Annotated in this window: 108 protein-coding genes and 3 pseudogenes; 47 read left to right on the top strand and 64 right to left on the bottom strand. The window is 47.8% G+C overall.

Annotation, left to right across the window (positions count from 1 at the left end; genetic code table 11):
* Positions 1-155: 155 nt before the first annotated feature.
* The 20 genes and pseudogenes from M3089_RS03245 to M3089_RS03155 all read right to left on the bottom strand — a co-directional run bounded on the left by M3089_RS03245 (position 156) and on the right by M3089_RS03155 (position 21,066).
* Positions 156-906 (bottom strand): annotated as a pseudogene (locus M3089_RS03245) (hypothetical protein).
* A 40-nt stretch (positions 907-946) separates the two neighbouring features.
* On the bottom strand, positions 947-1,414 hold the full coding sequence (locus tag M3089_RS03240; RefSeq protein ID WP_007566582.1) for a hypothetical protein: 468 nt from the start codon (positions 1,412-1,414) through the stop codon (positions 947-949).
* A gap of 71 nt (positions 1,415-1,485) precedes the next feature.
* Positions 1,486-2,067 carry a hypothetical protein gene (locus tag M3089_RS03235; protein ID WP_025893088.1) on the bottom strand — a complete coding sequence of 194 codons (582 nt, stop codon included), beginning with the start codon at positions 2,065-2,067 and terminating at the stop codon, positions 1,486-1,488.
* 153 nt (positions 2,068-2,220) lie between these two features.
* Positions 2,221-2,715 (bottom strand): hypothetical protein, encoded by a 495-nt coding sequence (locus tag M3089_RS03230; RefSeq protein ID WP_087339423.1) that lies wholly within the window; start codon positions 2,713-2,715, stop codon positions 2,221-2,223.
* 383 nt (positions 2,716-3,098) lie between these two features.
* Positions 3,099-3,590, bottom strand: coding sequence for a hypothetical protein (locus tag M3089_RS03225; RefSeq protein WP_249081735.1), 492 nt, complete (start codon positions 3,588-3,590; stop codon positions 3,099-3,101).
* Between the two features lie 124 nt (positions 3,591-3,714).
* The gene (locus M3089_RS03220; protein WP_249081733.1) at positions 3,715-4,410 is read right to left on the bottom strand and encodes an Imm43 family immunity protein; all 696 of its coding nucleotides are present in this window, start codon (positions 4,408-4,410) and stop codon (positions 3,715-3,717) included.
* A 73-nt stretch (positions 4,411-4,483) separates the two neighbouring features.
* The gene (locus M3089_RS03215) at positions 4,484-4,831 is read right to left on the bottom strand and encodes a cyclopropane-fatty-acyl-phospholipid synthase (protein ID WP_117674210.1); all 348 of its coding nucleotides are present in this window, start codon (positions 4,829-4,831) and stop codon (positions 4,484-4,486) included.
* A gap of 109 nt (positions 4,832-4,940) precedes the next feature.
* Positions 4,941-5,609, bottom strand: coding sequence for an SMI1/KNR4 family protein (locus tag M3089_RS03210; protein ID WP_249081732.1), 669 nt, complete (start codon positions 5,607-5,609; stop codon positions 4,941-4,943).
* 86 nt (positions 5,610-5,695) lie between these two features.
* The gene (locus M3089_RS03205; protein ID WP_249081731.1) at positions 5,696-6,280 is read right to left on the bottom strand and encodes a hypothetical protein; all 585 of its coding nucleotides are present in this window, start codon (positions 6,278-6,280) and stop codon (positions 5,696-5,698) included.
* Between the two features lie 565 nt (positions 6,281-6,845).
* On the bottom strand, positions 6,846-7,460 hold the full coding sequence (locus M3089_RS03200; protein WP_249081730.1) for a hypothetical protein: 615 nt from the start codon (positions 7,458-7,460) through the stop codon (positions 6,846-6,848).
* An 84-nt stretch (positions 7,461-7,544) separates the two neighbouring features.
* Positions 7,545-7,892 (bottom strand): cyclopropane-fatty-acyl-phospholipid synthase, encoded by a 348-nt coding sequence (locus M3089_RS03195; RefSeq protein ID WP_117674210.1) that lies wholly within the window; start codon positions 7,890-7,892, stop codon positions 7,545-7,547.
* 145 nt (positions 7,893-8,037) lie between these two features.
* On the bottom strand, positions 8,038-9,144 hold the full coding sequence (locus M3089_RS03190) for a tyrosine-type recombinase/integrase (protein ID WP_249081729.1): 1,107 nt from the start codon (positions 9,142-9,144) through the stop codon (positions 8,038-8,040).
* 102 nt (positions 9,145-9,246) lie between these two features.
* Complete coding sequence (locus M3089_RS03185; protein WP_249081728.1) at positions 9,247-9,864, bottom strand: TetR/AcrR family transcriptional regulator; 618 nt, start codon at positions 9,862-9,864, stop codon at positions 9,247-9,249.
* A gap of 210 nt (positions 9,865-10,074) precedes the next feature.
* On the bottom strand, positions 10,075-15,969 hold the full coding sequence (locus M3089_RS03180) for a helicase-related protein (RefSeq protein WP_249081726.1): 5,895 nt from the start codon (positions 15,967-15,969) through the stop codon (positions 10,075-10,077).
* A complete protein-coding gene (locus M3089_RS03175) occupies positions 15,959-16,405 on the bottom strand; it encodes a DUF1896 domain-containing protein (protein WP_235352768.1) in 447 nt (148 codons plus the stop codon). The genes M3089_RS03180 and M3089_RS03175 overlap by 11 nt, the downstream gene beginning before the upstream one ends.
* A 227-nt stretch (positions 16,406-16,632) precedes the next feature.
* Positions 16,633-18,723: a type IA DNA topoisomerase gene (locus M3089_RS03170; protein ID WP_249081724.1), complete on the bottom strand. Its 2,091-nt coding sequence runs from the start codon at positions 18,721-18,723 to the stop codon at positions 16,633-16,635.
* 55 nt (positions 18,724-18,778) lie between these two features.
* A pseudogene (locus tag M3089_RS15900) lies at positions 18,779-19,189 on the bottom strand (DUF3945 domain-containing protein); the annotation flags it as partial.
* Positions 19,190-19,245: 56 nt separating this feature from the next.
* Positions 19,246-20,332, bottom strand: a pseudogene (locus M3089_RS03165) (DUF3945 domain-containing protein); the annotation flags it as partial.
* An 18-nt stretch (positions 20,333-20,350) separates the two neighbouring features.
* A complete protein-coding gene (locus tag M3089_RS03160) occupies positions 20,351-20,701 on the bottom strand; it encodes a helix-turn-helix domain-containing protein (protein ID WP_217770530.1) in 351 nt (116 codons plus the stop codon).
* Positions 20,702-20,703: 2 nt separating this feature from the next.
* Complete coding sequence (locus M3089_RS03155) at positions 20,704-21,066, bottom strand: helix-turn-helix domain-containing protein (protein WP_022233789.1); 363 nt, start codon at positions 21,064-21,066, stop codon at positions 20,704-20,706.
* A gap of 206 nt (positions 21,067-21,272) precedes the next feature.
* Between M3089_RS03155 and M3089_RS03150 the strand changes: the two genes are divergently transcribed.
* Together M3089_RS03150 and M3089_RS03145 are read left to right on the top strand one after the other, a co-directional pair.
* Entirely contained in the window at positions 21,273-21,566 is a 294-nt protein-coding gene (locus M3089_RS03150) for a helix-turn-helix domain-containing protein (protein ID WP_022233788.1), read from the top strand.
* A 30-nt stretch (positions 21,567-21,596) separates the two neighbouring features.
* Entirely contained in the window at positions 21,597-21,899 is a 303-nt protein-coding gene (locus tag M3089_RS03145) for a helix-turn-helix domain-containing protein (protein ID WP_109114889.1), read from the top strand.
* A gap of 67 nt (positions 21,900-21,966) precedes the next feature.
* Here M3089_RS03145 and M3089_RS03140 read toward each other — a convergent pair whose 3' ends face one another.
* The 8 genes from M3089_RS03140 to M3089_RS03105 all read right to left on the bottom strand — a co-directional run bounded on the left by M3089_RS03140 (position 21,967) and on the right by M3089_RS03105 (position 28,392).
* Positions 21,967-22,329 (bottom strand): hypothetical protein, encoded by a 363-nt coding sequence (locus M3089_RS03140; RefSeq protein WP_022233786.1) that lies wholly within the window; start codon positions 22,327-22,329, stop codon positions 21,967-21,969.
* Positions 22,330-22,341: 12 nt separating this feature from the next.
* A complete protein-coding gene (locus tag M3089_RS03135) occupies positions 22,342-22,506 on the bottom strand; it encodes a hypothetical protein (protein ID WP_249081722.1) in 165 nt (54 codons plus the stop codon).
* Between the two features lie 37 nt (positions 22,507-22,543).
* Positions 22,544-24,352 (bottom strand): reverse transcriptase/maturase family protein, encoded by a 1,809-nt coding sequence (locus tag M3089_RS03130; protein ID WP_249081720.1) that lies wholly within the window; start codon positions 24,350-24,352, stop codon positions 22,544-22,546.
* Positions 24,353-24,898: 546 nt separating this feature from the next.
* On the bottom strand, positions 24,899-26,068 hold the full coding sequence (locus M3089_RS03125) for a site-specific integrase (RefSeq protein WP_204404684.1): 1,170 nt from the start codon (positions 26,066-26,068) through the stop codon (positions 24,899-24,901).
* 250 nt (positions 26,069-26,318) lie between these two features.
* Complete coding sequence (locus M3089_RS03120; protein WP_249081718.1) at positions 26,319-26,552, bottom strand: hypothetical protein; 234 nt, start codon at positions 26,550-26,552, stop codon at positions 26,319-26,321.
* 387 nt (positions 26,553-26,939) lie between these two features.
* Complete coding sequence (locus M3089_RS03115) at positions 26,940-27,641, bottom strand: hypothetical protein (RefSeq protein WP_249081716.1); 702 nt, start codon at positions 27,639-27,641, stop codon at positions 26,940-26,942.
* Positions 27,638-28,006 (bottom strand): hypothetical protein, encoded by a 369-nt coding sequence (locus M3089_RS03110; protein ID WP_249081714.1) that lies wholly within the window; start codon positions 28,004-28,006, stop codon positions 27,638-27,640. Before M3089_RS03110 ends, M3089_RS03115 begins: the two co-directional genes overlap by 4 nt.
* A gap of 2 nt (positions 28,007-28,008) precedes the next feature.
* Positions 28,009-28,392, bottom strand: a complete 384-nt coding sequence (locus tag M3089_RS03105) for a helix-turn-helix domain-containing protein (RefSeq protein WP_249081712.1) — start codon at positions 28,390-28,392, stop codon at positions 28,009-28,011.
* Positions 28,393-28,713: 321 nt separating this feature from the next.
* On the opposite strand from M3089_RS03105, the gene M3089_RS03100 reads away from it, so the two are divergent.
* The 27 genes from M3089_RS03100 (at position 28,714) to M3089_RS02970 (ending at position 46,375) form a co-directional block, all read left to right on the top strand.
* Positions 28,714-28,908 carry a hypothetical protein gene (locus tag M3089_RS03100; protein ID WP_249081710.1) on the top strand — a complete coding sequence of 65 codons (195 nt, stop codon included), beginning with the start codon at positions 28,714-28,716 and terminating at the stop codon, positions 28,906-28,908.
* A 4-nt stretch (positions 28,909-28,912) separates the two neighbouring features.
* The gene (locus M3089_RS03095) at positions 28,913-29,185 is read left to right on the top strand and encodes a hypothetical protein (RefSeq protein ID WP_249081708.1); all 273 of its coding nucleotides are present in this window, start codon (positions 28,913-28,915) and stop codon (positions 29,183-29,185) included.
* 19 nt (positions 29,186-29,204) lie between these two features.
* Positions 29,205-30,164, top strand: a complete 960-nt coding sequence (locus M3089_RS03090; protein WP_249081706.1) for a recombinase RecT — start codon at positions 29,205-29,207, stop codon at positions 30,162-30,164.
* Positions 30,165-30,305: 141 nt separating this feature from the next.
* Positions 30,306-31,505: a hypothetical protein gene (locus M3089_RS03085; protein WP_249081705.1), complete on the top strand. Its 1,200-nt coding sequence runs from the start codon at positions 30,306-30,308 to the stop codon at positions 31,503-31,505.
* Between the two features lie 4 nt (positions 31,506-31,509).
* Positions 31,510-32,178: a PD-(D/E)XK nuclease-like domain-containing protein gene (locus tag M3089_RS03080; RefSeq protein WP_249081704.1), complete on the top strand. Its 669-nt coding sequence runs from the start codon at positions 31,510-31,512 to the stop codon at positions 32,176-32,178.
* Between the two features lie 4 nt (positions 32,179-32,182).
* Entirely contained in the window at positions 32,183-32,620 is a 438-nt protein-coding gene (locus tag M3089_RS03075; protein ID WP_249081703.1) for a DUF1367 family protein, read from the top strand.
* A 6-nt stretch (positions 32,621-32,626) separates the two neighbouring features.
* Positions 32,627-32,824 carry a hypothetical protein gene (locus tag M3089_RS03070; protein ID WP_249081702.1) on the top strand — a complete coding sequence of 66 codons (198 nt, stop codon included), beginning with the start codon at positions 32,627-32,629 and terminating at the stop codon, positions 32,822-32,824.
* Positions 32,809-34,248: a DEAD/DEAH box helicase gene (locus M3089_RS03065; RefSeq protein ID WP_249081701.1), complete on the top strand. Its 1,440-nt coding sequence runs from the start codon at positions 32,809-32,811 to the stop codon at positions 34,246-34,248. Before M3089_RS03070 ends, M3089_RS03065 begins: the two co-directional genes overlap by 16 nt.
* Before the next feature lie 155 nt (positions 34,249-34,403).
* Positions 34,404-34,688, top strand: coding sequence for an HU family DNA-binding protein (locus tag M3089_RS03060; protein WP_249081700.1), 285 nt, complete (start codon positions 34,404-34,406; stop codon positions 34,686-34,688).
* Complete coding sequence (locus M3089_RS03055; protein WP_249081699.1) at positions 34,685-35,101, top strand: crAss001_48 related protein; 417 nt, start codon at positions 34,685-34,687, stop codon at positions 35,099-35,101. Before M3089_RS03060 ends, M3089_RS03055 begins: the two co-directional genes overlap by 4 nt.
* Positions 35,098-35,739 carry a DUF4494 domain-containing protein gene (locus M3089_RS03050; protein ID WP_249081698.1) on the top strand — a complete coding sequence of 214 codons (642 nt, stop codon included), beginning with the start codon at positions 35,098-35,100 and terminating at the stop codon, positions 35,737-35,739. The genes M3089_RS03055 and M3089_RS03050 overlap by 4 nt, the downstream gene beginning before the upstream one ends.
* Positions 35,729-36,142, top strand: a complete 414-nt coding sequence (locus tag M3089_RS03045) for a VRR-NUC domain-containing protein (RefSeq protein WP_249081886.1) — start codon at positions 35,729-35,731, stop codon at positions 36,140-36,142. The genes M3089_RS03050 and M3089_RS03045 overlap by 11 nt, the downstream gene beginning before the upstream one ends.
* Positions 36,139-36,954: a DUF4373 domain-containing protein gene (locus M3089_RS03040; RefSeq protein WP_249081696.1), complete on the top strand. Its 816-nt coding sequence runs from the start codon at positions 36,139-36,141 to the stop codon at positions 36,952-36,954. Before M3089_RS03045 ends, M3089_RS03040 begins: the two co-directional genes overlap by 4 nt.
* Positions 36,923-37,594: a P-loop NTPase family protein gene (locus M3089_RS03035; protein WP_249081694.1), complete on the top strand. Its 672-nt coding sequence runs from the start codon at positions 36,923-36,925 to the stop codon at positions 37,592-37,594. The genes M3089_RS03040 and M3089_RS03035 overlap by 32 nt, the downstream gene beginning before the upstream one ends.
* A 6-nt stretch (positions 37,595-37,600) precedes the next feature.
* Entirely contained in the window at positions 37,601-38,518 is a 918-nt protein-coding gene (locus M3089_RS03030) for a radical SAM protein (RefSeq protein ID WP_249081692.1), read from the top strand.
* 5 nt (positions 38,519-38,523) lie between these two features.
* The gene (locus tag M3089_RS03025) at positions 38,524-38,781 is read left to right on the top strand and encodes a hypothetical protein (protein WP_249081690.1); all 258 of its coding nucleotides are present in this window, start codon (positions 38,524-38,526) and stop codon (positions 38,779-38,781) included.
* Positions 38,757-39,308 (top strand): DUF2786 domain-containing protein, encoded by a 552-nt coding sequence (locus tag M3089_RS03020; protein ID WP_249081688.1) that lies wholly within the window; start codon positions 38,757-38,759, stop codon positions 39,306-39,308. The genes M3089_RS03025 and M3089_RS03020 overlap by 25 nt, the downstream gene beginning before the upstream one ends.
* Positions 39,305-39,664, top strand: a complete 360-nt coding sequence (locus M3089_RS03015; RefSeq protein ID WP_249081686.1) for a hypothetical protein — start codon at positions 39,305-39,307, stop codon at positions 39,662-39,664. The genes M3089_RS03020 and M3089_RS03015 overlap by 4 nt, the downstream gene beginning before the upstream one ends.
* Before the next feature lie 94 nt (positions 39,665-39,758).
* Entirely contained in the window at positions 39,759-39,938 is a 180-nt protein-coding gene (locus M3089_RS03010) for a hypothetical protein (RefSeq protein WP_249081684.1), read from the top strand.
* Positions 39,939-39,940: 2 nt separating this feature from the next.
* Complete coding sequence (locus M3089_RS03005; protein WP_249081682.1) at positions 39,941-40,135, top strand: hypothetical protein; 195 nt, start codon at positions 39,941-39,943, stop codon at positions 40,133-40,135.
* Positions 40,132-40,380, top strand: a complete 249-nt coding sequence (locus tag M3089_RS03000) for a hypothetical protein (RefSeq protein ID WP_249081680.1) — start codon at positions 40,132-40,134, stop codon at positions 40,378-40,380. The genes M3089_RS03005 and M3089_RS03000 overlap by 4 nt, the downstream gene beginning before the upstream one ends.
* The gene (locus M3089_RS02995; protein WP_249081679.1) at positions 40,358-40,924 is read left to right on the top strand and encodes a hypothetical protein; all 567 of its coding nucleotides are present in this window, start codon (positions 40,358-40,360) and stop codon (positions 40,922-40,924) included. Before M3089_RS03000 ends, M3089_RS02995 begins: the two co-directional genes overlap by 23 nt.
* Positions 40,921-42,081, top strand: a complete 1,161-nt coding sequence (gene dcm / locus M3089_RS02990; RefSeq protein WP_249081677.1) for a DNA (cytosine-5-)-methyltransferase — start codon at positions 40,921-40,923, stop codon at positions 42,079-42,081. The genes M3089_RS02995 and dcm overlap by 4 nt, the downstream gene beginning before the upstream one ends.
* 19 nt (positions 42,082-42,100) lie before the next feature.
* Positions 42,101-42,571: a DUF4406 domain-containing protein gene (locus tag M3089_RS02985; protein ID WP_249081675.1), complete on the top strand. Its 471-nt coding sequence runs from the start codon at positions 42,101-42,103 to the stop codon at positions 42,569-42,571.
* 273 nt (positions 42,572-42,844) lie between these two features.
* Positions 42,845-43,300, top strand: coding sequence for a hypothetical protein (locus M3089_RS02980; RefSeq protein WP_249081674.1), 456 nt, complete (start codon positions 42,845-42,847; stop codon positions 43,298-43,300).
* Positions 43,261-43,656: a hypothetical protein gene (locus M3089_RS02975; protein WP_249081673.1), complete on the top strand. Its 396-nt coding sequence runs from the start codon at positions 43,261-43,263 to the stop codon at positions 43,654-43,656. The genes M3089_RS02980 and M3089_RS02975 overlap by 40 nt, the downstream gene beginning before the upstream one ends.
* A complete protein-coding gene (locus M3089_RS02970) occupies positions 43,634-46,375 on the top strand; it encodes a hypothetical protein (RefSeq protein ID WP_249081670.1) in 2,742 nt (913 codons plus the stop codon). The genes M3089_RS02975 and M3089_RS02970 overlap by 23 nt, the downstream gene beginning before the upstream one ends.
* An 84-nt stretch (positions 46,376-46,459) precedes the next feature.
* Here the strand turns inward: M3089_RS02970 and M3089_RS02965 are convergent, their stop codons facing one another.
* The 17 genes from M3089_RS02965 to M3089_RS02885 form a co-directional block, all read right to left on the bottom strand.
* On the bottom strand, positions 46,460-46,990 hold the full coding sequence (locus tag M3089_RS02965; RefSeq protein ID WP_249081668.1) for a hypothetical protein: 531 nt from the start codon (positions 46,988-46,990) through the stop codon (positions 46,460-46,462).
* A 24-nt stretch (positions 46,991-47,014) separates the two neighbouring features.
* Complete coding sequence (locus M3089_RS02960) at positions 47,015-47,530, bottom strand: hypothetical protein (protein ID WP_249081667.1); 516 nt, start codon at positions 47,528-47,530, stop codon at positions 47,015-47,017.
* 46 nt (positions 47,531-47,576) lie between these two features.
* Positions 47,577-48,023 (bottom strand): hypothetical protein, encoded by a 447-nt coding sequence (locus M3089_RS02955; protein ID WP_249081665.1) that lies wholly within the window; start codon positions 48,021-48,023, stop codon positions 47,577-47,579.
* Between the two features lie 11 nt (positions 48,024-48,034).
* On the bottom strand, positions 48,035-48,541 hold the full coding sequence (locus tag M3089_RS02950; protein ID WP_249081663.1) for a hypothetical protein: 507 nt from the start codon (positions 48,539-48,541) through the stop codon (positions 48,035-48,037).
* Complete coding sequence (locus tag M3089_RS02945) at positions 48,538-48,858, bottom strand: hypothetical protein (protein ID WP_249081661.1); 321 nt, start codon at positions 48,856-48,858, stop codon at positions 48,538-48,540. The genes M3089_RS02950 and M3089_RS02945 overlap by 4 nt, the downstream gene beginning before the upstream one ends.
* Positions 48,855-49,298: an N-acetylmuramoyl-L-alanine amidase gene (locus tag M3089_RS02940; protein WP_249081660.1), complete on the bottom strand. Its 444-nt coding sequence runs from the start codon at positions 49,296-49,298 to the stop codon at positions 48,855-48,857. Before M3089_RS02940 ends, M3089_RS02945 begins: the two co-directional genes overlap by 4 nt.
* On the bottom strand, positions 49,285-49,851 hold the full coding sequence (locus M3089_RS02935; RefSeq protein ID WP_249081658.1) for a hypothetical protein: 567 nt from the start codon (positions 49,849-49,851) through the stop codon (positions 49,285-49,287). The genes M3089_RS02940 and M3089_RS02935 overlap by 14 nt, the downstream gene beginning before the upstream one ends.
* A gap of 4 nt (positions 49,852-49,855) precedes the next feature.
* The gene (locus tag M3089_RS02930) at positions 49,856-51,154 is read right to left on the bottom strand and encodes an RNA-directed DNA polymerase (protein ID WP_249081656.1); all 1,299 of its coding nucleotides are present in this window, start codon (positions 51,152-51,154) and stop codon (positions 49,856-49,858) included.
* Between the two features lie 366 nt (positions 51,155-51,520).
* On the bottom strand, positions 51,521-51,856 hold the full coding sequence (locus tag M3089_RS02925) for a hypothetical protein (protein ID WP_249081654.1): 336 nt from the start codon (positions 51,854-51,856) through the stop codon (positions 51,521-51,523).
* A gap of 173 nt (positions 51,857-52,029) precedes the next feature.
* Positions 52,030-53,622, bottom strand: a complete 1,593-nt coding sequence (locus M3089_RS02920) for a hypothetical protein (RefSeq protein ID WP_249081652.1) — start codon at positions 53,620-53,622, stop codon at positions 52,030-52,032.
* Between the two features lie 18 nt (positions 53,623-53,640).
* Positions 53,641-56,757 carry a hypothetical protein gene (locus M3089_RS02915; RefSeq protein ID WP_249081651.1) on the bottom strand — a complete coding sequence of 1,039 codons (3,117 nt, stop codon included), beginning with the start codon at positions 56,755-56,757 and terminating at the stop codon, positions 53,641-53,643.
* A gap of 20 nt (positions 56,758-56,777) precedes the next feature.
* Entirely contained in the window at positions 56,778-57,545 is a 768-nt protein-coding gene (locus tag M3089_RS02910) for a hypothetical protein (RefSeq protein WP_249081650.1), read from the bottom strand.
* A 3-nt stretch (positions 57,546-57,548) separates the two neighbouring features.
* Entirely contained in the window at positions 57,549-58,694 is a 1,146-nt protein-coding gene (locus tag M3089_RS02905; protein WP_249081649.1) for a hypothetical protein, read from the bottom strand.
* 5 nt (positions 58,695-58,699) lie between these two features.
* A complete protein-coding gene (locus M3089_RS02900; RefSeq protein WP_249081648.1) occupies positions 58,700-59,332 on the bottom strand; it encodes a hypothetical protein in 633 nt (210 codons plus the stop codon).
* Entirely contained in the window at positions 59,329-59,736 is a 408-nt protein-coding gene (locus M3089_RS02895; RefSeq protein ID WP_249081647.1) for a hypothetical protein, read from the bottom strand. Before M3089_RS02895 ends, M3089_RS02900 begins: the two co-directional genes overlap by 4 nt.
* Positions 59,737-59,809: 73 nt before the next feature.
* The gene (locus M3089_RS02890; RefSeq protein ID WP_249081646.1) at positions 59,810-61,264 is read right to left on the bottom strand and encodes an SU10 major capsid protein; all 1,455 of its coding nucleotides are present in this window, start codon (positions 61,262-61,264) and stop codon (positions 59,810-59,812) included.
* 43 nt (positions 61,265-61,307) lie between these two features.
* Positions 61,308-62,096 (bottom strand): hypothetical protein, encoded by a 789-nt coding sequence (locus M3089_RS02885; RefSeq protein WP_249081645.1) that lies wholly within the window; start codon positions 62,094-62,096, stop codon positions 61,308-61,310.
* Between the two features lie 121 nt (positions 62,097-62,217).
* Here M3089_RS02885 and M3089_RS02880 point away from each other — a divergent pair, with 121 nt between their 5' ends.
* From M3089_RS02880 to M3089_RS02865, 4 genes are read left to right on the top strand one after another with little or no spacing between them, the layout of a single operon-like run.
* A complete protein-coding gene (locus tag M3089_RS02880) occupies positions 62,218-62,649 on the top strand; it encodes a hypothetical protein (RefSeq protein ID WP_249081644.1) in 432 nt (143 codons plus the stop codon).
* A complete protein-coding gene (locus M3089_RS02875) occupies positions 62,610-63,119 on the top strand; it encodes a rhomboid family intramembrane serine protease (RefSeq protein WP_249081642.1) in 510 nt (169 codons plus the stop codon). The genes M3089_RS02880 and M3089_RS02875 overlap by 40 nt, the downstream gene beginning before the upstream one ends.
* Complete coding sequence (locus M3089_RS02870; RefSeq protein WP_249081641.1) at positions 63,116-65,206, top strand: terminase; 2,091 nt, start codon at positions 63,116-63,118, stop codon at positions 65,204-65,206. Before M3089_RS02875 ends, M3089_RS02870 begins: the two co-directional genes overlap by 4 nt.
* Before the next feature lie 18 nt (positions 65,207-65,224).
* Positions 65,225-65,590 (top strand): hypothetical protein, encoded by a 366-nt coding sequence (locus M3089_RS02865; RefSeq protein ID WP_249081639.1) that lies wholly within the window; start codon positions 65,225-65,227, stop codon positions 65,588-65,590.
* Positions 65,591-65,740: 150 nt separating this feature from the next.
* Here M3089_RS02865 and M3089_RS02860 read toward each other — a convergent pair whose 3' ends face one another.
* The 5 genes from M3089_RS02860 to M3089_RS02840 form a co-directional block, all read right to left on the bottom strand.
* Entirely contained in the window at positions 65,741-66,208 is a 468-nt protein-coding gene (locus M3089_RS02860) for a hypothetical protein (protein WP_249081637.1), read from the bottom strand.
* 52 nt (positions 66,209-66,260) lie between these two features.
* On the bottom strand, positions 66,261-68,240 hold the full coding sequence (locus M3089_RS02855) for a portal protein (protein ID WP_249081635.1): 1,980 nt from the start codon (positions 68,238-68,240) through the stop codon (positions 66,261-66,263).
* A gap of 76 nt (positions 68,241-68,316) precedes the next feature.
* On the bottom strand, positions 68,317-86,319 hold the full coding sequence (locus tag M3089_RS02850) for an LPD38 domain-containing protein (protein ID WP_249081634.1): 18,003 nt from the start codon (positions 86,317-86,319) through the stop codon (positions 68,317-68,319).
* A 5-nt stretch (positions 86,320-86,324) separates the two neighbouring features.
* Positions 86,325-87,410 (bottom strand): hypothetical protein, encoded by a 1,086-nt coding sequence (locus tag M3089_RS02845; protein ID WP_249081631.1) that lies wholly within the window; start codon positions 87,408-87,410, stop codon positions 86,325-86,327.
* 12 nt (positions 87,411-87,422) lie between these two features.
* On the bottom strand, positions 87,423-87,902 hold the full coding sequence (locus M3089_RS02840) for a hypothetical protein (RefSeq protein ID WP_249081628.1): 480 nt from the start codon (positions 87,900-87,902) through the stop codon (positions 87,423-87,425).
* A 79-nt stretch (positions 87,903-87,981) separates the two neighbouring features.
* Between M3089_RS02840 and M3089_RS02835 the strand changes: the two genes are divergently transcribed.
* The gene (locus M3089_RS02835; protein ID WP_249081627.1) at positions 87,982-88,278 is read left to right on the top strand and encodes a hypothetical protein; all 297 of its coding nucleotides are present in this window, start codon (positions 87,982-87,984) and stop codon (positions 88,276-88,278) included.
* 17 nt (positions 88,279-88,295) lie between these two features.
* Here the strand turns inward: M3089_RS02835 and M3089_RS02830 are convergent, their stop codons facing one another.
* Positions 88,296-88,697, bottom strand: a complete 402-nt coding sequence (locus tag M3089_RS02830; RefSeq protein ID WP_249081625.1) for a hypothetical protein — start codon at positions 88,695-88,697, stop codon at positions 88,296-88,298.
* Positions 88,698-88,880: 183 nt separating this feature from the next.
* Between M3089_RS02830 and M3089_RS02825 the strand changes: the two genes are divergently transcribed.
* Positions 88,881-89,105, top strand: coding sequence for a hypothetical protein (locus M3089_RS02825; RefSeq protein ID WP_249081623.1), 225 nt, complete (start codon positions 88,881-88,883; stop codon positions 89,103-89,105).
* Positions 89,106-89,114: 9 nt separating this feature from the next.
* On the opposite strand, the gene M3089_RS02820 is transcribed toward M3089_RS02825, so the two are convergent.
* The gene (locus tag M3089_RS02820) at positions 89,115-90,596 is read right to left on the bottom strand and encodes a tyrosine-type recombinase/integrase (protein ID WP_249081621.1); all 1,482 of its coding nucleotides are present in this window, start codon (positions 90,594-90,596) and stop codon (positions 89,115-89,117) included.
* 564 nt (positions 90,597-91,160) lie between these two features.
* Entirely contained in the window at positions 91,161-91,616 is a 456-nt protein-coding gene (locus tag M3089_RS02815; protein ID WP_087207581.1) for a helix-turn-helix domain-containing protein, read from the bottom strand.
* 145 nt (positions 91,617-91,761) lie between these two features.
* Between M3089_RS02815 and M3089_RS02810 the strand changes: the two genes are divergently transcribed.
* From M3089_RS02810 to M3089_RS02785, 6 genes are all read left to right on the top strand, one after another.
* Positions 91,762-91,953 (top strand): hypothetical protein, encoded by a 192-nt coding sequence (locus tag M3089_RS02810; protein WP_087207580.1) that lies wholly within the window; start codon positions 91,762-91,764, stop codon positions 91,951-91,953.
* An 11-nt stretch (positions 91,954-91,964) separates the two neighbouring features.
* The gene (locus M3089_RS02805) at positions 91,965-92,279 is read left to right on the top strand and encodes a hypothetical protein (RefSeq protein WP_249081620.1); all 315 of its coding nucleotides are present in this window, start codon (positions 91,965-91,967) and stop codon (positions 92,277-92,279) included.
* Between the two features lie 76 nt (positions 92,280-92,355).
* Positions 92,356-92,559 carry a MerR family transcriptional regulator gene (locus M3089_RS02800; protein ID WP_087331214.1) on the top strand — a complete coding sequence of 68 codons (204 nt, stop codon included), beginning with the start codon at positions 92,356-92,358 and terminating at the stop codon, positions 92,557-92,559.
* Positions 92,556-95,855, top strand: a complete 3,300-nt coding sequence (locus M3089_RS02795) for a CHC2 zinc finger domain-containing protein (protein WP_249081618.1) — start codon at positions 92,556-92,558, stop codon at positions 95,853-95,855. The genes M3089_RS02800 and M3089_RS02795 overlap by 4 nt, the downstream gene beginning before the upstream one ends.
* 198 nt (positions 95,856-96,053) lie before the next feature.
* Entirely contained in the window at positions 96,054-96,947 is an 894-nt protein-coding gene (locus M3089_RS02790) for an Abi family protein (protein WP_087207575.1), read from the top strand.
* Positions 96,948-97,496: 549 nt separating this feature from the next.
* Positions 97,497-97,730, top strand: a complete 234-nt coding sequence (locus M3089_RS02785) for a helix-turn-helix domain-containing protein (RefSeq protein ID WP_087207574.1) — start codon at positions 97,497-97,499, stop codon at positions 97,728-97,730.
* A 62-nt stretch (positions 97,731-97,792) separates the two neighbouring features.
* On the opposite strand, the gene M3089_RS02780 is transcribed toward M3089_RS02785, so the two are convergent.
* Genes M3089_RS02780 through M3089_RS02770 form a run of 3 tightly spaced genes read right to left on the bottom strand, consistent with a single transcriptional unit; the run spans position 97,793 to position 98,751 of the window.
* Positions 97,793-98,161, bottom strand: coding sequence for a hypothetical protein (locus M3089_RS02780; RefSeq protein ID WP_249081616.1), 369 nt, complete (start codon positions 98,159-98,161; stop codon positions 97,793-97,795).
* Between the two features lie 58 nt (positions 98,162-98,219).
* Positions 98,220-98,582 (bottom strand): DUF2958 domain-containing protein, encoded by a 363-nt coding sequence (locus M3089_RS02775; RefSeq protein WP_249081614.1) that lies wholly within the window; start codon positions 98,580-98,582, stop codon positions 98,220-98,222.
* Position 98,583: 1 nt separating this feature from the next.
* Complete coding sequence (locus tag M3089_RS02770) at positions 98,584-98,751, bottom strand: hypothetical protein (protein ID WP_022384503.1); 168 nt, start codon at positions 98,749-98,751, stop codon at positions 98,584-98,586.
* A gap of 1,329 nt (positions 98,752-100,080) precedes the next feature.
* Here M3089_RS02770 and M3089_RS02765 point away from each other — a divergent pair.
* Genes M3089_RS02765 through M3089_RS02740 form a run of 6 tightly spaced genes read left to right on the top strand, consistent with a single transcriptional unit; the run spans position 100,081 to position 108,308 of the window.
* Positions 100,081-101,694 carry a CFI-box-CTERM domain-containing protein gene (locus M3089_RS02765; RefSeq protein ID WP_140406970.1) on the top strand — a complete coding sequence of 538 codons (1,614 nt, stop codon included), beginning with the start codon at positions 100,081-100,083 and terminating at the stop codon, positions 101,692-101,694.
* A complete protein-coding gene (locus M3089_RS02760; protein WP_192916499.1) occupies positions 101,691-102,596 on the top strand; it encodes a hypothetical protein in 906 nt (301 codons plus the stop codon). Before M3089_RS02765 ends, M3089_RS02760 begins: the two co-directional genes overlap by 4 nt.
* Before the next feature lie 10 nt (positions 102,597-102,606).
* Complete coding sequence (locus M3089_RS02755; RefSeq protein ID WP_087250983.1) at positions 102,607-105,099, top strand: Hsp70 family protein; 2,493 nt, start codon at positions 102,607-102,609, stop codon at positions 105,097-105,099.
* Positions 105,100-105,111: 12 nt separating this feature from the next.
* Entirely contained in the window at positions 105,112-106,035 is a 924-nt protein-coding gene (locus M3089_RS02750) for a hypothetical protein (protein ID WP_249081613.1), read from the top strand.
* Positions 106,032-107,816, top strand: coding sequence for an AAA family ATPase (locus tag M3089_RS02745; protein ID WP_087250987.1), 1,785 nt, complete (start codon positions 106,032-106,034; stop codon positions 107,814-107,816). The genes M3089_RS02750 and M3089_RS02745 overlap by 4 nt, the downstream gene beginning before the upstream one ends.
* Before the next feature lie 12 nt (positions 107,817-107,828).
* Positions 107,829-108,308 carry a tellurite resistance TerB family protein gene (locus M3089_RS02740; protein WP_087250990.1) on the top strand — a complete coding sequence of 160 codons (480 nt, stop codon included), beginning with the start codon at positions 107,829-107,831 and terminating at the stop codon, positions 108,306-108,308.
* 79 nt (positions 108,309-108,387) lie between these two features.
* Here the strand turns inward: M3089_RS02740 and M3089_RS02735 are convergent, their stop codons facing one another.
* The 8 genes from M3089_RS02735 to M3089_RS02700 form a co-directional block, all read right to left on the bottom strand.
* The gene (locus tag M3089_RS02735) at positions 108,388-109,665 is read right to left on the bottom strand and encodes a PcfJ domain-containing protein (protein WP_249081612.1); all 1,278 of its coding nucleotides are present in this window, start codon (positions 109,663-109,665) and stop codon (positions 108,388-108,390) included.
* A 3-nt stretch (positions 109,666-109,668) separates the two neighbouring features.
* Complete coding sequence (locus M3089_RS02730) at positions 109,669-110,094, bottom strand: PcfK-like family protein (protein ID WP_151858582.1); 426 nt, start codon at positions 110,092-110,094, stop codon at positions 109,669-109,671.
* Positions 110,095-110,129: 35 nt separating this feature from the next.
* The gene (locus M3089_RS02725; protein ID WP_087251012.1) at positions 110,130-110,435 is read right to left on the bottom strand and encodes a hypothetical protein; all 306 of its coding nucleotides are present in this window, start codon (positions 110,433-110,435) and stop codon (positions 110,130-110,132) included.
* Positions 110,436-110,782: 347 nt separating this feature from the next.
* On the bottom strand, positions 110,783-111,325 hold the full coding sequence (locus M3089_RS02720; RefSeq protein ID WP_249081611.1) for a hypothetical protein: 543 nt from the start codon (positions 111,323-111,325) through the stop codon (positions 110,783-110,785).
* The gene (locus M3089_RS02715) at positions 111,322-111,867 is read right to left on the bottom strand and encodes a topoisomerase C-terminal repeat-containing protein (RefSeq protein WP_249081610.1); all 546 of its coding nucleotides are present in this window, start codon (positions 111,865-111,867) and stop codon (positions 111,322-111,324) included. Before M3089_RS02715 ends, M3089_RS02720 begins: the two co-directional genes overlap by 4 nt.
* Before the next feature lie 39 nt (positions 111,868-111,906).
* Complete coding sequence (locus M3089_RS02710; RefSeq protein ID WP_249081609.1) at positions 111,907-112,644, bottom strand: hypothetical protein; 738 nt, start codon at positions 112,642-112,644, stop codon at positions 111,907-111,909.
* A 17-nt stretch (positions 112,645-112,661) separates the two neighbouring features.
* Complete coding sequence (locus M3089_RS02705; RefSeq protein WP_249081608.1) at positions 112,662-113,843, bottom strand: DUF3991 and TOPRIM domain-containing protein; 1,182 nt, start codon at positions 113,841-113,843, stop codon at positions 112,662-112,664.
* Between the two features lie 20 nt (positions 113,844-113,863).
* The gene (locus tag M3089_RS02700) at positions 113,864-115,192 is read right to left on the bottom strand and encodes an ArdC family protein (RefSeq protein ID WP_249081606.1); all 1,329 of its coding nucleotides are present in this window, start codon (positions 115,190-115,192) and stop codon (positions 113,864-113,866) included.
* Between the last annotated feature and the right edge of the window lie 151 nt (positions 115,193-115,343).

Below are 115,343 nucleotides of genomic sequence, written 5' to 3'. Positions count from 1 at the left end.
CAGACTCTTTATTCAGATTTGGACTCTTACATATTGAATCATAAACAAAAAAAATTGTATAATACCAATACTTATACCAATTCATCGTTTTTTCTCATTTAATATTAATGGCTAAGCGTGGAACGCTGTAAGCGTTATCACGCTTTGTTATAAACTCAATTTACTTTGCATGATTGGCTTTTATTTACCCCACCATTCCTGTTCTTCCACTTCACGAGCCTTTTGTATCTCGTCCGTTGTCAGATTCTCATTGTGATAGGCATTATATAGATTTTCCCAACCATTCTTACGATATTTCGGTGATACAACCCATTCTCCTGCATCATTAAACAGGCAGAAGTTTGCTGGAGTATCTGGTATGATTTCATCTGCCCAGGAACAGACTTTTGTCAGCCCCTTTGCGGATTTCCACTTACCCCGATATTCAGATAAGTTCAATTTCAGTACTGATATTTCATTTAGTCCTTTCTCTATTTGTTGTCCTCTCATCCGATACCCTTGTTTGAAAGAACCGGAGAATGTACCGCAATATCGTTTATCTCCGTATTCCTCAAACGAGTAATGCCCGTATATGAAACCGTCCACTTCCGTATATTCACTTTTTATTATTTGAGAACAGGAAGAAATGCTATCTATACAAACCTTTCCCTTAAACGGACATATTACGGACAATCGGGTACGACTGATACCCATTATCTCATATTCTCTACTATCCATTTTCCGAGCATCGGTAATATGAATGTCAATTCGGCTACAATCTTCTCCTAATATGCCAATCATGCTTGAATTGTCAAACAAGCCAGAAAGGTCTTGCTGCAAAATATCCGCTTTGTGATTTTGTGGATAGGCTACTCCACAAAACCAAAAGAATAAAAAGATACTGATATGGTATATTTTCTGTTTCATATTTTGCATTACTGTTTATAATGGTTAGAAAGGAGCATCGTTAGATGCTATCTTTCGTTGTTACTAACTTATTTATAAATCTCAATCCGGTGAATAAACACCCAATCCCCAAAAGAGGATAAATAATGCCGCATAAAACTGCGAGCATATTCAATCCTCCTTCATCTCCCGTGAAGCCGTCTAAGTTGACAGCTTGCAATATGAAGTTTGTAATTTGCCAATCTAATAGACTTTGGTCTATACAGATAAAGGCAAGCCACAAAATGACAGAGCAACATTCCAAGCCCAGCAATAACATTATCACTTTTGGGTGCATTGCATATAGTTTATAGACCTTGTAGATTACAGTTACATCTGTAATAATAAGTAAACCTAAAAAACAATACTCCATAATGCCATATATCCTGAACAGACGACCAAAACCTAAGCCACCACAAAATAATGTTATGACTATCAATAAAGCACTGAAAGCAGTCAATGATACTATGGATTGGACAGTTTTATTCATCGTACTATTGTTAGTAATGATTTGGTGAGGAACAGCCTTAAGCTGTTATCTCGACCTTGTTATAAACTGAATTACATAGGTGCTTCTTTTTCGTATATCGGGTAAACAATAAGCGTGTCTTTAGTTACAACTTGCCCATTTTCATTTCGTTTCAAGAGCACATTTCCTGTAAATGTCATGTTATCAATCTTAAATTCTTTTATTTCATAATCCAACTGGTTTAACTCACTATAAGAGTCAGAGCTGTCAAAAAGCCCTACATATTTCTCTAAGATTCCACTTTTTTTATATATACTTTTTTGTTCGTAATAATCACGTCCTCCATATCTATATTGACGGATTATATATTGATTGTTTTCAGCTACAGCAGTGTCAAAGTTGAATAGGAACCACCATAATGGAGGAAAAATGACGAATGGAAATATATATACTCCAAAATAAATGCGCATACAGACTTTGCTCCATGTAGGTAGTTTTTTAGGAACACAGAACATCAGGACGAAAGGAGTAAGGAAAAACAATAACCGAAGAATATCACCAATATTCCAGCGTAACCGGTCACAATTACCTATTAAATTCAAAGTTATCAATCCTATTATTCCAGATAATAGATGAATACAGAGAATGATATAAAAGAATTTGGATTTCGTCATATTTCAATCAATACTGTTTATAATGGTTTAGCGGGGAACGCTGTAAGCGTTATCACGCTTCGTTACCGATATTTTTTACTTATTTTGATATTATAAAATTTCGATGAAGAAATGAGATAAAGCAATTTACCCACCTTCTTTGATAGCCTATAATTACCATTGTTCATATTTTCTTCTACTTACTAATTTACCGTTTTTTATGTCCTCAAACCTTTCTTCAAGCAATGGGATAAAAGCAACGGCATTAAAATCAAGAAAGCGGTCTTTATATTTTAAAATAACCTCTTTGAAATATAGGAATATATCATCACAAAGTGCTTTTCTCGTCTCATCTTCAGATAAATCATCGTATTTATCTATTGTAAGCATTTGATCTATTATAAGTTTATCATCTTTTTTTAGGTATCTGTAAAATGATTTTAAATTGCCACCTTCTATATTTTCTGAAAGGAAAAATCTAAGAATTGCGCCAATTGTAATATGGCTGTATTGGGGATCAAGAGTAGTTAGTTTGGTCGAATTTGATTCTTGCCAATCAAAATCGTTTAGGCCATCTATAATATAGTCTAAAATTTTTTGATTTTTAAATGCTTTTTCGGGTGTTCTTCCTCCTTGTGATTGAAACGTAATTTGTAAAAATAGTCCCATGATGAAATTAATTTATTTGTTATTATCGGTAATGGTTCAGCAGGGAACGGCTTGCCGTTACCCTGCGTTGTTAGTGATATTTTTACCATAATTCTTCTGCGGAGAAATCACCTAAGAAGAAATATAGCAGCATAATGATACTGAACAAAATATACATGCCTATCGAAAAGCATACTATCAATATTATTTTCTTTCCGATACTGTACTTTTTTTTCCTAAACAAGAATAGCGAGAGTAAAATCGCTATGAGTATAATAGTTATTGCACATACAATCATATACCTATATATTTTGAATTTGTAAATTATGCTGTTATCACTAATGGTTCAGCAGGGAACGGCTTGCCGTTATCCTGCGTTGTTAGCGAAATATTCTTTCTGTTATTTACTTTGTCAAAATGAAACTAAAGTAGCAGCAGGCTATCGCCACGCCGTAAGATAGTACATACCAGATGAACAGTTTCCAGAACTTCTGCTTCCTGAACTTCTTGAAGTAGGAAATGTATTTGTCGTTCCTTTCTACCAACCTGTCAATCATCAAATATGATAAAGACCCGCACAGAATAATATAAACAATAAGCGCAACTAACTCATTTTCAAACATCAGATTATATACCGGTATATGCGTTATCGCCTCTATCATGTTGAGCACTATATGCAGGATGATAAAGACAAAAAGCAAGGTTGCTCCGTATGTGCCACTTAGGACATTATAAACTGGGAAGCCCTTGCATTTTTCCCACATTATACTGTTATGTGCCCGTTTAACCCCATCTACAAACTTCCAGTACCTGTCGCTTTTGCAGAATTTCCGGGTGCACGCATTGTCGTATATAGAAAGGAACAGATAGTCCAAACTGCTGCGTGTCTTATACATAATCATATAATTACAATAGTATAGCATATTCATAAACAATTCTATTCGTTTCATTTTGACATGTTTTCGCTAATGGTTTGGTGAGCAACAGCGTTAAGCTGTTATCTCGACCTTGTTAACGATTTTATTTCACAATCATAAATTCATTTCCATATGGATAAAATTTTTCATCTATCCATAGTTTGGAGTAGTCTGATAATTTGTAAATTTCAGGTTTATACAGATTTAATACCTTATCCAAAACTCTTTCTCGGAATATTATACCATCTTTATATTCTATACTATTCAAAACAAAGAAATTCTGTTTGATTGAATTGTCTTTCAGTTTCATATCAGGATATACTGTAAAACAAGTACCTCGTTCTTTCTGTAGGTCACTTTGATATGTTATGCCTTTTCCGAAATGAAAAGAATCGTTGTCAAAATGATTTATACGTAAAGCGTAGTATTTTTTATCTGTTAGAGATTCGTTCTTCTTGTTTACGACCTTGACGGTTGCAATATCATATTTATCAACGAACCCATTTTCTTGAAGTAAAGACAAAAACTCTTCCGACACGATTTTGAGTTCTATACTGCTTTTATCAAGAAAATCAAATTGCAGGATTCCCGGTTTCTTGTTGCATACAAGGTATAAGACGGGAGGTAAATTCTCGCGCCATCCATCCTTGTTTTTCCACATCCATTGCCCGTGGTTTTGAAATTTTTGTCTTTTACTTTCATCGTAAGTATCACAGACATCAGATCTACCATACTCCAATAATCCTTTAGGCAGTTTATCAATCCCATAGTTCCAAATATAGAGTTCTTCTGTATTCATAATTATTATCGTTAATGGTTTGGTGAGGAACAGCCTTAAGCTGTTATCTCGACCTTGTTAGCGTTAAACATATTTAGAGATTTTCAAACTCTACCATTTTTTTCTCAAGAAAAGAAATATCTCTAATAGCTTTTTCTGGATTTCTACTTCGATCTATTTTTCTTATCCAAGGAACAATTCCAAAACTATAGAATTTTCTTCCTTCCGCTGTTAAATCACTATGCTTTATCCCAGTTTCATCATTTACAGAATCACCATCGTTTAGAATAATTCTAGTAGTGAATTTATGGTTTTGCAAGAATCTTATCATTATTTCAAAGCGTAAATAAACCCTTTGAATATACTCTTCCGTTAATGGTGGAGTAGATTTCATTTGCGTTATCCATCCAACTTTTGTTATTATAAAATCTTCTGGTTCCATATTCTTATGCAGAGTCTTATGATTGTTTGCATTATCTCTTTTATCATATTCAACGCTAATGGTTTGGAAAGGAACTCCGTTCAGGGGTTATCTTTCCTTGTTAGTAGCGTCATTCCATTTTGTACATTTTTTTCTCCCAACCTTTTAATTCTTGAAGAACTGGTTTGGGATTTTGCAATATCTGATTAAGAAATTCTACAAAATTAGGTGCTAATACTTCCTTTTCAGGTGTTTCGTAATCAAAGAGTACAACTTCACCTTCTTTATTCTCATTGTCTGTCAATTTAAGAGCTATCACACCATAATCAGAATATCGACCTATCGCAAAATACCCTTTATCAAGAATTTCCTCTTGCAGTTCCTTGTTATTTTCAATCAGGATTTTATTCCATGAATGGATAGGCTTTGGATATAGACAAACATCTAAATCCCAAAATATTTCATAAAAGTGCTTGTATTTCAGATAATTCTTATATGAAAGCGGAAGAATAATATTCAAAATACTCTCTAATTGAGAAATATCCTCGTCTGAAATTTGATTATCTATCGCTTTCCATACATGGTCTTTTTCTGTAATAATGTCCACCATATAATTTGTATGTTCCGGTTGGGTAACATATATCTTGACTGATTTTCCTTGAAGTATGGCATTATCCAGTGAATCCCGCATTTCAGACTCTATGGGTTCTTCATAAGAAGAAACATACATAAGGTATTCTCTATGCTCTTGCACAAAGCCCAAACATTCATCTACATATTTCTTTATTATTTCTTCCATATTCTTATTTTGTTTTCAGTTCGCTACTAATGGTTTGCAGCTTGCCGCCGTTAGGTGGCACAGGTGCTTGTTAGGCGATTTTTTAATCACAATTTACCAAACTCATACTTTTTAGGATTATGAATTGAATTAACAAGCAAAGAGGCACTTTGGGCAATACTGCTATTCGGTGATTTTGTCAAATTCTCAAACAATGAAATATGTTGTTGGATTAAATCCATTATACTTATCTGCATAAAATTTCGGTCTATGGATTTGAATGTTTTTATATAATCAGCATCCATTATTCCATCAAAATTTTCGTCAAATAATTTTGACTTAATTTTCTCATATTTCATCAGATTACCTTTAGTTGGTTTATAATTGGTTGAATGATCAACCTGTACATTAAAATTTGCAGCTTCAAAAAGTTCATTTATGTTTTGTAATAATATGGCTTGATTCGATTTGCCTTCCATCAGCAAACAGATATAGAATTTCAATCCCCAAGGGGTAATCCTATATAGCGTTTCCTGACATTCAAGTCTATCTATCACATATTGATAATCCGACACTTCAGCAAGATTGTTGAACATCTTTATAAAGATACCTTTTAAGCCGGTTGAATTAGTTTCATATACCGTAGCAAATCTATTCCACGGAAAATTGTTCATGCACTTTAAGAAATCCATAATATTTATATTTTAATTTTTTGCGCCTAATGGTTTGGTGAGAAACAGCGTTAGCTGTTATCTCAACCTTGTTATGAACTTATTTTATTATAAAAGATTAATATGGCATATAAAATTTATCTGCCATAAACAGCAATACAATTAGAATAATAAACGGTAATATTAAAAATAGAATAGCCCATATATTGGAATATTTTTTATACGATTCGTCCTCTCGAATTTTCAAATACCGTCGTTTATAATGATAATAAATATACAGAATAATCCATACAAGAGGAAAGGCAAGCAGAAAAAGTGGTCCCGAATTAACACTTGTAGCTGCCCAATATATCAAAGCTATATCTACTCCGTAAAACATAATTACAATACTTAACACATCTGGGACATGCCAAGAATCTGAATGTCGGATTAAGTATTCTGTCTTATACCATAAATATCCTAATATTCTATGTATCATATATTGCTACTGTTCATAATGGTTCAGCAGGGAACGGCTTGCCGTTATCCTGCTTCGTTAACATCATATTTTATTCTCACTCCAGTGTACCATATCAATACACCATAATCACAAGGTCTTACATATTTCATTTGTTTGTTGTTCAATATATTTATGTGCATATTTTGTCAATTCTTTATTTTTAGGAAAGTTCTTTATTAGCATTTCTGCTTCTTGTGAAAATCCCTTTATTTTCCGTTTATATAAAGCATATAGCAATTGGAATGCTATACGTGGGGTACTCCAAAAATCTTTTTTCTCAATGGCTATTTGTTTTAAGTTATCATCCATTTTAAGAATATAAAGCAAGTAAATAAATCCGCTTCTCCCTTGTTTGTATTTTTCGGTGTTGATAACATCTAATATAAACTTTCGGATATTGCTTGATTTTTTATTCTTCTTGTTTTTTTGTAAATGGGCGTCTATGCTTAATGCAATATCAGTAATTTCAGCTTCAAACTCTATGTCATATCCTTCATAGATGTTTTCAGGCTCTTTCAAATTGTCATAAGCATAATCTACCGCTTTTTGTACCATATCAACAACCTGCGTATCTTGACAATCAGAACTATTGAATCTTAATTCTTTTTTAAGACAGATGTAGTCGTTTCTATTTTTTATATTTCCATATCTAATTAGGGGCTGAGAATTTTCTTTTATACTCAAATTATCAATCGTTTTCATATATGGTACACTGCTTTTGATGTTAATGGTTTGGTGAGGAACAGCCTTAAGCTGTTATCTCGACCTTGTTAGCGTTAAACATATTTAGAGATTTTCAAACTCTACCATTTTTTTCTCAAGAAAAGAAATATCTCTAATAGCTTTTTCTGGATTTCTACTTCGATCTATTTTTCTTATCCAAGGAACAATTCCAAAACTATAGAATTTTCTTCCTTCCGCTGTTAAATCACTATGCTTTATCCCAGTTTCATCATTTACAGAATCACCATCGTTTAGAATAATTCTAGTAGTGAATTTATGGTTTTGCAAGAATCTTATCATTATTTCAAAGCGTAAATAAACCCTTTGAATATACTCTTCCGTTAATGGTGGAGTAGATTTCATTTGCGTTATCCATCCAACTTTTGTTATTATAAAATCTTCTGGTTCCATATTCTTATGCAGAGTCTTATGATTGTTTGCATTATCTCTTTTATCATATTCAACGCTAATTTATTTATAAATGCACCTTTAGGTGTAGGATATTTCGATAGCCGACACCCGGCAGGTGTGTTTCCTGATCTCTAATAGCTGCACCCTATGAATCATCCAGTGAATCAAGCGGATTGGGTATGCTTGACTTGTGTGCGCTCGTCACATGAAGATAGATTGAGGTTGTCTTGATGTCATTATGACCCAGCAGTTCCTGTATGGTTCTCAGGTCTGTTCCTTGCTCCAGCAGGTGGGTGGCAAACGAATGGCGAAGCATGTGTACATGTACCCGGTGCTTGATTCCGGCACGGCTGGCGGCTTCTTTCAGTATCTTTACCAGCGCACTTGCGGAATACTGTTCTCCGGGTGTCTCTCCCTCGAACAGCCATTTCTGCGGACGGTACTCCTTGAAATATTCCCTCAGATCCTTCAGCAGCTTTTCCGACAGCAGCGAATACCGGCATTTCCGTCCTTTGCCCATGATACGCACAAGCATCCTTTCGCTTATGATGTCCTTCGGGGTGAGGTTCAGCAGCTCGCTCCGCCGTAATCCGGCTGAGTATATCAATGAAATCATGCAGCGGTGCTTCCGGTTCGACAGGCACGCGAGGATACGGGCCACCTCATTACGGCTCAGCACTTCGGGCAGTGACTTGTATTCCTTCGCGCGGGTAATGCCGCCATAGTATTGGCGCTGTCCGCCCTTTACCTGCTCGTAGTAGAACTTGATGGCGTTGATGCGCATGTTCTGCTGCGATACCGATATTTTCTTTTCGTTTACAAGATAGAGGATATATTTGTTGATGTCAGCCACTTTCAGGCGGTCGATGTTGCGGCCTTTATGGTATTCCATAAAGTCGCTAAAATAGGCACGATAGGTTTTTATGGTCGATGGGCTGTACCGTTTCCGCTCCAACAGCTCAAGATAGCCTTCCGGCAGTGTGTATTCCCTTTTGGGTTTGGGATGCCTTACATAAACCCTGCTGTAGTCAATATAGGCGTGCGGGGAGTAGCGGTCGTAGAAATCGGGCAGGCTGAATCCCTCTGCATCCAAATGGGCTGAGCCTGTGCTGTCAGTCTGCACATTGCTGTCCACGGCCAGCAGTTCGGCAATTCTCCGGCTGCCCGCATAATCTATCCTTATGCAGTGTCTGCCGTCCCTTTCCTCTGGATACAGGACGATCTGTTCGCGTGGCAGGCATTTCTGTTCCATATCTTTGGAGTTTGCTTCATTGTCCCCAAAGATAAGAGAAAAAAATCATCTTTTGAACGGTTGTTCAAAAATATTTTTGTTAATCTTACAAAAAAGCGGAAATCAGGCCTTTAGCATCGAGTAAAGGTACTCGAAATTCGCTTCTAATGTGTTCACATTCAGTCCGTCAAAAAATGACTCCTCATACGACATTCCCATAAATGTCTGACGGAACAGGGCGGCTGTCTTCTCCACATCCGTATCCTTCCTTATCTCTCCGATGTCAATTGCATGCCGTATCACTTTCTTCCACATTTCATATTCCTGACGGAAGATGCCTTCCATCTTTTCCCTCACTCCGGGATAATACATCCGCACCTGAAAAAGGAAATGGAAATAGTAGAAGTTCGGACAGCATTCGTTTTCCACCTCGCCGCCGCTCCTGACGACTTCCAGAATTCTTTCCATGGCATTCCTTACCCCTTCTACATACTGCCTGATGAATCCGGCAAGCGTATCGGCCGGTTCCGCAAACTTCTTTGCAGGTGTCTGCAGGTTGATGGCATACTTGTCTGCCACGGCTACAAACAGGTCCAGCTTATGCGGAAAATAATATACGACCCCTGTCTTGACCACTCCGCAGGCTTTTGCCAGTGTACTGATGCTTGCTTTTTCGTAGTTCATTCTCAGGAATACCCTGAATGCTTTGTCTATCACCTCTTCCCGGTTGTTTATTATCATTTCTTACGGCTTTTTTGGTTTGTTCTTCAGTAAGTTAATAGCAATGTGCGAAGATAGTCATTTATTCACTATATGCCAATGTTATCCCGACGCTTTGTCTGCCTTTCTGTGTATTTTCCTTTCATACGGGACCTCCTTGAAAAAAGTACGGGCGGCCGCCTCGCTTCATGCAAAGGCAGTCGCCCGTGGTCATTACCGGACAATGCGGAACTACAGCTTCATGCCCTTCGGTTCCGTCAGCCCCGGTCTTCCGATAACCAGATGGCTGCGCACGAAGTCCGCGTGCGGGCTTTCCGGCTGCTGTTCCGTCTGTTTCTTCTCGCTGCCTTGCCGGTTCTCTTCCGTGCTTTCCGGCGTCGGCGGAGCCAGCTCCAGCTGTATCTTGCGGTCAAGTGCGGCGAGTTCTGATTTAAGCTGTTTCAGCTCGTCCTCCTTCTTCCATGTCTTTCCGGCTATCTCCTGCAACTGCGGGATTTCACGCTCCAGCGTGGCGATCTTTTCCTTGTACTGGTCGATGATGCCCGGTATCCTTTCCAGTGCGTTCAGGAAATTCGTGGCGGCGGCATGTGTGTCAGCCATTGCCAGATGCCCGTTGTTGTAGGTGTACTTGTAATTGCCTTCTATGACAAAGCGGTTGTCGATAAACTCCAGACCTTCTTTGAGCGTCCTTTCGCTGACCACCTTGATGGGGAAGCCGTACAGTTCGCCCACACGCTTGTACTGTCCGCCGGTCGTGGCGTTCTTCGCTATCTCCTGCAGACGTTTGCCGATGGATTTTTCATCCGTCTGTTCCAGTCCGTCCACCCGTATCGGATTCAGGCGGTTGCCGTCCTTGTCGGTCTGTGCCGCTGCCGTAAACTTATCCCAGTCTTCCTTCATTCCTTTGGCTTTCTCTGCATAGTCGGATAATGCAGCGGTTTTGGATTCAAGTTTCCGTTCGGTTTCGCGTCTGCCCTTGTTGAACGATTTGCGTTCACCCTCCAGCGAGGCAATCTTCTTCTCCAGCTTCGCCTTGTCCAGCAGGTCGGTGTTTCCCGACAGTATCGCCATGTATTCCGAAAAATTCATGCCCGATTTCTCGTCCATTGCTCCCTCGTCTATGGTTCTCGCGCCCATCGCACCGCTCTTCAGCTGACTGATGAACGTCTGCTTGCAGTGCAGCAGGTTGAACTTGTACGAGTCCAGTGATTTTTCCACCGCATAGATGATGACATCCACATTGTTGCCGGCAAAATGCTTGGCGATCTCGTTTCCCGCACGCACGCCACGCCCGTCACGCTGTGCAAGGTCGGACGGGCGCCACGGTGTGTCAAGATGATGGATGGCCACACATCGTTTCTGTGCGTTCACACCCGTACCCAGCATACTCGTCGATCCGAACAGTACACGCACCGAACCTTCATTCATGGCGGCAATCACCGCCTTGCGTGCCTTTTCCGTCTTGCACTCCTGTATGAACCGGATTTCCTGTGCCGGTATGCCGTGGTCCTCCACTAATTTGCGCTTGATTTCGCTGTACACGTTCCAGCCTTCTCCCGTCTGGTATGTTCCCAGATCCGAAAACACGAACTGCGTTCCTTTCTGTGCTTCATACCTGTGGTAGTATTCCGCTATCATCCTTGCGCAGTGGCTCGCCTTGTTGTCCGGGTGGTCTTCATATTCCGGGTCTATCATGCGCATGTCCAGTGCCATCTTCCTTGCGTAGTCCGTGGCGATGAGCATCTTCGCCTTTTCCTCCGTTTCCGACAGTTTTCCGCGTCCCAGCAGTGTGGCATCGCCCGTCTTGGCAAATTCCATCAGCTGTTTGATGAAATATTCCTGGTCGGGCGTGGGCGGTATGTTGTGCAGTATCTCGTTCTTGTGCGGACGGTCCACGCCCACATCCTCCGCCGTGCGGTAGTCCGTTATCTCGTTGTAGAACGCCGCCAGCTCCGGCACCTTGATGAAGTAGCGGAAGCGTTCCTTCTGCACGATGTTGTTCGTCACATTGAACTCGAAATCCGTCGTCTTCTTGGCAAAGATTGCCGCCCATGCGTCAAAGCATCGTATGTCCTGCCTTTCCAGCTCCTTCGGGCGCAGGTACTTGAAAAGCAGGTACAGCTCCGTCAGCGAGTTGCTGATGGTCGTGCCCGACAGAAACGTCGCTCCCAGATCTTTTCCCGTCCGCTCCTGAATGGTGCGGATGGCAAACAGCAGGTTCAGTGCCTTCTGGCTGCCTTCCGAGTTTCCCAGCCCCGCCACACGGTCATGTCTTGTGTTGAACGTCAGGTTCTTGAACTGGTGCGATTCGTCTATGAAAATATGGTCGATGCCCATCTGCCTGAAGTCCACCACATCGTCCGTCCTCGACTTTATCGCGTGTTCCACCTTCTCCAGCTTGGCTTGCAGGTTGAACTTGCGTTTCTCCAGTCCCTTCAGCATCGCACGCGACACGTCCTTGCCCTGCGAGCGCAGCACTTCCAGATTTTCCTCCACCGTATCCAGCTCTGCCTGCAGGATGCGTTGTTGCAGTTCCGGCGACTGCGGGATTTTTCCGAACTGGTCGTGCGACATGATGATGCAGTCATAGTCATTGTTCTTGATGTTGTTGAAGAACCGAACGCGGTTAGCGGCTGAAAAGTCCTTTTCCGAGGCATACAGGATACGTGCGTTCGGATAGGCCGTCTGATAGGTCGCCGCAATTTCGGAGACATTCGCCTTCAGTCCGATAATCATCGGTTTGTGGGCAAGCCGGAGACGTTTCATTTCATGTGCTGCGATGCACATGATCAGCGTCTTGCCGGTTCCCACCTCATGGTCGCAGATGCCGCCTCCGTTCTGTTTCAGCATCCAGACACAATCCTTCTGCGATGGGTAGATGCTTTTCACACCCCGGCTTTCCAGCCCCTTCATGTTCAGGTCGGGAAATGTCTGGTGCGAGCCGTCATATTTCGGTCGAACGAAGCAGTTGAACTTCCGGTTATACATGGTCGTCAGACGCTCCTTGAACTGTGGCGACTGTTCCTCCAGCCACTCAGTAAAGCCGTTACGGATTTCGTCAATCTTTGCGTTGGCGAGTTGGATGCCCTCACTGTCGCGTGCCTTGATGTCGTTTCCGTTCTCGTCCTCGCCGACCTTCTTCATCATGTCGGGGCAGGTGTTGTGCAGAGCGTGTTTCAGCAGACTCATGCCGTCATAGTTCCGGTAATAGCCCTTTACACAGAACTCCTCCCATATTTTCATGTTCTTGTAGGCACATGCCACCGAAAACTCGTCAAGGCTCGGCGAATAGGAGATTTTCACTTCCGTGTCAAACAGATGGCTCATGTAGGCGGCATAGATGCCTGTCGGAATCCATCGCTCGCCGAAATTGAAGTCCAGTTCCTCAAAACCGATACGCTGCGGCGTGGCGGCTTTCAGGGCTTCAAGAGACTGCCCCGCATCCGCAAGCCGCTCATGTCCGGGATGGTCGTTAATCCATTCTTCCACACGCTCCGCCTTCTCTATCACGTTTCCGGCAATGAAACGGTCCTTAATCTCATAGCCCGAAACAAGCGGGTTGTAATAGATACGTCCCTGCAGGGCTCCGAGCAGTTCCTCTTCCGTGCTGTCGGTAATGGCACGCATGAAGTCGAGGTCTATGCCGCCATATCTGTTGAGCGAGGCGGACAGGGCTTCTTCGGGCGACCCGGCATTGACATATGTTTCCACCGAAAAGGAAACGGGACGCTCGAAAATGTCCGCCTTCACGAATTTCCCCTCTTCGGCACGTTCCAGTGCAAGGACGTCACGCCCGGAGGCATCCATCATCAGAAGTTTTGCATTCTGTCTGGCGTTCAGGTTACCGTAACGCATCACGAACTCGTCATAGGACACGTTCAGGTATTCACGCTGACGGCTGTCCTCCGTCCGGTTTTCCGCCTCATTCCGGTACAGGCGTTCATAGGCGTCACGGATGGATATATACAGCAGGGCCTTTTCCTTCTGGTAGCCTTTCAGGTCAAGCGGGTGGAAGGTGGCTCCATAGGGGGTGATGTCCCTCAGATACCCGACGGTGGTCCCTTCCGCCACCATTGAGCCGTCACGGTGATAGGCTTCCACCGTCCCGCTGTACGGGTGCGGTGTCAGGTCGGCAGCTTCCTCCTTGGCAGGTTCCGTATCATATTCCGGGAACAGCGAAGCGGAAGTCGTTCCCGTCTGTCCGGACTGTACGGACGGATTCTCAGCCGTAGCGGTCATACCTTCCGGCAATGGGCTTTCATCTTCCGGTGCCTGTTCTGACCCGTGTGTCATGTCAGCCTGCTGCACCGGCCGGGAATCCGACGATGGCACAAACGCCGGGTCGAGGGTGTCCTTCATGCCGGACTTCGCAAGCAGTTCCTGTCTGTGTTTCTCCGCCTCATGCCTGAGCTGAATACGCACTTCGGGGGTAAGGTGCATCATGGTTTCGTAAAAACCGTTGATGGGCGGGTTTTCCTCCCAGTCTATATCCGCATATATGTCGTCCGGATGGGCTTGGGCTGCCGTTTCTTTGGATTCTGCATCTTCCGCTTTCACATCTTCCGCCTTTTCGTCTTCAGTCTCCGTTTGCGGGGAAACGGCAGATGCAGCCGCCGGTTTATCCGTAACCTTCGGCGTAACCTGTGCCTGCTTCTTGCCGTTCTTTTCCTTTGACTTGGCTGCGGACTTTTTCTTTTTGCCCGAAAGGGCCTGATTGCGTTCCTCTTCCGTATATTCCCACAGGTCAAAGAGTGTCAGCTGCACGGTTGGAGCCTGTTCCGGTTCATGCGTCCCGGTCTCCTGTCTTTCCGTAACCGGCTGTGCCTTTTCTTCTGTCGCTGCATCCCTGTTCTCCGGTTGCTGCCGGACGGGGTCAGGTTCGGGAACTGACCTTTCCGCCTTCACTGTTTCAGTTTCCGGCATGGAGATGCTCATGGCGGATTGTACGGTCTGTTCCGCTGCTGTCCTGCGTCCATGATAAAGTTCCATGTCCAGACGTTTGCGCAAGTCCTCCGCAAGCATCCTGCCCAGGTCTGTCGCGATACCTTCCACACCTCCGCTGTGCGTATATATCATGGCGGGCTTTCCGTACGGGTCGGTACCCCTCTTCGCATCGGTATGTACGATACGTTCCGTGTGGTAGGCAAAATAGGCGTTCTCCGTCAGTCCGCCGTTATGTTCCGTCTGTATGATGGTCAGTACCCTCTCTTCCTGTGTCAGTTCTTTCTTTTGCAGGTCTTTTTGCAGGATGATCAGGTCGCTGCCGGCTTCCGTGCCCGCATTGTCGGTAAACAGGTTGTTGGGCAGTCGGATTGCCGATACCAGATTCGCCTTGCTGAACATCTCGTTCCTGACGGATACCTTCGAGCTGTTCAATACCCCCTGCGAGGTGATGAACGCCACGATGCCGCCGTCACGCACCGCATCCAGACCTTTCAGGAAGAAATAGTCATGGATGGCTTTCTGTGCCGAACGTCTGCCAAAGGATGCGCTGCGGCTGAACTCCGCATCGAACACTCCGAAATCCCCGAAAGGGATATTGGAGATGGCAAGGTCAAAATGGTTCAGAAACGGCTTTTCGATTTTCTCGAAACCCATCGTGCGGATTTTCTGTTCCGGGTAAAGACAGCCCAGCAGCTTGCCCGTCAGCAGGTCCTTCTCGAAAGCCATCACATCCGCCTGCGGCTGGTATTGCAGCACCGCATCCACAAAAGCACCCGTCCCGGCGGACGGTTCCAGTACGCGGTCGGGACGCACCTTGCGGTCATACAGGGCTTCCGCTATTGCACCCGTAACCTCCGCCGGCGTATAGAAGGCTGTCAATACCGATGATTTCAGCGAGTCCACATAACTTTTGTATTCCCTTTCATCCCGGCTGTTCTCACGGATCAGCCGGTGCAGTTCGATGGTCGGGGCAAACAGGTCGAGGTCAGATTTCGCCCAATGGACGGCATCCGTCAGTTCTCTGGCGGGATTCAGTATGCACTTCAGTCCCCCGAAGCCGCAATACCTTTCCAGCAGCACACGTTCACGCGCGGTGGGCGTGCGCTGTTCCTTCTCCAGTGTGAATGCCGTCCGTATCGCCTCGATGTTGTCGCGCAGTTTCTGCTTGCGGTTAAATGCCATACTCCCTCAGGTAAAGGACGACGGCTCCCGTCAGCTCCGTATAGAGCAGGTCATAGTCGGACGACAGGGCGAACTGGTCGTCTGACAGGTCGTAAATGGAGAATATGTTGCCCACAAGCGGCAGCAGTTTCTCTACGAAGCCCTCACGCGCGTCTTCCGGAATCTCTTCATGAAACTCGCTTTCCACGACTTCACGCAGGATGGCGTATCGGGAATAGTGCAGGCCGTGGACGAGTGCGGACATGGCAATCTCCTGCGCACCGTCGGGAGTGTACCCCTCAAGCCTTGCACGCTCATAGGCTTCTGCGGCTTCATCGGCACGCGCCTTCACGAAGGCGGCATCGGAAGCCTGTTCAAACTTGTTTTCCTTGAGATAGTTCAGCAGATACAGACCGTAATAGGAAAGTTCGGTCTGTTCAAGATTCTTCTTGTTCATTTTTACAATGGATTTAGTGATTTGACAAATGGCCGGATATACGGGGAAGGGGAAGAAAAAGGCACCCGGTATCCCTCCGAGTGCCACCACTAAATCCAAAGTCTTGATCAGTATGATGATTTATGAACCTTGAATCAGTGGCAAAGGTAGTCCAATCCGGATGAAATACGAAATAAATTCCGCTGATAATTTATCCGAAAGGCGGATTACCTCTTACTTCCCATTCCTCACTTTCTCTTTTTGGCGGATGCCGCACCGTCCTTTCTTTCCGGAAAGACAAAACCGGTGTTGAAGTCGGCATCAAAGACCAGGGCGGCATCGAAACGCTTGCCCTGCTTGTTCTTGAATCCCTTCAGGACACCCGTCTTTCCCTTTGTCAGCAGTTCCCTGATTTCATCGTCGGTAAGCATCCTGTTGGCTTTCAGCCTGAATATGGGCAGGCCGCATTCCGTGTTGTCGCATCGTACCACCTTGCCGAAGAACTGCATCCTGCCCGTTCCGCACTTGGGACACGTGCAGCCGGAATCCTTTTTCCCGAACAGCTTTTCGCACGACAGCAGTTCGGAGGTGATGGACGTCGCATATTCCTCAATCTCCTTGCGGAACTTTCCGGCAGGTACCTCTCCGCGTTCGATGCACGCCAGTTCCTTTTCCCATTCGCCGGTCATGGCTACGTCGGCAATGCGCATGGTCTTGACAATGGAATAGAGGGCAAGCCCTTTTTCTGTGGGCACAAGGCATTTCTTCTGCCTTGTCACATATTCGCGGGCAAAGAGCGTTTCAATGACGGAGGCACGGGTGGCGGGGGTTCCGATACCGCAGTCCTTCAGTGCCTGACGCAGTTCCTCGTCTTCGATTTCCCTGCCGGCCGTTTCCATCGCCGAGAGCAGGGTGGCTTCCGTATGGAGAGGCTTGGGCTTGGTCTTTCCTTCGGTCATGGAACAGCCGCTGAGGTGCAGCAGTTCCCCTTCTTTCCAGTCCGGAAGTATCGTCTCTTCCTGTTCTTCCTTGCAGACGGCACGCCATCCGGCCTGTTTCACTACATGACCTTTGGCTGAGAATACCACACCGGAACATTCCACCGTGACGGCTGTCACGTCCTTCACGCATTTTTCCGAAAAGGCTTCTATCATGCGTCCCACTATCAGATGGTACACCTTGCTTTCATCTTCGGAGAGGAACAGGGGCTTTTCTCCCGTAACCAGCAGTGCGTGATGATCTGTCACCTTGCTGTCATCAACACTTCTTCGGGTAGGCTCCGGCTTTTGCGGGATTTTGTCGCTCCATTGTGAGAGCCTGCCGATGAAAGCCAGCAGTTTCGGTATTTCCGCAAAGACATCTTCCGGGATGTATCGGCTGCCGGTTCGGGGATAGGTGACGAGTTTCTTCTCATAAAGTTTCTGCGTGATGTCGAGTGTCTGCTCTGCCGTGAACCCGTACTTCGTGTTCGCATCCTTCTGGAGTGTGGTCAGGTCATACAGAAGCGGTGTTTCTTCGATTTTCTCTTTTCGTTCGACTTTCACGACAGTAGCCGTGTTGCTCTCCTTTACATTATTATATAGGGCTGTTGCGGTTGCCTTGTCCTTCCATTTCTCCACCGACGGCATTTTCACGACTCCGTCACTGTCCTGTACCTTTGCCGAGATATGCAGCTGCCAGAAGGCTTCGGGGGTGAAACGGCGGTTTTCCCAATAACGTTCACAGATCATCGCCAGTGTCGGCGTCTGGACACGTCCCACCGAGTAGGTTCCGCGTCCGGCTGCGATGGACAGTGCCTGCGTTCCGTTTATCCCCACCAGCCAGTCGGCTTCACTTCGGGCTTTGGCGGCATGGTAAAGGTTGTCATACCTGCTTCCGTCTTCAAGATGTTTCAGTCCCTCACGGATAGCCTTGTCCGTCAGGCTGCTTATCCACAGACGCACGAACGGGACCGTACAGCCGATATAATGATAGAGGTATCGGAATATCAGCTCACCTTCGCGGCCGGCATCGGTCGCCACAATAATCTGCTCGCTGTCCTTGAACAGTCTGGTGATGATTTTTATCTGGGCGACCACGCTGCTGTCCGCCTTGTATCCTTTTTCCGTCCTTACCTGTCGGGGAACAAGCGTGAAGGTTTCGGGAATGATGGGCAGATTGCTGCGTACAAAGCCGTGCAGGTTGTATTCTTCCGGCATGGCGGGCTGGACAAGATGTCCGAATGCCCATGTCACATTATAACCGTTTCCGGTCAGATAACCTTCCTCTCGCTTGCCTGCACCCACGATGCGGGCGATTTCACGTGCCACACTGGGCTTTTCTGCTATGATTGTTTTCATACTGATTTGTTTTGATTCTGTTTTTTATGTTTTTGGATTTAGTGGTGTGCGGGGACTATACCTTCATGCCTTTGTTTTTCTTGGGCTTTTCCTGCTGCTGCTTCTGTGCGTCATCCTTCGGGGCTGACTGTCCCTGCTGCAGCGGCTCCTTGATGTTCTTGGTCGCCTCGTTCGTCTTGCCCTCGCTGTTCACGGCCACCTGTGTCCGGCTTTCGTTCGACGGGGCGACTTTCTGGGCATTGTCCGGATTTTCATCGTAGCGGTACGGGCGTCCCTTTTCCGGATTGAACTTGACATACATGATGGCGTGCTGCCCCTGCTTGTCCGTCACGTTCTCCAGTCTGATGGTCTTGCCTGCCTTGTAGTCCGCCTGCTGCTGTTCCGTCAGGGGCTTGCCGCACCATTTGGTGATGCCGCGGATGCTGCCGTCCTCGTTCGTCCATGTGTTCCTTTTCTGCTGCTTCGCATCCTGCTTTTCAGCGTCGTTCATGTCCGGTTCCAGTTCCGGCAGTTCCGTGTTGTCCTGTTTCTGTACGGTACGCGGGGACTTTCCGGTGCCCGGCACGAACTCGACACCGCGCTGTTCCACATTCACCTGCAGGGTCGTTACGAACTTCCTTCCGTCATTGCGTTCCACCAGCTTGTCTTTTACCGGCAGCCCCGCACGGAGCATTTCCTGCTCCTGTTTGGTGATTTCCGTCTTTCCGATTCTTTCCGGTATGCGTACCTTGCTGGCAGGGACATCGGTGATTTCGTTCGTCTTGCGGTCAATGCTGATGTACGAGGGGATAATCTCTCCGGTTTCCTTGTCCACAAGGTCAATCACACGCCCCATGTTGCCGGTAGCCTTCAGGTTCCTTTTGTCGTATTCCGAGAACTTGTGTCCTTTGTATTCGTCAAGTTTCTGTTCCTTGCGGATGAAATGCGGTACAAGACCGATGCTGCCGTCCTCGTTTTTCCTGAATGACAGGCGGGCATCCAGTTCAAAGGTTTCCTCCCCGAACTTTGGGGACACTTTCACCAGATCCGACTTGCCGTAGTTGAGCATCTTCTGCAGGTCACCGGACTTTTCAAGCTCCTCACGGTCGATGCCCCATTTCTCTTTCAGTTCCTGCCAGTTGATTGAACTCTCGTCAATGGGCTGGTAGCCTTGTCGGGTCTGAGGCTTTTCCTGCGTTTTTTCCTGTTTCTGTTCCATGTTTTCCTGTTTTTGGGTTTCACCCTGTTCCTCTTTCTTTTCCGTTTTCTCTTCTTCCGCCTGCATCTGATAGGGGAATGTGTCCACCTTGTGCGGGGCAAGGATGTCCTTGTTCTGATAGGGATGCTGCAGCAGGTCCTTCATCACTCCCAGAAGTGAATCCACCTGATCCGCCGCTATGCGGTAGAAACCGAAGCGGCTGGGTTCCTTGCATTGCCGGAAGAAGTTTTTGAAAAAGTTGTCGAGCATGTCGCCATGCTTGTCGAACAGTAGAAAATCCTTTGCGTTGTCCAGCCTTGCCGGAGTCCGCTTGGGCGAGCCGTCCGCATTAAGGCCGGCTACCACGCTGATTTCGCCCGTCTTTTCGTCACGGACTATCAGCACGTCCTTTTCGTCGCTTTTCTTTGCCATTTGAATAATTTTTAATTGTTATTTATTAAAGAAATTATGGATACGAGCCTTGTAGAACTCGACATCGTCCTTCTGGAAATCCTTTACGTGTTCCGACAGGAATTTCAGCACGTCATCTTCGCTGTAATAGGTCTTCTTGCCCAGTATCTTGTAGGGCAAGGCTCCCGTGCTGCGGTAACGTTGCAGTGACCGTTTGCTTATCTGGAGCAGCAGGCACAGGTCCTGGTTGTCAAAGAGCCGTATCCTGTCCGGCGTGTGTTCCCGTTTTTCCGGTGCTTTCAGGGCAAGCAGCATCTCGTCCTGACGTTCAAGCCTTTCAAGGATGGTTTCCATCCACTGCTCAAACAGTTTCTTTGTCAGCAGTTCCATGTTCATGTCCTCCTTCCTTTCGGCTGCCTGCCGTTTCCGGTGGGCAGTCTGCTGTTATGGTGCAGTTCTTCGAGTGTCCTGCCGTCCTCCCGGATGGTATGGGAGTCAAGAATCCTCCGGATTTCCGAGAGCCTGTACTGGCATTTGCGCCGCAGGACCACGTATCTGATACGGTGATCATCCCTCATGCGCTGCAAGGTCCGCTTGCTTACGCCCAGTTCTCTGGCGGCTTCATTCGTGTCGAGAAGCCTGTCCGTATTTTCACGTTTCATCGCCTCCCTGATTTCACGGACATAGCCGGCCACTTCTGCTATCTGTTCCATCATTGCCTTGTATGCGGAACTTTCCATCGTTATCACTTTCATGTTCTGTCTTTTTTTCTTGTTCCTGCGGCAAAGTTCAGCAATAAACAAAAGGGGCTTTAACAACTCACTACGTGGCTCACGTGAGATTTTTTTGAGAAATGGCTCCGTTACCCGGACAAACGGCGCAACAAGTTGCCAGTTAGCGGAATATGGAATCTTTTTCCGCCTGCGTCGTTACCTTTGCACGGAACTAAAATCAAATTCTTATGGAAACGGTATCTATTGAGAAAAAGACCTTCGAGGAACTGATGGCGCAGTGGGACGCCTTTGTGGAAAAAGTGACCGCCTTGCAGCGCAAGGGGGACGGGAAACGCCTTGCCCGTTGGCTCACGGGCGACGAAGTGTGTAACCGGTTACGGATAAGCCAGCGCACCTTGCAGAAACTGCGTGACAAGGGATTTATCGGCTATTCACAGATCGGGCACAAGTTCTTCTACAAGCCGGAAGAGGTCAAGCGGCTGATTCCGCTTGTAGGCATAATCCACCCCGGCGGCAAATAACCGAATATTCACCACTAAATCCGAAGTAACATGAACGAGAACAATGAAATCATCACGATGGAAGACGAAAAGGTCGCTTCCATATTGCAGAAAATGAAAAAAAGCTCCAGATGGCTCAGCGGGTTTCTGGAGAGTTACCGCCCGCCGCTTGACGGTGAGGTGTACCTGACGGACAAGGAAGTGGCAGACCTTTTACGGGTAAGCCGCCGTACTCTTCAGGAATACCGTAACGAACGGCTGCTGCCTTATATCATTTTAGGCGGAAAGGCACTGTATCCCGAATCGGGACTGCGTGAGGTACTGGAAGCGAACTATCGGAAGCCTTTCAGATAACCTCAGAAAAAGCAAGAACGGACAACCGAATGACGGTTGTCCGTTCTTGCTTGCGTTTGTTCCGTTCTCAGCAATGTCCTCCTTTGGCTATCGGCACAAACAGCATATAGGTATCCTTCTGCTCTTTGGCGTACGCTTTCCGTAAAAGCCACGAACGGAACACATGGGTATAATAGGTATTCAGGCGGAACGCTATCGGTATAATGATTTCAAGGGAATAGACATCGGCATTCAGACCGTTTTCCAGCCGGACATACCGGCACACCTCAAAGTCATTCAGCACGTCCGTTTTCAGGATTGCCCGGATAGCCGCATTTACCGCTGTTGTTGTCACATTGAACAGTTCTCCGATTTCCCATGCCGTCATCCATACATCGTTACCGGTTACGGTTACCGATTTTCCTTCTATGGTAATGATATTTCGTTTCATGATTCTTCTTTTTTAGATGTTGCATCCTTTGAACTCTTCTATGCTGCCAAGACGTGCGACAAGATTTTCCATATCCTGATTGAGCTTTTCTTTTGTAATCTGTAGGCTCGGCTGTCGGCGCCATGCCACCTTACGGTGGTAGGTTTCCGACAGCCTGCCTCCGAACCGTACGTACACGTCTCCATGTATACGGCTCTCCGCCCATAACGGCATTTTAGCTATTCTCCGCATGAATCATGTTATGACATTCTGCACAGACGATTAAAGATTTTCTATGCATTTTGAGCATTTTACGTTCCCATTCGGTTTTGCCTCTTAAATCTGAGAGTTTCCTGACGTGGTGTGACACAACATTTCCTTCTTTTCCGCACAACTCACACTTATTTGCAGTCAGTCTTTCGACCAGACTCATAGATGGAGTGTTGAACAAGTAGGGCAAGTTATCACATTTTTGAGTTCCCAAGTCGGTAATACGCTTGAAGCCCTCATTGTAAAACACCCTTGGTTTGCGTTCGCCTTTCTTGTCCGTATACCACACCACAAATTTATCATCTTCACGATACTTGTCTGTTATGGTTCTGACGGAACTGTTAAGTTTTTGCGCAAATGTCTTTAGCATACTGAACCTCATGATACATCCAAATGAACGTCCAAGTGCCGATGCATTGTTTGCAATGGAGTAGTAGTTGTAGAATCCTCTGATTTCTGTGTTGAAACGTGCTACTATGTCTTGTGGCTCATTGTCTATCAGGTATGTTCTACCTTTAGACCTCCACACTTCTTTGCCATTTTGTGTTTTCACATTCATGGCTTCAAGACTCAGTAACTTCTTCTTTATTACTTCTCGTGATACGTGTAGTATCACATTACCATTACGATGTCTACGAGTTTCTCCTCTTGCATTTTTCTGCGTTGTGTAATCTTTACGGACTGATATTTCATAGCCGAGAAATTTTGCACTGTCTTGTGCGTTGGTTATCAAGGTCTTTTCTTGTGACATTTCCAATTTTAGCTTCTTTTGCATAAATTGTGTGACATCCGCCTTGATTTTCTCGCACTCTGCTTTATTTCCAATGACCCCTATAAGGAAATCATCAGCGTAGCGTACATAATTCAATCTACGGAAATTCTCATCCATATCGTTACCGCTCGGCATAGTCAGTATTTGCTGTTGCTTATTACGAACTTCCTCCCGCATTGCTTTCAATTTATCAACGTCCGTCACCTCCTTCATTCTCTTCTTTAGATAGTGAACTCGATTGTTCAGTCTGCCGATATCCTTGTTGCGGTGTCTAACTTTACCCTTATGGAAATCTTGTGCATACTTCTTCATATACTTATCGAACTTGTCCAGGTAGATATTAGCCAGTATTGGACTGATAATTCCACCTTGAGGCGTACCCGAATAAGTTCTATTGAAGTGCCATTCTTCCAAATATCCAGCGTTGAGAAATTTACGTATTAACCGAAGGAAACGTTCGTCAGATATGCGTTCCCTCAGAATTTCTATCATCACGCCATGGTTGATATTGTCAAAGAAACCTTTTATGTCTCCCTCAATGAACCACTTTGTTCCGTTGAAATTATTCTGTAGACTCTTAAGTGCCGTGTGGCAGCTTTTGTGTGGTCTGAAACCATGTGAAGTCCGTTCAAAATATCCTTCGTATATGGCTTCGAGAACCATTCTCACTACCTCTTGCACTAATTTATCTGCAAACGTAGGGATACCGAGCGGACGTAACTTTCCGCTCTTCTTCGGTATGTAAACCCTCTTTGCCGGTTTAGGCCTATAGACTTCGCTTTTGAGACTGTCTATTAATGCGTGTATCTTGTCAATGCTCATGCCGTCCTCCGTCTGTCCATCAGTACCGGGTGTCATATTGCCTGGTTTTGCATGAATGCGCTGATATGCGACTAAGAACATCTGCTCATTGAACAGAATACGATAGAGTCGTTCGTATTTGTAACCTGACTCGTTGCTGTGTTCAGCTAAAATGTTTAATACTTGCTCGGGATTTCTCATACGTCTCTCACGTTTTCCTTTGTTTGTACTAAAGTTATGGACTGTTCCCCTTCGCCATGTACAAGCCGTTAACTTGCTCGGACTACTATGAGAACTCCGTTGCCATATCAGATATTCAGAGACCAGCTCTCATAGCCTTTGAGGCGTTCTGACTTAGGCAATCCCCAGTTAGTTTCACTTGATAACTATTAGCGTGACATATTGTCGGATGCGACTTTCGTTCTTGTCCGCTTATTGCGGCTGTGTCATAGTCGGTTCTTAATGCTCTGAACTAACGCACAAAATAGCCAGAGTACTATGAAATAGCGTATATAAAAGCCTTCCGCTATTGCAAGATGTGGTACCACCGAACTATCGTTCAACCAATCAAGGCTTCATCCTTATATATGTCGTTTCGTCTTGCCCTTCAGTCGCTACTTGGCTATTAGTAGACTCAGGGCTTTAATCAGCATGCTACACTCCCCGTTAGGTTTCCCCGTCGGATAAGCTGATTGACGATAGGATTATATTGAACCCAATCCTAACTTCTTGCTACAGAAGTATTTATCAAGCGACCAATCTGGGCGCACTCGCATAGATTTGCGTCGTCTTGATGCTCTTGTGTCCGAGCATCGAACTCACAGTTTCAATAGGTACGCCGTTTGACAGGAATACCGTTGTCGCCGCCGTGTGGCGGCTCTGGTGCCATGTAAGGTGTTTCGTGATACCGCAGCGTTTGGCTACGGCTCGTATTCCATACAGACAGGTCATGTAATGGGGGACAGGGAATATCCTTCCGTCCTCACACAGTCCGCGGTATTTTTCTATGATTCTTCGGGGCAGGTCCAGCAGGCGGATATTCGATTCCACGCCCGTCTTCTGGCGGTTGATGTTTATCCACTCATGGTTGTCGAAGTATGTACGGATATTTTCCTCTCGCAGATTGCGCATATCGGAGAATGACAACCCCGTGAACGCACAGAACAGATACAGGTCACGGTAAAGCTCCTGTTTGGCGTTTTTCAGTTTGCCGTCCATCAGCATACGGATTTCCTCTTTCGTGAGAAACCCTCTTGTCGTTTCCTCTTTCTTGATTTCATATTCACGGAACGGGTCGCGTGTCAGCCATTCATTGTTAATGGCAATGAACACCATTGTCCGTAACGGACACACATAAAGCCAGACCGTATTGGTACAGCAGTGCTTGTCCGTGCGGAGAAACATTTCAAAATCGGAGATAAATGCCGGAGTAAGTTCCTTAAGGGCAATATCCTTCACATGGTATCGGATATTCAGGAACTCTTGCAGGTGCTTGTAAACGACCAGATATTTTGAAAGCGTGGCTTTGGCTTTCATGCCGGCTTCCACCTGTTTTGCATAATCCTCGTTGTGCTGGCGGAACACCTGCATCAGTGTATGGCAGCGGTGTTCCAGTCCGAGAAAGGCATTCTTCACTTTTTCAGCCGTCACAAAATTGTCACGCTCCATGATTTCCTGATAGTGCCTGTTGATGCTCACACGCATCTTGTCAAGCAGGCGGTTTGTTTCAAGTGCGGCTGAACTTCTTCCCGTGACACGTCCGCCTTTCGTGTCCCACAATTTGGGATCGACCGAAAGTTTGCTGCTGAATTGCGTCTGTGTTCCGTCCACTGTGATACGTCCCATAACCGGTACTGTACCGTCTTTCTTCACTGCCTGTCTTTTCAGGTAGAAGATAACTGAAAATGTACTCTTCATCGTTCTAAAATTTTTTTGGTTTCAAATTTAGTTCGTGAAGAATCCTTCGTCGCTACGCAAATCATTGAGGAATACTGCAATTCTCGTTCACGCCGCATTTTCTTGCGTGAGTTGTTAGTAACTCACTGGAAGTTAGTGTTTTCTATATTCTTCCAACCTCATCATAACCTGTTTTGGGCATGGTCACGAATTGGTAACGCTGCGATGTCCTAACTTGGCTTTTTCATTGCTTTTTCTGTCTTTCATTTTTTCAAGCCATCTTCCTAAAACGCCTATCTGCCAATAACTTTGCTACATTTTTCTGTTTATCACTTTTTATTCGTACTTTTGTAGCTGGAATATACCCCGTTGAAATCAAGAGAGTTAGAAGAATTACCTCGTTTTGGGGTAATGAGTTGGCAACCGTCCTAATTGCCGTGGTCTGCATCGCTTTGCTTGTTCGGGTAACTTTTTTCGCCATTTTTGTACCTCCTGTGTATCTCATCACGAAAATCCGAGGATTATCGTTTGCAAGGTCGTGGAGAATGTTGATTATGGTTAAGATAGTTCACGATGGTTGACAAATAACAAGAGAAACGAAAAAATTTAACCACGAAAAAAAATAGAAATCCTTGGGGTAAACAGGGGTAAACATGATGATTTTTGGGGTAAACATAGAGTAAAACAAATATGATCATTTGGTTCAATTTTAGATGTCGACTGCACGAACTGTCTTAACGCAATTCAGGCTGTAATTACCGCTAAAGCAGTGAATTACAGCCTGATATTAGAAATTAAATGATAACTTCTAATCTTAGAGAGTGTCCTCGACCGCAGCCTGCGCCGCGGAGAAAAACAGCTATTTTACAGGGGGTTACTCTTTTTAGGTAAATTATTCTCGTCCTAAACTTCCAATCTCATCAAAATCAATTTTTGAATAATCAGCGTTGATGAAGCCAATAAGGTGCTTGTCGCCTGAAAGCTCGACCTTGTTTCCTGTTCTGACGTATGTCATGTGGTACGTTTCAGACTTCTCTTCAAAATCGTATTCCAAAGGTTCGGAAACGTTTAACGTCCGTACTTTTGTCCGCACCTCATTGTTTTCTCCTAAGTAGATTGTATCAGCCCTGACGATGTTGTCGCCATAAAATTGGCGTAGTGTCAGGCTGTCGTCCTTAACAGTTATTTCCGTAGTATATCCATTCCCTACATCTTCCCGGTATGTTTGGTTAGGATAATGGCTTATCTTAACCTCGTATGTTGCCAACTGATACGTTCCTTTTATGCGATGGACGTCTTTCAGTTGGCAATTTTCGTCTGTGCCAAAAGAAAGCAGATATTCACCAGTCTTCGCGAATGATTTGTTAATAGTATCTGTTTCTTGCTCTGTTCGGCTTTCCGACTGCAAACGGCCCAGTATATCTTGTGGCGGAACAAATTGTTCCTCATCTATTGTTGAAGTTGGAACATCAGTATAAATCTGATGCCAACTCGTATTTGACAGCACATTGTCGTAGACGCTTTCATCGTCATTTGAACAAGAAAGCAAGGCAAGGCCAATACTCGCTAAAAGTATGTTTTTTGTTTTCTTCATTCTAAACCCATTTCTTCTAATCTGTTGTCGATGTATTCCGTTGATGCACCGGCTTTTTGCAGACGGTCTATAAACACCTCCACATTACAGTCATGCAGCATCATCAATTTGCTTATTTCAGCTTTTGAAAAGCATTCATTACAGAAAACCCAATCTCTTTCTTTGATGAACTCGTATTTACTTCGCTTTGTGGTAAAGAACGGCACACCCTTATATGGGCATCCGCCATTGTGTATTACATCGTTCTTATCAACAAAGTATTCGTCATCGTCCATTATTGGGAAAATGGTGTGTGCATAACCTATGATTGTCGCTACCACAAATAGTGTAATTAAAAATATCGCATACACCTTTGTGTCGCTCATTCTCATTTCCTGCCCTCCATCAACACATTTATCAACCTTTCTTTCTCAGCCAATAAATCTTCCAGTAATTTAACTCGTTGTTGTAACAATTCCACCTCACCTGACGTGTTGATAGCATCTCCATTGACTGTCGCAGGCGAATAGTTACCTTGTGTTGAGACGTGATTGTTTGCAGTCTGCTCCCCGATAAGCAACCATTTTGCGTCTACATCAAGCGTCTTGACGATTTTGGCGACCATATCTACTGAGGGCTTAGAACGTCTCTTATTACCAAGATAATTAGACAGTGCAGTCGGCCCCAAACCAATTGAGGTGGCAAAAGCAGCTTTATTACCTCCGAAACGCTCATTTACAAGCATTTCCATTCTGTCGTTAATAGTTTCCATTGTTAATTAATCTAAATTGTCTAATTTTGTTTATTCAAATGGTTTGTATTTCAAATCATTTGTCTATCTTTGCACCATAAAGTTAAACATTAAACATCAAAAACAAGAATAAAATGCCGAAAAAACAGACGTTTACAAGCGAATTAGAGCAAATGAAGGTCGGGGAAGCCAAAGAATACCCGGCAGCAAAATGCACCTCCGCACGTTCGATGGCGAGCACGTTGAGTTTCCGATTTAATCGGAAATACACTACAGAGATAGACAAGACGCGCCGTATCGTAATCGTGAAAAGAATTCAGTAACCGATTAAATCATTTCACTATGGATAAGACATTCTCATTCGTTCAACTGATTATCGCAGTCGTGATTTTTCTCTGCGTTGTTTCAGGAGTTATCGGCCATATCGTACTGGGCCACATCACTTCTATTTTCGGCTTCATAGTAAGCTTTGTGTTTATTGCACTGTCATGGGTGCTGATCCGCATCTCATACAAGGAACTGCGCGAAAACCGATAAAGCCATGCTAACCCTCGATTTCTCCGACAAGTCAGTCTCCTACGCAACCTTTGTCCGCGACGTGGCTTCCGAGGTTGTTCGCCAGCTCAAAGAGCAACGCGACGAACCTGAAATGATTAGCCAAAACAAGGCCTACACCATGTTCGGAAGAGGAAACGTAGACCGTTGGCGCCGGCAAGGAAAGGTACATCCCTGCAAACGTCCGGGAAAGATAGAATACTTTGTCGCCGAATTGAGGAAAGCACAGCAAAGACAACAAGATTATTTCGATTTATAACCCTATAAATAACAAGATTATGAATAATCAAGAAACCTTAAACCAAGCGCACATCATCGCGTCGCTCAAAGCTACTGATGTAGTACGCAACGAATACGTGCGCCAGCAGTTCATCAACGTCTACAATGCCATTTGGAAAGAGGGCGGCGAGGGCGCGTATGAGCGCGAAGCAATGTATTTCAACAATCAGCTACGTGACAAAGACAACTTGCGGAAATGCACGGGAATGTCTGTGTTCCTTGCATTTATCGACCTTGCCGTCCGTGGTCTTTCTCTTGAACCGGGCGCACAGGCATTGTGCTACCTCCTGCCGCGCAACTACAAGATTTCTACGCCACAGGGCGACCGTTGGGAGGCACGTTGCAATCTTACCATATCAGGATATGGCGAACTGGTGCTGCGTGCCAAGGCCGGACAAATCCAATATGCCGACAACCCTGTAATCGTCTATGAGGGCGACGACTTTTCTTTTGGCGAGAAAGACGGACGTAAGTATGTCAACTATTGCTGCCGCATACCTCGCACTTCAAACCACATCATCGCTTGCTTCTTGAAGATTACCCGTTGCGACGGCACGGTAGACTATTCCGTAATGACGGAAAGCGACTGGAAACGCCTTGAAGTCTATTCTGCCAAGAACAATGCCTATTACGATGCAAATACCCGCCAACGTGTGGAGCGTGCCAACGACCTCTACAACGTTAATGGGCAGATTGACCCCGGTTTCCTTGCTGCTAAGTGCATCAAGCACGCATTCAAGACTTACCCGAAGATAGCCATCGGCAAGGGCACACAGCTTGAAAGCGATGTTGTAGAGCAGCCGGAGCAGGACTTTGACCCATACGGAGGCATGGCCGACGGCTCGGACAATGAACCGCAACAGCAGAATGAGCCGCAGACCTTTGCCCCTGCGCAAGATATGTCAGCAGGTGTTACGGTTGACCCCTCGGCCGGAGGCAACTACGATGATGTGTTCTAACCATTAACCATGCCACCTAAAAGATGTACGGATTGCAAGGACAGCTTCAACGGCATTAACGGGCTGTTCTGCGAAAGACTTCACAGATATATCCACCATGCGGACACCGTACAATGTGAGCCGCAACAACAATTACCCGATATGAACAACAACGAATTATCAATCATCCGGCCTGAAAACATGAAAGAAATAGTGATGGCCGCTCCCGGTTCTTATGAAGTCAACCGCAAGTCGCGCGACAACTGCGTCAGCTTCGGACAAAATATACTCACTGCCATTCAGCAGCAAGGCATGAATGACGACCTCGACAAACAGGCTGCGGTATTCATCGAAAAGGCACGCCGCACAGTCAAGGTGATGAATGAGCGTCGCTCTCCTGTAACTAAACTGTTCGACCAAGTGCGCACAGCATTCACCACCATTGAGAATGAAATCGACCCCTCTAAGTCCGGCACCATTGGCTACCAGCTTCAGCAGCTACGCAACCAATACGCCGCAAAGAAGCGTGCAGAGGAGGAACAACGCCGCCGCGAAGCGTTGGCACGCCAACAGGCGGAAGAAACCGCACGCAAGTTCCGCATGGACGTGGAGGACGACTTCAAGCAGCAGTTCCAGCAGCTTGTGAACGCTTCCCTGAACAAAATCTCCGAACTGGACAACAATCTGACGCTGGACAACTACGACGGAACACTATCCACGCTGAAAGCCATGAAAGAAAATGTCGGCAAAGGCATTCCCTCTACATGGATGGAAAAGCTGCACACCACGCTGCGCATCCCGATGGGTGTCAAGGCTGCCGAAGTGGAAAAAGAAATAAAGGAAAAGCTCGCAAAGCAGTTCAACGACCAGTATATCGCCGAGGTGGGCGACACCCTCGAATACACCCTCGACCGTCTCCCCTCGAAACTGGCTAATCTTGAACGCATCGCCAAAGCCAATGCCGAGGAAGCAGCACGCATCAAGGCTGAAATGGAAGCACGTCAAAAGGCGGAAGCCGAGCGCATCGAGAAAGAACGTGCAGCACGTGAGGCAGAGGCTAAGGCGAAAGCTGAAATGGACAAGCAGACTGCCGAAATGACTTCTTTGTTCAACCAACAGGCAACTGTATCAGATTACCAGCCTAAGACAAAAGTCACCAAGAAAATACAGCTTCTTAACCCCGAGGGCATTATGCCTATCATATCGCTATGGTGGAGCAAGGAGGGATGCACGCTTTCTGTTGAGGAGCTGGCCAAGACATTCAAGAAGCAAATCACGTTCTGTGAGAAACTCGCCAACAAAGACGGCGTGTTTGTCAATGACGAGAGCGTGGAATATGTCGATGAAGTAAAAGCGAAGTAATACTATGAACCATAACCCAGATGAATACTATAACCGTACAGAGGTCTCCAACTCCGACCTCACAGCCCTGCGTGACATCATCCACCCACGGCCGCAGTTCGGCGACCGTGAGGCGGCATTCCGCTTCGGCACGCTGGTGGATGCAATCATCACAGAACCGGCGCGTGTCGATTACTATCGCCTCACGGTTGATGATGTGCAATACACCGACGACGAGTTTCTTCACGCCAAGGAGATGCAACGCTCGCTTCGCATGGAGGCACGCCACGACCAGTTTCTTGCCAAGGTGCTGGAGTTGGCGGACACGCAACGCTTCATGGTGAACCACGGTCAGGAGTTCACCTACTGCGAATATCCTTTCCACCTCGATACTCGCTGTAAGTGGGACTGGTATCTGTCTGCTTTCGGCTTCGGTGGCGACCTGAAAACCACCTTCGCCAGTTCGCAGCAGGAATTCGACGAGGCGGTGGACTTCTTCGACTGGGACCGCAGCCGCGCATGGTACATGGACATCGCGCACAGCGACCGCGACTTCATCTATGCCATATCGAAGAAGAACTGCAAGGTGTTCAAGAAGTTCATCAACCGTGGCGATGAGATATACAACCGTGGCCGGGAGAAGTACGAGGAACTGGCATTCCAGTGGTGGCTCTTAACCCCTAAAACCGCATAGCACTATGGACATCTATTGCCGCGTAACTCCTTACGGTCTTGTGCCGCTCTACGACAGCGACCACGACTTGAAGCAGCGTCTGCGTGTCGGATCCACCGTCCGTTGCCGTGTCAGCCAGCCGCGCAACTACGAGTTTCACAAGAAGTTCTTTGCGCTCGTCAGGCTGACCTATGACAACCTGCCCCTTCCGCTCGTTGAGCGGTGGAACATACGCAGTGTGGACGATATGCTGCGCCGCTTCAAGCGCGACCTCGGTTATTTCAAGTCGTCTGTCAACGAGCTTGGCGAGCGTGAGATTGAGTACAGCAGCATATCGTTTGCGGCAATGGATGAAGAAGAGTTTGAGCGGTTCTATAACGGCAGCGTAAATCTCGTGCTTGACAAGTACATACGGGGACTTGAACGCGAGGACTTGCTGACCGAAGTTGAACATTTTAAGTGAAGTATTATGAAACCAAAAGTAGGACAATGCTATTACGCGCCTCGTGGACGTGCTTTCCGCATCTATCGCTACGATTATGTGGGAGAAACGACATCATCGGCTTCTCCGCTCCCCGACGAGCCTTTTTACTATAACAGAGAGGAAGCCCGCAAGCGTGTTTACGAACTTAACGGATGGAGGTACAAGCCATGCAAAAAGAACTAAGACACCGCCTGCGTGTTGAGCCTTATCCCTACCAGCGCGAGGGCATTGAATACGGCCTTGACAAGAAACGCCTCATCATTGGCGACGAGCCGGGGCTTGGCAAGACCTTGCAAAGCATCGGCATCGTCGATACGGCCAACGCTTATCCCTGCCTCGTTATCTGCCCATCTTCATTGAAGATAAACTGGCAGCGCGAGTTCGAAAAGTTCACAGACAAGTCAGCATTGGTACTCGACAATTCTGTACGCACCACATGGCCCTACCTACTCAAAATGGGTATGCACCATGTTGCCATTGTGAACTACGAAAGTCTGCGCAAGTATTTCGTGTGGGATATAAAAGGCGGTAAGTCGTTCCGCCTGAAGGATGTGGTGTTCTGTCCGCAGATTAGGATGTTCCGTAGCGTCATCATTGACGAGAGCCACCGTGTGAAAGACCCGTCGGCTCAACAGACAATCTTCACCAAGGGGATTACGACTGGCAAGGAATGGATTATCCTCCTGTCAGGCACGCCAGTTGTCAACCGCCCGGAGGACTTGGTGGCGCAACTCTCCATCATGGGCAGGTTGCAGGAGTTCGGCGGACGCACCAAGTTCATGGCCGACTATTGCACCGACCCCAAGGACAAAAAGGCGGAACCGGCCGTTCCTCTGTCCGTGTTGAGCAACCAGTTGTATGCCAACTGCATGATACGCCGCGAGAAAGCCAAGGTGCTGCCACAGCTGCCCGACAAGACGCGCGTTGACCTCTATGTGGACATCAGCAACGCACCCGAATACAACCTTGCAGCCGCCGACCTTGCCGAATACCTGCGGCAATATACCGAGTGTACCGATTGGGAGATACGCCGCAAAATGCGCATGGAAGCTCTTGTGCGTTTCATGACGTTGCGCCAGCTCGCCACGCTGGGCAAGGTAGCACAGGCGGTGGATTTCATACGCACGTTCCTTGACAGCGGAAAGAAGCTCATTGTCTTTTGCTCGCTCCACGAGGTGGTTGATGCGCTGTGCAAGGCATTTCCGCGTGCCGTTACCGTTACAGGGCGCGACAGTGCGTCCTCCAAACAGGTGGCGGTGGACAGCTTTCAGAACAACCCCGATGTGCAGCTCATCGTCTGCTCCATCAAGGCAGCAGGTGTTGGCCTCACGCTTACTGCTTCGTCCAATGTGGTTTTTGTTGAACTCGCATGGACTTACGCGGACTGCTGCCAGTGTGAGGACCGTGCGCACCGCATCGGGCAAAAGGACAACGTGACGTGCTACTATCTCCTTGGCCGTGGTACGATAGACCAGACCATCTACTCGCTCATTCACAAGAAGAAATCTATCGCTGCTGAAATCATGAACAGTGACGATGACATCCCTACCGACGAGATGTATTTTGACGAGCTTGTAGCTTCATTCCTTAACTTTTCTGACGGTTAAGCCTATGGAAGTATGCAAGACGGATATTCGCAACATCATCCGCTATTTGGATGACGCGGCCAAGTTATACGACACCCATCGTGGCCAACGCTATGTATGCCGGGCATGGGTGATAAGAAGATTGATTGAAAAGTTAAACCGTAAACTCAAAAAAGATGAAGAAAATGACCAAACAACAACTCATTGAGCAAATCTCGGAGCGTACAGGATTGCGTCGCTCCGAAGCAAAGAAAGCGGTTGAGGGAGCTATGCAAGTCATATCGCAGGCTCTTGCTTCCGGTGAGAATGTTTACCTCCGTGGCTTCGGCACATTTGCTGTCCGCAATGTTGGCGAAAGAAAGGCGCGCATCGTGGCCACTGGTGCTGAGTGCGTCGTTCCGGCTCACCGCACGGTGAAATTCAAAGTGAGTGAAGAACTTAAAAACGCATTGAACAAATGAAAAAGTACATCGGAACAAAAGAAATTCAGGCCGAACCAATGACAATGGGCGATGCCTATCGCCGGGGATTGCTTCATGCCGGACGTGTCCCCAACGAAAGTGAGAAGTCAAAAGCCGGTTATTACGTCAAGTACGACAACGGCTATGAAAGCTGGTCCCCTGCCGACGTGTTTGAGAAAGTCTACCGCGTGACAGACACTTTCCTTGACCGTCTGCGCATTGAGCGTGACGACCTTTCCCTTCGATACAACAAGGCGCAGGATTTCTATTACTCTCCCAAGTTTAAGGAACTGCTTTGGCCGCATGAACAACAGGCTTTTGAAACGCAGCTTGACCTGATGCGCAAATACCTTGCAGTTCTTGATGCGAGAATACAATATGCCGAAAACAAACCTAATACTTGCAACGCATGAAACTATTTGAATGTGGCATCCGCTACGAGAAAACATTAGAAAATGGGATGCAGAAGAAAGTGACGGAGCTGTATATCGTAGATGCGCTCTCGTTTACCGAGGCCGAAAGCCGTATCATCGGCGAAATGTCCTGCTTTATCAGCGGTGAGTTTGCCGTTGTGTCCGAAAAAATCACCAACTATTCTGAATTGGTTAGTTCAGACATTTCGTCAGCCGACAAGTGGTACAAGGTAAAGATTAACCTTATCACACTCGACGAGAAAACAATGAATGAGAAAAAAGCACCTCTTTACCTGCTTGTTCAGGCTTCCGATATTGACGACGCACGAAAACGGCTCAACGAACACATGAAAGGTACTATGTCCGATTGGGTTTGTGAAGCCGTGCAGGAAACAAAAATCATGGATGTGTTCCTGTATGCACCTGACGCTCCTCACAAGAAGGCACAGACTTACGAAGATAAGGCTGTTCAGGAAGCAGCCGATGCCGTCGCAAGTTCTCCAAGCTGCCAGCGTGCCGCCAAACGTTTCATCGACAGCATTCCCGACGGACAGAAGGTTACCATCAGTGCCACCGGCTGCAAAGACGTGGTGATAGACAAGACGCACGATCATGAGAAAGTCCAAGATGACGCTTGATGAAATGCTTGCAAAGGCCAACGCCAAAACACCGCGAAAAGCACCCTCAGACGAGGAACACAGGTTACAAGAGGTCTGTGTGAGGTGGTTCAACCTCAAATATCCTCATCTTCGGGGGCGGCTTTTCGCTGTGCCGAACGGCGGACGGCGCGACGCTGTAACAGGCGCGAAGCTCAAGGCCGAGGGCGTGGTGGCCGGGGTGTCCGACCTTATCCTGCTCAAAAGTACGCATCGGTTTGGTGCGTTGCTTATCGAGATGAAAACGCCCAAAGGTAGGCAAAGCGAACATCAGCGTTGGTGGCAGTCGGTTATCTGCGATAAAGATGAATACAAATATGTAGTTTGCCGCTCCCTCGACGATTTCATTCGGGAGGTGCGCTGCTACCTAAATGACAGTAAATGAATATGGCACGTACCGCAAAGCAAGGTTTGGGATATTTCCCTTTCGACATCGACTTTTTTCAGGACTTGCGCATTAGGAAACTAATCAAGTATCAAGGTGGCAAGGCCATTACCGTATATGCTCTCCTGCTATGTCTTATCTACAAGGATGGGTACTACATCAGGTGGGACGAAGAGCTGCCCTTCATAATCTCGGAACAGACCGGGTATGATGAGGCGTATATACGCGAGGTCATCCAGTGCTGCCTGAACATCGGGTTGTTTGCTAAGGAACTGTACAAGGCCGAAGGTGTGTTGACATCGAAAGGAATACAGGTGAGGTATATGAATATCAACCGTCTTTGCAAGCGCGTGGCAACCGTTACGGTCTATAATCTTATCACGGATGACACCGGCACCGATAAACCGTCAACAGGAACCTCACGGAAAGGAACGGCGAAAAAGCGCACAGCCGCCAAAAAGCCGAAAGAACCACCGTTACCGCCTTATCAGCCTTATACGCTCACGCTTGACGAGGAAATCGAAGCATTGAAGAATGAAACGGCTTGGCTCGACCAGCTTCAGGTGCTTCACCACATGGATGTGGAGGAACTTTGCAAAAGACTTGACGAGTTCAGGTTGCATTGCGCTTCTGATGGGAAAGAAAGGCACGAAAGCCTTTCCGATGCAAAACAGCACTTTAACAACTGGCTGCGTATAGTGGCCGGTAAAAAACAGAATGAAGATGTTACAATTCGGACAGAACAAAGAAATAAACGCAGAGGAAATATTCTCCGCGCTGATGAAGAGAAAACGTATGGTGGAACGTTTTAGGTTTCCGTACATGCAACGGCAGATGTACGACCTCCTGCTGGCTGCTTGCCGGGCGGAAGTGGCTTTGCGCCACCGTGAGTTTGTAGCCTCCGACAGCTACCTGCGCCACATTGCCGATGTCGCGCGGTGGCTCACGGGTACGGACACCACCTTTGGATTGTTCCTCTGTGGCAACCGTGGTAACGGCAAGACAACACTCGTAAAGGCTATGAAGTCGCTCTACAACTTGCTGCATTCCGATGAGGGATACACCTCGCAAAACGATTGCTGGCCGCTCTTCGGCTTCGAGATTATCACGGCCAAGGAACTGGTGTTGCTGGCCAAGGCGTACAACAACCGCACACGTGACAATATGTCCGATGTAGGCCGTTACAAGCGGCTGCGCGATGTGGAGGTGCTGTGCATCGACGACCTCGGCACCGAGCCGCGCGAAAGCCTCAACTATGGCGATTACGTCAATGCGGCAATGGACATGATTTCCTATCGCTACGAGGAACAGTTCTGCACAATGGCCACAAGCAACCTTGCCGCCGACGAGATACGGGAGTATTATGACGAGCGTTTTGCCGACCGTTTCCGCGAAATGATGCAAATCGTTGACTTCGGCAACGAAGCCTCGTTCCGAACGATTAAAAGATGAAGATGTATGAAGATAGCCCTGCTTGCCGTGGATAGCGATTATCCCAACCTTGCCCTGATGAAGCTTTCCGCCTACCACAAGGCGCATGGCGACACGGTGCATTGGTACAATCCTTTCGACCGTTACGACCGCCTCTACATGGCCAAGGTCTTTTCGTTCACGCCCGACTACCGCTATTACATTACCAATGTCGGCGAGGTTGTCCGTGGAGGTACAGGCTATGACATTCATTCTGTCTTGCCCGGTGAGGTGGACCGCTTGCAGCCCGATTATTCGCTCTATCCCGGCGTTGCGGACAATATGGCATACGGATTTCTCACACGCGGATGTCCCAACCATTGCCGCTGGTGCATCGTTCCTCAAAAGGAGGGCGGCATACGCCCTTACATGGACGTTGACGATATAGCCGTGGCCGGACGGGATTATTTGATTCTCATGGACAACAACATACTTGCCTGTGGTTACGGACTGGCACAGATTGAGAAGATTGTCCGCCGAAAGTATCACGTGGACTTCAATCAGGCTCTCGACGCTCGCTTGGTTACGCCTGAAGTGGCCCGGCTGCTGGCAAAGGTCAGGTGGATGAAGCGCATCCGTTTCGGCTGTGACACCCCTGCACAGATTGCCCATTGCGAGCGTGCCATTGAGCTTATTCGTTCCTGCGGCTATCGTGGTGAGTTCTTTCTGTACTGCATCCTGATGGATTTCAACGAGAGCTACCGGCGCATTTCCCATTGGCGCAAGGATAAGAAGGTTCTTCCATTTGCCCAGCCCTACCGGAATATTGACAATCCGCACCAGCGCATACCGCAGTGGCAAACGGATATGGCACGTTGGGTCAATCGCAAGGAACTGTTCGCCAAATGTAGTTTCGAGGACTTTGAGGCGCGAAAGGGCTTCTTCTGTCGTGAATACTTTTATTGACTGCCATGAAGTGCCACTACATTTACACCCAGGACGGCTTGAAAGTCTTGATACCGGGCTGCATGGCCGTTGCCGTGTCCGGAGATATTCAGGACTGCACTTGCCGTAACGAACTTACCGAACGGCAGTTCGAGCGCAAGGAGTATAACGACACGGTAAAGGCTCTCCGAAAAGAGATTAAAGAACTCGAAGAAGAGAATGCCGAATTAAATCATATAATCGAAAAACTGACAACAAAATGGAAAAAGAATACGAAAGCATAAAAGAAAAGCTCAAAAAACTGTTGGCACTCGCTGAACGAGGGGTGCAGGGAGAAGCCGAGAATGCCCGGAGATTGCTTGAAAAGCTATGTAATGAGTACGGTATATCCATCGATGAACTATTGGATGAAAACCAAGTGAAGTATTATTTCTTCGATGTTGGCCGGAATAAGACCCAAGTCGATTTGTTTTCGCAATGTTATTACAAGGTTGCCAATGCAAGCCGGATGTCTTATAAACAAGTATCAAGAAGTCGTATCGCGGTAGAAATGACAGCCATACAATATGCGGAACTCGTGAGCCTTTTTGAATGGCACAAAGCCAATTTCAATAAGGATTTGGAGGACATGAAACATAATATCCTGATTGCCTATTGCCGGAAACATCATCTGTATAGCGACATTGCTTCCGATGATAGCAGGGAATTGACGGTAGAGGAAAAAGAACGGCTTGTCAAAATCTTGTTTATGCAAGAGAGCCTGAACGACAACCAATATCATAAACTCTTGGAACAAGGAGGCACACAATGAAAAAAGAACTGATTGAAAATGCTGCTAATAGTTATGCAGGAATAGCAAGACCGTCATTCGTAAATGGAGAGTTCGACCGTAACGCAATAGCCGATGCTTTTGAGTATGGCGCACAGTGGCTCATTAACAATGCGTGGCGTGAAACTTCACTTCATGGTGAAGAATTGAAAAGAAATGTCCACGTAATTGCAAGGATTAAAAGAGGTTTCTGCATAGGTAGATTTGATGTTGTCGGTTATTTCCATGAATATATTGGATTTATAACGCAGTCAGGCATTGAATTTCCACTTTCAGATATTTTGGAATACGCTTATCTCGATGATATAACCCCGAAAAGAAAAGGAGGCGCACAATGATGTACTTATTGGCATTAGCTATTGCCGTGGATATTGCCTGCATTTTCATTGTGGCTGGTGGTAACAGATTTGATGACTATAACGAAGAATGACTATGGACCACGAAGCATTTTATAAACTCGTTGTCGCATTGCGCAACAAGCAGAAAGAGTATTTCCGTACCCGGACGCAATCGGCTCTACGAGAGAGCAAGGCTCTCGAAAAACGTGTTGACGATGAAATTAAGCGAGTAGAAGATATTTTGAAAGCAAGAAACGAACCCAAACTATTTTGATTATGGAAGAACAGAACAACAAACAGCTCTCTTTTGACGAGTTCCGCCTGCAAGTATGTGAGCTGGCCGACCGTTTCGTCAGGGACAATAATATATTCCGCATCGAAGTAAACTTTGTGGTAGGAAAAACAATTATTGTCTCAACAGACAGAAAGGACCTAACTGAATGTACCCGCTTTAAATGCACACTCGAATGAAAACAACCGAACAAATCACCCAATGGCTCAAAGGACAGAGGCTGTATGATAAGTTTGTGGCCAACTACAACCGTGGCGTGCAGCACAAAATGTCCGTGAGTGTTTACCTGAAAAGGACTTCGCCGGCCAACTTGTTTACTTGTGCGTTCGTGTGGCATGACACAAAGGAAGGGAACAGATACTGGTTTAACATCAACAATAACTTCTTAAAATGGATCAACAATGAAAAAGATAATGTTCAATGACCGTTTCGGGCTTACGCAAGCCGTATTGGATGGTCGCAAGACGCAGACAAGGCGGGTCGTTCTGCAGTCCGTCATCGATAAATACGCGATGATGGAAGACCCCACACTTATCGACGATGCCAGATACGACGTCGGAGAAGTGGTTGCAGTGGCGCAAAGCTATCGCGATTGTGGCGGATTCTGTAAAAATGGAATACCACGATGGAATGAAATTGCAATATCAGTTGGCGCGGTTAGCGCAGGCTGGGATAACAAGATGTTCGTACGAGCTGACCTGATGCCCCACCACATCCGCATAACCAACGTGCGCGTAGAGCACTTGCAGGACACATCGGACGAGGATTGCTTGAAAGAAGGATTGGAATGGGATGGGGTGGCATCCCAGTATTACGTCAACTACCAAAAAGAAACTGGGCGTAAGATGTTTCTTGGGAAAACACTCCGCGAAGCCTTTGGCTGCCTAATTGATAAGGTGAGCGGCAAAGGCACATGGGAACGCAATCCCTACGTGTTCGTCTATGATTTTGAACTTGTAAAGCCATGAACGTATTAAGTCTTTTCGATGGAATGAGCTGCGGACAAATCGCCCTGCGCGAACTCGGAATGAAAGTGGACAACTACTTTGCCTCCGAGATAGACCGCCATGCCATTGAGCAAACGCAGTTCAACTTCCCCGGTACGGTGCAATTGGGCGATGTGCGGAAAGTAAGGGCAAAAGACCTGCCACGCATAGACTTGCTGATTGGCGGCTCTCCGTGTCAGGGATTCAGCTTTGCCGGGAAGCAACTCAATTTCAACGACCCTCGTAGTGCGCTCTTCTTTGAATTTGTACGGATATGGCACGAAGTGAAAGCCGTCAATCCCAATGCAAGGTTCATGCTCGAAAACGTCCGCATGGATAAACGGTTTGAGAATATAATAAGTGAATACCTTGGCATACGTCCTGTACGCATCAATTCGTCGCTCGTTTCTGCTCAGGAACGTGTGCGCCTGTATTGGTCGGACATACGCATACGCAAGGAGGGGCTGTTTGGCGATGTTCACACGGACATTCCTCTGCCTGAAGATAGGGGCATATTGCTTGTAGACATCTTGCAACCTGAAAACGAGGTCGCCGTCAAATACCATATCACAAAGCGGTCAACGATTGAAAGGATTAAAAGAAGATTGGACTGTAATTCCAGTTTTGCACCGCGCGTCAATCCCCAAAAATCCGGTACGCTGACCGTAGGAAACAATTCTTCCAAAATGTCGCTCACAACAGGTACAACGCTCATAACGCCGCAAATTTACCAACGGCCGCATGGCGGAAACAAAGGCGGTTTCTTTGGCGGCAAGACTCCGACATTGACAAGCAGCTCTTGGCATCAGAACAATCTGTTGGTGTCAGGACGTCGCGTGATTCAACTTAACGGAAGCAAGGAAAGCAACGGTCGCCAACCGTTCCAGCAGAACCGTGTTTACTCTGTGGGTGGCATTTCGCCTGCCCTCTGTTCCGCACATGCAGGATCTGCGCCCGCTGTTCTTCTTGATGGTTATATCCGTCGCCTTACCCCAACCGAGTGCGCACGTCTACAAACCATTCCCTCGTGGTATAAGTGGGGATGTTCGGAAACACAGCAGTATAAGATGCTCGGAAATGGGTGGACGGTAGAGGTGATTAAGCACATTCTATCGTTCCTGAATACAAGAATCCAATAAAATTATATACAAAAATACGATGAAAATATATATCAGCCTCCCAATCACCGGCCACGACATTGAAAAAGTCGAAGCCAGTTGCATATACGCCTCCGGAGTAATCCAAGCCAAAGGCCACACACCTGTGTCGCCGCTCGACGTGTCGCCCGACCCTGACGCGACATACGCCGAACACATGGGCAACGACATAGAAGCCTTGCTTTGTTGTGATGCGGTCTTGTTTCTTGACGGTTGGCGCACATCAAAAGGTTGCCGTCTTGAACACGAAGCGGCCAACATCTACGACAAGGAAACATTCTATTCGCTGGACCGCATTCCGAATACAGACATTACACCTCCCGACGACTGCCCTTTCCACGTAAAGGACTTCAAAGAGTGCAAGTATCAATGCGAAACAATTATAGGCAAGAATAAGCGCAAGATAAACTGCACTTGCGATTATTATACCAAGAATATGCTTATCGAAATCGACAACTTAAAAATAAAGTAACCATGCAGACAACAGTATTAAAGGAAATCATCGCCTTTCTCTTCGGACGGAAGTATTATGCCAACATCGTAGGTACGAAAGGCACGGACAAAATGGAGATTTGTTCATACATTTTCTCCACGAAAGAAGAAGCCGACGAACATCGGGACATATTGATGACAACAATGTCGTTCCGATACATTGAAACAATTTCTTTCCGTTCACGGAAAGATTACTCGCGATGTGGGTTAAAACATAAACCGTCAGTTATGGCATAAACGGCTATTTTCGCGTATGATATTTACAAAACTCATAAACAAATGGCGTTCGCTTCGCTACTACGTAATAGCCGACCCGTCCGACAACTCCGTAACGCTCTCCAAGCGTCTTTTCTTCCACATGAAGAAATGCGCCGAAAGTAGCGGAGTGGACGGTGCATCGGTGTTCGTGTTCCGAATACCGCAGGGCGGCACGTTTGGTTTCATGCTAAGTCCTGAAATCAGCGAGCCTACCCAGCTTTGCCAAATTCAGTACAACGGCAAGTACCGCTGCATCGGATTTGAAACGCTGTGTCCCTCAGTCGGGCGCATCTTTTTTGAATATGGCTTGCCTGCGCTCCGTCCTGTCAAACTGTCCGTTTCTGTTCGGCAGACACCGCAGGGCAAGACCTACTACCAGTTTGATTTACCGACCCATAAAACCATTCGCCTATGCAGAGCATACTCGGAAACACGCGCAAAACGGACATAACCTTTCGCTCTGACGGACGCATTGACATTTCGGCGCACGTGTCTAAGGTGCTTGCCCTGCAACGTGGGGATGTGATAGACTTGCTGGATGGCGACGGTGAACTTTACATGTATGTCAAGTTCCATGCACCTACAGTCGGGCGGCATGAGGCAACTTGTTTTCCAACGCATCCCAACAGTCGCCACTTCAGGGCATGGTCTCAAAAGCTGTGCCGGTATGTCATCAGGGCAAGCGGCTCTCGTCTTGGCAAGGTGGAACTTGGCGTAGGCTCGCCCACATCACTGCCTGCCATTGGCATGGTATTACCGATAATTTACAGACACATACTGAACGATGATACAAGAGATAAAATATAACGGATTTACCGCCAATCCGTCTGACTATGAGTCTGCGGACGGCGAACTTGCAACGGCTATCGGGCTGGTGCCGGAGGACGGGGCGTTGAAGCCTGTGCTTCCGCCTAAAGAGTTGTTCTCTCTTGGCGACAACCGAAAGGTGGTGTTCATACATCAGACTTCTACCTTCATGTATTATATCGTACTTGACACGTCAAATAACCAGACGTTCTTTACCGATGGAAATACGGAAAGCTCTCAGTTCCTCCAACACCTTTATGCGTTCCCATCGTCAACGGTCATATATGGTTTCAATTCGGTGGGCAATACACTCATGGTGCTTACCGATGGGGGCATACATTATATGCTTTGGAAAGGATTTTCAGAGGGTTATCTGTATCTCGGAACGCACATGCCTGAATGTCCTATTTCTTTTGGATTGCAGGGCGAGATGATACGCGATGACGAGTTTACTATCTATTTCGACAACATCGACTTCTTCGATGGCGATGTGTGGAAAGACTTTACGGACAACAACAAGACGCGCATCACGGATCAGGTATTGGCCAAAGTGAACAAGTTTATCGCCGACAACTCCACGAATGTGGGCAAGTTCATGTATCCGTTTTTTGTCCGCTATGCCTATCGGCTGTATGACGGAACGCTGACTATGCATTCCGCACCGGTGCTGATGGTCTGTTCGTCAGACCTCGCTCCACAGTGCTTTGTTACGCACATGCATGGCGAGGATACTTCTACGCAGGTCAATGAAGCTACCCTGCGGCTGTGCGGAATGTTTCATCAGCTTGACTATGCAGTGTCCAATGCTTCGGTAATTGCCGAATTGGATAATTGGAATGACATAATCAAGTCGGTTGACATATTTGTTTCTGCACCAATCTATACATACAACCAAAACGGACAATGCACACGCTTCCTTGCTACCAGCTATTCGGATTGTTATGCTATCTGTAAGCATACCAATCAGGCTGCGGATACAACGACTTATCCTTTGCGCTATCAGAAATCCAAGTTTGGGGAACTTTATGCGATGACTTTCGACCCTACAAATTTCACTTCTCCGGCATGGCGTTTGATGTTGCCTCAACGCGATGGCGATGCAATCAAGGGAGATATAACCGATAATCACCTGTTCTATTTTTTGAAATCAATAAATGTCGCGGACCTGCAAACTACGCGCACCATCATTCCGGTCAACAAGGAATACTTGCAGTCGTTGGTTACGCGAGAAGTGATGACGGATGATTACGATAGCCACGACACGCTTATTCCCAAGTATTCTTACAATTACAATTCTCGCTTCAATATAGCCAATTTGAAGAAGCTGTTGTTCAATGGCTTTGCTTCTCCTTGCCTTTTCCAGTTTACCGATGGCAATGTGCATAAATACTCCGACACGGATAATCCTACTATTTTGGATTATAAGGTAAGTGTGATTGTTTCCTATTTCATTAAGCAGGACGGAAGGGACATTGTTGTTCGGGCTAATCCGGGTCAGTTCGGTATAGACACACCTCTCTTATGGCTGTTTTATCCGAATGTCAATGCGTATAAGGCCGTGGTTGAGATAAATAATTACCTCTCGACTTATTACGAGGTATTGCTTGAGCCTCATCCTACGCTCAATGGTGCATACTATTTTGGCGGTTGGGAGGGATTGAATGTCAGCGAGAACGAAAAGTATTCTTCGTTCAATGTGTCTACGCTGGATGAACGGACGATTGATGTGCCTAACAAAATCTATACTTCCGAGGTCAACAATCCGTTCTACTTTCCCGTGTTGGGTATCAATACCATTGGCACCGGCACCATTCTTGGCATTTGCTCGGCTGCAAAGGCTCTCTCGCAGGGACAGTTCGGCCAGTTCCCTCTGTATGCTTTCTCCACCGATGGGGTTTGGGCGTTGGAGGTGTCCGATACCGGCACATATTCCGCCAAGCAGCCTATCACGCGCGATGTCTGCATCAACCCCGACAGCATAACGCAGATTGACAGTGCGGTGTTGTTCGCTACCGACCGGGGCATAATGCTCATCAGTGGCTCGGAAGCGGTCTGTCTGTCCGACAGCATCAACAGCCGCGATTTGTTTGCCATATCCGATTTGCCGAAAGCAGACAAACTCGTCAGTCTGTTCAACGAGCGTGCCGGTGAAGACGAGCAAATCACGCTCGAAAATTCCTCGCTTCTGCCGTTCCGCGACTTCCTTACGGCTTGCAAGATGATATACGACTATACCAACCAGCGTATCATCGTCTACAATCCGTCTGTTAGTTATGCCTATGTCTATTCTCTAAAATCAAAGTTGTGGGGCATGATACATAGCAACATTGCCGATAACGTCAATTCATACCCTGACGCATTGGCAATGCTGAATGATAATGCGTTGGCAAATTTCTCACTCTCCGAAGCGTCAGGCATAACGGCTCTTGTCGTTACACGGCCTTTCAAGCTCGGCTATCCCGATGTGTTGAAAACAATAGATACCGTCATCCAGCGCGGATATTTTCAGGCCGGGCACGTGGCGCAAATCCTCTACGGCTCGCGCGACCTGTTCAACTGGCACATCGTCTGGAGCAGCACGGACAAGTATCTGCGTGGCTTCCGTGGTTCGCCGTACAAATACTTCCGCCTTGCGCTCATCTGCCAGCTTGACAAGGCGGAGTGCATCGACGGCTGCACGGTTCAGTTCACGCCGCGCCTTACCAATAAGCCAAGATAAGATATTGGTTGTTAGTTAGTTTTAAGGTTTAAGATTGTATGATGGAAAAGAGCCGGGATGCGTGATGCACCTCGGCTCTTGCTTTCAAAACGGTTTCAGTTTCCGCCTTACCTTGCCTGTCCTCGAAACCAGCGATGACTTTATCTTGTTACGCAAGGTGGTAAACTTCTTTTCCCAGTTCGCCTCGCTTTCCGGGTTGGTGATGCTCATCCAGTCGGCCAGCACCCTGCACACAAGGTATTCGTGTATCAGGTGCTCCAGCATACGAAGCGTCGTCAGGGAAAATCCTTCAGGCAGCGTCAGCTTGATTTCGTACACCTCCGGCTCTGTCAGCACATCGTCCAGCGCTTCCTGTTCGTCGGGTATTTCTTCTTTAGTGTAGGGATAGAGCATTTCCACGCATTCGGCGTGTGCCGTGTTCAGCACCCTTGTTATCCGGTCCACATTGCCGTCTTGCCCGATGTCGAACACTTGGTGCCGTCGGCACTCGTCACCTTCGGGCAGGATGTCGGCCTCCACGAATGAGTAGTTACTCGCGTCGTAGATAAGCTCGACTCGCTTGAAGGTCAGGGTCGCGTCCTTATTTTTTGGCTCTTTTCCACAGCAGTACAACATAATTCTTCACTCTTAATTCTTCACTTAGTTGTATGTGGGTCTTGTCGGGCGGCTTCTCTTGTACAACGCGCGTTTCACCGTTTCAAGGCTTGCCGTGGAGTGGCTCAGGTAGTCTTGTGCGTCTGCCTTGTTGGTGATGGTGAACCACTCATACAACGCCATGTCTACCAAGTAGGCGTGTATGCCGTTGCCCAAGCTGTCCGCCGAGGCGTTGTTGTAGTTCGAGGGCAGTTTGAAAGCCAAGACCAACTGGCCGTCGTCGTCAATCTCTTTAGGAATGATGTTGTCCGATGTGCTTTTATTCTCGTCCAAGTATTCCCCAAGCAGGCTTTTCAGGCTTGAAAAGGCGTTGGCAAGGCTGCGACGCAACTGGTAGCTGCTCTCCAAGTCTTCCGAGGCTTGCATATTCGAGCTGGCCTCATAGTTCTTTGTTCCTTCAAACTCTCGTGCCTGTCCGGTCAGGTACGCTTTGTTCATGATGTCAAACATCAGTTCTTTCACTTCCTGCGTAACGGTGAGTGTCTTTTTGTTTTCAGCCATAGTCGTATCTTTTTTAGTTCTTAATTATTCATTCTTAACTCTTAACTCAATTGTATGTCGGGCGTTTCGGCTTCTTCTTGAAGAATGCCTTACGCATGATGTCTTCCACGTTCGCAGCCGCTCCTGCCGCATAGTCCGTTGCCTCTTGTTTGTTGGCCAGCGTGTACCATTTGGCCGTGATGTTCATCACGAAGAAGCTGAACAGGCTGCGCTCCATGCTTTCCAACAAGCTCTCGTCGAACGAGGCCGACAGTTCCAATGTCAGTGTGTAATTGCCGTCCTCTTCCTGCTCGTCCGAAAGAAATTTCTTCATGCTGTTGCAGATGGAGTTCTTGCTCTCGTTCCAAAACCGTTCCAGCATGGTCTTGTCCTCCTCGGTGGTGAAGATGCGGTCGTAGGCCGCCTCGTCATCCATCTTTGCACCCGTGTATGAAGTGGTCTTGGCCACTTCGTTGTACACGTTTTCTTTGTTTACGCTCAATGTTTGTTCCATATCATTTCCTCCTATATAAGTTTGCGGATGAACGCCATGATTGCTTTTCGGTATTTCCATACCAAGCCGATAGCAAGAAGTGCGGCCAACACGCGGAAACCGTATATCTCCGTCTGCTGCCACCATGTCAGTTCCTTCTCTACATATTTGGTTTCTACAATGGTGTTCGTGCCGGTCTTGTGTGTGGTGCTGTCCTGTCTCTCCACCTTTTTGTCATACTCAAACGGCATTTCCTGCGCTTTGGTTTCCAGTGTGTGATGTAGCATACCGTCAGGAGTTACCCATGCGTCAGACGTGGCAAAGTCGTTTTCCAAGCTGCTTTTGAGGGTATCGGGCACAATGCTTTCTGCCGTCTGCCGTGGTATCTCGATGTAGGCGGTGTCTTTCACGTACACCGTTTCTGTCCTTACCTCGGTGCGCACGCTGTCACGTAACTGCTGAGTAACGGGCATGTAACGCTGCGTCCTGCATCCTGTGAGGAAAAAGCCGGAAAACAATATGAGGATTATCTGTTTCATTTCTTCAGATATTTAGTCCAACAATAAGGCTCTCTACTGGAAAGGTACTGCAAATCGTCGTCGTTGACGTATGCTTCCTGCTCGAAAGAGATGTTACGGTAGGCATTCCCACTCCCGAACAATCGCACAATCCATTCCACCACATACCACACATAGAAAAACAGGTAGAGCATTTCTTTCATTTGTGCCGTATGGATGGCTTCATGGTTTAGTTCCTTGTCAGTCAGCTCTACTCCTTTCCGGGCGAATATAATGCCGAAAAGGTTGATTGCTTTATACCCTTTGAACGGAATAAGGTTGTTGTACACTACTTTCATAGCTCTTTGTATTCTTCTTTCGCGTCAAAGCATGGACATTCCTTTATTCTTTCCCATGGATCAACAATGCCGTTTCCATTCGTGTCCGGGCTGATGTCACGGTGTCCCATAATCTCGGCTTTCGGGTAGCGGCCTTTCAGCTCTTTCAACAGCTTCAACAGGCTTTCTTTCTGCTCCGGCGTGCGGTTGTCCACTGCCTTGCCGTCAGAGGCTATGCCGCCCATGTAGGCCACGTTGATGGAGGTAGAGTTATACCCCTTTACACCGTTGCTCACAAACTGTTCACCCAATAGCTGGGTAATGGTTCCGTCTGCTTGTATCACATAGTTGTAGCCCGGATTTTTCCAGCCTTTTCGTTTGAACTCTGCCTGCAAGTCGGCAATCTTCTGATGTTGGTTTCCTGCCGTGCAATGCACGAATATACGTTTAATGCTTCTCATTTCCTTTGGTTTTATCATTGTTGTTAAATCCTTCTTCCAATGCTTCGCCGATGTCTGCGTTCTTGCGCTTGGCAAAGGCCACTACAAAGGCACGCAGAAAGCCTTTCACCGATTTTTCTTCTATCTTTATGCCGTGCAGGTAGAAGAAATGTCCGCAAAACGACTTGGCTTCGCAGGCTATCGCCACAGCCGTGGCGACGACTCCGCCCATAACGTGATCCACACCCAACGGTTTCAGTATCGCCCAGCCGAAGAACATGCCCAACGTTACCCACATAAAGTAATCAATGAGCTTGTTCACCGTCCGGCGCATTGCCCTTGACGTGCGCCATTTATACTGCGCCATGACGATTTTGTCGCCTTTCTCTTTGGCTTTCTTGTATCGCTTGCTGCTCTCGCCCCAGCCGTAGCGGAAGTCGGCCAGCACACATACGGTGATGGCAAGCAACATCCAGCGTGCATCAATCATCACGCTTATCATTTCACTACCGAATACGGCTATGCCAACAGCTCGCGTGCCTGTTTCCATTACATTGTCATTGTCAAATAGCATGGTTTCATTCTTCGTTGATAGTTCCGTCAAAATAGTAACCGCGCTTGTTACGGATTATCGTTTCAAACGGTAAGTTCGACTTGTCTATCTGCTTCAGCACTGCGCACAGAAACTGGTAACCGCCTCCCACAAACCGTTTCTTGCCCTCAAAGCGTATCTGCATCTTCAGGTAGTCGGTGTTCGGCTTCTTCTCGCTGGGGCGCACCTCGAAGTTCAGCACCTCTATCGGTTTGTCGATAAGTTGCTCTATCTTGATGTTGTCGCCCTCAAACGGACGCTCTATCTTGTTTTGCAATAATTGTGATAAATCCATGTCATTGTCTCGGTTTACTATTTTGTCAATCAGGTTTTTAGCGTCGCAGCATTGCAATATGCCCATATAGCTCGGAACGCTCTTAGGTTTATGCCGCCGTTTGGCAAACGCTTTCTTGATGCGCTTCCTTACCATCGTGCTGTTTTTCCTGTACACGTATCCGCCAAAGTCAAGACCTCGTTCTGAAAGGTTTTCTCCAAGCGGAAATATCTGCCGCTTGTGGTTGCTCTCCAAATGCAGCTCGTACCAAAGGAAATTAAGTATCCTCCATTGCCATTGATGTAGTTCGGACTTATCATCGCTCATCAGTACAATGTCATCCATATAGCGGAAATAGTATTTCACTTTCAGCACTTCTTTTGCTAAACGGTCTAATGGCGACAAATACAGGTTTATTTCCAACTGCGACAAGAAGTTTCCTATCGGTAATCCTTTACCGTTGTAGTTTATGCTGTCCATCAGTTCCAGCATACGCTTGTCTTTGCAATGCCTCCTGTATGTGCGTGCCATGATGTCGTTGTCTACGCTCGGATAGCATTTCTTGATGTCCATCTTGAATATGTACACACGCTTGTTCCCGAAACTGCGTATGGCTCGTTTTACCTTATGGTTGAGGTTATACCGTAACTTCTTACAGTTTATTCCTCTTCCCGGCAAGCAGGCGTAGGTGTCCGATGTCAGGCTGTTGTCCCATTTCTTGCGCATCACTTGACTTATTCCGTGCTGCACGCAACGGTCAGGATAGAAAGGGAGCTTGAATATCTCCCTCTCTTTTCCGTATTCCGTCTTTATCTTGTCTACCTTATAAGGCGAGGGCTTGAATTTCCCGGCATTGAGCATCACACTTAGTTCATGTGCGGCATCTTTGTCTTTCTTCAATACCCTGCGCACTTTTCGGTATTTGCGCTTGCCCTTTGCTGCGGTGCGGATAGCTGTCAGCAGGGTTTCTTCATCGCTGAATGTACTCCAAACATTATTCAATCTTTTCATTGATAGCTACTTAAAATTCTGTTGAACATTCTAAGTGCCCGTGTGAGCCTTTTTCGACAATCTTCACGCCTCTTACAACTGATGCGCTACTAATAGTCGGCAATCCTCGTAGTGGAGGCTTGGTACCTCCGACTGCTTGTCTGTCATTTTTCACCATGCGGGTGTGGTCTCGGCCTATGTTGGTTTTGCACTTATATCTTTTTGCTTTCACACGTAAGCTGGAACCGAAGTTCGTGTTCGAGTTCGACGGGGCGTTGTTCGCATTGCAGTAGCGCAGGACGTCATTGCTGTTGTTCGCATTGCCACCAAAGAAACCAGCGGTTAGGCCGACAACCTGTCGGAGTTTTCAGGCGAAGGATGACTTGCTTATTCGTAGCCCGATTTTGTGGCATTTTCCGTAAGTTCGGTAACAAATGCCTTGTATTCGGCTACTTTCTTGTCATTCTCTTTGGCAAAGTGGGTCATGATGTACGAGGTATCGGCTTCCGAATAGGTCGCCTTTACACCGGCTGCCACAATGCTGTCAATGCAGACAGGCTGCTCCACTCGTTCCACTACGTCATAGACGTAGATAGTCTTTTCCTTGCCTTCTTCGTCATTGGTCTTTTCCTGACGAATGTTGATGGGCACATGGCGTTTTTCACCCCAATTCTGAATTTTCGGCTCTGTTTCTGAAATCAGGCCTCTGATAATTCCGTTCATAGTTTTTTGTTTTATTTCTTGATTTCCCTCTTGTTTTCTTGTTTCAGATTACCCCAACTCTCAAAATCGCCCGGCTTTCGGTCTGCGTCTTGGAGTTGCGGTTTTCGGTTTTAGACCTCTCCGCCGAAGCGGAGAGGTAGGTTTTCGTCTTTCGTCTTGAGTTTCGTCTTTCGTCATTCGGACAGCTCCACACGGAAGCCGGAACCGAAGAACGCGCCCGAGTGCGACGGGGCGCCGTGCGCAGAGCAGAAGCGCAGGACGTCAGCGCTGTAGTACGCATAGCCACCAAAGAAACCAGCGGTTTTCCTGCGGTATTTACCTGCGGTGGCTTCACTATCCAAATTAGTGTATGCCGACTGGTAGTTGTTGATGGCTGCTCCGGTATTTACGCCCGGCAACACAATGCGGCCTTTGACGGTACTTAGGCAGTCTCTCATCCAGCCCGAAGTATTGCCGAGGTCGCCAATTTTCTCATACTTGGTCACGAAAGCAAATTCGTTAGCACTGTCTTTTGCGGTCTCGTCCGTGTCGGTGGTCATGTCGGCAATGCTCTTGGCACGGTATAGGTCGTTATGCACGACACCCTCTCCATCCTGATAGTTCAATACATCATAGCCGCTGAGGTGTTGCCAAATGTTACCCCACAGACGGGTGCGTCCGCGCCATACGGGAACTCGTAGTACAACTTCTACATCTCTTTCGGTGACTTCGCCTCCACTCGTGAGTGCGCAAGTGAGCTTGGCGGTAAATGTCTTGGTATAGATACCTGTCATTACGCCGTCCGACAAGCCCTGCAAAGCTTCCCCGTCAGAGTTGGTAACACCCTCCAACGTTCCACCGTCCGAAACGGCACGTTGCGCTTCAAATATCTTCAACAGCGAGGTTTGGCCGTTGATGGCACTCCACATACTTACTGCTTCTCCGCTTATATACACATTGCTGTTAAATCGGAGGTAAGTCCACGCATCGCCATTCTTTACCCTGCATCCCGATACAGTTCCCCACGTGCTTTCGCTGGGAGATGCATTGCTTGATATGCCATGCCCGAATACACTGTTCAGGTTTTTCGTCCTGCACTCAATGTAGAGCAGAGCCATGATAAGCTCAAGGTCAATCGCGGAAGCGTTGGCATACGGCACGTTCAGCATGACATTTTCATTCTTAGCACGTGCGGCGGATTCAAAGCCGTAACGGCTCTTGCTTCCTGACGGATAACCGTTTGCGTTGATGTAATCGCCCTCTGCGCTGATGTTGGTCAATCGCGTAGTGCCTTGTGTTCCGGCAATGGTCGGATTGTATATGCTTCGTGCTACGTTCGACACAATCACCTCGAAGTCTGGCGTTTCTGCGTATGGGTGGATTTCCTCTGCCTCGTCTCCGTCATAACTGAAAGGCTCGTCAGAGATGATGTATCTCTCATATATGCTGTTCGTACCTCCTATGATGGCGTAGAGTGTGGGGAATGTCTGCATCACGTCGCTGCCGTCGTCACCGGCTAATGATACGGATGCGCCTTCTTTCGTCTTGTTCCAGTTTGTTTGGTTGAATGTCGCCTGTTTGACACCATTCTTCACCAAGCCTATTTGGATGAGGTTGTGGAAAGTCAGGTTCTTCAACAGTTCCTCGTCGCCTATCATGGCATGGTAGCCGTTTTCACCGCCTCCGTTGCTCGCTCCGCGCTCAAACTCTATGCCGTAGTAATGCTCCAGCTTGCGCAGACTCTTGTCCGTAACCGATGACGGACACATAATTCTTAATGCTTTCATTTTTGTTGAATTTTGTTGTTAACCTAAAATTATTCTCTTGTAGAAGTTCAGACACCAGTTTTGCATCGGATATTTCTTGCCGACAATGGACTCTCCCTTGACATCCACCGGACGGTAGTTCACGGGGTTGAACGGTCTTGTCTTGTTCAGTCCTCCGCTTGCCCCTCCGTAATTGGAGGTAAGGACTATCGGGCCGTCCTGTTCTATTGCATCGAACAGCACCTTGTCGCCGTATGAATATCCTGTTGACGAAAGGTAGTTCTCGTCCAGATATTCAAGCTCTGAAAGTTCCTCCTCGGTGGCTTTGGTCGAACCGTTCCATCTGTTGCTTGTCCGCAATGTCGTGCCGCTGCTGTATGGCGTGCCGGTATTGTCGTCCTTGTTGGATGTCAAGCGGTAGGTTGTGCCGTTGGAGTGCTCGTACAGGCATTTATCACCGTATGAGTAGGTCTTTTCTGCGCTCCATGCCTCAAGCGTGGACTTGTCGTCATCCGTGGCCACCGCCGCGCTCCAGTTCGTGAACGTGGTGCGGCTTCCGTGGTCGCCAGCGTCGTTGCGGTAGTCGTTCAGGGCTTGCCACGTGTCGCTGTCACGCAAATTTCCTGCGCCTTGGTTGTGTCCGCTGTAGCCGCTTTGCCCTTGCCCGGCATAGGTTACTTCTACTGCGCCTGTGAATTCCTCAATCTCACCGCAAGTGAGGATAACGCAATTCTCTACAATGGCAATGTCCGTTATGGTTTGTATGAGTGAGGAATTTGACGTGATAGTCTTTGCCGCGTCAAGTTGCTCTACCGTTCCCATGCGTACCGTAAAACCGTTGGTTTTATACACATTGTCTATCGTGTATTTGTCGAAACGCAACGGTGGAACTGGCGTGTTCATGTAGATGTATATTTTGTTACCCTGTACCTCATAGTTGTATGGCTGCAATGGGTGCCAGTCTATGCCTTTCAGGTAAACGTTGTAAAGTGCCTTGGCGCAATACTCGCCAAACCAACGGTAGCCGTTCATGGCCAAGTGTCCGCCGTTGTAGTCGGGGGTCACGTAGGTCGGTCCAACCTGCACAACGTCGTCTTGGTCTTCCGCCATCTGCGCAGTGGCTTGGTTGATGGTCATGTAGGCGTTTCTTATGTAAGTGCCGCACACTGAATAGGGCATGAACACGGGGCGGCATTGCTGGTCGTCGCCGAATATCTCCTTTGCCAAGGCGAAAATGTCCTCTTTCAGATAAGTCAATCCTTTATAGTATGCGTCATAGCTCCCGCCCATGGTCATTGACGTAGGCGATGATTGCGCTTGCTCCGTGGCAACCTGCTTCCATTCCTCATAGGTCTTTCCGATATGTCCTGTGCCGTAGTCAGCCTCACCTTGTTTCCAGAAAACTGCGCTGAGGCTGATGGTCTTTCCCTCGTTGTCGGCAATGGCTTTCACGGCTTGGAAGAATGGCTTGACACGTGCGTCAAGGTTATGCTCGTTGCAGTATGGGTAGCGTGCCGCACCTGAAAGTTGCGCTACTGTCCTGCCTCCTACACCGAGTGAGCAGGCAATGAACTTCGTGTTCTTGTCCCATGGGCGTTCTTTCTTGTACATGTTCACAAAGGCGTTGACCGTGGACACAATGGTGTCTTGGCGTGTACCCGTGCATACACCGTCATCTCGTTTCGTTCCTCCGCAGCTCAATGCTTGCAGGGCTGTGCCGCTGGTGTTCCATACATTACTGCCGAGCATGAAGCAGTTGTCTGTCGGCTGGTCGTAAAAGCCTGCCGGGTTTTCCGAGCCGTTGGATAGCGATTGGCCGTACATCATGATGATGCAATAGTCGGTCTTTCCCGGCTCTTGCAGAGCCACATTCCCTAAATATGCTCTGCCCTGATTTCCGTCATACATAACTTTTTCTGTGGCTATATTGTTTTCTTTAGTTTGCTGAATACCCGATACTTTGGTAGTAAGGTTTTCCAGCGTGGCGTATATGTTCTTTAGGTCGCGCTTGGTCGCTTCGGGTGTCCCTTTGGGTTGGTACACGGTGCCGTCACTTCGGATACCCCAACATACTTTTCCCTCTGCATCCAATATGACATAGATAAATTCCATGTCCTCGGCATAATCACTGAATGGCAGTTTGAACTTGGGAGAGTAGAATGAGCCATCTTTAAGCACACCGAAAAGCAGATGTTCGTCTTTGTCCACAAACATAAGGGTAAATTCCTCGCTTTCGGTTACTTCGCACGTACCCATACCTGTAATCTTGTTGGCTACGATTGCGCCGTCCTTGTCTATACCGGCCAGCAAGTTTCCTTGGCTGTCTGTCAGTCCGAACAGGAAGCGTTCGGAGTCCACAATGTCAAGTTTGCTCTTATATCCGTCAATCGTTATGCCTTTCTGCACAATGACGTGGCCTTTGCTGTCGATGTCAAACAGCGATATGCCGTTCTTGTCCACTATGTGGTAAAGGCTTTCCGTACCGGTCTCCATCACCTCCTGTTTGGCTCCGTTCATTGCAATGTTCTTGGAGAAGTGGAAGTTTCCGGCAGGGTCTATCCCGGCAATCACGTGATTGTCCTTGTCCACAATGGCTGCAATGTAGTTGCCTGATTGCCGGATGTCTATCATGCTTGTGCGGTCGGATACTTCTTTCTCCAATATTTTGCGCACTTCCTCAGGAATACCTTTGGGTTGGTACACAGAACCGTCATGGCGTATGCCGAACAGAAGTAAGCCGTCTGCATCCGTGATCCCGTAAACGAATTCGGAATTTTCGATGATTTTGAAGCAACCGTTGAATATCTCGGTCACTTTCCTTGCGGTTTCGGCTTCCTTATTGGCTTGCGAGGCAGCTTCAAGTGCGCCCTCTGTGGCTTCCGTGGCGGCTTCCGTAGCGGCTTCTGACGCTTCCGTGGCTGCATTAGCATTTTCGGTGGCTGTGCCTACTTCTTGCAGGGAGGCGGTAATTCCTCGCGCGTCCGCTATATATCCCCATTTGTCCGCATCTTCTTCAAAGGTGGCAGAAGATACGTGGTCTACCAAGGCATATAGGCTGCTACGGTCATGTTCCGTCATGTCGTCTTTTCGATACGGCGTGTTAGGTTGCCATTCCCCGCGCTTCCTGAAACCTATTGTTCCTAATACTTTGCTCATATTGTATGTCTATATTTTGATTAAACCAAAAATAACAGCCCGTCCTCGTTGACGAAAAGCGGCCCGTCATAGTCTGAAGGATAGTCCACGTTCAACGTCATTTCCTCGTAGTCTATCCATATTTTGGGAAGCACTTTCATCTCTCCGTGATAGTAAAGGATGTTTGCGTCAGCCAAAAAAGCGTATTCTTCGCCTACGGTTATCGCATGGCCGTTGAGGATTGCATGATGAAGCATTCCGTCTTTCCCTTGTATTACGTACAGGGTATTTTCATATTTGGGCGACTGTTGGTATTCTTCCCATGTCATTACTTCTACCACGCCTTTAGGGATGTTGACAGAACCGTCATCGCGTATGCCGAAAAGCAATCGGTTGCTTTTGTCTGTAATCACAAACACGTATCCCTCGCACTTCTCTATCTGAAACGATTTCATGCGCTCGGCTATCTCGTCAGGAATGCCTTTGGGTATCTTGACACTGCCGTCCCTGCGTATTCCGAACAACAGGTGATTTTCTTCATCGACAATGGCATAGATGAATTCCTCGTTTTCTATCTCTCTGCCAATCTCGAAAATGCGCCAGCGTCCGGTTGCCTCGTCTTGCTCGTATGAAGAATTGTATTTGTAGTATGCATCCTCCGTGGCCACATAAGCGGTGAAACCATCAGGAACGCTGGTCTCGTCTATGTTCTTCAGGTCAGTCAGGTCGGTTATTTCCTGACGCAAGTCGAGGAATTTCTTTCCCGAATACCTGAAGGTGTCTATAAGTTGTATTCCGCCTGTTGCCATACCTTATTTATATATTTGGGTAACTCCTGATGAGGTTACCGGGGTTGTCAATAAATAGCAGTTATAGTTCACGCCACCCACATTGACTGTCCAAAGTGTGTAGCTGTCTATTACTTCGTAGCCGTTTCCGTCCTTTATGCTGATTAGTTTTCCGAATGACGCAGGATAACAATAGGCTATCTTGCCGTTGCTCGTGCTGATACCGGTTTGGGTTGAAGCACGTGAGGTCTGCAACAACTTCGTAAGTGATTTTACCGAGGTTTCCGTGGGTGTCCAGTCTGCCTGTACGCTCCCGAAATAGGTCGGATATACCACATGGATTTGTTTTGTCGCGCTGCCTGTTACATTGTCATACACGGCTGTCAGGGTGTAGCTTAGGGTCTTGGGGGAGTTTTCGTTGATGGTTATTTCTTCCATTGTGGAATGTTTTTCCTCACCGTTCAATGTAACCTCGCTCTCGTCAGACACTTCCGCTCCCCTGCGTTCAATCTCCCATGTAAGGGTTACTTTTGTGCTTACGCCTACCTCTACAATGTCGGGAGACGCACTCATCGTAACAGTTACAGGCCACACCGTTGCATCAAGATTTATAAGGGTTTGTTTGTCCGAGGCGGTCATCATGCCTGCGGTTTGTCTGGTTACAATAGGCACGTTTACTGTGAAAGGTGCTTCTGTTCCGTCAGGTTTCTTCATCTTGAATGTCAGCGTCACGGTATTGGCGGTTGTATTGAACGTAACGCTGCTGCCTAACAGTACACCGTCTGCAATGAATTCTTGAATATCCTTTACATCATCGTCAAGATTGGCTACATCTTCCTCCAGTTGGTCAAGATACAAATTCACTTCGCCGCCTTGCTCGCCTGTAGCTACCCATTCTCCGCCGTCTGAACGGTACACGTCGGCAGGCAATGTGTTTCCAACAAGTGCATACCAACCCGGCATGGGGCGTGGATATGCTTCTTTTAGAGCGTCCAACGAGGCATACAGTCCTTTACACGGGCCTTTGATGTTCTTTGCGTCCAACCAACCTTTGATGACTACATTATGGCCGAACACGGAGTTGCCACGCACATTCAGGTGTCCGCCGGCGGTGATGTCGCGGCTTGTCGAAAGGTTGCCTTGTATGTTCTCGTTGTATATGCTGCTCATAACTTTTAATCTAACAGTGATTTACTAAGTTCTACCATCGTGGTTGACAGCTGGTCGCCTATGCTTGCCAATGCCAGTGCAGCGGCACGGTAAACGGCGGCGCGGTAGCATTTCTCGCTCACGTCTATGCCTCCGTCAATGTCTATTTTCGGCAGAGGCACATACACGGCTTGGTCAACGGTGGCTGTGTCGTCTTTGCAGGAAAAGAATTCAAGCACCTGCCCCTCGGCTCTGTTCACGATGGCTACAACAGGCTTTTCGGGATTGCCGCAAATGCCTTTCCACTTTGAGAACTGCCGGGTATAGATTGGGTCGTCTTGCGTGATGGCTTCCGATATGCTGTGCCGCCAGTCGCTCATCTTGAATACGACAAGCCGCATGAAGTCGTCGGGCAGCAATATCCATCCTTTGCCGTCCTCTCCCCACGTCACGGCTTCCCCGAACTGGTGGCCTTGCTCCAACAGGTTAAGCGGAGCTTCCATTTCCACCATGCGCACGGCGTCAACCAATTTGGCGTAGATGATGTCATCGAGACTTACCGTGTCCAAATCATCATCTGCCAGCAACGGGGTGCTGTTGTGGTTCATGTCTATCGCCACGCGCACGGCTTTTGCCATATCTTCTGCCTGTACTATCATTCTTCCAATCCCTCAAATTCAATGTTGTGCGCCTTGGCCGCTTCCATGATGGCTTTCTCCGAACGTAACGACGTGCGGCTAATACCGAAAGTGTCGGCAAGGAAGTCTTTTGCCGCAGCGAGGTCGCTCACGCTCACCTTTCGTATCTCGTCTTTCTTTTCATTGGCGGCAGCTTCCTCGGCTTCCTTCTTGGCTTTGATGTCAGCCTCGCTCTCGGTGCTTACCAACTTGAACAGCTTGCCGTACTTGTAGTGGTGTTCAAGGGCGTACTGTACATCCGGGTTGTCGGTCGTATATACGCTGCTCCCGTCCGACTGGGCGGTGAACGCAATGTGCATACTTTTCTTGCTCTTCAGCACCACGTTGATGCTTATCGAGGTCTTTGATTTATAATGCTTTTTCATATTTCCGTTCTGAATAATTTGTTCAGGGAGGATTTTTGTGTCCTCCCTGAACGGTTGGTGTCATTGGTTGTCTTTATGCGCCTACTCCTTTGGGGGCTTGGGCGAGTTTCATGCGTGCGTGTGCCTTGGCATAGCGCAGGTACAGGCAGCTTACCTCCTGAATAACTACTGCATCCGTACGGCGGATGCCGGCCTTCTGCAAGTCAAGCACGTTACGCGCCCAGCTTACATGGGTCTTTTTCGACAGATATTCGGGATCCATCGCAAAGCCGCAGTCGCTCATGCCGTTCATGTCGAACAGTTCGTGATGGATGGTCAGCACTTCGCCGAAGTCGGTGTCCCAGCTCTTGAATTTCAGGTTCCATACTTCAACAGTGTCTTTCAGGCGGAATTTCTCACTCTTGATTTTAGAGAAAGCGGCAAGCATATCCGAACCACAGAACAGGATTTTGCGTTTATTTCCGATACCAGTGCCCACGAACAGGTCTTTGGTGATGTCCACAAGGTTCTCGTCAGTAATCTCGGCACATTGTTTCTCCTCGTTCCATACACCTACTTCGATGTCCTTTCCAGCCATGTACCACAAGCCGCCGGTGAACCATGTCAGCATACCGTCCTTACTTACGTGTTTGATTTTATTCTTCACGCCGAACAGATAGCTGTTTTCCATAGCAAGACGCATATCATAAATGCCGTCCTCCTCGATGTCGGAGAAGCCCCAGTTTACTTCTTTCTTGGCAATCTTGTCAAATGTTGACTGCTCAATCTGTATCATGAAGTTCTGACAATACTGTGTTTCTGGCATCGGGATGTTGTTGAAGCGGCCGGTCTGCACGTCAAGCTCGCCGCACGCCTTGCCCATGCGCACAAGCACGGTGTTTTTCGGGATTTGCGGAACCCATATCGGCTGCTTGCTTGACGAGTCCATCGCGCCGTTTACTGCATATACGGTAGGCTTGTTGGTCGACGGGTCTTTTCCGCATACGCACAGCACGAGGTCGGGCACGTTGTCGCCTTCTTCGTATGGCTGTCCAGTATCGGGGTTGGTAACTCCTTTAACACCTACCACGCGGATAGTGTCGTCCAATGTGAACATATTGGTGTCGCTCACGGGCAATGTGGTGCTTGCACCGCTCGCCATGGCCGTTACAGCTTCTGTAGTCGTACACTTGATTTCTCGCGTGCCTACGCTGTAATATTTCACCTCGAAGCTGTCGCAACTGCTTGATTTCGCATATCGGCTGATTTGGTCGATAGGCGTTGCCATAGGGCGGATTTTGACAATGCGTTTGTCCACGTCCGCCATGTAGAAATTCGGGTCGCCGTCCGCACGTCCTTGCGTTTCGGTAGCAATGCCCGCTGTCGGGTCGCTGCCTCCGTCACCGTCGGCTCCTGCGTTTGTCTTACCTGCATCGGGCAATGATGAGGCATCAGCCATCATCACACCGCTCGACGCACCTATCACAACAGCTAACAGCGTCAGCATGATGCGATACAGAAAACTCGTACTTTTCTTTAACGTCTTCATCTTTTTGTTTTTTAATTATGATTTATGAATTGTGAATAATGAATTATCTTGCCGGCCTGCGTTTTTCACCGCCGCGTTCCCAAATGGTCTGACCTCCGTCGTCGTAGCGGTTCAGTACACCTAAGTCGGGCATATCCCTTGCTTTGCCCTGTCCGCCGTTCTTTCCGTCGAGATTGGCCGTTCCGTCTCCACGTTGTCCCCGGCGTAACTTTTCTTCAATGCGCGTGTTGCGGCCTCTCACTTCGGCCTCACGTGCTGCCGTGGCCACATCGTCATCATGGTTGATTGCGCTTAATGCCATTTTTATGCTTTCGGGGGTGAACTTGCCTACAATGCCGTCTTTCATGATGCCGACAAGAAAACTCATCGCCTTGTCTATGTCGTCATCGCTGTAGCCGTCTTTCTGCTGCATCTGTTCGAGCGTTTCAAGGGTTTTGGTAATGTTCTTCTGATACTGCTCGTCAAACTCCTTCTCCTTGGCCAGTCGGTCGGCATATTCCTTGCTGGCTGCGGCAAGCTCTTCCTGCTTGGCCGGGTCTTTCAATTCCTCCACGAAGTCATCTCCGAACATTTCCACCAACGCCACGGCAGGGTTCTTGCCTTTCCGCCATTGGGTAAGGAATGCGGCACTACGGGGGTCGCTGGTAAACAGGTCGGAAAACGCTTTCTCGCGTTCTTTGTAACCGGCTATCTCCTTGTCGTAACCGTCGTAATCTTCATTGACTTGCCCCCATAACGCTTCATCGTCGGCAAATTCGCGGTCGGGATATTTGGACTTCATACGCTCGGCGTATCGTTCCCGGTTGCTCTTAACTGTTGATTTATCAGGCATATTCTTGATTTTTAATTGTTTTGCTCTTTGTCGCATTGCAAATTTAAGGGAACAAACAAATCCAAACGGTATAACTTTTTACGCACCAATGGTTAACTTTGAAACATAGAAGAAACTTTTTATGAAGCACCACGGAGCGGTTATGGAGTACGCGGAGGAACGGATGCAAGACCTCATGCGGGCGTATGACGAATACATTTCATCATGCGACTATATCCGTATGCCCGATGTATATGCCGCTATCGTGAACATGGAGGCACGCCGCTTTTGGGTAAGCGACATAAGGGCTACCAAAGTAATATACGCCATGCTCCGTGGAGTAACCATCAAGGGTATGCGTCCTTTGAAGCGTGAGATGTTCGAGGAAATCCTACGGCGCGTGCTTGCCATGCGCAAGGCACGTCCTGAACTTACCGTTCGGGCGTGTTGCAGCATTGTGGTGGCCGGTCCCGCTCCCAAATTCTATCTCACGCCGGGGAGCGCAAAGATTATGGTCTGTAAAGCGCGTAAGAAATGGGTACAGGAAAAGTTGAAAAGGTTGCGGCTATTGTGATTGCGTTGCTCGTGACGGTCTTGTCATTCTTGCAGGTTGCCGACTGGCATTCGGTCGGCATATACTCGCATTGCCATTTGTCTGCACGACTGGCGTATCCGTTTTTTCATGCAAATCTGTTTCATGCCTTGCTCAATGCGTGGTGTCTGCTGTCAATGGTTTTCATCTATAAGGTATCGCTGTTGCGTATGCTTTTTGCCTACACGGTGGCCGTTACCATGCCTGTTGACACGCTCGGCGCGTTCCTGCCTTTCAATAATCCCACAGTAGGACTTTCAGGCGTGGTCTATGTGCTGTTCGGGACAATCTCGTTCGAGGTGGCTCGCAAGCGGTATTTCCAGTGCTGGATGCTGTTCTACATTGCCGTGGGCTTTTTCTTCCCGAACACCAACGCATGGCTGCACCTGTATTGTTATCTCTTCGGTTTCATCGCCGCGTTGTTGAACAAACCCATAAATCGTAAGACATGACAAGGGAGGAAGCAATACAGGCTATAATAAAGGAAAACGAGAGGCGTAACGCGGAGATTTATGCCAAGTTTGACCCTGTAAGTGGCGAAGGTTCGGTAGGCGAAAGGAAGAAAGTTGTCATCGACGATTTTCCTGTTTCTGTGCAGTGGCTTCCGGTGGAAATGCTGCGTGTGCCGCTCGTCAGGCAGATTGTGGAGTGTGGCTCTGTACGTGCTTTCCTGACGGACAACCTGAATGTGGAGTACACGGAGGAAGACCGACTGAAAGTCATTGAGCAGTTTGTCCGCATCCGTTGCCGTTACGACTTTGCTTTTTGGGCGGCTGTGTTTGTGTACATCAAGCGTAAGGGCGGTGGTGAGGATATTCTTTTCCGTCTGTCACGTCCGCAAAGGCGGTTTGTTGAAAGGCTTGAAAGATTGCGAAAGGCCGGAAAGCCTATCCGCATAGTGCTGTTAAAGGCACGCCAATGGGGTGGCTCTACCGTATCACAGCTTTACATGGCTTGGTTGCAGCTCGTCCATAAGGTTGGCCTTAACTCGCTCATCATCGCGCATCAGGGTGCTGGCTCGGACGAAATCAAGGATATGTTCGACCGTATGATCAAGGCTTACCCGGTTGAAATGCTGCACAAGCTGGGCGAGGCTTACGACGCGAACGAGCCTAAGCTGGTGGGTGTAGGAAAGTCAGGCAGCATTTACCGAGTGCCGCAACGCAACTGTAAAATCAAAATCGGCACGGCGGAACGCCCCGACAGTTGCCGTGGCGGTGACTACAACCTTGTGCATCTCTCCGAGGTGGGCTTGTGGAAAGCCACAGAAGGAAAAAAGCCGGAGGACATCGTGCGCTCCGCCTGTTCAGGCGTGCTTTACCGCCCTTACACGATGATTGTCTATGAGAGTACGGCCAACGGTACGGGCAATTTCTTCCAACGTGAGTATGACATGGCCAGCAAAGGCAAGTCACAGTTTGAGGCAATGTTCGTTTCTTGGTTTGACATTGAGATTTATTCCACGCCTGTTGATGACATCTTGTCTTTTGCTGCAAGCCTTTACGACAACCGAAACAACGATAATGTGGCTTCTTCGCGCGAAGAAAGCGGAAAATATCTTTGGTGGCTGTGGGAGAAAGGGGCTACGCTCGAAGCCATACACTGGTACATACTGGAACGTGCCAAGTATAACGAACACGCTTCCATGGCTTCCGAATACCCCTCCGACGACGTGGAGGCGTTTGTGCATTCCGGCACAATGGTATTCGACAAGTACAAGGTGGAGGCATTCAAGAAATACTGCAAAGAGCCGCGTTTCGTGGGGGATGTGTATGCCGATGCTGACGAGGGCAAGAACGCGCTCAAGAACCTGCGCTTCGTTGAGGACAGGCAGGGTGTGTTGTGGATATGGGAGAAGCCGGAGATAGACGAGGACGAGAAAGTAACCAACCGCTATCTGACGGTTGTCGATGTGGGCGGACGTTCATCAAAGGCCGACTGGTCTGTCATAGTAGTGTTCGACCGCCTTTTCATGGCTGAAGGGGGCAGACCGGCTGTCGTGGCGCAGTGGTACGGGCATTGCGACATAGACTTGCTGGCGTGGAAAGCGGCGCAGATAGCGGCGTTCTACGACAACTCCCTGCTCGTCATCGAAAGCAATACACTCGAAACGCACGACAAGGAACGTGATGTGGATGGGGACCAGTCTCAGTTCATCCTTAATCAAATTAAGGGGGTCTATCCCAACCTCTATGCACGGAAACAGTCGGAAGAGGACATACTGCAAGGCCTGCCCACTAAATACGGCTTCCATACCAACGTGGCTACAAAGCCGATGGTCATATCCACGATGGTAAAGGTTATTCGTGAGAATTTGTATGTGGAGCGCGACGCGCGTTGTCTGGACGAGTACCTTACCTACGAGAAGAAGCCTAACGGCGCATACGGCGCGATTATTGGCAAGCACGACGACCTGCTTATGACACGTGCCATAGGACTGCACATCTGTTTCTACGAAATGGAACTGCCCAAATTCGTGAAACGCACGAAACGTATGTTGGTGAAGAAGAAAAATGCTGTTTCAGCAGCGACAATATAAACTAAAAACGGATTTGTTATGAACGTATTTCAGAAATTGAAGGCAAGCCTCCGGTTGCGTGAGGCGGTAAAGAAAGCCAAGGACGCACACAGTCAGACTGGTGAGCGTTATTATGTAATGCCTCTTTCGGGGAGCAAGGGTAAACTTATCATCATGGATAGGTTCAACTTCCGCAAGCTCAAACAGAAAGGGTATATCTCCTATGAGGCACACGTGCGCGACCTCGAAAAGGAGTGTTTCTACTTCACGCCCTATCGTAACGGAACGTGCGGCATTGTACCTGAAGTGGAGAACTTTAAACGGCAGCAGTATTACAGCTGGTATGCCGAGTGTATCAGAAACCATAAAAAGAAGAAACACCATGAAGTACACGACAAAAAGTAAACAGAATTTGGACGGCGTTCAGACGCTGACAAATGACCCGCTTGTTACGTATCAGGTCGTGGGCGGAGGTGCGACAAAGGTTAAGCGCTTAAAGATGCGCAAATAGCAAACGAGGCGGATTTCATCGTTTGATGTCGTCCGCCTCGTTTTTTACCCTATACTTTCGGCTTTTATTCTTCGCTCGTTTCCGCGTTCCCAAATACTGCTTCCGTTATATTTGAAGTTGGCCAACTGTTCCATTTCTCGCTTCTTGCGTTCTTGCCACGGTTCAAAGTCGAGTACTTCTCTTATAAGCCACTCGTCCCATGTGCCCCTGAAACAAATGCCCCGGTCGTCCAAATAGACGTCTGCAATAATCTTTCCGCTCGTATTGTCCGGCTGATTAGGATTTTCGTTGATGTAGTCGTAGGTGATGTTGTTGTCCTTCAGCCATTTTTCCAACTTGTCGGATTTTTTCCTCGTGGTGAAAATAATGATTGTCCACCCTTGCTTTTTCAATACAGATGTGCCGGTGTCCGCGTTGGCTATCATGTTGCCAAACACGTCTTCACCTTGCCAACCTTGGCTGTAATCGTGGATTACGCCGTCGAAGTCAATGCAAATTGTTTTTTTATCCATAACTTTATACTTATTTTTTGATTTTGTACTGATACAAAGGTAGTACAACCATTTATGCCACCATTGCGTTATGCAGCATGTTTACTGCTTGCATATTCGCGCCCTGCTGTGCCTGTTGCATGAGCTGTGGTGATATGGCTTCCGGCATTCCGCCTTGCTCTATCTGTTCCTTTTGCGACTTGATACTTTGCAGTAGCTCGTCGGCAAACGGGAAATCGCCGAACTCCAGCAGCTGTTCTACGCTGATGGCCTGTGCTTGCCACAACTGCATCAGCCAGTCGTTGGCGAGCTGCCTGTATGCCGGTGTTGAGGTGCTTTCGGTGATTGACAGGTCAAACTCTACGTCACGTATCTTCTTCGGGTCGTACTCTATCTGTGCGCCGCTTTTCCCGGCAATGTTGAACACGCGCTTGGTGTCATAGAATTGCTGCATGTTCTTCACGTCCTTATACGCTCCGTCTATCGTGAACTGGCTGAAACATTCCAGCATGTCCAGCAAGGCCATGGTTGAGTTCTGCACCTGTTGGTTATACATGGCCGCGCTCTGACCGGAAAAGCCGGGCTTGCCTTGCAGTGCGCCGTTCACGCCGCTGATGTCCTCAAAGAATTTCAGTTGCAGGTTGAGCAGTTCCGTAATGCCGATATTCGTTGAATTGTTGGCAACCTGTGTCGGTATCTGTCTGCTGGCCGAGGGCTTGTAAACAATTACACCATTGAACTCTGCCCAACTTTCGGCAATATCCTCCATGCTCACACCGTCGGGTAGACAATCTTCAGGCATCAGTAGCACGCCTTTTGCAGAAGCACGCATAATCCAGTCATAAAGGGTTATCAGGCGGTTGGTGTAGCGTTGCTGGTCTATAACATCAGCCACGAACGAGTGTATCTCGCCGTCTATGAACGGGTATGCCTTGAACACGTATGGGTGGCTTCCGTGTTCAAATGGCGTTTCGCCCTCTTTCAGGATGTCGCCGAAAGGGGAGAGGTAATAGAAGTACCAGTAATCATCCACAAACCATGTGGCTTTTATCATGGGAACTTCATCTTCCGGCATACCGGCTTCCTTGGCCATCTGCATACGCTCGCGGTTTACATTGGCCACCTGTTCCTCGTAGTCAGACACTTCTATCTTGAATATGTCACCGTTTTGGTAGTCATGGCAACGGTAACGGGGTTTCTGTTCCTTTCTCCACACTTCGATTACCCTGCACCGTCCCGGCTCGCTGGTCAGCAGGAAGTCGTAGTTTTCCAAGCGGCTGTAACCGAAACGCTCGGCATAGCTGGCAATGTATTCCCTGCGTGCCGCCCACTTGTATATCTCCTTCAGCCGACGGTATTCCTGCGGAGTGTGGGCGAACTGTTCGCACAGCTGGCCGAAACTCACGTCATGTACTTCTCCGAGGCAAGTAACGTCCCAGCCTCGGAAGTCGCGCATATTGTTGTCGATAAAGAAATTGTTGGGCTGCACATAGTCGGTCCAGCAGTCCTCCTTGGCGTTGCGCCATCCGTAACTCTTGCGGTGTACGATGAAGCCGCTTATCAGGAACTCTTCCATTGAGCGGGCGTTCACCTCGTTCATGCGGTTAAGCTGCATGTTGCATTGCAGGATGGTTGACATGGTTTCGCCCAGTTTCTGCTCGTCCCTGTCGCGTGCCGTGCAGGTCGGCTCTTTCAGCTGGCTGCGGTACACGCCAAGCACGTTCCTCACGAGCCGACGGATGAGGTTGTTTTTCAGAGGCACGTTGCCCTGTGCCTTGATGTAGTCTTCCTCGCTCATTTTCTTTCCGTCCACACATATCACGTCATCCCACTGGAAACCGTAGGTGTAACGCTTGTTGCGCTCCCTGTCATGTCGGAAGTCGTCCATCTGGTTCCAGTAGTGCTGCGCTTCCATAAGCACGTCAAATGCCCTGCGGTCGCCGAAATGCTTTTCCGAGAATGCCACGGTGTCTATTTCCGTATCTCCGCGTTTGTGCGTGATGTGGCTCATCGGAAGCAGCTTATACTTTTGTTTTGTTGTGATGGGTTGCATATCAGTTCTGTTTTTTTAATGATGCACGGAATATCTTATGCAAATGTAAGCATTCCGTGCATCATGTCTTCGTTAACTATTTACGGGTCTTGTTCATATCGTTTATCATCATCTTTTTCAATTCGTTGAGTTGGGCTTCAATGTCCTTCACCGCTTCCTTGTCACCGTATGTATTGGCTTCTTTGAGCATATCGTAAAGGCCGTCTATGTCGGGGCGGTAGTTCTCGAATATCTCGTACCTCGCATATTCGGGCGAGTTATAGAGGAAATCTATCTTCTCTGCATAGTCGAAGATGCCGTTGTCGGTATCACGTTCGTAGTTCCTCAGAAGTCGTTTAGTATTCTCATATTCCTTTTGCAATTTGAAATACTCATTGTTCACGGCCTTTTGCTCCGTCCGCTCGTCTCCATTTTTCAGAATACGGTTCAGCACCAAGAAGCTATTGGGGTCATACTCTCGCTGGCCTATTATCGTTTCTCCCATCTTTGTAAGGCGGTCTATAGTGTTTGAAATGCCACCGAAATAGCCGTTCAAAACATATTCCCACTGCGCTGGATTATTTAATTTAAATTTTATGTCACGACTAATAGGTAAAACAATTTTGTCTACCCATCCTTTTTTGTATTCGTCACCACCTGATATTTCATTCAAAGTTTCTGACAGGTCTACAAGATATTTATTCGCACTTTTATAGGCTTTCGTCCATTCGGGCATATCCTTGTTATAAGGAGTATCCTTGTATATCGGAAGACCCGTCCAACTCGTATTTAGAGATGCTTCGGCAAACGGCTTAATGGAGCTTGGTATAAACGCTTTCATTCCTCCGCCTCCCTCCAAGAAGTCGAGTGGTAACAGTTGGCTTACTTGTCCGGCAATAGCGTTGGCTATCTCACCGTCTGTCAGATGTTCTTTGCCACTCATCGTGCTTACCATAAGTTCGCCAAGTCCGTACACGGCTCTGTATTCCACAGGCAACGGTATGCTTATCCATTGGCCACCTGCACGGAACAACAGGTTGCTTCTCCTTACGTATTCGGGCAAGTTCCAGTAGCTGTTCTTGTCGTCCTCATCGTCATCACCATAACCAAGTGAAGCTACGATTGCACCGAGCAGGAACATCGCGGCTACACTGGTAAGTGCTTTTGCAGGATGACGCTTTGCTTGCCGTCCGAAGTTTGCCGTGCCTTGTATGGCAGCGTTCCAAAATACAAAGCCGCTTCTTCCGAGTCCTGACATGAACGCACTGGCATTGCCTAACTTGGTCTGCCCGGTGGCTCCCATGAATTTTGCACCGCTCCCTTTCTTGTTGAAGTTTACGCTTATCTCCTTTGCATCGTAGATGGACCGGTCTATTGTCCTGCCCATTTCGCGCGAGGTCATGAAGGCGGCAAAGCGTGCGCAGTTTTCCACGCCACGGTTCACCTCGTCAAGCCGTTCGGCCAAAAAATCCCACGCCTTGCGGATGGGTAGTCGGCCATTTGCCTTGCGTATTTCCCTGCGGATGTCGTTCTTATGCTTCTCGATGTCACGCATATTGGAATATCCTGTTTCGCCTCCGTTCATCATGAACTGATGGAACATACGTTCAGTGTCGTTGCTCATGTCGAGTTCATTTTTGCGATACTTCGCAAGCAGCATCTTCATCCTGACAGGGTTCACCTTTGCAAAGTTCCGATGGAAGCGCAGGGCATAATTCGGACTTTCCTTTATCCACATCATACTGTTTGAATACAGCATATCACGGATGAAGTTCGACACCACGAAGTCGGGGTTGCGTGTGGTATAGAGCGCACTCAACTCACGGTTAATCCTTTCACCGGCTTTCAGTATCGCGCCCACTGCGCCTGACATATCGTTGTCTGGGTTGGTCTGTCCGTTGAGTGCCTGTGCTGCCCTCGGATTGCCGTTTATCGTGATGACGTAATCCCTTCCTCCACGTTTCACGACAACTTGGTGCTGGCGCAGGTCGCGTTTCTCTACTACCCGGTAGGGTATGTTCACCGTGTCTTTGCCGTGCTTGTACAGGTCAGGGTCTTGCTCGGCAAGCTCTTTCATCTTGTACTCGAAGTCCTGCATCTTGCGTTCCACTTCTGAAGGTGTGTCGTCAGCATTGATGTTGTCCGGGAACACAGGTTGCCATTCGTCGGCCACCTTGTCATATTTCAGCCAAAGGTCGCTCACGCTGGCAAGGTCGCTCGGATGGTTCAGTACGAAGTTCAGGAACTTCTGTTTTACCAACTTGTTGCGGTTGCCCTGCGTGATGGCGCTTTCTGCCATACTTTGCAGGTAGGCAAGCGGGTCGTCGGCTTTTGATTTTCTTCCCTTTGCTTTCTTTATCGGAGCGTTGAATGCGCTGTTCTTGCTGTTCAGGTAGGCGTATGCCTCATCACTGGTCTTTTCGTCAAAGCCACGCAACGGAATGTAATACTCGTACATCGAGCGTACATTGTCGTAGGTGTCTTTCGACATCATGCCGGTTTCATACAGCTTGGAAAGAATGGCATTGCTCACGTCGTTTGTCCGTTTCCACAGGGCTTCCGTATCGTGTCCGCTCTCGTATGCGTCCACCATTGCTGCGGCTTCCGTTTCTGCGTCTGCCACGTTGTCAGCCTCTGTTAGTGCGGTCAGTCCGGCAAAGTCGCGTTTGTCAATGGCCTCAAACTTGTCTCCCAATTCTTCCTCTACCTGCTTTTCCCAATCTTCCATAGCTTTGTCGAAAGCATCCATTTTCAGGTCGTAGTCGTCATCGTCAATGCTCGGCTGTTCCGGCTTCAACTTGGCCAGTTCGGAGGAGGCAATCAGTTTTTCTTTTTCACGTTCACGCATCACTCGGTTACGTTCCAGTCCGTGCTTGGCCATCATGTAGTCGGTCAGTTCTTCTCGTGCTTCTTTGTTAGGAGCAAGTTTGCCAACTTCGTCAAGCAAAGGCTTGAAAAGGGTATGTGCGAATGCGTCAGCCTCCGCCTTGTTTACGGACGAAAGTCTGTTTTCGCCCAAATAGGCGTTCTCGAAGCCGTCCACGTCCTCGATGCGCACTTTTTTCTTGCCCTCCCCTTTAAGTATAGCTTCCATTGCTTCACGTAGTCCGAGCATACTGTCCTGCAAGGCTTCCTGCATTTGGTACATTCCGCGTCTTACACGCTGCTCGTATCGGTCGCGTGCCAATACGCGCTCATGCACTTCGGGGTCACCGTCGCGGTAAAGTTCGTCTTGCTCTGCAACGTTCCTTGCCGTTCCGTCATTGTCCGTGGCATAGTTGCCCACTTTCAACTCGTTCTGCTTGGCCACGTCTTCGGCTTCTCCCAAGATACTGCGGTATCTTCCCGGTTCGGCAAGGTTCTCGTAGCTCCGCCAAAGGATATAGCGCAGCTCGTTGTCCGACAAGGTTACGCCGGAGAAGTCCTCAAAGCCTATCTTGTGGAGCATTCGCAGGAACAGTTCTTTTATCTTCTGCCACCAGCTTGCATCGGTATTCTCGAAGTTGGTGTTTTCTGCCAACGATGCAAGGTATTCCTCGGTGGCCGTTCGGAAATCCCAGTTGCGTTCTCTTGCCAGTTCTGTAATGCGGCGGCGAACGTCCTTATCTGCATTTTGGAACACGTTGTCAAGGAACGTGTCGAAGTGTTCGCCAAACAGTTGTCGCAGTCCGTAATGTGCCACGGCTTCATGCAGCAGCGTCTGTTCCACATCGTACACGCTCGTATGGTTCGGTATTACAATCGTTATTCTGCCAGTTCCTCGCGAATAGAAACCCTTGGCCTTTGCACGTTTGCCTTGCAAAGTGCTTGCATCGGTTACGATGTCCACGTTGTCAAGGTGCAACTTCTTGGCAAGCTCCTGAACGCGCTGCACCATGCGCTGCCGTTCGCGCTCGGCAAATGCCCTGCGCTGTGCTGCCGTGCGTGTAGAGCGACCTGTCATCTTTGCCACCGGGTCATTCTCATAGCTAAGCTCGTTATCGGTCAATGCACCGTTGCCACCTCTCATCATGGCGGTGGCTTTCTTGCGTCCCTTGCTAATACCGTCTACAATCTTCACACCGAGCTTCTTCAATTCTTCAAGCAATGACGGAGTAACTGTATTGTCAGGTATGGCAACATTCTCTCCTTCGATAAGTTCGGCGATGCGCTGCGCCACCTCACTGTCAGGAACAATGCGTACAGGGCGCATCCATCTCGAAAGGATTACTTTGCGTTTCTTGTCGCCGCTAAGTTGGCGGTTAACCGGACCTGCGTTCCATTTCGTTTCTCCAACAGGGTCTTTAGCTCCCTCTGCCTGATAGCCGCTTGTCAGTTCGCTTTCGGGCACTTCTACCTCAACAGTTACAAGGTTGGGACGTTGATAGGCTTCTGCGAACTGGTCATTAAGTGGATTGCGTGAAGTATGGAAATACGGATTGTATGCCACCCACAAGCCTTTGCCGTTGTCTTTTACAATGTAAATGTGGTTCTTGTGTGTTCCCTCTTTCTCCACAAGCTCAGGGCGTTCGTCCGATACTTCCCATTGGCCGAACTCCGAGGGAGCTTGACTTATCCTGTTGCTTCCTGTGCCTATCTTCTTCGACATGGGAGGATACAGCTTGCCGTCCACCAACGACATGGCGCGGTACACTTTCACCGTCGGCTCGCTGTTCAATCGCTCTATCTCGCTTGCATCATCCACAACACGGAACAAATCATTGGCTTCTTCCTCATTGGTCGTATAATCGTCAAGCCTGTATAACGCATCATCCTCGTTGGTTTCTTCCTTTACCTTTACACCCAGTTTTGACAACTCCATTACTACTTTTTCTATATTTTCTTCCGGAATGTCCGCACGCAACTTTCCACGGTAGGGATAGAAGTTGCTGCCATTAACGGCACGGAGCAATGCCTTGTTTTCGTAGTAAATGGCTCCGTCTTTCTTGGTCTTTGGTACGGTCAGATAGTACACTTTCGCCCAGCTGCTACCTGTAATATCCACCTTGCCGTCATGACTGGTAACGGGCATATAATTCTTTATCTGTTTCAAGCGGCTGATGATTGGCGCACCGCTTGTTTTCAGCATGGATGTATTCCACTTATCCGGCATCAATATACCGTCATGCACATTCCCGTCAATATCGGTGTAGCTGATAAGCTGGCCGGGGTAACCTCCATGTTCGTCTTGCGTATCCGCAATGGCCTGAAGGATGTTTCCCGTCATGATGAAACCCGTCTTCCGTGTTCCTGTCGGTATTTGGCTGTCCCAGTTCTCAAGCGTGGTGGAACGTGCCGCATCCCAATTATCGTTGGTCGTCTTGTAAATGCTTCGTAACGCTTCGGGCTGCGACAACTTGATTTCCATACGCCTTCGCCCGTCAAGAGTGGCAAATACGGCAAGCGTAGTCGAGGCGGTTATCTTGCTGTCCTTTGCTTTGTAGCCGCAGAATATGGCAGGCGTGGAAAAATCGAACACCATGCTTTCAAGATTGTCAGGCATGAGGTACGACTTCCCGACTTCAAACATGTGCAGACGCTGTTTCAGCATATCGCTGTTCGTATTGAGGCGCACCATGTTGTCGTTATGCTTGGTTTCCACATTCTCATTGGTCTCTCTCACGTAGTCGGCAATGGCGGCTTGCTTTTCTTCGGCGGTACGTTTCTGCTGGCGGTTGATTTTCTCGGTCTGCTTGGCTATATCTTCCTGTGCCTTTGCTTTTGAACGCTCATAGCGGGCTTCCTCGGCCGCAATTCGTACCTCGTCCTCTTTTTCAATGGTGGCGATGACTTGGCGTATATAATCTTCTGGACGTTTTCCTTTGTTCACTTGTTCGATGGTCTTGCGTATTTCAGCTGCTTTCATCGGTTTGCGCAATACATCCATTTCCACCTGTTCAACGTATGAATTCCGTGCAAACGGGTTGGTGCCGGTCGGGTCTATGCCTTCAGATGACACACGCTTATTCAAAGTCTTGGCACGAAGCGGCATGACGGTAATCTTCAAGTCATTGTTTCCCGTGTCATTCAGGTACTTTATGAGTTCATTGTACCGTCTTACTACATCATCATAGAACTCTTCCTGTTCTTTGGTGGTCAGCAACGCCACATAGCCGGTTATCTTACGCGCATCATCCTCTTGCGGCTTATACTCGTCAAGCTCATTGGTTTGCACACGCCCTCCACCTTGTCCTGCCTTTTTCAATGGACCACCCATTTTCTCGTAGATTTCAGGATTGTCACGCAGGTATTCCACTACGACTTGGCTTCCGTATTTATTCAGCAGGTCGGGAGCTTCCACATCGTTGCTTTCACTGTCCTGTGAGGTGGTCGTGTTAGCGTTCAGTGATTTCAGTTTTGTGGACAGCATCATCAGAAAGCGGTTCTCTGCAGGAACCGGCAAACCGAGGTTGATGTAATAACCTCTGTGCACTTGTCCTGTGCGGTCAATGCGCCCGATCATCTGCATATAGTCGTTGATGTCGCTCAACGGCTGTGCGATAATCATCGTCCGCTGACGCTGGTCGCTGAATTTTTCCGATGCGTGCAGGCTGATACCAGTAGAGGCGGACTTGTTAAGGATAAGCACGTCAAGTTCGCCGCTGTTGAACTCGCGTTGCATCCTCTTCTTGTCCTTGTCTGTCCTGCGTCTCACGACAACACGTCCGTCATCGTCACGCTCCACGTACATATTGCGGCCTGTAAGTTCGCCGACTTTATAACCCATTCCGTGCAACCGTTCAATGATAGCGTCAAGCGGACTGATAAAAATGTCACTGGTACTCTTGCGGATGAAGTCCTGCAATTCATAATATGCCTTTTCTCCGGCTTCGCCCAACTGCTTGGGAGTGTATCGTGCATGTTGCTCTTTACCGTTCTCATCCTTGATTGTGTATTGCATCACGGTATCAAGTCCCCTTAAAAGGCTTGCACTGAAAGTTGGTTCTGAAATTATTTCCCCTGCGGAATAGTCCTTGATACTGCTTTCCATCGTACTTTCCAACGCAATTACGGGGTGTCTCCCAGCCTTTATTTCTGCATCAACTTCATTGGCTATAGCATCTACTTTGAGGGCAAGCATGAGTTGCTTGGTATAATTGTAGGTCTTGCTGGCAAAAGGCACATTTTCTACGCCCATTTTGTCTGTACCTCTCTTAATTCCGGCACTTTCTGCCATGACAGCAAGCTCTTTGTCCATCGCATCAACCATCGGTTTGACATAATCCTCTTGAAACTTGATGATGGCGTTAAATGCGGCAATCGTGCGGTCGTAGTTCTCACGCGCACGCTTTACGGTTGCCGGGTCGTTTATGGTTTTCCAGTCTGTCACAACATCACTCATGTCGCGTTCACGGCGCACCATCTGCCCGGCATTGGTCAGTTCGCGGCTCATAATCTCCTGTAAGGTCACACCGCCTTTCTCAATGATGCCAATCAGCTTGTCAGGCTCTACCTTGGCTTGGCTCATGGCAGTGCGGATGGCGTACAGGGGCATGGTGTCAGGACGCTTGGCGAAAGTGGCACTTGCGAAAGTGGCCGCTTTTGCGCTGCGTAAAATGCTTTGCAGGTATGCGCCTGTATTGCTCGTTCCTGCCGCCGTGTGGCTCTCATCAAGGAATAGGTAGTTGTCCTCGGCGATGGCACGCAGGAATGTGGCCTTTGGTGTGGCTTTCCCGTCCTTTGAAGCCTTGCTTTTCTTTGTCCGCCCACCGCGTTTCTTTGCCGCTTCCTCAGCTTCTTTTTGACTTACCTCGTCACCTGTATTTACTTGTGAATAGGTAAGCACGGCAAAGTCATATTCATCAGGCAATTGACCTGCGGCAAACACTTTTGCCATTTCTTTGGATGATAGAGGCTTGTGTACGGTATTTCCATTGCTGTCAACCATAGCACCGTCCGAATTGAAGATGAACGGCACAAGGTCGCCACTGCCTATGTCTACCAAATCTCGGTAGATGTCGGAGAATAAATCCGCCTTTTGCGTAATGAATATCGGCTTCTCGCCACGTTTCACCGCCCAGCGGATAAGTGCGGCCATCTGACGGCCTTTTCCTACACCGGTTTGGTCGCCGATGATAAGTGCCTGCCCTTGCTTCATCTGGTAAATGGCCATTGCCACGCTATCAATCTGTTCTGCGGCAAGTGCCTGATGAAGCTCATCTGTCGTGTCATAACCGAGTTCCTTTCTTACAAACTCGTCTATGTTTCCGTTTTCAGCCTCAATCTGTGAGAGTACATTATCCATTGCCTCTACCATTGCGGCAGGGGCAACGCTTTGCAATGAAAAAGCACTGTTATGCGGTCTGTATGCACTCTTTTCTTCAGTAAGGGTTCGCTTCTTCGGTTGTTCGGTTCTTGTTTCTCCTAATCCCACTCGTTCCGTGGAAACTCCCACTGTTCCCACTCGCTGAACGTCAGGCTCTGATACTCCTCGGCTTCCTCCTTCGGTATTTCCACCAGCTCCTCGCCGGGTTTCGCCATTTCCAGTATCCGTTCTATGTTCTCTTGATAAAACCTGCTGGCTTCTTCCCGAATTGCTCTCGGTTGAATGTGCTGTTCCTCGCTGTCCGTGTCCAGTATCATCATTCTTTCGAGATTGCCCACTATGTCCTGTTCCGTCAGTGTTCCGGGATGGTTGGTCAGCGACAGATACGAGTTGCCCTTGCTGGCTACGTAGAATTTCTGTTCCATTTGTCTTTTCCTTTGAGTTGATTACTTCATCTATTATGTCATACAAGTCGTCAAAACTATCTGCCTTGCGTATAGCCTTGCTTTCAACAGGCGGATAAACTGCTGTTTGGGCACGTTCCTCGTCGCTCCTGCGTCCGGCAATCAATATCATTCGGGTTGGGAACGTCGTACCCTGCTTGGAATACAGCATTCCGTCCATGTCAACAACGCCTTTCACGTTGTAGTGGTCATACAGGTATGTGAAAAACGGCTTCATGCTTTTCAGTCCGCCATTGTTCCCGTACTCCATGTTTCCACCTATGATGATAGCGGCCTTGCCGTTGTCTTTCATGCTTGCAAGGGCATTGAGCGTAATCTGTGGATCAAGGCCGGGTATCATCTTTCCGTCATACTCCACTTCATCACTCTTGCCGAACGGTGGGTTGGCAATAATAACATCATATTGTTGACCCCCCTCGAACGGCTCGGTCGCATCCTGCTGGGTAACTTGCGCAAAACCTTGCTCGCGAAGATTGTCCAGTCTCGTCTCGTCAAGCTCGTTGACGTGTACTTGATTGGCAGGAACTGCGAACACAAGCATTCCGTTACCGGCTGTCGGCTCTAATACCTTCCCGCCTTTCTTGCCGCTCATGGCAAAACGTGTAGCGTTCCACGCCATAGGCAGCGGGGTGGAGTATTGCTGCATCTTGATACGGTTGCTGCTCCGTGCGGCAATGGTGGGCTGCATTTCATAGAGCTTACAGATAAGGTCATACGACTCTCTGCTGTCTCGTCCGTGCTGTTCCACTACTTCGCGTGCGGCTCTGACTAAACCGTCTTCGACAAGTTCTTGCAGCAGGATGTCTGTCCTGCCGTCATTGTCAACCTCCATGCCCAAAGCTGCCGCACGTTTGCGCAAATCAAGTATGCTCCTGTACGGCTTTGTGCCGCTGTCAAGGGCGGCAAGCATATCGGTTTTGACTGCATTAGCAAATATACGGTTTATTTCCGTATTTCCTGCATTATGGGTTGCAGTATTTGCAGGTTTTACCTCTTTCGGGTCGGCACTTTCATAAAGTACCGGTGCCAGCCCTGTATCAAGCACAAGCCGTCCGTTGTCCTCAATGTCATAAACGGTGGCAGGTTTGCCCTTATAGACAACTGCATCACCTTTTTTGAACGGTGAATTCTCCTGATTTTCAACTGCATTTTCTTCCTGTGCGCTGAAAAGGTCTGCAATCTTCGACTCGTCCTGTTTCTTCTGACGCTTGGCCGGCTTCTTCCCACTCTTTGTAGAGGCTTCCTGCTGTGCGTTGCTTACCGGCACAAAGTCGGGAGCATAACGCTTCACAAGTTGTTGAACCATACGAAGCAATGACGGGTAAGTCTCATCCTCCGCAAAGAAATTGTTGAACGATAAGTATCTTTCCTCGCCGCGTTCAGGGTTCGGGTTCTCTATGCGCAGCATACCGCCTGTAACTTTCAGGTTGTCTCCGTCCTGTTTATCTAACTGGATGCTGATGTACAGTTCACGCTTGTCTCCGAGTGGAAGATGTATGCTGATGTCTCCACCGATGGGCGCAATGTTGGCCGTAGCAATGCTCCTGCGACGTTTCCCTTTCTTGTCAACAATCGTTTTCGGGTCAATGCCGATGTCTTTGACAAGGCGGTTGGCAAGGTTGTTCGCGTCCTTTACGGCTTTCTTCTCGGCATTGCGCATATAGCCGTATGCCTCGTTGAAGTCGCTCTCCACCGGTTCGGCCTCATAATAGCCTAACAGGGCAAGCTGTTCGTTCACCTTGTCGAGTTGGCGGTCTATTTCTTCAACCGTTCCATTTACTTGCTTCTCATTTGTTGCAGCTTCGATGTCGCTTTCTGCCTTGCTTGCAGCAGCCTCTGCTTGGCCTGCAACAGCTTCCGTATCTGCTGTTCTTTGTTCATCTTCTTGTCTCCTTTGTTTGTTACGTTGGTTTATGAGTTGTTCTTTGGCTGTGTCGGCTCCGGCCTGTGCCTCTTGTTCGGCTACTACCATTTCAGCCGTGGCCATTGCGTTGCCTTGCTCCTTGTCGAAGGTGGCCACGTCAAACGTGCGCACCTCGTCGTAAGGTGTCATCTCGTCCACATATCCGGCTTCCTGCACTTCGGGAAGGTCTCTTACTCCGTTGTAGAACGATTTGAGGTAGGGACGGATAGCGTCGCCAAGGTCGTCTATCATGTGCCGGGCATAGTCGGCAAACTTACGGGCACCGGCCTCAATATGGTACGCTGCCATTTCAGTGCCGATAGCCAGTATTTCGGGGTCAATGCCCATGTTGAGCTGACCTCCGAGCTTCTGACGCATCCGCTTCTTCAGCTCTTCATATCTGTCACGGCTTACAAGCTTGTTGTTAGCACCATAGCCGTTGTTGTCAGATTGTTGAGGCTGCTGTTCGGTCTCCTGCGTCTGGGTTTCAGTCTGCTGGCTCGTTGCCTTTTCGGTCAGACCTGGACGGCCCACAACAAAATGGTCGCTCAATTTGGCTTCTCCGTTTTCGTTGATAGCCTGCATCAGCCCCTCAACGTCCACCTGATGCACAACAGGCTCGCTGCTCTGCTGCATATCGGCCAAAGATAACGGTTTGTTGTCGTCCAGCTTCTCGCCGCTGGGGTCAAGCACGGCTTCGGCAAACTTCCGTCCGGCTTCTTCCGTCTCAAATATGAAGCCGCCTTTGCCGTATGAGGAATAGTAGCCGCCAAAGTCCTTGACGCGCTTCTTCAATGACAAGAACTGCTCACGCGGCATCTGTTCCGTGAACTTCACGGCATAGATGTACGTGTCTTTCTTCTTGTGGTAGCGTTGTTCTACGGTATAACGGTCATCTGTCTGTCCCGGTTGCTCCTGTGGCTGTTCATTGCTTCCTTCCTCCGTTTGCGACGGTTGCATTTCCTGCACCAGTCGGCGGCGTTCGGCATACAAGTCGTTGCTTTCACTGATAAGGCGTGCTTCCTCAAAGATGTCACTGCGCTTATGGGCTTCATCTGCCTGTTTCTTCAAGTCGGCCATCTGCTCGTCAATCTCGGCTATTCGGTCTGTCGGGCTGATAGCTTTTGTTTCACCGGCGGGCACGCTCTTATACTCCGCAAACGGCTTGGTCTTGCGATGGCTGCTGTTTATCCACTTCTCAAAGTCCTCCAAGTTTGCGGAGGTCATGACGATTTTCCGCTTGTCTGCCCAATCATCACTGTAATTGGCGAAGTAAGCGTTTCGTGCGTCGTCCTCATCGTTGAAGCCGAGCATTACCTTGTGTTCGTCAAACGTGCCGTCCTCGTTGTACTGGTCAACGACGTACACCCTGCGGCCGTTCCAGCCGTCGATGTCGTCAGTCAGGAAAACGTCGATGTGGTCGCCGTCAACGCCCTCCGTGCCACGGATGTAGCCGTAGGTGTTCTGCATGGTCGTCTCCCACGGTTTGCCGTTTGCATCCGTTCCGCGGCGCACGCTGCCTTTCGGGTTTTCAACGGTGATGTCGAACTGACCGATGCGTACATGGCCTTTCTTATAGTTGCCGGCTTCTTTCTGTGCTTCGGTCGGGTTTTGTTCGGTTTCCGCCTCTGCTTGTGCAATTTTCGTGGCAAGGGTATTACCGTTGTCTATGTAATCGACAATCTCGGCAATGTCGCCAAACCGTTTGTTGTCGAACTCGAAATAGGAGCCGGTATAATGTCCGTTCTCGTCAGGCTCATCTATCTGCGTGGCAGTGTGTGTACCGTCAATGATGATACTCCGCTTATAGGTCGGCCTTTCTTCGTCGCCTTCTTGCCAGTCATCGTCATTTACCTGCACACGAGAGGCCAAATCTGCTTCTCGTCGCTCTACTTCTTCCTGCCCGACACCGCCTTCAGTTCCTCTATTATCGGCGGCAATCCCTGTTCCGCCCTCAGTTCGTCCTCCTGACGGATCATCTCGTGTGCTTCCTTGTCTCCCTTGTTGGCCTGCTGCACTACCGCCAGCCAATACATTATTTCTCCGTTGTCCATTGTATGCAAAGTTTTCGTTTAACAATAATTCGTCACTAAGGCCGTTCATCGTTTCGTTCACGGCTTCCACCAGTGTGCGCGGCGTGTTGTCAGGCTCTTCAAAAAGGGTAGCCTCTTTCGTGCCTTGTACAAGGTCAAAGATGTTTTTCAGTGTATTCTGTATGAATACTTGCGTCTGCCCTTTGTACATTGTGGCCAACAACAGCGCAAAGTTACTGTATCTTTCTGAAGGAAGATAGCTTTCGCCGGTAACATCGTCAAAAGACAGTTGCCTTTTCCATGCCTCTGCCGCCTTGCGTGCCTCCTTGTAGTTCTTGGCATTTGCAAAGTCGGGCATTTGCGACAAGGCGTAGTATGCGTTTATCGAAGCTTGAAGTTCGGCGTTCATGCGCTCAGAGTTCGGGCTGTCATAGTCCCTGTACGCCGTAGCCAGTATCGCTTTCTGCGCCTTTGCAGGCAATGCGCCGAACATTTCCTCCAAATGGGTGTTTCCATTTTGGAAAATACTCTGATACATTATGCCTTTAAGGTCATTCTTGGCCTCGCCGGTAAGATTGCCTTTGCTGTCGAACGCGCTACGGTACTGTGTTGGGGTGATGTAATTCTTTGCCTGCATCCACTTCAATACGTCCATGCCATTGCGGTCCACCAATTCAGAGAATGTCATTTCCTCATCGGGCGAGGCAAGCAACCGTCCGGCAAAGCCTTTCATATCATCGCCCATTTTCTGAACGATGTTTTTCGGCTTGATGCGCTCTGTTCCACCGCTCTCGGTGTCCTGCGCAACGAACTGTCCAAGGCTGATGGCTTCATCGTCAGGTACGTCTACCATATTCACCAGCACAGGCTGCTGCATGGCCTCCACATCTTCGGGTGCCAGCCCGAAGTCTGCGGCGTGTTCTGTCAGGTACTGCTTATAGACAGCCGCCTGTTCGGGCTGTCCTGCCCACATCTCGCGAAGTGCTGCGCTCCGGTTGTTGCCCTGTATCACCTCTCCACGTGTGTTTACCGTAGGTGCGCCTGTGTAGGCCGTTACCGATGAGGTGATTTCTTCCGGGCGGATGTTTGCGGCAATCTTGCGTGCCGACATTACGCTTGCCTCGTCGTTGCGTTCCTTGGGCTGCGCCTCGTCAATGAAGTGGAATGGGTTTCTCCGTCCGTTTATATGGCTCGGCTGCAACTGTCCGGCTTCTATCAACGCCACGTGGCCGGTTGGGATGTTCTTGTCGTCGAACTTCACCTGCACCTCCTTGCCCTGACGTGTGGCCAGCGGTGTCTGCCTGTCTATCTTCTCGCCGTTCACCCTGCGGTAGCCTCTTGCGCGTGCGTCCTGCGGCGTGTCGTCTATGATGTCGGGCACACCGTTCAACGCTTCCCTGCGTATGCGCTCGGCTTCCTCACGTTCGGCGCGTTCTTTTTCTTCCTGCTCACGGCGCAACCGTGCTGCTTCCTCAGCTTGCCGCGACTGTTCGGCGAGGGCGGCCTGTCTCCTGCGCTGTGAAGTCTGCGCTATCTTCTGCCACAACGCAAGGTTGGCTTTAGCCTGTTCCACGGCATTCTTCCGCTCGCGCTCGGCTGCAATTTTCTCGGCAATGGTTGTTCCTCCTTTGGGTTTGGATTTCTCAACCTTTTTCAGTTCGGCTTCCTTGTCGGCCACCATGCTGTCTGCCACATTCTGTGCCATAGCCTCGTCACCCTCCGTTTGCTCTACAATCGCATCCCAAGCTGTATCAGGGTCTGCCTGTTCGTAAATAGGCTGTCCTTTCTCGTCTTTTGGTATGCGTTCAATTGCACTCTGCACGGGCTGTTCTGATTGTACTGGCTGTTGTGCCGGTTGCTCCTGCCGAACTTGTGGCATGGAAACGTAAGGCAAGTATTTTTCCCTATTCATTGCAGCCTCACGTTCTATTTCCTCTTCGGTTGCCGAACCGTCGAGCCATGAGTTTTCGCCAGTAGAATAATTGAGTGCAATTAGATAATCTCTGTCAGTCAGTTTTCCGTTGATGTAGTCTGCGGTTGCTTGTGCAGGTGCGGCTAATGCTTCAGCAACTTTTTCGGGATGCTCATTATAATACCCTTCAACATAGCCTCTGTTAGTTTTCATAAGGTCATCCACAGTGGCATTGTTCACGGCCTCTTGGTTTACGATGGCGACATCCTCATGCCGAGAATTTTCCGCAGGATTTCCGCCATTTTTCGTGGAAATTCCGCCGTTTTGCCGAGAATTTTCCGCAGGATTGGCTTGCAGACGGTCCAATTCTTCAGCCGTGAAAAGGTTTACCTTCCGTCCGTTTATCGGGTTTTCGGTGTAAACCTCGTACTGTCCGTCCTCGTTCACGTCTGCCGTAATACTTCCGCGGACTTCGTTCCCGTTCTCGTCCAACAGGGTGACTTCATCGTTCAGGCTGTATGTCGGCTGTTCTTGCACCTGTGGCTGCTGCATGGCTTCGCGCTGCTGCTCAATCTGTGCTACTCGCGCACGGTTCGTAGCGTCCACCATTGCCTGAATATCCTCCTTGCGCATGGGTACAACGGTCTGCCCGCCGTCAGAGCTTACATTAACCGTCCCGTCGCCGTTATCCACAAGCCCGTCTGCATTGGGCACAATTTGTATTTGTGCCGCCTGTCCGCTTTCGTCCGTCACGGTATAGGTGTCGCCGGGCTGGAATGCCACTGTGCCGTCTATCCTGTTGGCTGCTTCCTGCGCGAACTGCTGCCGTATGGCTTCCGCTGCCGTTTGCTTCTCCGTTTCAGGGTCAACAGGCTGCTCAACGCTGAATATGGCATCGGGCGACACCATTTCTACGGCACCGGTCTCCGCATCACGGATGATAATGCTGCCGTCAGACTTCTCTTTGTCTATGCCTGTGCCATCCTCGTAGGTAGCAAGGTTTCCGTCCAGCACGTACACGCGGCGGTCGTTGCCCTCGTCGTCCTGCACTTTCAGCGTCGCACCCTGTATCATGCCTGTCTTACGGTTGGTGCGGCTGTCTATCATCGTGTTACTTTGGTCGATACGTCCGTCTATGTCATCGCGCACACGCTGCAACATTCCGTCATACACCTGCTTGGCGTTGATGTAGTCTATGACAGTTTGATTTATGGCTTCATCGTCACCAAGGTTGCGCAGTGCACCTATCGGGTCGTTGTCTATGCCGTCAAGCTCTTCGGGCGTTAATGCCTGTTCCGCTTTCTGACGTTGCAGCTCGTACATACTTCTTGCGTCCTGCATCTCCACGTCGCTTTGCACGTTGTAGCCGTCCATGTAGCTGTCGTTGGCACGCTGTGCATTTTCGTCCTGCTCGCCTCCGCGTGATTTCACAAGCTCGGCAAGGTTTACTCCGCGCAGGTACAGTGAACGCTCCATGTAGTTCATTACGGCGGCTTTTTCCTCGTCCGTCATGTCCCGGTCGTTCACAATCACTTCCGCCACATCGCCCACATTGTCATTCGTGGCCATGTCAATGGTGCTGCGCAGAGGCTCCCATACTTCAGGAGTGAGTAATTCGCTCGCCCTTGCGTCCGCCTTATTCACATCATGCTTCATGGATAGGTAATTCGCTGCACTCATGGCTGTCTTTCCTGCACCCATCAGTCCCATTGACAACGCCATTCCGCCCCAAATGTCGCCGTGGAACTGCCCGGTGGCAAACAGGTTGGTGCGTGTGCCGTCAGGGTTCTGCCGGTATGCATCGTCAAGGTTGAGCATGGTGCGCCACAACTGGCCGTAGTATTCCTCGGAAACCTCACCCAAATAGTCGCTCACACCCATCTGTTGGAATATCCTGCGTGTACCGTCGGTTATTCCGCCCAAAGCTCCTGCATCGGCCTTAGCCAACACTCCGCCAAGACGCTTTGCGCCTATGACATTTGCAAGCCTGCCCAAATTCTTCACCGAGGCCACTTCGGGCAGATGCGCACCGAACATCTCGGAGTAGTTCTCTACTATGGAGTTGGCTTCACCTTGCCAAATGGCACTTCCCCAAGTCTTGTCGTTCGTGAAATTGTAGTTACCGTTCTCGTCAATCGTCACATCACCGAGCTTGCGGTCTATGATGTCGGCGGCGGTATCCATGCCCTGTACAGTATTAGTCATCAGCGGGGCACGTATCAACAGCTCGTCAGCCGTCGTGCCGAGTGCCTTTATTGTCCAGTTGGCTGCTTCCTGCCCAAGTCCTCGCAGTCCGTTGTTCTTGACGTAGGTCTTGAAGCCTTGCCGGGCCATTTGCTCCACCGCTTCCTTGCCCAACGCTTTGGTGGCTGCTTTCCCTGCGGTCTTTGTAGCCACGTTGATAGCGTCAAAACCTCCGCCGGTCATGGCGAAGTCGAGCATGAACGAGGGCATGTAGCCGGTCATCATGCCTGCTCTGTTCCAAAAGCTGGCGTTTCCTCCATACATGGCCTCCGTCTGCTGGTTCTCGTGTATGGCACGCATCATTTCCTGATTGGCGGCTTTTTCCTGTTCCGTCTGCGGACGTTTCGGTTCGGCTGCATTCATCATGGTCATGGCGTCCATCATGTCGCCAATGCCGAAGTCCCACGTGCGTATGTCTCCTGCCACGCGCCCGAAGCCACGCCAAAAGCCCACATCTACACCGTTGTCGCGGTCTTGCTGCTCACCGAGGGTTTTTATTTGCTCCTCTGTCTGTCGTATAGCGGCTTGCAGTGCCCTATATGTCTGGTCGCTCTGTATGGACGGCACGTAGGTGTCAGCCGCAAGTACGGCGGCAAGCGGCGCATCGTTGTTCTCGTAGTCCTGCTTCCATTTATCGTGAAGCTCCTGCAACCTTGCAGCCGCCTTGTCTTTCAGCTCCTGCAATCGGTTCTGCGCCCTGCGTATCTGTCCGCCGACGGTCATGTCCACAGCGTCGCGGTATTCCCGGCTCACTGCATCGGCCGCAGCCTTGTTGAATGTGCGTTCGCCCGTAGGCGTGAGGTAGGTGCGCTCCATTTTCTTGCTTTGAGGATTAAAACGCAAACCTCCCGATGCGGTATGTCCTCCGGAAAAGCTCCTTCCGTACTCTTGCAGGTTGTCCACACGCTCGTTGAAATCCCTCGTGCGCTGTGCCGCATCGCGCTTGAATTGTTCCGCCTGCATATTGAATGCCATTCGCTGCATGGGCGTTGGCTTCCACGGTTTCTGTGGCTCATCGGTTTCTTTCGCCGGTCGTGATGTTTCCTGCGGTTTCTGTTGAGCTGTCTCTTTGGCCGGGGTATGCTCGTAACGGAAAGGATGCAATCCTTGTTGCTGTGCGTCGTTATAGTTGCCCAGCGGTATGTCGTAGTCCGCGCCGTCCTTGTCACGCATACGGATGGTTGCTCCCTTGTATGCGTTCGCATACGACTGCATCCCGTACTTCTTGATGTTGTCCTCGCTTACTTGATGGCTCTTGCCGTCCGAGGTGGTAATGGTGTATGTTATCTTGTTTGGCATAGCTGTTAGTTTAATGGAGGTGCGCTGTTACTGTTTCCTGTGCCACCTCCGCGTCTGTAATCATCTACGTTGAACTGGTTGGTCTTTTCGTCCACTTCTGCCGCTATGGCGGCTATGGAACGTTTCACTCTGCGCTGTTTCCTCGGCTCGCCTTTGTAGTTTCTTTCCGTGACTTCGGTGTCGTAGATGTCAACTCCTGCGTCCCTTGCAGCGTCAAGCACGGCTTTCTCGTAGTCGGCCTGTGTCTTGTACTTCTTGCCTTGGAACTCGCCGTAGTATCGGTTGCCGGAGCTTCCTCCGTTGTCATAGTATCTTGCGCGTGCCCTTGACGCACTTGCCGATGCGTTCGAAGCTCCTGCGGCTGCCTTGTTGCGGTTAATCTTGCTCTGTTCGAGCTGTGGGGCATACCTCGCTTCCACTTCTGCTTTCTTCGCTTCGTATTCAGCCTGTGTAATCTGATTGTTCCGAAGCTGTTTGTTCAGGTCGTGCATTTCCGCATCGCGCTTTTCCTTAGCTTCGGCGCGTGCGTCCGCTGCCTTGTCGCGTTCCTGCTTGATTTTGTCAAGGCCGAGTTGCCGTTGCCATGCACGTTCGTTGTCGTTGTATGTGTCATCGGCTTGCCGGGCACGCATCAGTCCGTTGATGTACGCCGTCATGTTGGCGTTACGTTCTGCGGTCAGCTTGTCCCAGCGCTTCTTTGTTTTCTCCGACTGCGTTTCAACCGGTCTGTACATATTCGGCGCATACTGCGTGGTAAAGAAAAGGTTGGAGAGTGCCGATATGCCGTCTCCTATGGCGGCGAATATCTGCTCCCTGCGCTGTTTCTTGCGTTCTTTCTCCAGCTCTTCCTGTGTGGGTGGCTTGTAGGGGTTGAGCTGCCTGAACATATCCTCGTAGCTCAATCTCTTGGGTTGCTGCGGCTCCACCTGCTGTGTCGGTGCAGGTTGAACGGCCTGTGCCGGGGAAATACCTTTTTTCTCCTCATCCGAGATTGCCAGCCTGTTCTCATCAGGTGCTGCCGGGGGTGGGGTTGTCGGGGGTGCTGTCTGCCTTGTGCCTCCGCCCAATATGTTATTCAATGTAGTCGACATAGGCATTATGGTTTAGAACGGCATACTTGCTGCCGCATTGGTTACTCCCTGTACTGCGCCCGATATAGCCTGTGCCTTGCCAATCTCAAGCTGCTGCAACTGGTTTTGCAAGTCCGCGTCGCGTTGCAGGTACTGTTGTTCTATCTGGTCTTTCCGCTGCTCGCCGTTCACGGCAATTTGCGCCGTGGCATCGGCCAAGGCTTGATTGTTGGCCGCTTTCGCCGCAGCCGTACTCTCGTCCGTGCCGCCCATCACGGCCTGAGTTCCTGCCGCCTGACGGTTTCTGTTCTTTATGCTCTCCTCCGTCATGGTAAGGATGCGCTGTGCGTCGGCACGTTGTGTCGCGTCTTCGTTGTAACGCCGGTCATACCAGTCTTGGTTTTTCCGTATCTGCTCCTGTACGTTCTGCTTGGCTTTCTTCATCGCCTTTGATGCGGATATGCCGCCGAAGATACTGCCGACTGCTCCTATTGCACTGCCTATTAGTCCCATATCTGTTAAAACTTATCATTTTGTGGCGAAGTTAAACCGTTATCTTTGCACTTGAAGTTTAACTTTTTACGCACGTAATATGAAAGGAAAGAAAACAGGAGGAAGAGTAAAGGGCGTGCCAAACAAACCAAAGCCGGGCCGCGAAATCATAAAGGCACATTCTATGGACTATTTCTCGCCCAATCCCAGGAACGACGGAGGCATGAGCGACTTCGAGCGCGACTTGAGGCTGCTTGACCCTGCCGACAGGGTGAACGCAGAAATCCGTCTGCTCAAATACCACATGCCCGAACTCAAGTCCGTTGACATGGACGCAACCATCACGACACGCATCACCATCGAGGACAAGCTGCGCCAGCTCTCCGGCGACGAATAATCTATTTTCGTCTACTTTTAGACGGTTTCTTTTTCATTGACTGTATCATAATCAGCGGCGGTGTCTGTTTGTTCAGGCATCGCCTTTTTCATGGGCAAGAAAACGCTATTTCTTCCCCATTTATGCCTATTTCTTCCGAATAAAATGGTATTTCTTCCGAAGTTATACTTATTTCTTCCGAAGAAATAGGCTTTTCTTCCGAAGAAACTAAAAAACAGGGTAAAAATGGGGTGTTTTTGGCCTGAAAACGGGCAAAAAATCATTCGTATTTCTTCCGAAGAAAAAGGCATTTCTTCCGAAGTTATTGCTATTTCTTCCGAAGAAATCCGCATTCCTTCCGAAGAAATAGGCTTTTCTTCGGAATTTATACCACAAAGAAAAGAGAAGAAATATATAAGTATATATATTTCATTCTCCATCTACGTCGTAGAGCGCACGCGCGTGTGCGTGTGTATCGTGCGCGCGCATACGCGCTTAGGCACATACGTACAAACACGACGGAAAAAAGAAAACCTGCAAAGAAAGTTTCCTTGCAGGTCGTAAAAAGATAAACTTCGGTTCGCCGCCGGTCGGATTATTTTTGTAGGCAAAAAGAATTTCGCATGAAAAAATCAGTTGAGAACATCATGACACTTTTACGCTCCGGCATCGGCGGCCTCACGTTGAAGTCCGACGACTTCCGTTTTTCCGAACTGTCCATGTTCGCACAGCTCGCCGCGTCATCAGAAACGCCGCTTACTCTCGTTGTGGGTGACAACCTCACCTTTGCCGAAGTCTTGGCGTTGACGAAAACAGCACATGGCTTTCTTCACGTCGATTTGAAATAACATCGCTAACTAAAACCCTTTACCTTTCATTCGCTGGTACACTACGGTCTGTCCCTTGTCCATGTTCTCGACCTTGAACATCACCATTGAGCGTGGCGGTATGTCGTCAGGAAGTTGCGACGCCAGTTTGGCGATAACCTCGTCTACATTGTTGTAGCCGGTGTCGGTAAGCTCCGCCAGCTTCTTTCCCTGAAAGTAAGCCTCAGCGTGAACCTGATAGCGGAACGACAAGCGGAAATGCGGCTCTTCCTCCTGACGCTCGCGCACAGACGGCTTGTCGGTGAAGAAGATGAAGTCAAGCACCTTCTCGTTCAGCAGCCATGCCGGAGTGAAGTCCAGCTTTATGTAGCCGCGCGTCACCTTGTGACCGCTACTGTGGTTCATGGCAAACGCCACCTCGCTGATGGAAGCTCCGCAGTCGTTCTGCGCCACCGTTCCCCACGTGTGCCTGAACGTGTACGCCGAATAGTCCTCGTCCTTTGTCATGCCCATAGCACGGCATATCTGCCTTATGCCGCCGTTCACGTTGGCGCAGAAGCTGTCATTCGTCGTGTGCCTTTTGCTGAACACAAACAGGTGGTCGTCCGTCTCGTCCTCGTTGGCATATTTATCAAACAAAGGCAAGAGGATAGGCGGCACACGCATCTCCATGTACGCACCGTCCGCCCGAAACTTCTTTGTCTTGGCACGCTGGTAGTGGATAATTCCTCCGTGGTAGTCCTCCTTTCGCAGGTTGAACAGGTCAACCGTATTGATACCGGCAAGGCAAAGCACCATCATCGCCACGTCGCGCCCAAGCTCCATGAGCGGATATTTCATCTTGCTCTCCGGCAAAGGGAACGAGAAGAACTCCCGACAAGCCTCCGGCGTGATGGCCAACTTCTCCGTGCGGTCCGCTTTCGGTATCTTCACTTTCACCCACGGGTTAGTCTTGATGCGGATAATACCGTTGTCGTAGTCGTTCATCTCCACCTGTGCCGCCTTGAACACCTGCCTCATGCAGATAGGGTACATCTCCTTTGCCCGGTGCGTCTGTTCCATGCTCTCTATCCACCTGTTCACGAAGTTCGATGTCAGGTGCGAGAACATCACTTTCGTGGTACCGGCGAACCGCTCCATGTGGTGCAATGCCAGCTCGTAGTTCCTCGCGTTGCGCTGCTCTCCCTTGTCTATCATCCTGTCAATGTGCTTACGAGCATAGTCCGAGAAACAGATGTCGTTATATCCGCTTTTCAGGTAGTCTGTGATGTCTTTTACAGTCCAGTGTTCTGTATCAACCCTATTAAGGATTTCCATGTATTCCACTATGCGGTTCGTGCAAAACTGCATCACATACGGGTCTTCAATCTCTCCCGACTTACTAAGTCCCTTGTCGTTTACCATTTTGTCAGTGGGGATATAAGCCACCTTTTTGTGGTGTATCACCCTGATGTAGACGGGATAAAAGCCGTCTTTCCTCTTTGCTTTCACACAAGCCTTAAATGTAGCCATGTTCCAATAGTTTTATGATGTTGTTATACTGTAAGTTCGTTTTTATCTGTAACTTCCTGTAATGACGTTTATTAGACTTGGTAAACCGTAGGTAAACCGCCACCTGATTTCAGGTAAATATTTGGTAAACTTTTCTGCATATTCTGCACGAAAACCATGTAAAACCGTGTAGAAACAAATAGGCGGTAAACCCCTATCGTATAAGAGCTTACCGCCTAATATACTGTTATTTAGCTACTTAGAGCGTATCTTCTACCGCAGCCTGCGCCTCTTTAATACTTTTCTGACTAACAATGCGTTAGAAAGTTTTCGTATGTGATTTGTATGCGTTTAAGGGCGTTTGCGTGAGGTTCTTGTCTCAAATGTATCTTAATTCTCTATTGCAGCTTGAGCCACTGTAATATAAAACTTATTATCAATATCTTATATACGTTTTGTATGTAATTTGTCTGTGCTATCAATCAAGCAATACAATTCATTCTGCAAAAGAGAAACATTGAATCGCCATAAAAATCCCGTGATGCTGCGTGGTAATTTGACGATTGGTGATTTTATCTTTTGATATTACCTCCTTTCTTTTAATAGTTCTATGATGGCGTCCTTATCCTTCAGATTGGAGTCCAGACGGATAATTTGCGCATTCAGGCTATCTATCTGCTCCTTCAATAGCTTGATAGTGCCGTTCAAGTTTTCCACCTTGGCCTGTTCAGCGGTAAGCTGGGCTGCAAGACCACTATCGCCAATGTTGTTATTGGCATCTCCCCCGTCCAATGCTACTGCCGCGAGGTATGCGGATATCTGTGGGTTGACCGGGCAGAACAAGGCGAAAAAATTAAAGTCCAACGCCTTGCAAGCCTTGACAAGCCGCTTGGTCTCCATCGTCTCCCTTTCCAGAAGGCGGTTGATATGCTGTTGGGGGATGCCAAGTCTGCGCCCAAGCTCGGACTTAGAAAGACCGAGTTCGTTGCGGCGTTGGTCAATAGCCTGCCCCACATGTACGTCTTTTATGTCTATATTCATGGGTCAAACCTTAAATTGCAATATTAAATCAACAATTATCAAACAAATATTTGGCTATATAAACCTTTTTATGTTATTTTGCCGATGATATAAATTGAATTAGCGACTACAAAGTTAAACATTAATCATTAAACAAACAAATATTATGGCAGAAAACATGGAAAAAATCCGTCCTGCGCTTGTCGCACTCGAAGTTGGCGATGAAATCACCTTCCACATCTCCAGGCTGAAAAGCGTCCGAACCCAAGCCTCAGAACTTGGTGCCATCTACAACCGTCAGTTTAAGACACGGACGGACAGGGAGAAACAGACCATTACCGTAATGCGTACCTTGTAAATCCTGGATCTATGCAGTTCCTCCAGTTTTTAGACCGTCTAATCCCTTATGACACATTTCTGAATGACCTTGCGGCAAGGATTGTCAAGTACCTGAAATCCGACAATGCCGATCCGGAATTTGTCAGTCAGAGAAAGGCTTATGAGATGTTCGGCCGTCGGAATGTCGAAAGATGGAGACGGCAAGGGAAAGTGGTGTGCTACAAGAGACCCGGCAAAGTGGAATACAGGACGGCTGACCTCCGCCTCCTGCAACGCACGGTACAGGACTATTTCGACAACACTTCTTCCGATATAAACAGAAATAGTTTAGATGCAAAGAAATAAGAAAACAATATCAGGATATGCCTGTGCTGTAACTTATGAGACCTACGGAACTGGCATACGAAAAAAAATATAGCGGATGAGAGAATTAGTGCCAACATGTGACCCGGAAGGGGTTTATTCGGTCAAGCGTACTTGCGCAGAACTGGGTGTCAGTTACAAGACGCTTAGAAAATATAAGGAAAGCGGCTATATCAAGCCGCTTAATCCCGATAATGCCAGCCGTCCAAAATACTCCGGCCAGTCCATAATTGACTGTTGGAAAATCCTGACCACCTTATGATAAGCGAGTCAACAATCAACAAGGTCAGGGAGCTTGCCATAGGGGATGTATTGGAGCCGTATGTCAGGCTGTCAAGGAAAGGCTCGACCCTGATGGGCATTTGTCCGTTCCATGAGGAGCGGACAGGTTCTTTCTCTGTCAGTCCGGGAAAGAACCTGTTCCACTGTTTCAGCTGTAACCGTGGCGGCGATGCCATCACATTCATCATGGAGAAAGAGAACCTTTCCTTCATGGAAGCCATCGAGTTCCTGGCCAGACGGCACAATATTCCCATTGAGTATGTGGAAGGACAGGACAAGGAGCAAGTCGCAAAGATTCAGCACAAGGAAACGCTTCTTGCCATACTCGGCCATGTACAGGACTTCTTTGTAGGCAGCCTGCTGATGCCTGACAGTGATGAAAGCCGCCTTGCCCGTGAATATGCTTATGGAAGATGGCCGGAAGAGTTCTGTTCGGTTGCTGGTATCGGGTACGCGCCGCGTGACGGAGGTGCGTTCATGGAGTTCTGCCGGACAAAAGGACTGGACGAGGATGTACTTTTCGAGCTGGGTCTGCTCCGGCGCGGAGATGACTGTCGTGTCTATGCCATGTTCAGACACAGGATAATGATTCCCATACGCAACAGATGGGGACGCATCATCGCTTATACCGCCCGTTACATCGGAAACAATCCGAAAGCACCGAAATACATCAATTCACCAAACAGCGCGGTGTATGCCAAGGGGGAATGCCTGTTCGGTATAAACCGGGCGAGCCGGGAACGCAGTGCGGAATACTTTATCATCGTGGAGGGGGCGCCTGACGTGTTGCGTATGCAGTCCGTCGGCTACGACAATACCGTGGCCGCATTGGGTACAGCATGGACGGACAGCCAGTTTGAGCAACTGAAAAAGTACACGTCTTCATTATGCTTCATCCCCGATTCCGATATCTGTGAAGGAAAGCCCTTCGGGCCGGGATTTGAGGCGGTCATGGCAAACGGGACAACAGCTGTCAGGAAAGGTTTCCATGTAACCGTAAGGGAACTGCCGTTTGCCGAAATCCCCGACGGTGAAAACGGCTGGAATGTGAAATCCGGAAAGAACGACGCAGACAGTTTCATTCATTGCCGGGAGGATTACACATCACTGAAAGAAAAACTGTTTATTGTCTGGCTGGCGCAGAAACGCTTCCTTATAGCGGATTCTTTGGTGGAAGAACGGAAATGCGTGTCGGAAATTGCCGACTTGATGCGCTACGTGAAAGACCAGCTGGTGTTTAACCAGTGCATTGATGAACTGGCCAGAATTTACGGAAAAGCAAAACTGTGGCGTGATGCCGTAACGCAAGCCCGTGGAGAGGCGCGGAAAAAGCAAGATAAACTCACGCCATTGGACGAAAAGCAGCGTGAAGCGGAATTGTTACGTCAACATGGGTTGTTCATCAGGGAGAACTGTTACTATGCTACCGGGAATGACGATGAGGAACCGTCAAGGATTTCAAATTTCATCATGGAACCGCTGTTCCACATCGAGGACGAGAACAACGGTACACGCATCTTCCGCATGCGGAACACCTATAATATATGCCGTGTCATTGAGCTGAGAGAGTCCGAATTGTGTTCGCTGAACAGCTTCCAGCAAAAGGTCGGCTCGCTGGGCAACTATGTGTGGCTAGCCAAGATAGACAAACTCAACCGTGTCAAAGAATACCTGTACTCCAAAACCGACACGGCGGAACGGGTACGCAAATTGGGATGGAATGCCACGGAGGGTTTCTTTGCTTTTGGGAACGGGATATTGACAGACGGTACTTTCCGTAAAGTCGATGACCTTGGCATTGTCCGTGGCGTGAACGGAAAGGCTTTTTATATTCCAGCCTGTTCAAAGATATACATCCACAATCTGGAGATATTTCAGTTTGAGCGGCTGATGGTACATGAGAACTGGAACGGCATAAAACTATATGATTATGTAGGACGGTTGGTGGAGGTGTTCGGCGAGAACGCCACCGTCGCTTTCTGCTATCTACTCTCCACTTTGTTCCGGGATGTAGTTTTCCGCCGTACAAGACATTTTCCCATTCTTAACCTATTCGGTGAGAAAGGAACTGGAAAAACCACCCTTGCCACCTCGCTCCAGGCGTTCTTCATACACGGTGTAGATCCGCCCAACCTTAGCGTTTCAACAGTCCCTGCCATGAACGACAGGGTTTCGCAGGCGGTCAACACGCTCGTAGTGCTTGATGAATACAAGAACGACCTCGACATTCGTAAGATTGCTTATTTGAAAGGTCTTTGGGGAGGCGGTGGCCAGACAAAGAAAAATACGAACACAGACGGTATGGCCACACAGACCATTGTCAGTACAGGCGTGGTACTTTGCGGTCAGGATAAGCCTACGCAGGATATGGCACTGTACACCCGTGTCATCTTTCTTGGCTTTTCCAAAACTTCATTCAATCAGACAGAGAAAAGCCATTACGAGGATTTGGTGACCGTGTGTAATATGGGGCTGTCGCATCTTGCTGTCGAAGTGTTAAACCATAGGGAACTGTTCGAGAAAAACTTCCCGGAAGTTTACTCCATCACAAAGCGCGAATTGGCGGCAAAACTGGAAAACGAAAAGATACATGACCGTATTTTCGGCAACTGGGTGATACCATTGGCGGCGTTCCGAACATTGGAAACCGTGATAGACGTGCCTTTCAGCTATGCTGACCTGTTCGACATTTCGCTCAGGGGGCTGCGAAACCAAAATGAGTTGGCACAGGAAAGTTCGGAGGTCGCCGATTTTTGGAATATGCTGCAAGGATTCCAGACTTCAGGCAAATGCGTGGAAAAGGCGCATTACCGCATCCGGTATATGCGGAGTTTCCGACCCATATCCGCGAAAGAGGATATAGAGTTCAAGGAAGCACGCCCTATCTTGTATTTGAATATGGCTGCGGTGGCTTCGTTGTTCAACAGCCGGAATACGAATGTCACCACCAACCGTTCTAATTGGTCAACCATCCTATCCTATTTGAAGTCGCATCCTACCTATCTAGGTTTAAAGCAGGACAGGTTCACCATACTCATGCCAAACGGTATGCCCGATTATACGATAGAAATAGTTGGCAACGAACAGGTCAAAAAGGTCAAGGTCAACCGCCCAAAAGCGTTGTGCTTTGATTACCAGCAGTTGAAAGATATGTTTGGGCTTGACCTTGAAACAGAAGTAATAACAGATGCCCAAGAAACTGTAGAGGAATACGACAGTGCAGAAGATGCAAATCTTCCATCAGAAGTAGCCATGCAGAAAGAGTTTCCTTTTTAATGTGTCAAGAACCATAAAAGATAGTAGAATGAAGCTTTATACAGGTTAATAATTATCTCTACATAGGGATTGTGAAGAAATTACAGTAAAAAAGCAGTAGAGGATTTGGTAGTATCAAGTATTATTCGTATCTTTGCACTACAAGAACCCGCCAAGCCTCTTAACAATGCTTAAATCGGCGGGTCGTTTTATTTTTATATGAGATACACCAAACATTATTCGTCTCCAACCGAACTTTTGACCATTCTTCAAGACAGAGGTTTGGACTGTTCAGATATAGATGATGCCGAAAGCATATTGCGGTCGGTAGGCTATTATCGTTTGTCCGGGTATTTGTACCCTTTTCTTAAAGTACCCAAATCTGAACACAGATACAAAAGTGGAAGCACCTTAGGCAGTGCCGTAAGCCTATACGAGTTTGACAGGGAGTTTCGCCAACTTGTTTTTGACCAGATTGAGCGCATAGAGGTAGCTGTCCGAAGCACAATTACAAATATCGTATGTGCTGAGACCGGTGACGTGTTCTGGATGACCAATCCTTCACGTTTTGCCCATAGTGACAAATATAACAAGACTTTGGCGCTTATTGATAAGGAGATACAAACCAGCCGTGAAGATTTCATACTCCATTTCAAGCAGTCCTATGATGACCCGTACCCTCCTTCATGGATGATTGCCGAGATAATACCTTTGGGTACTTTGACCCGACTGTATGAGAACATCGCAAGCAACCAGATACGCAAAAAAATTGCACGGTATTTTGGCCTGACCGTTCCTGTATTCGTTTCATGGATGACCATTGTCACACTGACCCGGAATTCATGCTGCCACCATGCAAGGTTGTGGAACCGTTCACTTTCTTTGCGAGCATTGACCATGACAAGGCCGTTGCGCCCTTGGGTGGACAACAACGTGCAACAAGGACGTGTGTTCTTCACTCTTTGCATCTTGAAACACTTTGTAGACATTATCCGTCCCAATAACACATTCAAGCAGCGTCTTGTTGCCTTATTGTCAAAATATCACATGGTAGACACTTCGGCCATGGGATTTGTAAAGAACTGGCAAAGTCAACCGCTTTGGAAAGAATAAAATCATAAGACATACACTGAAAGGTCATCTTCGGATGGCCTTTTTTTATTAAGCGCATTTCAGAATATAATAAGCACGCATTTAGGTGTTGACGGTGTTGACAAAGGATAAGTCACAGCGTATCAAATATTTTCTATAAGATTATTGCGTTGACAAACGTTGACAAAGGTAGTCACTTTGATGTAGCGCTTTGAGATGCATTGCCAACGGTTGACAAACACGAGAACATATATTGTTCTTTCTTTTTTTAAAGAAATAAGATAATATTCTGTATTACAAATACTTGCAATGATTTGATTTGGTAACTATACGCACAGACTTCCTTGTCAACGCTGTCACCTCTCAAATATATGTTTTTTTCAAAACGAGAGAACATACCTCCTCATTCGGCACGTTTTCACACGACACTATTATGTCGGTAACAAGGTTCTTGTGATAAAGGAACACGTATTCCGAAAATATCCCATTAACTCTTTGATATTCCATTGTTTGACATGCAACTCTGTATGTGCTTTTGGCGTACTTTTATCGGCAAAAAATGTTTGTGCAATGGATTTACACAAGAAGTTCTCAGAGATAAGGCCGGAACAATCGTATTCAGTGAGCGAAGCGGCACGTTTCCTTGGCATACACCGATGTACCATCTATGATTACATTACCCATACGGAAAGGCCGTTGCCGTTCTTCCGGATGCAGGGCAATTTGAAAATACAGTTCCGTGGTAACGACCTGATTGCCTACAAGACCGCTGGACTACCGAAAAAAGGTCGTAAACGGAGATAGGATGAAAATTTCATAGCCTGCCACACCAATGGAGATATGGCAGGCCATGTTTGTATTTGTGTTCAACTTGTCAAGTCCCTGACCGCTTCAAGCAGCTTACAGACCATATCCTCCGCCGCTTCCATGTCGGCCAGCACATCCTTCATTCGGTAAGGTGCGCCGTTTTTGCCGTGTCCGTTGCCGTCCAGCCACAGATAGGCTTCCGAGTCTGCGTCAAAGCCCTCGTAATACTCTTCCATGTCGGTTATTAGACTTTCAAGGCTGCGTCCTTGCATCGTGGCCGAAAAGAAGAAATCCTGTCCGGCAGGAGTAAATTGGGAAAACTCAAAGATGACGATATTCTTGTCCTGCTGTTTTTCGGCATCCACATGCCATCCGTTTGCCTCTGCACATTGGATGACTTCCTTTATAATCTTGTTTCTCGTTCGCATGGTTACTGATGTTTATGTCAGCCGTGGTACTTGATTGCACCACGGCTGACGGGTTGTTTTAACTTTCAAATCTGACCAGAAACTGCTGCAGGCGGAAGTCCTGCAAGTTCTTTAACGGCGTAGGGGTAAAATTCTCCTGTTGTCTTACTTGCAGTTTGCCCAAGCCTTGCGCCGTAAGGTCAAGTTCCACTTCCGACAGCTCGTTAAGCGATATGTAGCCGTATTCATCCTCCGCAAGTCCTACCACGATACCATAAAGAATGGTGTCGTTTCCCTCTTTCTCACCTTCAAGGATGAACCAGCGTACCGCTCCAAGAGCGAAGATAGCACGGCAAACAGCTTCTTTTCCCTTGCCGTCCTGGGAATAAAGAGGATAGCCTTTTAAGGCTTCCTCCAACTGTGGTGTCATCAGTCTGCACATATCAGTCAAATTCTATTTCATCGTCATACACTTCTATTTCCGCTCCGCTGCTGAACTGCACGATAAAGCCTTTTGCAGTCCTGCCCACGATGGTTCCACGATGGTAGCCACGCCACGGTGTGACCAGTTCGCATTGCTGCCCGTATTCGGGAAAATCCGTCTCATACATAATTGAAAAGTTTTTAGATGGTTGCTTGATAGTAAATTCTCGGTTCGGCGGAAACATTGTAGATGTAGCTGCACAACGTACCAACAGGCAGTCCTTGCCGTAGTACAGCCGTTTCATGCCCCTGACGCTTCCGCTCTTGTGGAAGTCGGGAAAGCGGCATATGCCCACTCTCCGGCCTTGCTCGATAATCATTCTTCTTGTCCGCGTAATTCCTTGTGTTTTAAGAATTGGTGAAATCTGATACTTTTCCCTTTTGTGAAGCTCCTTTGAGCTTCTTGGTCGGGAAGACCGTTTTACGTGCAAATAGCCACTGCGGACACAAGGGAGAATAAGGCAAGTATGAGGCCGGAGAGTGCGGACGGAATACCCCAATTTTGGAGGAACGAGAAAATTTGCGGAAGGCTTCCGTCAAGCCCTCCTGCCGAAAGCCCGTGGCGGTACTTGACATTTCTCCCGTCCGCAGTAGTTTTGCACGGTAAAACGTACCCGGCCAAGATGTCCAAAGGTGGCTAAGAAAAACTCCATAAAGCAAGTCCTATTTATAGGATAGCATCCAAGCCCAATCTGTTTTCCAAAAACCGTTGCCATTGTGAGAACCTACAAAATGGAGCGTAGCGAAGTCTTGCAGGTTCTCTCTATGGCAACAGATTTGGGCTACCCAGACCATTGTAAATTCCTGTCAGCAGGACTTACTTGGTGTCATTGGCGCGGAGTAAGTTTGATGGCTTTATTATTTAACTTTTCGTCATGTCGGATAAGGTAGATTCACATTATCTTTTAATTTTTAAAAGCGCATTTTCTACTTCATTATAAGTACAAAAACTAAAGTTAATCAACTAATATGGCTTTTGTGCGAGAATAATCACTCTTGATGTTTAATATTTAATATTTAATGGCTTCTAACAATGTACTTCGCAAAAAAGTAGTATCTTTGCATCTGTCTACCCACGCTGTTGTCTCTTTAGAAGAGATGAGGTTATGGGTGGGACATACATGTTAAAGGCGTTTCTGACGCTTTGGTTTTGACTATGTAGAACTTCGCAAACTCTTACAGTTAATCAAAAACCAAGCAACGAGAGACGCCCCATTGGGTGTATAGTATACAGCCGTTATGTTTTTCCGATTTGGTCGGTTAGATATTAGGTCATATACATATTACATCAGCGTGGGGCTTTCGGCGTTGCTCGTTTCGATTAACTGGGCAATGCGAAGGCCTTACATAGTGGAACGAGTGACAGACTGGCTCCACGTTTTTATATGTATGAAAGGATTTTATTAAAAAGTATGCCAGCAATGGAGTCAGCTGACAATAGTTTATATCGCTGACGCATGGATATTATTAATAAAAATCCTTATCGCTATTTGGGAGTTTATTCAAATTCGCCAACCAAAGAGCGTATCGCCAATAAGGCAAAGATGAATGCTTACTTAAAAGTAGGTAAGTCTGTATCTTTTCCTTTGGATTTACTCAATATATTACCAAGCATAGACCGTTCGATTGAAACGGTTGCTAACGCAGAATCCGAACTGACACTCCCAATAGAACAAATCAGATTCGCTCAATTCTGGTGGATGAATGTAACTTCACTTGACGGTATCGCATTCAATCATCTGACCAATGGCAATATGGATATGGCAAAATCTATTTGGGAGAAAAAAAACGATGTGTCTTCTCTTCAAAATCGCTTTTTGCTTTCTATTATCAATGACGATTGGAACTCTGCCATTCAATACGCAGAAAACCTATATACTAATTTCTCAGAAGAATTTATTGCAAAAATTATTGGTGAGGCAATGCCTGTTTCAACACCACTTTGGAAAATGTTCATTGATTCATTGGCTAAATCAGGTGTAAACCTTTTACCGTTCATAGACACGCTCACCAACACGGAATGGAGAAATTATATATCGGAAATAACAATTGTTCCATTAATTGATTCCATTAAAGAAGCCATAGATTTAGCAAAATCCTCAAAGGGTAAAGGTCCGCAAGCCAGATTCAAAGCAGGAGAAAAATTAATGGCTTCTACTAAAAGCGCATTGAACCAAATCAAAAAATCTTTGCCGGTTTCTGACATACGTTATCAAACGATTGCCGACAAACTCGCGACAGAAATTCTCCAGTGTGGTATTGATTATTTCAATGACACGGAAGACGATGATGCGCCACAGAAGGCTATGATTCTACAAAACTACGCATTGTCAATAGCTGTCGGTAAACTAACCAAAGACAGATGTAAAGAAAATGTTGACATACTAAAAAGTATTGGAAAAGAATATTTGGTACGCAAAGAATTAGCACAACTTACAACATACATAGAAGAACTTCGAGGTGAAAAATCCGCTCAAAGTCCTTTATTAGGGTTAACGTCGTTTGGTAGAGGAATTCCTGATATAGCACGAATCGTAGACAAATGCATTCCTTTATTAAATAGCATGAAAGGTAAACTTGGCTTTGGCAGCAACTTGTATATGAACGTATCTTCTGCTGTTGCCTCTTCTGCTATAAATGCTCTTGTTAATGTCGTAAATTTTCAGCAAACTATATCCATAGGGGATAATAGTAAACTCAAAAGCATTATAAGTGATGCTGTAAAACTTATGTCCACAATAGGAAACATGGATATGGATACAAAAACCAGAAACTACTACAGCGGAAATAAAAACACTTTAATGAGCATAGACAACAGATTAAATCCTTCTGGCGGCTGTTATATTGCAACAATGGTGTATGGCGATTACGACCATCCACGGGTAATGGTTTTGAGAGAATTTAGAGATAGTTATCTTGCTGATAGACATTGGGGAAGACAATTCATCAAGATTTATTATAAATACTCTCCGAAACTTGTTAAAAAACTTACTGGACATAAAAAAATAAATCATATGATAAAAATCATGCTTGATATATTCGTTGAACACTTAAAGAGAAACAAAAAATGAAAAAAATAATACTATTTGCAACATTGTTTATTTCTGCAATCAATATAAATGCAGACAATTTAAAAGAACAGTTGCAGAAACAAAATGCTCGCCTTGATGCCATAGAATCAGACATCAATCGCTTAAATAATAGCATAAAGCAACAACATAGAATAAACCTACGTTTGTCTGCTACAGATAAAAAGATTATATTAACTCAAGACTCAATACAAGGGAATTTAGGTACTTTGAACGAACGTATAATTGCCGTTGAAAAGACACAATCTGAAGACAGAATATCTTTTAAGAATGACATACGAGAAACTAACACCAATATTGCCACCAATCTTGTAAAGATGGACTCACGTACCATGTGGGGTGGCATATTATTATTCTGTACAATTTTGGGATTCAGCGGGTACCTTTATGTGAAAAGGCGCAAAGACTATACATCTATGAGTGAAGTCCGTAAAGCCCAAGAAGCATTGCGAATTGCACAATCCAAGATGCAGGAAGATTCCGTAAAATTGGATAATCAGATGCTGGCTTTAATGGAAAAACAAATGAACGCTACTTCTACAATTGTCTCAACAGAAGCGGACCATTCATTAGCTCTTAAAGTAGCAGATGAAATAGTCCGCATAGAGCTTAACCTATCCCGAATGGATGCTTCTGTAAAAGGGTATAAACAACTGGCTAAAGCTGTAGAACGCATTAAAAATAATTTTCAAGCAAATGGATATGAAATAATCGATATGCTTGGTAAACCGTATAATGAAGGTATGAAAGTGGTTGCGAATTTCGTCCCTGACGAAACATTAAAAGAAGGTGAGCAAATAATTACCGGAGTCACCAAGCCACAAATTAATTACAATGGCAAGATGATACAATCTGCTCAAATCACTGTAAGTCAAAACATCTAAAAAATACAATATGGCACGTTTAAAGATTGATTACGGCATTGACCTTGGTACAACCAACTCGGCTATTTGCCGCATGGAAAAAGGTGAACCAGTTATTATTAAAAGTGACACTCTTAAAGATACCATGCCCTCATGTGTATCTTTCAACAAAAAGAAATCCGTGAAAGTAGGTGATGGCGCATACAACAATATGAAGAGTGATAAGCGCCGTGCAACAAAGTCATGGCACGTTGAAGCATCAAATACCTATATCGAATTTAAGCGCACGATGGCTACAGATACTAAATATTCAAGTAGTTATATGGAGCGTGAATTTACTTCGGAAGAACTTTCTGCAGAAGTCCTGAAGACGCTAAAATCATATGTTACAGATGAAAACATATCCTCAGTAGTAATTACTGTACCTGCAAAATTTACCGTAAATCAGAAGACAGCTACCATGGAAGCCGCAAAAATGGCAGGCTTCAAGCGTTGCGAATTGTTGCAAGAACCTATTGCAGCAGCTATGGCTTACGGACTTTCAACTGACACTAAGAATGGCATTTGGATGGTATTCGATTTCGGAGGTGGTACATTTGATGCAGCTTTGCTAAAAGTAGAAGATGGCATCATGCAAGTATTCGATACAGAAGGAGATAACTATTTGGGTGGTAAGAATCTAGATTATGCCATTGTGGACAAAATCATAATACCTTATTTACAGAAAAATTATGTAATAGATGGTTATCTAATTGACAATCAAAAGAAAGAGGTACTTCGTGATGCCATGAAAACATACGCTGAAGAAGTGAAGAACCAGCTTTCATTCAAAGATCACGAAGACATTATTTCTAATCTTGGTGACCTTGGAGAGGATGAAGAGGGTGAAGAAATCGAACTAGATATTACTATTACCCAAGCGGACGCTTTTGATGTGATGCGACCCTATTTCCAAAAAGCGGTAGACATTTGTAAAAATCTTTTAGAGCGCAATCATCTTAATTCATCTCACCTTGATAAGTTAATATTAGTTGGTGGTCCGACTCATTCTCCACTCATTCGGCAGATGTTGAAAGAGCAAATAACTCCAAATGTTGATACAAGCATCGACCCCATGACGGCGGTAGCTACCGGGGCAGCTCTATATGCATCAACAATGGAAGCTGAAGTGAACGATGAAGATTTCACTATAGAAACTGTAAAACTTGAAGTCGGATATGAAGCAACATCCGTGGAAACTACAGAATGGGTAAGCGTAAAACTATCTGCTGATGCTAAACAAAACAATGTATTTGTAGAGCTAATTCGCAGTGATAAAGCTTGGTCAAGTGGTAAAACAGACATAGACAAGAGCGGTAATGTAATTGAGGCTAATCTTTTAGAAGGACGACCGAATTCGTTTGATGTTGTTTGCTATGATATTCAGGGTAACACTCTTCCATGTTTTCCTAATGAGATAACAATCATTCAAGGCTCAAAGGTAGGAGCTGCTCCTCTGCCATATAATATAGGTATTGCCGTTTGGGACTCCAATAAAGAACGGGCAGTGTTCCGTATGGCTCGCGGTTTAGAGAAGAACAAGCCGGTTCCGGCAACAGGTGTTGTTAATAACTTAAAAACTACCAGCCAATTGCGTCCAAGTGTGGACAGTGATGTACTAACAATACCCATTTATCAGGTGGATGATTTTAGTGAAGCTGAAAATCGTCCGGTATCTCTCTATGAACATGTAGGAGATGTTGTTATAACAGGCGATGAAGTGGAACAGCTTATACCTTCAGATAGTGTAGTTGATATAACACTGAAAGTTGACTCATCCGAGCAAATGATACTTGAAGCCCATTTCCCAACCACAGACACAACAATTGAAAAGCCTCTTGACACGAGTAAAAAACAGTCTATAGAAGATGCCGATAATAGCATCCAAAAAGGAATAGCTGATGCTCAAAGAAATATAAACCGTCTGAATGCATCAGGTATTTCTACCACTGATGTAGAACGAGAATTAGCACAAGTCAAAGATGAAGCTAAGAATAGCTCGGAAAAGAAAATGGTACTCCAACACCTGAAAGAAGTGCTTCGTAAGATTGAAGACCTTGATGAAGGTACTGAATGGCAACGAGTGGAATCTGAATTGCGTGAAGAGTTTGAAAGGCTTGAAAAAGCGCAAGAAAAGTTGGGTAATGATAAATCTCGACAAATAGTAGAAAATCTACGCTCACAAGTGGATCAAGTTATTCGCTCAAAAAATGTCAAGGTCGGCCATGAGCTCCTTGAGCAAATCAATACTTTGTTCTTCCAACTTACTATGATGTATCAGTGCATAGGGTTGATAGACGACTATAATAAAACATTCTCTTCCCATCCTTGGAAAGATGCTAGTCGTGCTCGTCAACTTATTAATCGTGGACTGGAAATCATCAACAACAATCCATCAACTGAAGCTTTATTGCCAATAGCAAGAGGTATTCTTAACTTATTACCTGATGAAGAGGCTGCTAATGCGGGAGGTTTATTAAAATAACAAACTTGCTTTATGGATAAAAATTGGAAAATAGATCAATTAGAGAAGCTGCATATTGGTAAATCTATATACAAATATATTCCCGAAAATATTGGGAATATATTGTATTGCGATACAACAGAGCCCAAAGAATATCCATTAACACCTCAACAAACCTCAAAAAGAAAAATATTAGGTATGCTTTTTTGCATAATAAGTCTTTCTTTATATTGGGGGTTTCTTTATGAACATTACATTTGGGGAATTATCATTACTATTGTCATTTGTATTATAACCTTGGCCGTTTATAATACATCCTTTTCCGGTGTAGATTATTTTATTGGTGACAAAGGTTTTTCTATAATAGAATTTTCTGGTAGACGAGACAATATTGCCAATAAGCAGATATGGCAATTTGATGATTTATCATATCTATTTACAGGAGAATGTGTGAAAAAGGTGAATTTTTCATATTCAGGCACGGATTATTATTTTTCTTTTTATAAGAAACTGAATCCTGATGGAAAAACATATGATATTGCATATACGACGACAGGATCATATTCAGATAAATCGCCAAAAGACCCAATGAATCCAGAGGGAGCGAGTCCTGAATATTGTTTCATGAAAGAATTAGAAAAAATATGGACGTTACTTTTTTTCAATAAACACAAGAATGCCCCAATAACTCAATTTCCACTTATTAAAGATAATAGCATTTATAGTGATGCTATTGCTGTCTGTCGTGATTATATTGATATTTATGGAGTTAAATACAATCAAAGCAATACGAAAAACATCTATATTTCTAATGGTCAATTGATTGTAGAGCATGAAAATCATTCAAAGAAATTCCTTGGGTTAATTGAAAAAGGAAATATAAGTTCAATTCCTCTTTCTGATTTAGGAAATCGACAAGCATTTATGTTATTATTTAACTCATTTTACAAATCATGATATACTCAAAAGGAGATAAAATTAATAACTACACAGTAACATTTCCGCATAAGCAAAGTTCTTATGCGGAAACTTACCGTGTTAAGGATGATACTGGGAAAACTCGTTTTTTGAAGCTTATCAATTATAGCAAAGTAAGTCGTTGGCAAATGAATGATAAAGGAACGATGAGGGAAATTGAAATCTCTAAGCAGTTTAATCATTCTAATCTATGTAGCTATATAGATTCCGGTTCAATTATGAAAAATGGCAGTCAATGGGCTTACCTTGTAACAGAGTATATCAGTGGAGAAACACTTTCACAACGAATTATACGTACTGGTTCACTTGGTGTGTACGAAATAAAGCAAGTAGCAAAATATGTATTGGGCGCATTGGACTATATACATTCACTTCCCATACCAGTCATTCATAACGAAGTTACAATACAAAATGTAATGCTTAATCTTGTCGGTGGGCTACAAGAGCTTAAATTGATAGACTTTGGCCATGCTTGTTACCTCAACCAACAGAATGGCAAACCTGATTTGACGGACTTAAACGCATTTTATTTAGCACCGGAGCGTTTTTCGGGAGTTTGTTCAGTTCAGACAGACTTATATGCTGTTGGCGCAATGATGTATTTCTTGCTTTATGACAAACTACCATGGTTTATTGACTTATCTCGTGTTTCAAACAGCGATAAAGTAGAAGCTATTCTATCTGAACGTCAAAAAGAACTTGATTTGCCCGACATTGAAATGTTTGAATTGGATGAGCAACTCATCAATATTATTGTGAAATCATTGTCTCAGGATTCAGAAGACCGCTTCCAAACAGCTAAAGATTTTATCAAAGCTATTGATGGTGAAGTAAAAATCTCAAGACAATCAACTAAGAGAAAAATTCTTTCATCAGGAGCAGAAGACAAATCCGGAGGTTCATCTAAACCTGTGAATATCGTAAAAGGTTCGGGCTTTGCTGCGATAGCAGGTATGGATGAACTCAAAGAACAACTTCGGGAAGAGGTAATAGATCCATTGCATCATCCTGAAGAATACCAACGCTATGGTGTTACAATTCCGAATGGAATGCTGCTGTATGGTCCTCCCGGATGTGGAAAAACTTTTTTTGCCAAACATTTTGCCGAAGAAGTTGGTTTCAATTTTATGTTTGTTACACCGGCAACACTTAAAAGTCGTTATGTGAATGCTTCACAAGAGAACATCGCCAAGATGTTCAAAGAAGCTGAGGAAAATGCACCTACCATCATCTTTATCGATGAAATTAATGAGTTGGTTCCCAATCGTGAAGGGGATGTACATGAAATGTCCAAAAGTGCCGTTAATGAAATGTTGGCTCAGATGGATAGAACTGGAGAAAAAGGAATATTCATTATTGGCGCAACAAATTATCCCCACATGATAGACCCGGCTATATTGCGAGCTGGTCGCTTAGATAAGAAATATTATGTCGGAGTTCCTGATGAAGTTGCTCGAAAAGCTCTTTTTGAACTTTATCTTAAAAATCGACCGTATGACTTTGGTTTGGATTATGACGAGTTGTCTAGGCTCACAAGAAACTATGTTTCCGCAGATATACAACTCATTGTAAATAACGCAGCTCGTACCGCCCTCAAAAGCCGTTCAAAGATAACGATGACTATTCTAAGAGATGCTATTGCAGCTGTTCGACCATCATTGGATATAAAAGAACTTCAACGCTATGAAGAAATAAAAGCACAAATGAATGGAGAAGAAATTAAAGAGCCTGGAAACAGACCTAAGGTAGGATTTAAATAAAACATAAACGATATGAATACGAATGAATTATACTTAAAAACCATCTTTTGCTGTATGGCTTGCGATGGTGATATTGCAAAAGAAGAGGTTTTATTAGTGAATGACATAACTTCCAAACAAGAATCATTTAGAAATATAAACATAGAAGCAATTATAAATGATTATGTAGCAGCTATTAATGAAAAAGGAGTTTTGTTTTTGAAGCAGTATCTTAAAGAATTAGAAGCGCAGAAACTTTCAATTGAGGAGCAGATGATAATCATTGATTTGGCAATTCAGACAATATATGCTGACAGCAAAATAGAATATTCGGAAGTAAAATTTTTCAAGAAGATTCGTAATCGATTATCACTGAATGATGAACAAATACTTACTAAATATCCAGACATTGAGGATTTCTTACTTCCCGACATTAATGTCATAGAAGATCCCGAATGGAACAATGTCATATTTGAGAATATAAATTTAGCAGAATATGGGCAGAAACAGTGAATGATTTATAGACTCTGAACTTTCCAAAAATCCCGACCCGCGCCTCACGGCGCAGGCCGGGGTCAGGACATTCAAGGATTTATGCCGGTGTCCTCGCCTCAAGAAAGCGGTAGGCGTTGGCGTTTACAAGTCCTATAATCCGGTCGTGGTATTCCGTGTTGGAGTTGCACAGCCCACGGCTCTGTACCACCTTGCCCTGACTCAATGAGAATTCCACGGTCTCAATGCGGTTGCCTTGGCGGTCGTGTGCCGACAGGATAACGCTGTCCGCCTTGGCATAATACTCGCATTGGAACACACAATGGTGAAGGCTGCTTCCCTCGGCCTGAAAAGCCTCGATGGAGTCAAGTACGGATATTTCAATGTCATTGTCGCTGATGACAATCCCGAAGTAACGTGACTTTTCCCGGTAGAAGTCAGCCTCCCTCGCCTTGGCCCTCAACATCTGTTCCCTGTTTCTACGCTTTTCCTCCGCCTTGTTCCTTTTGTTCAGCCAATGGTCATGGGCGGCTTTGAGGTCTTTGGGGCAGACATACTTGGCGTTGTGGATGTCCTTTCCGCATTGCTCCAACAAGCGGACGGTATCACACCACAGGCCGTAGTCGGACGGGCGGTAATGATGCCGTGCAGCTACCTTGTACGATTGCCAACATTCATCCAAATCCAGCGGACGGCTCACAAAGTAAGCCACGGCCTGCAAGTCCCCGGACTTCATCATCGTCTCTATCCGGCTGTCCGTCAGCAACGCCTTCATCAGCCTTGCCGGATGGCAGCCATCGGGAAGCCTGCCTTTCATGCCGTTGCGCCTCAATTCAGGAAGCACCTTATAACGTGGGTAAACGTATGTATCGGAAATCACCCAATGCACCTCGGACAAAATCTTCAAGTCAATTCCTGTACACCAATTGAAGCTGTCCACATACCAGCCCAATGTCCTTGCCCTTGATGTCACCGCCATCCTGCCCTCGGCATTGAGCCACAGACGGCACACCTCCATGCAGGACGTTTTCAACTTCATCCCTTTCCGGCATAAAGCTCTCAGTAGGAACACACGCTGCACCTGCAGGCCGTCCGCCACTTCAAGGGAAGAGAAGTAGGCGGACTGCACCTCCTTGCGCTTCATCGTGTCCCTTACCTGCAAGCGGTGTCCGCAATGGGGACAGCATACCGACTTGCCTTTTCCCTTATGGTCAAACTTCGCTCCGCAGTCGCCGCACATGCAGTTGTGGCCGGATGTGCGGAATGCGATATGTACAATGACATTACTTACAGCCCATTCAACGGCTTTGGGGCTGAGGACGGTCAGCTTCCCGTTGGAAGCCGCCACCGCCTTTTCAAATCTGTTCCTCGGTTTCATGGCTCAAAAGTTGTCAAAGAGTGATAATGTCGGTTGGCTGTCAGTCTGCGGCTTGTGGGCTTTCGGCCTTGCATTGCGTGCCTGTATCTTGCGAAGCTCCTCGTCCTGATAGCGTTTGAGTGCGAGTACCCTCTGTTCCGCCTTTTCCTCCTCCGTCAGCTCTATATGGTGGTTTACCACCACGTTACAGGACAGCGGCTTGCCGATTTCAAGGTCAGGCTCGTCTATGACGTGTACCGCCATTGAATATATCTCGCTGTCCGAGAAACCGCAACAGCCGGAGTTCTTAACTTCGTGTAGGATAAAAGTCACCACATCGTCAATGGTACGTGTCGTGGTTTCGTACTTGGCACGGAATAGTTCATCTTCCTTTGCCCTTTGGTCAAGATAACCCTTGATAATCTCCTTGAAATGTTCTGTTCCTTTCATATGTCCTTGCTTTTTTATAGATAAATCCATACAGGTTAAATCGGCAGGCCTGTCAGCAGTTCCAAAAGCGGTATGGTGTTAATGTCCTTGTCGAAGCGTATCTGCCAGTCCGGCCTTGCCAGTAGGGACGGCATGAACTTCTTTACCACAAACCGCCCGTTGTCGTTAGAATAGCAGTTGATGGTGGCGAAGTTTGCTCCGTCCTTGCGGATGTGGGCGAAGAACGGCGGCATACCGCAGAAGCACTTGCGGACGCTCTCCCTGTCCCACAACAAGGTAAGCTCGTAAATACAGCCCTTGTAGCTGACACTTTCCTTTCTGTCAATCAGTTTTATTGCCATAATGCCTGAATTTTGAAGTTCTAATCTTTTTCCCTTTTGTTTGAAGCCTTGCGGCTTCCGCTCCGGGATTTTACGATACGGCATGACGGAAGGTGCAAGGGGCAAAAGGCGGACGGGACAAGTGGAAAGAGGCCGGAATACCCGATTTGGCACAAATCGCGGAAGGCTGCCGGACGCTTTCCACGCAGGCAAGTGGAGCGTCGTTCGCCGCCGCCACGGCCTTCCGTTGCTTTGTAGCGGAAAATCCGCCGGAGCGGAACGCCCACAGGTTCAAAAACAGGAAATCCCGATGCCACAACCGATGACACCGGGATACCAACATATTAGGGAACAAAATTCTTAGCCTTCTACGGCAAGGGTATCTCAAACGACTTCACCACGCATTGCGCCTCCTTGTCCAGGATGAACCAGTATTCGGAATGATAGCCTTGGCCGTCCGCATCCACACCCTCGAAGTCAACCTTGACCTTCCAGCCGGAGAACGGTTGCGGACTCCCGTCAAGCGGGCCGCTGAAGTCCATCAGCCGCCTCAGGCCCGACATGGCTGACATCTGCCGCTCCATCAGGGCTGCCGTTTCCTTGTCGTCCGGATTGAAGTTCTCCAGCCCGTCCGTCACATCCATCACCTTCCTGTTGATTTCCACCATAGCCAGAGAAAGGGACATCTTTTCCTCCTGCGTAATGTAGGTATGCCCGAACACGGAATCCGGCTTGCTGACAGCCAATATCCGTATGGATTCGGGATTGTGCACCGATGCCTTCAATGCCTTTTCGGCCATGTCCGCCGCACGGCCGTCCAGATTGTCCGAACAGCATACAAAATAGAATACACCGCTCCAGAACAACACGATGGAGGCGAGTATTATCCAAATCTTCATCCCCGGTCTCATATCTTCACGATTTGAAGTTTGTCAGGTGACACGCCGAGCCGCTTGCGGTAGATGCTGCCGTCCTCACGGTACATTTCCAGTTCCGAAGAGGTGATGCCCTTCTCGCAGATTTCCCCGGCTTCCTCCAGGGTGAGCTGGTGTCCGCCGATGTTGCGCCAGATGGCAAAGGAGCAGGGCGCGTTTTGGTTGGCATAGTTGGAGCAGTTGAACGCCCGGCTTCCCACACGGATTTCCCCTCCGCAGTGCGGACACCTGCCGATGACCGGCTGCATCAGGATGTTGCCGTCGTCGGCCAGCTCCAGCACGGTCGGGAATGTCTTGCCCTCCTTACTGGCGAAGCCGTCCAATAGAATCCGGCGTTTTTCCAACAGTACCGCCACCTCCGCGTCCGCCATCTTGCGGTTGCCGATGATGGCGTTGATGTTCAGTACGCAAGAAGGGCTGTCGCCAATGTTGTGCTCACAGCGGTAGCCCTTGCAGGTCTTGATCACATTGCCGCCGCACAAGGGGCAGCGGCCGATGATTTTCTTTTCTGTTTCCATTGCTGTATGATTATGATACACTATTTTGATGATAAAATCCTAATTGAATCCACGTTTCCAGTCGGCCACGATGCCGCCGATGATGTTCTTGCCGGACATCACATTCGCCCATCCTTCCGGGTCGAGCGAGAACCAGAGGTCGTTCCAGGAGAGCGTGCGCACCTGCCAAGCCAGAATAAACAGGTCGGTGTTGATGGTTTCGAGCCTTGTCACCACCTCGTTGGCGATGTAGTAGCGTTCCGAAGAGTCCAGCAGGTTGACCTTGTGCTTCTCATTCTTCCCGTCTGCCCCCGCCACATCGTAGCTGCCCGAAGTCACGAGCTGTTTCATGAACGGATAGAGCGCAGCCATCTGCGTGGCCGCGTCCGTCAGCTCGTCCGACACGATGGCAGCTATCGCCGTGCCCTTGAGGTTGCTCCCCACCGATTTGAGCAGCAGGCTGCAGTTCTGCGGTATCTCGGTCGTCACCAGTTCCCCTGCACGTTTGATTTGGTAGAGGTTCTGCACCGCACCCTGCGCGTTGGAGAGGTATTCCAGCATCTTGTCCTCCACGCTGTGTACCCGGTCGAGGGCGACCGTCACGGCGGCTTCGGCGGCGATAATCTTTTCCTGTGTCTTCCTGCGCTTGTTGTGCAGGCTCTTCAGTTCCAGCGTCTGCGCCGTCACCGCTCCGGTCAGTGCCGGGTCTATCTGTTGGGAGAACGCCGGGACGGCATTGCCTCCGGCCAGCCACAGGGCAAATGCTCCAGTAGCTATTTTCAGTCTGATTGCTTTCATATACGTTCCATGTTACATTACATTTTAAGGCTTCCCTTTCTCCGCTCCGCCAGGTTCCGGTCACGTTCCTCCTTGCATGGGGCGAGAACCGGAGCCACCGGTTTGTTCAGGAGGCAGTCGTTCCAGTCCTTGAACGCCTTGGGCGGCAGCCATTGCCCCGTAAGGTATCGGACGGGAAGGTGCGCGGCAAGCTGTGAGGCCAACGGCTTTGCCGGATTGACGGTGAAGGTCTTGCCCTCGGCTTCCACTTGCAGACCGTCCTCCGCCTTACTGATTTTCATCGGGACGCCCTCTATCAGACCAACCATGCGAAGCCCGTAGATGCGTCCGGCGATGTCGTTGTCAAAACAATCGAAAGCCTTGGCGTTCGGGAAACGCCCCATCACGCCGGCAATTTGGTTGTCGGAGAATGTCCCTCCGAGGGAGACCAATGCCACATCCGGGTGCAGCCGACCTCTGTTCATCTGGTGGAAGGCCATCGTATCGAAGGCGGACTCACAGAAGAACACGCTCCTGACCGCTTCGGGATTGCCGCCGGAGAAGTCGGCCACCCATGCCGCCGAGGAGGAATCCGTACCTGCCGCCTTTGACTTGTAGCCGCCATAGCCGCGAATCTCGTAGCCCTTCACCTGGCCGTCCGCACCGGTATAGGGGAAACCGATGTTGTAGCCGTCGAAATTCCCGTTCCGCTTGTCCCGTATGAGGAAAATGAACGCCGCGAAACACCTGACTGTCTCATCGGACAAGCCCCGTTGGCGGAAGATTGGAGGGATATGCTCTACATCCATTCGTTTCACCTCATAGCGCGAAGCGTCAAAGGCAGATGCTGCCCTGACTGACTTCACATATTCCCGGTCATCATTGTATTCCGGTTCGGGCATATTGGCGAAGCGTGCCATGACCTTGGCAGTCTTCTGCCAATCGTCCTTACCGGTGACGAAAAAGGCACCCAGATTCTCACGGATAAGTGTCAGGACATCCCCTTTGGAGCCGTCCCGGCGGAAGAACGTCTGGGTGCCCCTGTCGTTGGGATGGCTGACAATGATGGTGTCACGCTTCTCCCGTCCGTCACCCAATACCAGCTCGATGTAACGTCCCACGCCGGCCTTGCGGTCAAGGCGGTAGCCGAGGGCGTAGGCCACATCGGTCACGCCGACACGTGACTTGAGTTCCTTGAAGTTTACCTTGTAGTCCGGCATACGGTATTACTTTGTTTGGATTAGATACTCATCTTGGCGCTTACGGCCTGCGTCCTGCCCATCATGGCAATCTCCGGTCCGAAGGTCTTGCGTGCTGTCATGTTCAGGAAGGCCGCCTTGTCCTTGTAGTCCGTAAGCTGGAAGTAAGTCCGGGCCGTGCCTTTCGACACCTTCTTCAGACCCAGCTCCACGCCGTCATACGAGGCACGGATGGCGTAGTCGCCGCCGCGTGTCTTGACGATGGCCGCGTTCCTGAAGGGCACTTCCTCGCCGGGGGCAAGCGGGGCGAGCGGGTCGTTCTTGGCCAAATAGGGCTGTTCGTTCAAGGCCAGCCGCTGCCTGTCCACATGGTCGAGTATCATGTCCGAAGCCCTGTTCACGTCCGCCATGACCGAGACGATGAACTTCGGCTCCTGTTTCAACACGCCGATCCACGAATCCAGGTAGGCGGCCGAGTTGTCCGTGACCTTCGAGTCAAAGCCCATCGAATGGCTTATCATCGCCGCCGTCAGTTCGGCGACAAGCTCCTCCTTGGCATACTTGGGGTCTCCGAACCTGCCCATGCCGTCGCGGTTGAGCCGCTGCGGTGTCATGGTGGAGTGGGCCATCTCATGCAGCATGGTGGAATAGAACTCCATGCCGCCACGGTAGATTTCATCGGGCGTACTCCCAATGTTGAACTGCGCCTTCATGGGCAGCACCACGATGTCCTGTCCCGGCGAGTAATACGCCCCGTCCACACGCTTGTCCGCCTGTATCGGGCAGACCCAGCCCTGCGTTTCGACCATCCTGTCAAGCGCGGCGTGGGCGTACATGCCTTCCGTGTCGCGGAGTTCGGGCAGCCTGAACCTGTCCATGAGCTTCTGCATCCGTTCGGGCTGCACTTCGGCCAGGTTGGTCTGCGCCACGTTGTACACGGGAAACGCCTTGACGAACGGGATGACCTCCATGCCTTCCTTCTCCTCTTTGCTCATGGCCCGGTATTCCTCCGAACTGACCTTCCTGCCGTCCTTGTCTTTCACGAGCATGTCCCAATAGATGACGGGGAAGGCCTTCTCGCCTTTGAGCACGTGGGCTTTCAGGTTGTGCGCCTGCTTGAAGGTGAGGAACACGGGCAGGTCGTAGCCGTTGGCCGCCGTGTGGAGCTGCAGGAAGAAGGAGTTGGAGCCGGAATAGTTGCGTCCGCCCACGTTCTGGGGCAGACCCGCATATCCCGACGCTCCGCCTATCCAGCCCTTCTTCCAGTCGGACGCCTTCATCTGCTCCATGCGCCCGATCATCATCTCGGCGAAGCGGTCTATGGCCGCCTGGCCGGAGTTGGCAGATGCCGGGTTAGTTCCAGATGCCATAGTCCCCGTCGTCGATTAGCTGGCGTTCCATCTGCATGATGTCCGTCTGTTCCACATAAAACTCGGCGGACTCGTCCGACGGGTCCGTGCCGTGCGCACGGCACCACTCCAGATAGTCCTGTTCGCTTTCGCCCTCCAGCACGAAGCGGAG

Source organism: Marseilla massiliensis (assembly GCF_023336985.1).
Taxonomy (GTDB): Bacteria; Bacteroidota; Bacteroidia; order Bacteroidales; family Bacteroidaceae; genus Prevotella; species Prevotella intestinigallinarum.
Note: the sequence above shows the minus strand (reverse complement) of the source record. Positions and strands in the feature narration are given on the sequence as shown.

Bases quoted from the DNA above. Each gene is read 5' to 3' on its own strand.
- M3089_RS03240 (WP_007566582.1), bottom strand. From the start codon at position 1,414: ATGAATAAAACTGTCCAATCCATAGTATCATTGACTGCTTTCAGTGCT.
- M3089_RS03235 (WP_025893088.1), bottom strand. From the start codon at position 2,067: ATGACGAAATCCAAATTCTTTTATATCATTCTCTGTATTCATCTATTA.
- M3089_RS03230 (WP_087339423.1), bottom strand. From the start codon at position 2,715: ATGGGACTATTTTTACAAATTACGTTTCAATCACAAGGAGGAAGAACA.
- M3089_RS03225 (WP_249081735.1), bottom strand. From the start codon at position 3,590: ATGTATAAGACACGCAGCAGTTTGGACTATCTGTTCCTTTCTATATAC.
- M3089_RS03220 (WP_249081733.1), bottom strand. From the start codon at position 4,410: ATGAATACAGAAGAACTCTATATTTGGAACTATGGGATTGATAAACTG.
- M3089_RS03215 (WP_117674210.1), bottom strand. From the start codon at position 4,831: ATGGAACCAGAAGATTTTATAATAACAAAAGTTGGATGGATAACGCAA.
- M3089_RS03210 (WP_249081732.1), bottom strand. From the start codon at position 5,609: ATGGAAGAAATAATAAAGAAATATGTAGATGAATGTTTGGGCTTTGTG.
- M3089_RS03205 (WP_249081731.1), bottom strand. From the start codon at position 6,280: ATGGATTTCTTAAAGTGCATGAACAATTTTCCGTGGAATAGATTTGCT.
- M3089_RS03200 (WP_249081730.1), bottom strand. From the start codon at position 7,460: ATGAAAACGATTGATAATTTGAGTATAAAAGAAAATTCTCAGCCCCTA.
- M3089_RS03195 (WP_117674210.1), bottom strand. From the start codon at position 7,892: ATGGAACCAGAAGATTTTATAATAACAAAAGTTGGATGGATAACGCAA.
- M3089_RS03190 (WP_249081729.1), bottom strand. From the start codon at position 9,144: ATGGAACAGAAATGCCTGCCACGCGAACAGATCGTCCTGTATCCAGAG.
- M3089_RS03185 (WP_249081728.1), bottom strand. From the start codon at position 9,864: ATGATAATAAACAACCGGGAAGAGGTGATAGACAAAGCATTCAGGGTA.
- M3089_RS03180 (WP_249081726.1), bottom strand. From the start codon at position 15,969: ATGGCATTTAACCGCAAGCAGAAACTGCGCGACAACATCGAGGCGATA.
- M3089_RS03175 (WP_235352768.1), bottom strand. From the start codon at position 16,405: ATGAACAAGAAGAATCTTGAACAGACCGAACTTTCCTATTACGGTCTG.
- M3089_RS03170 (WP_249081724.1), bottom strand. From the start codon at position 18,723: ATGAAAACAATCATAGCAGAAAAGCCCAGTGTGGCACGTGAAATCGCC.
- M3089_RS03160 (WP_217770530.1), bottom strand. From the start codon at position 20,701: ATGGAACTGCTGACAAAGAAACTGTTTGAGCAGTGGATGGAAACCATC.
- M3089_RS03155 (WP_022233789.1), bottom strand. From the start codon at position 21,066: ATGAAAGTGATAACGATGGAAAGTTCCGCATACAAGGCAATGATGGAA.
- M3089_RS03150 (WP_022233788.1), top strand. From the start codon at position 21,273: ATGGAAACGGTATCTATTGAGAAAAAGACCTTCGAGGAACTGATGGCG.
- M3089_RS03145 (WP_109114889.1), top strand. From the start codon at position 21,597: ATGAACGAGAACAATGAAATCATCACGATGGAAGACGAAAAGGTCGCT.
- M3089_RS03140 (WP_022233786.1), bottom strand. From the start codon at position 22,329: ATGAAACGAAATATCATTACCATAGAAGGAAAATCGGTAACCGTAACC.
- M3089_RS03130 (WP_249081720.1), bottom strand. From the start codon at position 24,352: ATGAGAAATCCCGAGCAAGTATTAAACATTTTAGCTGAACACAGCAAC.
- M3089_RS03125 (WP_204404684.1), bottom strand. From the start codon at position 26,068: ATGAAGAGTACATTTTCAGTTATCTTCTACCTGAAAAGACAGGCAGTG.
- M3089_RS03120 (WP_249081718.1), bottom strand. From the start codon at position 26,552: ATGAGATACACAGGAGGTACAAAAATGGCGAAAAAAGTTACCCGAACA.
- M3089_RS03115 (WP_249081716.1), bottom strand. From the start codon at position 27,641: ATGAAGAAAACAAAAAACATACTTTTAGCGAGTATTGGCCTTGCCTTG.
- M3089_RS03110 (WP_249081714.1), bottom strand. From the start codon at position 28,006: ATGAGCGACACAAAGGTGTATGCGATATTTTTAATTACACTATTTGTG.
- M3089_RS03105 (WP_249081712.1), bottom strand. From the start codon at position 28,392: ATGGAAACTATTAACGACAGAATGGAAATGCTTGTAAATGAGCGTTTC.
- M3089_RS03100 (WP_249081710.1), top strand. From the start codon at position 28,714: ATGGATAAGACATTCTCATTCGTTCAACTGATTATCGCAGTCGTGATT.
- M3089_RS03095 (WP_249081708.1), top strand. From the start codon at position 28,913: ATGCTAACCCTCGATTTCTCCGACAAGTCAGTCTCCTACGCAACCTTT.
- M3089_RS03090 (WP_249081706.1), top strand. From the start codon at position 29,205: ATGAATAATCAAGAAACCTTAAACCAAGCGCACATCATCGCGTCGCTC.
- M3089_RS03085 (WP_249081705.1), top strand. From the start codon at position 30,306: ATGAACAACAACGAATTATCAATCATCCGGCCTGAAAACATGAAAGAA.
- M3089_RS03080 (WP_249081704.1), top strand. From the start codon at position 31,510: ATGAACCATAACCCAGATGAATACTATAACCGTACAGAGGTCTCCAAC.
- M3089_RS03075 (WP_249081703.1), top strand. From the start codon at position 32,183: ATGGACATCTATTGCCGCGTAACTCCTTACGGTCTTGTGCCGCTCTAC.
- M3089_RS03070 (WP_249081702.1), top strand. From the start codon at position 32,627: ATGAAACCAAAAGTAGGACAATGCTATTACGCGCCTCGTGGACGTGCT.
- M3089_RS03065 (WP_249081701.1), top strand. From the start codon at position 32,809: ATGCAAAAAGAACTAAGACACCGCCTGCGTGTTGAGCCTTATCCCTAC.
- M3089_RS03060 (WP_249081700.1), top strand. From the start codon at position 34,404: ATGAAGAAAATGACCAAACAACAACTCATTGAGCAAATCTCGGAGCGT.
- M3089_RS03055 (WP_249081699.1), top strand. From the start codon at position 34,685: ATGAAAAAGTACATCGGAACAAAAGAAATTCAGGCCGAACCAATGACA.
- M3089_RS03050 (WP_249081698.1), top strand. From the start codon at position 35,098: ATGAAACTATTTGAATGTGGCATCCGCTACGAGAAAACATTAGAAAAT.
- M3089_RS03045 (WP_249081886.1), top strand. From the start codon at position 35,729: ATGACGCTTGATGAAATGCTTGCAAAGGCCAACGCCAAAACACCGCGA.
- M3089_RS03040 (WP_249081696.1), top strand. From the start codon at position 36,139: ATGAATATGGCACGTACCGCAAAGCAAGGTTTGGGATATTTCCCTTTC.
- M3089_RS03035 (WP_249081694.1), top strand. From the start codon at position 36,923: ATGAAGAGAAAACGTATGGTGGAACGTTTTAGGTTTCCGTACATGCAA.
- M3089_RS03030 (WP_249081692.1), top strand. From the start codon at position 37,601: ATGAAGATAGCCCTGCTTGCCGTGGATAGCGATTATCCCAACCTTGCC.
- M3089_RS03025 (WP_249081690.1), top strand. From the start codon at position 38,524: ATGAAGTGCCACTACATTTACACCCAGGACGGCTTGAAAGTCTTGATA.
- M3089_RS03020 (WP_249081688.1), top strand. From the start codon at position 38,757: ATGGAAAAAGAATACGAAAGCATAAAAGAAAAGCTCAAAAAACTGTTG.
- M3089_RS03015 (WP_249081686.1), top strand. From the start codon at position 39,305: ATGAAAAAAGAACTGATTGAAAATGCTGCTAATAGTTATGCAGGAATA.
- M3089_RS03010 (WP_249081684.1), top strand. From the start codon at position 39,759: ATGGACCACGAAGCATTTTATAAACTCGTTGTCGCATTGCGCAACAAG.
- M3089_RS03005 (WP_249081682.1), top strand. From the start codon at position 39,941: ATGGAAGAACAGAACAACAAACAGCTCTCTTTTGACGAGTTCCGCCTG.
- M3089_RS03000 (WP_249081680.1), top strand. From the start codon at position 40,132: ATGAAAACAACCGAACAAATCACCCAATGGCTCAAAGGACAGAGGCTG.
- M3089_RS02995 (WP_249081679.1), top strand. From the start codon at position 40,358: ATGAAAAAGATAATGTTCAATGACCGTTTCGGGCTTACGCAAGCCGTA.
- dcm (WP_249081677.1), top strand. From the start codon at position 40,921: ATGAACGTATTAAGTCTTTTCGATGGAATGAGCTGCGGACAAATCGCC.
- M3089_RS02985 (WP_249081675.1), top strand. From the start codon at position 42,101: ATGAAAATATATATCAGCCTCCCAATCACCGGCCACGACATTGAAAAA.
- M3089_RS02980 (WP_249081674.1), top strand. From the start codon at position 42,845: ATGATATTTACAAAACTCATAAACAAATGGCGTTCGCTTCGCTACTAC.
- M3089_RS02975 (WP_249081673.1), top strand. From the start codon at position 43,261: ATGCAGAGCATACTCGGAAACACGCGCAAAACGGACATAACCTTTCGC.
- M3089_RS02970 (WP_249081670.1), top strand. From the start codon at position 43,634: ATGATACAAGAGATAAAATATAACGGATTTACCGCCAATCCGTCTGAC.
- M3089_RS02965 (WP_249081668.1), bottom strand. From the start codon at position 46,990: ATGTTGTACTGCTGTGGAAAAGAGCCAAAAAATAAGGACGCGACCCTG.
- M3089_RS02960 (WP_249081667.1), bottom strand. From the start codon at position 47,530: ATGGCTGAAAACAAAAAGACACTCACCGTTACGCAGGAAGTGAAAGAA.
- M3089_RS02955 (WP_249081665.1), bottom strand. From the start codon at position 48,023: ATGGAACAAACATTGAGCGTAAACAAAGAAAACGTGTACAACGAAGTG.
- M3089_RS02950 (WP_249081663.1), bottom strand. From the start codon at position 48,541: ATGAAACAGATAATCCTCATATTGTTTTCCGGCTTTTTCCTCACAGGA.
- M3089_RS02945 (WP_249081661.1), bottom strand. From the start codon at position 48,858: ATGAAAGTAGTGTACAACAACCTTATTCCGTTCAAAGGGTATAAAGCA.
- M3089_RS02940 (WP_249081660.1), bottom strand. From the start codon at position 49,298: ATGAGAAGCATTAAACGTATATTCGTGCATTGCACGGCAGGAAACCAA.
- M3089_RS02935 (WP_249081658.1), bottom strand. From the start codon at position 49,851: ATGCTATTTGACAATGACAATGTAATGGAAACAGGCACGCGAGCTGTT.
- M3089_RS02930 (WP_249081656.1), bottom strand. From the start codon at position 51,154: ATGAAAAGATTGAATAATGTTTGGAGTACATTCAGCGATGAAGAAACC.
- M3089_RS02925 (WP_249081654.1), bottom strand. From the start codon at position 51,856: ATGAACGGAATTATCAGAGGCCTGATTTCAGAAACAGAGCCGAAAATT.
- M3089_RS02920 (WP_249081652.1), bottom strand. From the start codon at position 53,622: ATGAAAGCATTAAGAATTATGTGTCCGTCATCGGTTACGGACAAGAGT.
- M3089_RS02915 (WP_249081651.1), bottom strand. From the start codon at position 56,757: ATGAGCAAAGTATTAGGAACAATAGGTTTCAGGAAGCGCGGGGAATGG.
- M3089_RS02910 (WP_249081650.1), bottom strand. From the start codon at position 57,545: ATGGCAACAGGCGGAATACAACTTATAGACACCTTCAGGTATTCGGGA.
- M3089_RS02905 (WP_249081649.1), bottom strand. From the start codon at position 58,694: ATGAGCAGCATATACAACGAGAACATACAAGGCAACCTTTCGACAAGC.
- M3089_RS02900 (WP_249081648.1), bottom strand. From the start codon at position 59,332: ATGATAGTACAGGCAGAAGATATGGCAAAAGCCGTGCGCGTGGCGATA.
- M3089_RS02895 (WP_249081647.1), bottom strand. From the start codon at position 59,736: ATGAAAAAGCATTATAAATCAAAGACCTCGATAAGCATCAACGTGGTG.
- M3089_RS02890 (WP_249081646.1), bottom strand. From the start codon at position 61,264: ATGAAGACGTTAAAGAAAAGTACGAGTTTTCTGTATCGCATCATGCTG.
- M3089_RS02885 (WP_249081645.1), bottom strand. From the start codon at position 62,096: ATGCCTGATAAATCAACAGTTAAGAGCAACCGGGAACGATACGCCGAG.
- M3089_RS02880 (WP_249081644.1), top strand. From the start codon at position 62,218: ATGAAGCACCACGGAGCGGTTATGGAGTACGCGGAGGAACGGATGCAA.
- M3089_RS02875 (WP_249081642.1), top strand. From the start codon at position 62,610: ATGGGTACAGGAAAAGTTGAAAAGGTTGCGGCTATTGTGATTGCGTTG.
- M3089_RS02870 (WP_249081641.1), top strand. From the start codon at position 63,116: ATGACAAGGGAGGAAGCAATACAGGCTATAATAAAGGAAAACGAGAGG.
- M3089_RS02865 (WP_249081639.1), top strand. From the start codon at position 65,225: ATGAACGTATTTCAGAAATTGAAGGCAAGCCTCCGGTTGCGTGAGGCG.
- M3089_RS02860 (WP_249081637.1), bottom strand. From the start codon at position 66,208: ATGGATAAAAAAACAATTTGCATTGACTTCGACGGCGTAATCCACGAT.
- M3089_RS02855 (WP_249081635.1), bottom strand. From the start codon at position 68,240: ATGCAACCCATCACAACAAAACAAAAGTATAAGCTGCTTCCGATGAGC.
- M3089_RS02850 (WP_249081634.1), bottom strand. From the start codon at position 86,319: ATGCCAAACAAGATAACATACACCATTACCACCTCGGACGGCAAGAGC.
- M3089_RS02845 (WP_249081631.1), bottom strand. From the start codon at position 87,410: ATGTCGACTACATTGAATAACATATTGGGCGGAGGCACAAGGCAGACA.
- M3089_RS02840 (WP_249081628.1), bottom strand. From the start codon at position 87,902: ATGGGACTAATAGGCAGTGCAATAGGAGCAGTCGGCAGTATCTTCGGC.
- M3089_RS02835 (WP_249081627.1), top strand. From the start codon at position 87,982: ATGAAAGGAAAGAAAACAGGAGGAAGAGTAAAGGGCGTGCCAAACAAA.
- M3089_RS02830 (WP_249081625.1), bottom strand. From the start codon at position 88,697: ATGGAGAATGAAATATATATACTTATATATTTCTTCTCTTTTCTTTGT.
- M3089_RS02825 (WP_249081623.1), top strand. From the start codon at position 88,881: ATGAAAAAATCAGTTGAGAACATCATGACACTTTTACGCTCCGGCATC.
- M3089_RS02820 (WP_249081621.1), bottom strand. From the start codon at position 90,596: ATGGCTACATTTAAGGCTTGTGTGAAAGCAAAGAGGAAAGACGGCTTT.
- M3089_RS02815 (WP_087207581.1), bottom strand. From the start codon at position 91,616: ATGAATATAGACATAAAAGACGTACATGTGGGGCAGGCTATTGACCAA.
- M3089_RS02810 (WP_087207580.1), top strand. From the start codon at position 91,762: ATGGCAGAAAACATGGAAAAAATCCGTCCTGCGCTTGTCGCACTCGAA.
- M3089_RS02805 (WP_249081620.1), top strand. From the start codon at position 91,965: ATGCAGTTCCTCCAGTTTTTAGACCGTCTAATCCCTTATGACACATTT.
- M3089_RS02800 (WP_087331214.1), top strand. From the start codon at position 92,356: ATGAGAGAATTAGTGCCAACATGTGACCCGGAAGGGGTTTATTCGGTC.
- M3089_RS02795 (WP_249081618.1), top strand. From the start codon at position 92,556: ATGATAAGCGAGTCAACAATCAACAAGGTCAGGGAGCTTGCCATAGGG.
- M3089_RS02790 (WP_087207575.1), top strand. From the start codon at position 96,054: ATGAGATACACCAAACATTATTCGTCTCCAACCGAACTTTTGACCATT.
- M3089_RS02785 (WP_087207574.1), top strand. From the start codon at position 97,497: ATGGATTTACACAAGAAGTTCTCAGAGATAAGGCCGGAACAATCGTAT.
- M3089_RS02780 (WP_249081616.1), bottom strand. From the start codon at position 98,161: ATGCGAACGAGAAACAAGATTATAAAGGAAGTCATCCAATGTGCAGAG.
- M3089_RS02775 (WP_249081614.1), bottom strand. From the start codon at position 98,582: ATGTGCAGACTGATGACACCACAGTTGGAGGAAGCCTTAAAAGGCTAT.
- M3089_RS02770 (WP_022384503.1), bottom strand. From the start codon at position 98,751: ATGTATGAGACGGATTTTCCCGAATACGGGCAGCAATGCGAACTGGTC.
- M3089_RS02765 (WP_140406970.1), top strand. From the start codon at position 100,081: ATGGATATTATTAATAAAAATCCTTATCGCTATTTGGGAGTTTATTCA.
- M3089_RS02760 (WP_192916499.1), top strand. From the start codon at position 101,691: ATGAAAAAAATAATACTATTTGCAACATTGTTTATTTCTGCAATCAAT.
- M3089_RS02755 (WP_087250983.1), top strand. From the start codon at position 102,607: ATGGCACGTTTAAAGATTGATTACGGCATTGACCTTGGTACAACCAAC.
- M3089_RS02750 (WP_249081613.1), top strand. From the start codon at position 105,112: ATGGATAAAAATTGGAAAATAGATCAATTAGAGAAGCTGCATATTGGT.
- M3089_RS02745 (WP_087250987.1), top strand. From the start codon at position 106,032: ATGATATACTCAAAAGGAGATAAAATTAATAACTACACAGTAACATTT.
- M3089_RS02740 (WP_087250990.1), top strand. From the start codon at position 107,829: ATGAATACGAATGAATTATACTTAAAAACCATCTTTTGCTGTATGGCT.
- M3089_RS02735 (WP_249081612.1), bottom strand. From the start codon at position 109,665: ATGAAACCGAGGAACAGATTTGAAAAGGCGGTGGCGGCTTCCAACGGG.
- M3089_RS02730 (WP_151858582.1), bottom strand. From the start codon at position 110,094: ATGAAAGGAACAGAACATTTCAAGGAGATTATCAAGGGTTATCTTGAC.
- M3089_RS02725 (WP_087251012.1), bottom strand. From the start codon at position 110,435: ATGGCAATAAAACTGATTGACAGAAAGGAAAGTGTCAGCTACAAGGGC.
- M3089_RS02720 (WP_249081611.1), bottom strand. From the start codon at position 111,325: ATGAGACCGGGGATGAAGATTTGGATAATACTCGCCTCCATCGTGTTG.
- M3089_RS02715 (WP_249081610.1), bottom strand. From the start codon at position 111,867: ATGGAAACAGAAAAGAAAATCATCGGCCGCTGCCCCTTGTGCGGCGGC.
- M3089_RS02710 (WP_249081609.1), bottom strand. From the start codon at position 112,644: ATGAAAGCAATCAGACTGAAAATAGCTACTGGAGCATTTGCCCTGTGG.
- M3089_RS02705 (WP_249081608.1), bottom strand. From the start codon at position 113,843: ATGCCGGACTACAAGGTAAACTTCAAGGAACTCAAGTCACGTGTCGGC.
- M3089_RS02700 (WP_249081606.1), bottom strand. From the start codon at position 115,192: ATGGCATCTGGAACTAACCCGGCATCTGCCAACTCCGGCCAGGCGGCC.